Annotated in this window: 100 protein-coding genes and 6 pseudogenes (1 of these 106 running past the window's edge); 43 read left to right on the forward strand and 63 right to left on the reverse strand. The window is 65.9% G+C overall.

The window, feature by feature from the left end; all coding sequences use genetic code 11:
• On the reverse strand, window positions 1–468 hold a 468-nt coding region (locus AC3ERS_RS29845; RefSeq protein WP_431971457.1), incomplete at its 3' end, for an SRPBCC family protein.
• Window positions 465–1,358 (reverse strand): NAD(P)-dependent oxidoreductase, encoded by an 894-nt coding sequence (locus tag AC3ERS_RS29850; protein WP_431971458.1) that lies wholly within the window; start codon window positions 1,356–1,358, stop codon window positions 465–467. The genes AC3ERS_RS29845 and AC3ERS_RS29850, both read right to left, overlap by 4 nt.
• 139 nt (window positions 1,359–1,497) lie before the next feature.
• Here AC3ERS_RS29850 and AC3ERS_RS29855 point away from each other — a divergent pair, with 139 nt between their 5' ends.
• Complete coding sequence (locus AC3ERS_RS29855) at window positions 1,498–2,241, forward strand: GntR family transcriptional regulator (RefSeq protein WP_431971459.1); 744 nt, start codon at window positions 1,498–1,500, stop codon at window positions 2,239–2,241.
• A 16-nt stretch (window positions 2,242–2,257) separates the two neighbouring features.
• Entirely contained in the window at window positions 2,258–2,440 is a 183-nt protein-coding gene (locus AC3ERS_RS29860) for a hypothetical protein (protein WP_431971460.1), read from the forward strand.
• 25 nt (window positions 2,441–2,465) lie between these two features.
• On the opposite strand, the gene AC3ERS_RS29865 is transcribed toward AC3ERS_RS29860, so the two are convergent.
• The 5 genes from AC3ERS_RS29865 to AC3ERS_RS29885 are packed head-to-tail and all read right to left on the reverse strand — an operon-like array spanning window position 2,466 to window position 6,720.
• Window positions 2,466–4,106, reverse strand: coding sequence for a long-chain fatty acid--CoA ligase (locus tag AC3ERS_RS29865; RefSeq protein ID WP_431971461.1), 1,641 nt, complete (start codon window positions 4,104–4,106; stop codon window positions 2,466–2,468).
• Window positions 4,100–4,360: a hypothetical protein gene (locus AC3ERS_RS29870; RefSeq protein ID WP_431971462.1), complete on the reverse strand. Its 261-nt coding sequence runs from the start codon at window positions 4,358–4,360 to the stop codon at window positions 4,100–4,102. The genes AC3ERS_RS29865 and AC3ERS_RS29870 overlap by 7 nt, the downstream gene beginning before the upstream one ends.
• 15 nt (window positions 4,361–4,375) lie before the next feature.
• A complete protein-coding gene (locus tag AC3ERS_RS29875) occupies window positions 4,376–5,227 on the reverse strand; it encodes an alpha/beta fold hydrolase (protein ID WP_431971463.1) in 852 nt (283 codons plus the stop codon).
• Window positions 5,224–6,138: a VOC family protein gene (locus AC3ERS_RS29880; RefSeq protein WP_431971464.1), complete on the reverse strand. Its 915-nt coding sequence runs from the start codon at window positions 6,136–6,138 to the stop codon at window positions 5,224–5,226. Before AC3ERS_RS29880 ends, AC3ERS_RS29875 begins: the two co-directional genes overlap by 4 nt.
• Before the next feature lie 39 nt (window positions 6,139–6,177).
• The gene (locus tag AC3ERS_RS29885; protein ID WP_431971465.1) at window positions 6,178–6,720 is read right to left on the reverse strand and encodes a VOC family protein; all 543 of its coding nucleotides are present in this window, start codon (window positions 6,718–6,720) and stop codon (window positions 6,178–6,180) included.
• Between the two features lie 189 nt (window positions 6,721–6,909).
• Here AC3ERS_RS29885 and AC3ERS_RS29890 point away from each other — a divergent pair, with 189 nt between their 5' ends.
• Window positions 6,910–7,305: a YciI family protein gene (locus AC3ERS_RS29890; protein WP_431971466.1), complete on the forward strand. Its 396-nt coding sequence runs from the start codon at window positions 6,910–6,912 to the stop codon at window positions 7,303–7,305.
• A gap of 16 nt (window positions 7,306–7,321) precedes the next feature.
• Here the strand turns inward: AC3ERS_RS29890 and dmpG are convergent, their stop codons facing one another.
• The 7 genes from dmpG to AC3ERS_RS29925 all read right to left on the reverse strand — a co-directional run bounded on the left by dmpG (window position 7,322) and on the right by AC3ERS_RS29925 (window position 15,372).
• Window positions 7,322–8,338: a 4-hydroxy-2-oxovalerate aldolase gene (gene dmpG / locus AC3ERS_RS29895; RefSeq protein ID WP_431971467.1), complete on the reverse strand. Its 1,017-nt coding sequence runs from the start codon at window positions 8,336–8,338 to the stop codon at window positions 7,322–7,324.
• The gene (locus AC3ERS_RS29900; protein ID WP_431971468.1) at window positions 8,335–9,294 is read right to left on the reverse strand and encodes an acetaldehyde dehydrogenase (acetylating); all 960 of its coding nucleotides are present in this window, start codon (window positions 9,292–9,294) and stop codon (window positions 8,335–8,337) included. Before AC3ERS_RS29900 ends, dmpG begins: the two co-directional genes overlap by 4 nt.
• Window positions 9,291–10,151, reverse strand: coding sequence for a 2-keto-4-pentenoate hydratase (locus AC3ERS_RS29905; protein WP_431971469.1), 861 nt, complete (start codon window positions 10,149–10,151; stop codon window positions 9,291–9,293). Before AC3ERS_RS29905 ends, AC3ERS_RS29900 begins: the two co-directional genes overlap by 4 nt.
• A gap of 739 nt (window positions 10,152–10,890) precedes the next feature.
• On the reverse strand, window positions 10,891–11,319 hold the full coding sequence (locus AC3ERS_RS29910) for a DUF6069 family protein (protein WP_431971470.1): 429 nt from the start codon (window positions 11,317–11,319) through the stop codon (window positions 10,891–10,893).
• Between the two features lie 154 nt (window positions 11,320–11,473).
• The gene (locus AC3ERS_RS29915; RefSeq protein ID WP_431971471.1) at window positions 11,474–13,189 is read right to left on the reverse strand and encodes a CocE/NonD family hydrolase; all 1,716 of its coding nucleotides are present in this window, start codon (window positions 13,187–13,189) and stop codon (window positions 11,474–11,476) included.
• 618 nt (window positions 13,190–13,807) lie between these two features.
• On the reverse strand, window positions 13,808–14,425 hold the full coding sequence (locus AC3ERS_RS29920) for a TetR/AcrR family transcriptional regulator (RefSeq protein WP_431971472.1): 618 nt from the start codon (window positions 14,423–14,425) through the stop codon (window positions 13,808–13,810).
• A gap of 251 nt (window positions 14,426–14,676) precedes the next feature.
• Window positions 14,677–15,372, reverse strand: a complete 696-nt coding sequence (locus tag AC3ERS_RS29925; RefSeq protein ID WP_431971473.1) for a TetR/AcrR family transcriptional regulator — start codon at window positions 15,370–15,372, stop codon at window positions 14,677–14,679.
• 266 nt (window positions 15,373–15,638) lie between these two features.
• On the opposite strand from AC3ERS_RS29925, the gene AC3ERS_RS29930 reads away from it, so the two are divergent.
• Complete coding sequence (locus AC3ERS_RS29930) at window positions 15,639–15,893, forward strand: hypothetical protein (protein ID WP_431971474.1); 255 nt, start codon at window positions 15,639–15,641, stop codon at window positions 15,891–15,893.
• Window positions 15,890–16,474, forward strand: a complete 585-nt coding sequence (locus AC3ERS_RS29935; RefSeq protein WP_431971475.1) for a hypothetical protein — start codon at window positions 15,890–15,892, stop codon at window positions 16,472–16,474. Before AC3ERS_RS29930 ends, AC3ERS_RS29935 begins: the two co-directional genes overlap by 4 nt.
• Window positions 16,475–16,506: 32 nt before the next feature.
• Here the strand turns inward: AC3ERS_RS29935 and AC3ERS_RS29940 are convergent, their stop codons facing one another.
• The 3 genes from AC3ERS_RS29940 to AC3ERS_RS29950 form a co-directional block, all read right to left on the reverse strand.
• Entirely contained in the window at window positions 16,507–18,927 is a 2,421-nt protein-coding gene (locus tag AC3ERS_RS29940) for a serine/threonine-protein kinase (protein WP_431971476.1), read from the reverse strand.
• 359 nt (window positions 18,928–19,286) lie between these two features.
• Window positions 19,287–19,916, reverse strand: a complete 630-nt coding sequence (locus AC3ERS_RS29945) for a hypothetical protein (RefSeq protein WP_431971477.1) — start codon at window positions 19,914–19,916, stop codon at window positions 19,287–19,289.
• 425 nt (window positions 19,917–20,341) lie between these two features.
• Complete coding sequence (locus AC3ERS_RS29950; protein WP_431971478.1) at window positions 20,342–21,133, reverse strand: RNA polymerase sigma factor SigF; 792 nt, start codon at window positions 21,131–21,133, stop codon at window positions 20,342–20,344.
• A gap of 386 nt (window positions 21,134–21,519) precedes the next feature.
• Here AC3ERS_RS29950 and AC3ERS_RS29955 point away from each other — a divergent pair, with 386 nt between their 5' ends.
• Window positions 21,520–21,924: a hypothetical protein gene (locus tag AC3ERS_RS29955; RefSeq protein ID WP_431971479.1), complete on the forward strand. Its 405-nt coding sequence runs from the start codon at window positions 21,520–21,522 to the stop codon at window positions 21,922–21,924.
• 218 nt (window positions 21,925–22,142) lie between these two features.
• On the opposite strand, the gene AC3ERS_RS29960 is transcribed toward AC3ERS_RS29955, so the two are convergent.
• Both AC3ERS_RS29960 and AC3ERS_RS29965 read right to left on the reverse strand, forming a co-directional pair.
• On the reverse strand, window positions 22,143–22,589 hold the full coding sequence (locus AC3ERS_RS29960; RefSeq protein WP_431971591.1) for a nuclear transport factor 2 family protein: 447 nt from the start codon (window positions 22,587–22,589) through the stop codon (window positions 22,143–22,145).
• Window positions 22,586–22,816: a DUF6400 family protein gene (locus AC3ERS_RS29965; protein ID WP_431971480.1), complete on the reverse strand. Its 231-nt coding sequence runs from the start codon at window positions 22,814–22,816 to the stop codon at window positions 22,586–22,588. Before AC3ERS_RS29965 ends, AC3ERS_RS29960 begins: the two co-directional genes overlap by 4 nt.
• Window positions 22,817–23,174: 358 nt before the next feature.
• Here AC3ERS_RS29965 and AC3ERS_RS29970 point away from each other — a divergent pair, with 358 nt between their 5' ends.
• Entirely contained in the window at window positions 23,175–24,362 is a 1,188-nt protein-coding gene (locus tag AC3ERS_RS29970) for a L,D-transpeptidase (protein ID WP_431971481.1), read from the forward strand.
• An 800-nt stretch (window positions 24,363–25,162) separates the two neighbouring features.
• Here AC3ERS_RS29970 and AC3ERS_RS29975 read toward each other — a convergent pair.
• Window positions 25,163–25,597 (reverse strand): annotated as a pseudogene (locus tag AC3ERS_RS29975) (3-hydroxyacyl-CoA dehydrogenase); the annotation flags it as partial.
• A gap of 190 nt (window positions 25,598–25,787) precedes the next feature.
• Complete coding sequence (locus tag AC3ERS_RS29980) at window positions 25,788–26,741, reverse strand: alpha/beta hydrolase (protein ID WP_431971482.1); 954 nt, start codon at window positions 26,739–26,741, stop codon at window positions 25,788–25,790.
• Between the two features lie 50 nt (window positions 26,742–26,791).
• Here AC3ERS_RS29980 and AC3ERS_RS29985 point away from each other — a divergent pair, with 50 nt between their 5' ends.
• The gene (locus tag AC3ERS_RS29985) at window positions 26,792–27,202 is read left to right on the forward strand and encodes a MerR family transcriptional regulator (RefSeq protein WP_431971483.1); all 411 of its coding nucleotides are present in this window, start codon (window positions 26,792–26,794) and stop codon (window positions 27,200–27,202) included.
• An 82-nt stretch (window positions 27,203–27,284) separates the two neighbouring features.
• Here the strand turns inward: AC3ERS_RS29985 and AC3ERS_RS29990 are convergent, their stop codons facing one another.
• Complete coding sequence (locus AC3ERS_RS29990; protein ID WP_431971484.1) at window positions 27,285–27,581, reverse strand: chorismate mutase; 297 nt, start codon at window positions 27,579–27,581, stop codon at window positions 27,285–27,287.
• A gap of 127 nt (window positions 27,582–27,708) precedes the next feature.
• Here AC3ERS_RS29990 and AC3ERS_RS29995 point away from each other — a divergent pair, with 127 nt between their 5' ends.
• A complete protein-coding gene (locus AC3ERS_RS29995) occupies window positions 27,709–28,302 on the forward strand; it encodes a hypothetical protein (protein WP_431971485.1) in 594 nt (197 codons plus the stop codon).
• A 153-nt stretch (window positions 28,303–28,455) separates the two neighbouring features.
• Here AC3ERS_RS29995 and AC3ERS_RS30000 read toward each other — a convergent pair whose 3' ends face one another.
• The gene (locus tag AC3ERS_RS30000) at window positions 28,456–29,424 is read right to left on the reverse strand and encodes an extracellular catalytic domain type 1 short-chain-length polyhydroxyalkanoate depolymerase (RefSeq protein WP_431971486.1); all 969 of its coding nucleotides are present in this window, start codon (window positions 29,422–29,424) and stop codon (window positions 28,456–28,458) included.
• 240 nt (window positions 29,425–29,664) lie between these two features.
• Here AC3ERS_RS30000 and AC3ERS_RS30005 point away from each other — a divergent pair, with 240 nt between their 5' ends.
• Both AC3ERS_RS30005 and AC3ERS_RS30010 read left to right on the forward strand, forming a co-directional pair.
• Window positions 29,665–29,814: a hypothetical protein gene (locus AC3ERS_RS30005; RefSeq protein WP_431971487.1), complete on the forward strand. Its 150-nt coding sequence runs from the start codon at window positions 29,665–29,667 to the stop codon at window positions 29,812–29,814.
• A gap of 13 nt (window positions 29,815–29,827) precedes the next feature.
• Window positions 29,828–30,499, forward strand: a complete 672-nt coding sequence (locus AC3ERS_RS30010) for a DUF2267 domain-containing protein (protein ID WP_431971488.1) — start codon at window positions 29,828–29,830, stop codon at window positions 30,497–30,499.
• 179 nt (window positions 30,500–30,678) lie between these two features.
• Here the strand turns inward: AC3ERS_RS30010 and AC3ERS_RS30015 are convergent, their stop codons facing one another.
• On the reverse strand, window positions 30,679–31,431 hold the full coding sequence (locus tag AC3ERS_RS30015) for an SDR family NAD(P)-dependent oxidoreductase (protein ID WP_431971489.1): 753 nt from the start codon (window positions 31,429–31,431) through the stop codon (window positions 30,679–30,681).
• Window positions 31,432–31,524: 93 nt separating this feature from the next.
• On the opposite strand from AC3ERS_RS30015, the gene AC3ERS_RS30020 reads away from it, so the two are divergent.
• A complete protein-coding gene (locus tag AC3ERS_RS30020; protein WP_431971490.1) occupies window positions 31,525–32,172 on the forward strand; it encodes a PDDEXK family nuclease in 648 nt (215 codons plus the stop codon).
• Between the two features lie 177 nt (window positions 32,173–32,349).
• Here AC3ERS_RS30020 and AC3ERS_RS30025 read toward each other — a convergent pair whose 3' ends face one another.
• A complete protein-coding gene (locus AC3ERS_RS30025; RefSeq protein WP_431971491.1) occupies window positions 32,350–32,730 on the reverse strand; it encodes a hypothetical protein in 381 nt (126 codons plus the stop codon).
• Between the two features lie 326 nt (window positions 32,731–33,056).
• Between AC3ERS_RS30025 and AC3ERS_RS30030 the strand changes: the two genes are divergently transcribed.
• Together AC3ERS_RS30030 and AC3ERS_RS30035 are read left to right on the forward strand one after the other, a co-directional pair.
• Entirely contained in the window at window positions 33,057–33,929 is an 873-nt protein-coding gene (locus AC3ERS_RS30030; protein WP_431971493.1) for a universal stress protein, read from the forward strand.
• 275 nt (window positions 33,930–34,204) lie between these two features.
• Complete coding sequence (locus AC3ERS_RS30035; protein WP_431971494.1) at window positions 34,205–35,086, forward strand: hypothetical protein; 882 nt, start codon at window positions 34,205–34,207, stop codon at window positions 35,084–35,086.
• A 290-nt stretch (window positions 35,087–35,376) separates the two neighbouring features.
• On the opposite strand, the pseudogene AC3ERS_RS30040 reads toward AC3ERS_RS30035, so the two are convergent.
• Window positions 35,377–35,706: pseudogene (locus AC3ERS_RS30040) on the reverse strand (MFS transporter); the annotation flags it as partial.
• Between the two features lie 185 nt (window positions 35,707–35,891).
• Between AC3ERS_RS30040 and AC3ERS_RS30045 the strand changes: the two are divergent.
• From AC3ERS_RS30045 to AC3ERS_RS30060, 4 genes are all read left to right on the forward strand, one after another.
• Window positions 35,892–36,794, forward strand: a complete 903-nt coding sequence (locus AC3ERS_RS30045) for a TetR-type transcription factor C-terminal domain-containing protein (protein WP_431971495.1) — start codon at window positions 35,892–35,894, stop codon at window positions 36,792–36,794.
• 108 nt (window positions 36,795–36,902) lie between these two features.
• On the forward strand, window positions 36,903–38,111 hold the full coding sequence (locus AC3ERS_RS30050) for an acyl-CoA dehydrogenase family protein (protein WP_431971496.1): 1,209 nt from the start codon (window positions 36,903–36,905) through the stop codon (window positions 38,109–38,111).
• A gap of 11 nt (window positions 38,112–38,122) precedes the next feature.
• On the forward strand, window positions 38,123–39,130 hold the full coding sequence (locus AC3ERS_RS30055) for a phosphotransferase family protein (protein WP_488186872.1): 1,008 nt from the start codon (window positions 38,123–38,125) through the stop codon (window positions 39,128–39,130).
• 5 nt (window positions 39,131–39,135) lie between these two features.
• Window positions 39,136–39,873: an SDR family NAD(P)-dependent oxidoreductase gene (locus AC3ERS_RS30060; protein ID WP_431971592.1), complete on the forward strand. Its 738-nt coding sequence runs from the start codon at window positions 39,136–39,138 to the stop codon at window positions 39,871–39,873.
• A 129-nt stretch (window positions 39,874–40,002) separates the two neighbouring features.
• Here the strand turns inward: AC3ERS_RS30060 and AC3ERS_RS30065 are convergent, their stop codons facing one another.
• Both AC3ERS_RS30065 and AC3ERS_RS30070 read right to left on the reverse strand, forming a co-directional pair.
• Window positions 40,003–41,838 (reverse strand): acyl-CoA dehydrogenase, encoded by a 1,836-nt coding sequence (locus tag AC3ERS_RS30065; protein ID WP_431971498.1) that lies wholly within the window; start codon window positions 41,836–41,838, stop codon window positions 40,003–40,005.
• A 199-nt stretch (window positions 41,839–42,037) separates the two neighbouring features.
• Window positions 42,038–43,276 (reverse strand): TetR/AcrR family transcriptional regulator, encoded by a 1,239-nt coding sequence (locus AC3ERS_RS30070; RefSeq protein ID WP_431971499.1) that lies wholly within the window; start codon window positions 43,274–43,276, stop codon window positions 42,038–42,040.
• 409 nt (window positions 43,277–43,685) lie between these two features.
• Here AC3ERS_RS30070 and AC3ERS_RS30075 point away from each other — a divergent pair, with 409 nt between their 5' ends.
• Together AC3ERS_RS30075 and AC3ERS_RS30080 are read left to right on the forward strand one after the other, a co-directional pair.
• Entirely contained in the window at window positions 43,686–44,051 is a 366-nt protein-coding gene (locus AC3ERS_RS30075) for a helix-turn-helix domain-containing protein (RefSeq protein ID WP_488186873.1), read from the forward strand.
• Window positions 44,052–44,132: 81 nt separating this feature from the next.
• Entirely contained in the window at window positions 44,133–45,125 is a 993-nt protein-coding gene (locus tag AC3ERS_RS30080; protein ID WP_431971501.1) for an NAD(P)H-quinone oxidoreductase, read from the forward strand.
• A 21-nt stretch (window positions 45,126–45,146) separates the two neighbouring features.
• Here the strand turns inward: AC3ERS_RS30080 and AC3ERS_RS30085 are convergent, their stop codons facing one another.
• Window positions 45,147–45,752, reverse strand: a complete 606-nt coding sequence (locus AC3ERS_RS30085; protein WP_431971502.1) for a TetR/AcrR family transcriptional regulator — start codon at window positions 45,750–45,752, stop codon at window positions 45,147–45,149.
• A gap of 314 nt (window positions 45,753–46,066) precedes the next feature.
• Window positions 46,067–47,008: an alpha/beta fold hydrolase gene (locus AC3ERS_RS30090; protein WP_431971503.1), complete on the reverse strand. Its 942-nt coding sequence runs from the start codon at window positions 47,006–47,008 to the stop codon at window positions 46,067–46,069.
• Window positions 47,009–47,280: 272 nt separating this feature from the next.
• Here AC3ERS_RS30090 and AC3ERS_RS30095 point away from each other — a divergent pair, with 272 nt between their 5' ends.
• Window positions 47,281–47,973: a class I SAM-dependent methyltransferase gene (locus tag AC3ERS_RS30095; RefSeq protein WP_431971504.1), complete on the forward strand. Its 693-nt coding sequence runs from the start codon at window positions 47,281–47,283 to the stop codon at window positions 47,971–47,973.
• A gap of 164 nt (window positions 47,974–48,137) precedes the next feature.
• Here the strand turns inward: AC3ERS_RS30095 and AC3ERS_RS30100 are convergent, their stop codons facing one another.
• The 3 genes from AC3ERS_RS30100 to AC3ERS_RS30110 all read right to left on the reverse strand — a co-directional run bounded on the left by AC3ERS_RS30100 (window position 48,138) and on the right by AC3ERS_RS30110 (window position 51,667).
• A complete protein-coding gene (locus AC3ERS_RS30100) occupies window positions 48,138–49,439 on the reverse strand; it encodes an NAD(P)/FAD-dependent oxidoreductase (protein ID WP_431971593.1) in 1,302 nt (433 codons plus the stop codon).
• 171 nt (window positions 49,440–49,610) lie between these two features.
• On the reverse strand, window positions 49,611–50,285 hold the full coding sequence (locus tag AC3ERS_RS30105) for a transporter (RefSeq protein ID WP_431971505.1): 675 nt from the start codon (window positions 50,283–50,285) through the stop codon (window positions 49,611–49,613).
• Between the two features lie 68 nt (window positions 50,286–50,353).
• A complete protein-coding gene (locus AC3ERS_RS30110; RefSeq protein WP_431971506.1) occupies window positions 50,354–51,667 on the reverse strand; it encodes a saccharopine dehydrogenase family protein in 1,314 nt (437 codons plus the stop codon).
• Window positions 51,668–51,801: 134 nt separating this feature from the next.
• On the opposite strand from AC3ERS_RS30110, the gene AC3ERS_RS30115 reads away from it, so the two are divergent.
• On the forward strand, window positions 51,802–52,449 hold the full coding sequence (locus tag AC3ERS_RS30115) for a TetR/AcrR family transcriptional regulator (RefSeq protein ID WP_431971507.1): 648 nt from the start codon (window positions 51,802–51,804) through the stop codon (window positions 52,447–52,449).
• 328 nt (window positions 52,450–52,777) lie between these two features.
• Here the strand turns inward: AC3ERS_RS30115 and AC3ERS_RS30120 are convergent, their stop codons facing one another.
• A complete protein-coding gene (locus tag AC3ERS_RS30120) occupies window positions 52,778–58,240 on the reverse strand; it encodes an ATP-binding protein (RefSeq protein ID WP_431971508.1) in 5,463 nt (1,820 codons plus the stop codon).
• 423 nt (window positions 58,241–58,663) lie between these two features.
• On the opposite strand from AC3ERS_RS30120, the gene AC3ERS_RS30125 reads away from it, so the two are divergent.
• Both AC3ERS_RS30125 and AC3ERS_RS30130 read left to right on the forward strand, forming a co-directional pair.
• On the forward strand, window positions 58,664–59,032 hold the full coding sequence (locus AC3ERS_RS30125) for a hypothetical protein (RefSeq protein WP_431971509.1): 369 nt from the start codon (window positions 58,664–58,666) through the stop codon (window positions 59,030–59,032).
• A 388-nt stretch (window positions 59,033–59,420) separates the two neighbouring features.
• Window positions 59,421–59,726 (forward strand): hypothetical protein, encoded by a 306-nt coding sequence (locus tag AC3ERS_RS30130; protein WP_431971510.1) that lies wholly within the window; start codon window positions 59,421–59,423, stop codon window positions 59,724–59,726.
• 13 nt (window positions 59,727–59,739) lie between these two features.
• Here the strand turns inward: AC3ERS_RS30130 and AC3ERS_RS30135 are convergent, their stop codons facing one another.
• A complete protein-coding gene (locus AC3ERS_RS30135; protein WP_431971511.1) occupies window positions 59,740–60,546 on the reverse strand; it encodes an alpha/beta fold hydrolase in 807 nt (268 codons plus the stop codon).
• Between the two features lie 278 nt (window positions 60,547–60,824).
• On the reverse strand, window positions 60,825–61,376 hold the full coding sequence (locus tag AC3ERS_RS30140; RefSeq protein WP_431971512.1) for a hypothetical protein: 552 nt from the start codon (window positions 61,374–61,376) through the stop codon (window positions 60,825–60,827).
• On the opposite strand from AC3ERS_RS30140, the gene AC3ERS_RS30145 reads away from it, so the two are divergent.
• The 3 genes from AC3ERS_RS30145 (at window position 61,375) to AC3ERS_RS30155 (ending at window position 63,797) form a co-directional block, all read left to right on the forward strand.
• Window positions 61,375–61,791: a hypothetical protein gene (locus tag AC3ERS_RS30145; RefSeq protein WP_431971513.1), complete on the forward strand. Its 417-nt coding sequence runs from the start codon at window positions 61,375–61,377 to the stop codon at window positions 61,789–61,791. The genes AC3ERS_RS30140 and AC3ERS_RS30145 overlap by 2 nt on opposite strands.
• A gap of 287 nt (window positions 61,792–62,078) precedes the next feature.
• The gene (locus AC3ERS_RS30150; protein WP_431971514.1) at window positions 62,079–62,990 is read left to right on the forward strand and encodes a class I SAM-dependent methyltransferase; all 912 of its coding nucleotides are present in this window, start codon (window positions 62,079–62,081) and stop codon (window positions 62,988–62,990) included.
• Window positions 62,991–63,236: 246 nt separating this feature from the next.
• Complete coding sequence (locus tag AC3ERS_RS30155; protein ID WP_431971515.1) at window positions 63,237–63,797, forward strand: hypothetical protein; 561 nt, start codon at window positions 63,237–63,239, stop codon at window positions 63,795–63,797.
• On the opposite strand, the gene AC3ERS_RS30160 is transcribed toward AC3ERS_RS30155, so the two are convergent.
• Window positions 63,788–64,024, reverse strand: coding sequence for a hypothetical protein (locus AC3ERS_RS30160; RefSeq protein WP_431971516.1), 237 nt, complete (start codon window positions 64,022–64,024; stop codon window positions 63,788–63,790). The two genes, AC3ERS_RS30155 and AC3ERS_RS30160, sit on opposite strands and share 10 nt — an antisense overlap.
• Window positions 64,025–64,042: 18 nt before the next feature.
• Between AC3ERS_RS30160 and AC3ERS_RS30165 the strand changes: the two genes are divergently transcribed.
• From AC3ERS_RS30165 to AC3ERS_RS30180, 4 genes are all read left to right on the forward strand, one after another.
• A complete protein-coding gene (locus AC3ERS_RS30165) occupies window positions 64,043–64,699 on the forward strand; it encodes a hypothetical protein (RefSeq protein ID WP_431971517.1) in 657 nt (218 codons plus the stop codon).
• Window positions 64,700–64,725: 26 nt separating this feature from the next.
• The gene (locus AC3ERS_RS30170) at window positions 64,726–64,881 is read left to right on the forward strand and encodes a hypothetical protein (RefSeq protein ID WP_431971518.1); all 156 of its coding nucleotides are present in this window, start codon (window positions 64,726–64,728) and stop codon (window positions 64,879–64,881) included.
• 21 nt (window positions 64,882–64,902) lie between these two features.
• On the forward strand, window positions 64,903–66,684 hold the full coding sequence (locus AC3ERS_RS30175) for an ABC transporter ATP-binding protein (RefSeq protein WP_431971519.1): 1,782 nt from the start codon (window positions 64,903–64,905) through the stop codon (window positions 66,682–66,684).
• 863 nt (window positions 66,685–67,547) lie between these two features.
• Window positions 67,548–69,899, forward strand: a complete 2,352-nt coding sequence (locus tag AC3ERS_RS30180; protein WP_431971520.1) for a hypothetical protein — start codon at window positions 67,548–67,550, stop codon at window positions 69,897–69,899.
• A gap of 80 nt (window positions 69,900–69,979) precedes the next feature.
• Here the strand turns inward: AC3ERS_RS30180 and AC3ERS_RS30185 are convergent, their stop codons facing one another.
• Window positions 69,980–71,386, reverse strand: coding sequence for an MFS transporter (locus AC3ERS_RS30185; protein WP_431971521.1), 1,407 nt, complete (start codon window positions 71,384–71,386; stop codon window positions 69,980–69,982).
• A gap of 171 nt (window positions 71,387–71,557) precedes the next feature.
• The gene (locus AC3ERS_RS30190; protein WP_431971522.1) at window positions 71,558–72,262 is read right to left on the reverse strand and encodes a DUF8020 domain-containing protein; all 705 of its coding nucleotides are present in this window, start codon (window positions 72,260–72,262) and stop codon (window positions 71,558–71,560) included.
• A gap of 728 nt (window positions 72,263–72,990) precedes the next feature.
• Here AC3ERS_RS30190 and AC3ERS_RS30195 point away from each other — a divergent pair.
• The gene (locus tag AC3ERS_RS30195) at window positions 72,991–74,340 is read left to right on the forward strand and encodes an MFS transporter (protein WP_431971523.1); all 1,350 of its coding nucleotides are present in this window, start codon (window positions 72,991–72,993) and stop codon (window positions 74,338–74,340) included.
• Between the two features lie 452 nt (window positions 74,341–74,792).
• On the opposite strand, the gene AC3ERS_RS30200 is transcribed toward AC3ERS_RS30195, so the two are convergent.
• From AC3ERS_RS30200 to AC3ERS_RS30210, 3 genes are all read right to left on the reverse strand, one after another.
• Window positions 74,793–74,948, reverse strand: a complete 156-nt coding sequence (locus tag AC3ERS_RS30200) for a hypothetical protein (protein ID WP_431971524.1) — start codon at window positions 74,946–74,948, stop codon at window positions 74,793–74,795.
• Window positions 74,949–75,063: 115 nt separating this feature from the next.
• Window positions 75,064–75,186 (reverse strand): hypothetical protein, encoded by a 123-nt coding sequence (locus AC3ERS_RS30205; protein WP_431971525.1) that lies wholly within the window; start codon window positions 75,184–75,186, stop codon window positions 75,064–75,066.
• Between the two features lie 650 nt (window positions 75,187–75,836).
• Window positions 75,837–77,501, reverse strand: a complete 1,665-nt coding sequence (locus AC3ERS_RS30210; protein ID WP_431971526.1) for a transposase — start codon at window positions 77,499–77,501, stop codon at window positions 75,837–75,839.
• A gap of 1,209 nt (window positions 77,502–78,710) precedes the next feature.
• On the opposite strand from AC3ERS_RS30210, the gene AC3ERS_RS30215 reads away from it, so the two are divergent.
• Window positions 78,711–79,667 (forward strand): TetR-type transcription factor C-terminal domain-containing protein, encoded by a 957-nt coding sequence (locus AC3ERS_RS30215; RefSeq protein ID WP_431971527.1) that lies wholly within the window; start codon window positions 78,711–78,713, stop codon window positions 79,665–79,667.
• A 104-nt stretch (window positions 79,668–79,771) separates the two neighbouring features.
• Here AC3ERS_RS30215 and AC3ERS_RS30220 read toward each other — a convergent pair whose 3' ends face one another.
• On the reverse strand, window positions 79,772–80,383 hold the full coding sequence (locus AC3ERS_RS30220) for a TetR family transcriptional regulator (RefSeq protein WP_431971528.1): 612 nt from the start codon (window positions 80,381–80,383) through the stop codon (window positions 79,772–79,774).
• 177 nt (window positions 80,384–80,560) lie between these two features.
• Between AC3ERS_RS30220 and AC3ERS_RS30225 the strand changes: the two genes are divergently transcribed.
• The 3 genes from AC3ERS_RS30225 (at window position 80,561) to AC3ERS_RS30235 (ending at window position 83,560) form a co-directional block, all read left to right on the forward strand.
• Entirely contained in the window at window positions 80,561–81,412 is an 852-nt protein-coding gene (locus AC3ERS_RS30225) for a DUF1295 domain-containing protein (protein WP_431971529.1), read from the forward strand.
• 509 nt (window positions 81,413–81,921) lie between these two features.
• Window positions 81,922–82,266, forward strand: a complete 345-nt coding sequence (locus tag AC3ERS_RS30230) for a hypothetical protein (RefSeq protein ID WP_431971530.1) — start codon at window positions 81,922–81,924, stop codon at window positions 82,264–82,266.
• Between the two features lie 322 nt (window positions 82,267–82,588).
• On the forward strand, window positions 82,589–83,560 hold the full coding sequence (locus AC3ERS_RS30235) for a CSLREA domain-containing protein (protein WP_431971531.1): 972 nt from the start codon (window positions 82,589–82,591) through the stop codon (window positions 83,558–83,560).
• On the opposite strand, the gene AC3ERS_RS30240 is transcribed toward AC3ERS_RS30235, so the two are convergent.
• From AC3ERS_RS30240 to AC3ERS_RS30255, 4 genes and pseudogenes are all read right to left on the reverse strand, one after another.
• Window positions 83,557–84,228, reverse strand: coding sequence for a TetR/AcrR family transcriptional regulator (locus AC3ERS_RS30240; protein ID WP_431971532.1), 672 nt, complete (start codon window positions 84,226–84,228; stop codon window positions 83,557–83,559). The genes AC3ERS_RS30235 and AC3ERS_RS30240 overlap by 4 nt on opposite strands.
• Window positions 84,229–84,447: 219 nt before the next feature.
• Window positions 84,448–84,705: pseudogene (locus AC3ERS_RS30245) on the reverse strand (alpha/beta fold hydrolase); the annotation flags it as partial.
• Between the two features lie 610 nt (window positions 84,706–85,315).
• The gene (locus AC3ERS_RS30250) at window positions 85,316–85,945 is read right to left on the reverse strand and encodes a TetR/AcrR family transcriptional regulator (RefSeq protein WP_431971533.1); all 630 of its coding nucleotides are present in this window, start codon (window positions 85,943–85,945) and stop codon (window positions 85,316–85,318) included.
• Between the two features lie 294 nt (window positions 85,946–86,239).
• Window positions 86,240–87,595, reverse strand: coding sequence for a flavin monoamine oxidase family protein (locus tag AC3ERS_RS30255; protein WP_431971534.1), 1,356 nt, complete (start codon window positions 87,593–87,595; stop codon window positions 86,240–86,242).
• A 455-nt stretch (window positions 87,596–88,050) separates the two neighbouring features.
• Between AC3ERS_RS30255 and AC3ERS_RS30260 the strand changes: the two genes are divergently transcribed.
• From AC3ERS_RS30260 to AC3ERS_RS30270, 3 genes and pseudogenes are all read left to right on the forward strand, one after another.
• Complete coding sequence (locus tag AC3ERS_RS30260) at window positions 88,051–89,304, forward strand: saccharopine dehydrogenase family protein (protein ID WP_431971535.1); 1,254 nt, start codon at window positions 88,051–88,053, stop codon at window positions 89,302–89,304.
• Window positions 89,305–89,355: 51 nt separating this feature from the next.
• Window positions 89,356–90,066, forward strand: a complete 711-nt coding sequence (locus AC3ERS_RS30265; RefSeq protein ID WP_431971536.1) for a transporter — start codon at window positions 89,356–89,358, stop codon at window positions 90,064–90,066.
• Window positions 90,063–90,245: pseudogene (locus tag AC3ERS_RS30270) on the forward strand (transposase); the annotation flags it as partial. The gene AC3ERS_RS30265 and the pseudogene AC3ERS_RS30270, both read left to right, overlap by 4 nt.
• Before the next feature lie 324 nt (window positions 90,246–90,569).
• Here the strand turns inward: AC3ERS_RS30270 and AC3ERS_RS30275 are convergent.
• A complete protein-coding gene (locus tag AC3ERS_RS30275; protein ID WP_431971537.1) occupies window positions 90,570–90,968 on the reverse strand; it encodes a low affinity iron permease family protein in 399 nt (132 codons plus the stop codon).
• A 506-nt stretch (window positions 90,969–91,474) separates the two neighbouring features.
• On the opposite strand from AC3ERS_RS30275, the gene AC3ERS_RS30280 reads away from it, so the two are divergent.
• Window positions 91,475–94,753 (forward strand): protein kinase domain-containing protein, encoded by a 3,279-nt coding sequence (locus AC3ERS_RS30280; protein ID WP_431971538.1) that lies wholly within the window; start codon window positions 91,475–91,477, stop codon window positions 94,751–94,753.
• A 17-nt stretch (window positions 94,754–94,770) separates the two neighbouring features.
• Here AC3ERS_RS30280 and AC3ERS_RS30285 read toward each other — a convergent pair.
• A pseudogene (locus AC3ERS_RS30285) lies at window positions 94,771–94,902 on the reverse strand (ATP-binding protein); the annotation flags it as partial.
• Between the two features lie 147 nt (window positions 94,903–95,049).
• Here AC3ERS_RS30285 and AC3ERS_RS30290 point away from each other — a divergent pair.
• On the forward strand, window positions 95,050–96,864 hold the full coding sequence (locus tag AC3ERS_RS30290) for an ABC transporter ATP-binding protein/permease (protein WP_431971539.1): 1,815 nt from the start codon (window positions 95,050–95,052) through the stop codon (window positions 96,862–96,864).
• 42 nt (window positions 96,865–96,906) lie between these two features.
• Here AC3ERS_RS30290 and AC3ERS_RS30295 read toward each other — a convergent pair whose 3' ends face one another.
• The 4 genes from AC3ERS_RS30295 to hrpB all read right to left on the reverse strand — a co-directional run bounded on the left by AC3ERS_RS30295 (window position 96,907) and on the right by hrpB (window position 103,017).
• Window positions 96,907–98,499: an HD domain-containing phosphohydrolase gene (locus AC3ERS_RS30295; protein ID WP_431971540.1), complete on the reverse strand. Its 1,593-nt coding sequence runs from the start codon at window positions 98,497–98,499 to the stop codon at window positions 96,907–96,909.
• A gap of 194 nt (window positions 98,500–98,693) precedes the next feature.
• A complete protein-coding gene (locus AC3ERS_RS30300; protein WP_431971541.1) occupies window positions 98,694–99,833 on the reverse strand; it encodes a serine hydrolase domain-containing protein in 1,140 nt (379 codons plus the stop codon).
• Complete coding sequence (locus AC3ERS_RS30305) at window positions 99,830–100,426, reverse strand: QsdR family transcriptional regulator (RefSeq protein ID WP_431971542.1); 597 nt, start codon at window positions 100,424–100,426, stop codon at window positions 99,830–99,832. The genes AC3ERS_RS30300 and AC3ERS_RS30305 overlap by 4 nt, the downstream gene beginning before the upstream one ends.
• 149 nt (window positions 100,427–100,575) lie before the next feature.
• A complete protein-coding gene (gene hrpB / locus AC3ERS_RS30310) occupies window positions 100,576–103,017 on the reverse strand; it encodes an ATP-dependent helicase HrpB (protein WP_431971543.1) in 2,442 nt (813 codons plus the stop codon).
• Window positions 103,018–103,234: 217 nt separating this feature from the next.
• Between hrpB and AC3ERS_RS30315 the strand changes: the two genes are divergently transcribed.
• A complete protein-coding gene (locus AC3ERS_RS30315; protein ID WP_431971544.1) occupies window positions 103,235–104,287 on the forward strand; it encodes an NAD(P)-dependent alcohol dehydrogenase in 1,053 nt (350 codons plus the stop codon).
• A gap of 86 nt (window positions 104,288–104,373) precedes the next feature.
• On the opposite strand, the gene AC3ERS_RS30320 is transcribed toward AC3ERS_RS30315, so the two are convergent.
• The 5 genes and pseudogenes from AC3ERS_RS30320 to AC3ERS_RS30340 all read right to left on the reverse strand — a co-directional run.
• Complete coding sequence (locus tag AC3ERS_RS30320) at window positions 104,374–104,826, reverse strand: DoxX family protein (RefSeq protein WP_431971545.1); 453 nt, start codon at window positions 104,824–104,826, stop codon at window positions 104,374–104,376.
• A gap of 12 nt (window positions 104,827–104,838) precedes the next feature.
• A complete protein-coding gene (locus tag AC3ERS_RS30325; RefSeq protein ID WP_431971546.1) occupies window positions 104,839–105,408 on the reverse strand; it encodes a MarR family winged helix-turn-helix transcriptional regulator in 570 nt (189 codons plus the stop codon).
• Entirely contained in the window at window positions 105,396–105,653 is a 258-nt protein-coding gene (locus AC3ERS_RS30330) for an aminotransferase class I/II-fold pyridoxal phosphate-dependent enzyme (protein ID WP_431971547.1), read from the reverse strand. The genes AC3ERS_RS30325 and AC3ERS_RS30330 overlap by 13 nt, the downstream gene beginning before the upstream one ends.
• 846 nt (window positions 105,654–106,499) lie before the next feature.
• Window positions 106,500–107,357, reverse strand: a complete 858-nt coding sequence (locus tag AC3ERS_RS30335; protein ID WP_488186311.1) for a helix-turn-helix domain-containing protein — start codon at window positions 107,355–107,357, stop codon at window positions 106,500–106,502.
• Between the two features lie 42 nt (window positions 107,358–107,399).
• Window positions 107,400–108,191: pseudogene (locus tag AC3ERS_RS30340) on the reverse strand (sigma-54-dependent transcriptional regulator family protein); the annotation flags it as partial.
• A gap of 287 nt (window positions 108,192–108,478) precedes the next feature.
• Between AC3ERS_RS30340 and AC3ERS_RS30345 the strand changes: the two are divergent.
• A complete protein-coding gene (locus AC3ERS_RS30345) occupies window positions 108,479–108,739 on the forward strand; it encodes a dihydrofolate reductase family protein (protein ID WP_431971549.1) in 261 nt (86 codons plus the stop codon).
• A gap of 327 nt (window positions 108,740–109,066) precedes the next feature.
• On the opposite strand, the gene AC3ERS_RS30350 is transcribed toward AC3ERS_RS30345, so the two are convergent.
• The 5 genes from AC3ERS_RS30350 to AC3ERS_RS30370 form a co-directional block, all read right to left on the reverse strand.
• Entirely contained in the window at window positions 109,067–109,654 is a 588-nt protein-coding gene (locus AC3ERS_RS30350) for a DUF1877 family protein (protein ID WP_431971550.1), read from the reverse strand.
• 55 nt (window positions 109,655–109,709) lie between these two features.
• Window positions 109,710–110,660: a hypothetical protein gene (locus AC3ERS_RS30355; RefSeq protein WP_431971551.1), complete on the reverse strand. Its 951-nt coding sequence runs from the start codon at window positions 110,658–110,660 to the stop codon at window positions 109,710–109,712.
• A 451-nt stretch (window positions 110,661–111,111) separates the two neighbouring features.
• Window positions 111,112–111,624 (reverse strand): nitroreductase/quinone reductase family protein, encoded by a 513-nt coding sequence (locus AC3ERS_RS30360; protein ID WP_431971552.1) that lies wholly within the window; start codon window positions 111,622–111,624, stop codon window positions 111,112–111,114.
• An 801-nt stretch (window positions 111,625–112,425) separates the two neighbouring features.
• Window positions 112,426–114,345 (reverse strand): TniQ family protein, encoded by a 1,920-nt coding sequence (locus tag AC3ERS_RS30365; protein WP_431971553.1) that lies wholly within the window; start codon window positions 114,343–114,345, stop codon window positions 112,426–112,428.
• 7 nt (window positions 114,346–114,352) lie between these two features.
• Window positions 114,353–115,343: the 3' portion of an AAA family ATPase gene (locus AC3ERS_RS30370; protein WP_431971554.1), read on the reverse strand. Its footprint extends 119 nt past the window's final position; only the last 991 of its 1,110 coding nucleotides appear in the window; its start codon lies beyond the right edge, outside the window; it ends in the stop codon at window positions 114,353–114,355.

The following is a 115,343-nucleotide window of genomic DNA, read 5'->3' on the forward strand; positions in this document are numbered from 1 at the left end:
CACCTCGACAGGTACTTCTCCGCGCGCGACGCGACGCATGGCGTTGAGCGTGGCGCCGACGGCCGCTATGTACTGGGTCGTCATCTCGGCGGCGTACGCCGACTCCTCGGGAGAACCGCTAGCGGCGCCGCCGAGCACCAGCGCGAAGCTGAACCGGAGGAACAGACCCTCCGCGTCCTCCTCGATGTCATTGGTGATCGTGCCGAGAACCGGACCCGAGAGGCGCGTGAACACCACCCGCCGCTCGGTCTCCAGAGCGATCCGCTCGGAATAGCGGTCGCCGAACAGATCGATCTCGCGATCGAAAGTCTCGTCGTCGAGGCGAGCGGTGACCTCGCAGTGCGTCATGGCCGGCACGAAGGGCAGCGCGTTGTTGGCCTTCATGGCCAGTCCCCGCCACACGGTGGTCCGATCGAGAGTGGGCTCGCCCGGCTCGTTGACCGGGAGGCGGTGGGTCACATAGATCATTTACTGACTCCTTGTGCGAGAGCGTCTTCGTGGGAAATCTGGTCGTGCACGCTGGCGATATCGAGCGCACCCCAGCCATCGACCAAGGCCTGGTCGAACACCGCTTTGGCCGCCTCGAACACCGGCCGACGCTCGCCGAGATCGTGCAGGTGCGCCTCGACCTGGTCGAGGATCTCCTGCAACGTCGCGATGGGCCCGGGGGCGGGCAGCCATGACCGGTGCGCCATGAGGGGACCTCGCTGCTGGAGCAGCGCCGAGCCCGCGATGGACGTCTCCAGGGTGCGCTGGACCATATCCAGGTCCAAGTTGTTGCGGCGGGCCAGCACGATCGCTTCCGCAGCCGCGACCGTATGGGTCGCCACGAGCATGGAGGAGATGTACTTCAGGTGGGTGCCGGTGCCGAAGTCACCGGTGATGACCCAGGGCCCCGAGATGGCGTCCAGGACATCGGCCACTCGATCGATCACCTCCGCTGCTCCAGAGGCGAAGACGGTGGCCAGACGCGGGCCGACCATTCCGGGACTACCACTGATCGGACAGTCGAGCATGGTGGCCCCGACGTGCTCGAGCTGACGCATCAGTTCGAGTTTCCTCGTGACCGGGATCGTGCTCATCTCGAGGTGGACCGTCCCGGGGCGCATCGTCGACAGCGTGCCCTCGGGCCCGCAGATGACGTGTTCGACGTCGTCCGCGGTCGGCAGGATCGACACGATGACCTCGCACGAGGCGGCCAGGTCCGCCGGCGATGACGCGACGGCGCCACCCGCGGCCCCGAGCTCGGGACACTCGATGCTCCGCCGGTACCCGACCACATCGAAGCCCCGATCCAGCAAGTTCTCAGCGATCGGAAGACCCATCTTGCCCAGGCCGATCACCCCGATAGTTCTCACATTCGTCACATCCTCACGGGTTTTCGTGCGGGGAGGGGACGGCTTCGCAGACGTCACGACTCCCAAATACTGTATACACTTTACCTCGCCGACTCACGAAAGAGAAGGAATATGTATACACACCGCTTAAGCTATGGCTATGAGTCGGAAAGTGCTCGTCCCGCACATCACCAAAGTGGAGCTGCCCGAGGCACGCCAGGCGATCCCGCACGTGCACGCCTACCTGCGCGAGCGGATTCTCGACGGCACCCTGCGACCTGGGACGAAGCTCTCCCAGGTATCGCTGGCCGAGCAGCTCGGCGTCAGCCGGACGCCGTTGCGCGAGGTGCTGCGGATGCTGCAGGAGGAGGGCCTGGTCCAGATCGAACCGAACCAGCGCACCCGCGTCTCCGTACTCGACCCTCGCGAGCTCGACGAAATCTATGCGAGCCGAGTCGTGCTCGAGTCGCTGGCCGTGGCCATGACCGTGGACAACTTCGACGCCGAAGCCCGACAGCAGGCGGCTGAGCAGCTGGCGGCCATGCGAGCGGCCGCGGAGGCAGGCGAGACCGAGCGCTGGTTCGTCATCCACTCGGAGTTCCATCGCACGATCACCTGCGGCGCCGGCGACACCATGCAGAAGCAGTTGCGTCAACTGGCCGACCGGTGCGTCCGGTATATCCGGATCTACCAGGGTGGCGAGCCGAACAGCTGGCACAAGGCCGGTGATCGCGAGCACGCGCAGATTCTGTCCGCGCTGGAAGCGGGAACCAAAGCCGTGGCCCAAGCCCGCATGGCCAGCCACCTGGCCCACACCGCCGTCAAAGTGTTGAGCGATACCTCGCCCGACTACCAGCCGACCGCCGTGCCCTTGGCGCTGGAGATGGTCGGCGTTCCGGACTGACGGTGCGCGGGCCGCCATGAGCGGCAACGATCTTCGCGATGAGGTCGAAGTCAGGCCGGCGCCGCGGCAGCAACAGCTCGGGGCGGACCGCGCCGACCACACCACTCACGTGCTGCGCGTCCTGGCGCTGTGCGATCTGCCGGCCGCGCGGCGGATGCGGACCAACCCCGCGTCACCACTGACGGTGGTGAAGTGGTGACGCGGGGGTCACCGAGAGGAAGTGCTCAGCCGAGCATGGTGACTTCCAGGTCGCCGTCGGCGTACTGGCTGCGCAGCCGCTTCTTGTCGAACTTGCCCACGCTGGTCTTGGGAACCTCGGCGATGAACGTCCAGCGTTCGGGCAGCTGCCATTTCGCGAACTTGTCGGCCAGGAATTCGCGCAGCTCTTCGGGTTTCGCCTCGGCGGCCTCGGCGAGCACGATGGCCACCAGCGGGCGCTCGTCCCACTTCTCGTCCGGCACGCCGATCACGGCGGCCTCGGCGACCGCGGGGTGTTCCACCACGGCGTTCTCCAGATCCACCGACGAAATCCACTCCCCACCGGACTTGATCACGTCCTTGGAACGATCCACCAGGGTGAGATAACCGTCCTCGCTGATCTTCCCGACATCGCCGGTGCGCAGCCAGCCGCCGTCGAACTTCTCCGGATCCACCGGCGTGCCCTCCGGCGAGTAGTAGGAGCCGGTGATCCACGGGCCGCGCACTTCCAGCTCACCCAGCGACACACCGTCGTTGGCCACCACACTGCCGTCGTCCGCGACCAGACGGGCCTGCACGCCGGCGGGGAAACGCCCCTGCGTCACCCGGTAGGCCCACTTGTCCTCCTCAGTGACCGCGGTCGCGGGCGGATGCGCGACGCTACCCAGCGGCGAGGTCTCGGTCATGCCCCACGCGTGCAGCACCTGCACGCCGTGCTCGTCCTCGAAGGTGCGCATCATCGACGGCGGAACGGCCGAACCGCCCACCACTACCGCGCGCAGATGTGTGATGTCCTGCGGATTCGCCGCCAGCCCCGCCAGCACGCCACCCCAGATCGTCGGCACCGCGGCGGCGAAGGACGGCTGCTGCGCGGCCATGCACTCGAGCAGCGGACCCGGCTGCAGGAACCGGTCCGGCATCAGCAGATTCGACCCGGACATCAATGCCGCGTACGGCAGGCCCCAGGCGTTCGCGTGGAACAGCGGGACGATGGCCAGGATGGTGTCGGTGCCGTGCAGGCCCATGCCGTTGTTCGCGCCGACCTGCATGGCGTGCAGCCAGTTGGAGCGATGCGAGTACACCACGCCCTTGGGGTCGCCGGTGGTGCCGGAGGTGTAACACATTGCGGCAGCTGACCGTTCGTCGATCACCGGGAAGTCGCAGCTGTCCGGCTGGGCGGCCAGCAGTTCGGTGTAGGAGTGCACCTGCACGCCCTCGGGGGCCTGCAACGCGGACGCGTCGCCGTTGGCGACGATGACGTGGCGCACCGTCTTCAGGTTCGGCAGGTACTGGGCGAACATCGGCACCAGGGTGCCGTCCACGATGACCACCTGGTCCTCGGCGTGATTGGCCACGTAGACCAGCTGCTCGGGGAACAACCGGATGTTCAGCGCATGCAGCACCGCCCCCATCGCCGGCACCGCGATATAGGCGACCATATGCTCGTTGTTGTTCCACATGAAGGTGCCGACGCGATCGCCGACACCAATTCCCAAGCCGCGCAACGCATTTGCCAGACGCGCCGATTCGGCGCCCAGCTCGCGGTATGTCATGGTGCGTACGCCGGTCCCAGTCCAGGTCGATACGGTGGAATCGCCCATGAACGTCGATGCGTAGCGCAGCAACGTGGCCAGCGACAACGGCTCGTCCTGCATGGTGCTCAACATCGGAACTCCTCTTTTCTCCAATGACTTCCCGCTCGGAAAGCCAAGTCGGTATCGGCCACCTTCGGGGTCTGCGACGTGATCCCGTAGAGCAACCCGATCCATCGGATCACTTCGGGATACAGAATCGGCTTGCCGCTGGTGAGCACGGCACACGACAGCGGACGCTCAGGGTCGGCCCAGGCCACGTTGTCGGTGAAGCCGAGATCACCGAAAGCACGCGTGGTGTCGGAATTCTCGAAGGCCCCCGCGAGCACGGGGGCTCAGCCAGGTCAGGCCTCGGACAGGAACGGTTCGACGACGCCGAGGAACTCGGCGGTCTTCTCGATCATGGTCCAGTGGCCGCAGTTGCCCAGCACGTGCAGCCGGACGTCTGGAAGGAGTTCCAGCAACGCCCCCGAGGATTCCTTCCACGGCACGACCCGGTCGTCCCGCCCGTGGATCATGAGGGTCGGCTGCGCCACCCGGGTCAGCTCGGCACCGGACAGGGCGAGGTCGTCGACCCAGCGTTGGCGCGGTTCGGGGAACATCGCTTCCCAGGATTTCGCGATGGTGGGCTCGGCACTTGCCCCGTATCGCATCTCGACCAGCTGATCGGTGATCAGCCCCCGGTCGAAGGCGAACAGCCCGATGATCTCGCGCATGTTCTCCATTCCCGGCCGATAGCTCCAGACCGTGTCGAGCCCTTGCGGTAGCGCCATCGCGACACCCATCGAGCCCATGAGGACGAGGCGGCGAACGGCCTGGGGACGCTCGGCCGCGAGCGAAAGGGCGATTGCCCCGCCCATCGAGTTGCCGATGATGTCGAAGGTCTCGATGCCGAGTTCGTCCATCAGCGCGAGTGCGTGCCGGGTCCACGCCTGCCGACCCCACGTGCGCGGCTCACCGGTGGCTGTGCCACCGAAGCCCAGCTGGTCGGGGGCGATGACACGCCGGGTCTGCGACAGGGACGGCAGTACGGGACGCCAGTTGGCCGCGGCGCTGACACCGGGACCGGATCCGTGCAGGAGCAGCAGCGGCGGCTGCGCGCTCTCGCCGCTGGGCTCCCCGGTGTCGATGACGGCGGTACGCACCCCCTCGACCTCGCGGATCGTTGCGGTCGGCTGATCGCTGGTGACGGTCACTTGCTAGCTCCTTGTCGGTGTGGAATGGGTTCGGTCATCGGGGCCGGACGCTGCGTCGACACTCGCTTGACCGGGCCAAGCCACATATCGATCGAACCGGGTTCGTCCGGATCGAACGTGCGCGGTCGCCAGGCCGCATCGTCCTCGATGCGACGCACACCGAACGAGTACTCGTAGGTGAAGCCCTCGGGGCCGAGAAAGTAGAGGAACACCGCTGTCGACTGCGGGTGGCGACCAGGACCCATTTCGATCTGGACGTCGTGCTCTTGCAGGAAGTGCCAGGAACGGAACACGTCGTCGATGGACTCGACCTGAAAGTTCATGTGGCACAGACCAGCGCTCTCACCCTGGAATACGGCCAGCTTGTGGTGCACGGGATCGATCCGCATCAGGCACGCGGCGTTGCCGATCCAATCCGAGACGCGGGCGTTGAAGTGCCCATTCCAGAACCGGTAGGCCTCGTGCACATCCGGGGCGTCGAGGCAGAGGTGCCCGAACTCCGTGATGCCGGCAGGCCGAGTGAAAGCGACCGGGCGGGTGATCGTTTCCTGCTGGCTGACCAGCTCGATGCGATTGCCGAAGGGGTCGTCGAAGCCGATGAACTCGGCCACGCGCCGCGAACGAGCCTCTTGTTTCGACCCACGCCGCACCGCGAAACCAGCCCGCTCGAGATCGCTCTCGGCCGCCTCCAGCGCATCCGTGTCGGCGACAGTGAACCCGGAGGCCAGGACCCCCGACACCCCTTCGACCAGAGCGAGACAGTGGTGGCGGGAGTCGGCGCGAAGGTGCGCGACGCCCGGTTCGGTCTCGCCGGCGAGCTCGAGACCGACGATGCGAGTCGCGAAGTCGACGGCCGTCCTGAGATCTGCGACTCCTGACCGCACGTAGGCGATGTCGGTCAGCGTGATCATGGGTTTCCTCTCCAGTGGAACCTTGCCGAACGCGCGCTGTCAGGAGTCGATCGCGTCCGGGATGAGGTTCTTCACCAGCCCCGGCTGCAGATAGCCGGTCTCCCCGTACCGAGCGACCAGCGCCGCGTTGTCGGCCAGCAGCTTCTCGATCGGTTCGGTGAGGTCGATCGCCGCCAGGAATGGCTGGCGGGCGGGCAGCCCGGTCTGCCAGTACACCTCGCACCGGTTGCCCTCGGGATCGAAGAAGTAGATTCCGAACGCGTTGCCGTGCGTCACGATCATGTCGAAGTCGACGTCGTGCTCGATGAATCTGCGGTGGAACTCGAGCAGTTCGGTCAGATGATTGACCCGGAACGAGACCTGCTGAATGAGCTTGGTGTTCTCGTCGGCGCGCGCCACGGTCCGGCCTTCGACGAGCTGGAACTCGTGGTGCTCGAAGTTCGGTCGGGCACTGAAGAATCGCATGCCCAGATTCAGATCCTCGTCGGTGACAATCAGTCCGAGGACATCGCGGTAGAACGCTGTGCTGGTCTCCAGGTCAGTGCAGAAAACTCCGAAATGACCGAGTTCGGCGATCGGCATGGTGAACCTTCCTTCCCATGGTTGGCGGCCGAGTCATGTGGTGGTCGATGAACAGCGCCTCGAACGGCTCGGCCGAGAAGTCCGCGTGCGGCGTCACTCCTGTTCGTTCTTGTCGACCGTAATGTGTATGCACTTTTAATGTCAAGGTTCTTCTGGAGTTTTCGGGCTCAAATTGCATACAGTTCTGGGATGAATTCCATGCCCCCCGCCACCGATCACGACGCTCCGGATCTCTCACGGCTCCTGGGACGGGATTACTGGATGGTCACCTCGACACCGGTAGACGGGACGACCGCCGAGGACATTGCCGCCCTCGTCCCGGAACACATCGCCTGGCTGCTGGACCTCGAGGAACGCCACCTCGTCTTCCTGTCCGGTCCCCTCGTCAGCGGCCCCGACGTCGGCCCGGGATCGGGCGTCACGGTCTTACGCGCCTCCGACGAGGCCGAGGCGATCTCCATTGCGTCAGCGGATCCCTTCGTCACGGCGGGTCTGCGAACCTTCGTTGTTCATCAGTGGCGCCTCAACGAGGGCAGCGTCTCGATGCGCCTGTCGCTCGGTCGCGGTACCTACGAATGGCAGTGAGCGAGTTGAGCCTTCCCTATGAGGTCGGGGCGGCCGTCAGGTCCAGGGCGATGTCGATGATCATGTCTTCCTGTCCACCGACGAGCCCGCGCCTGCCGACCTCGAGCAGGATGTCACGCACGTCGATGCCGTAGCGCTCGGAGGCGGCTTCCGCGTGGCGCAGGAAACTCGAATAGACGCCCGCATAACCGAGTGTGAGGGTCTCGCGGTCCACGCGGACCGGCCGGTCCTGCAACGGACGAACGAGGTCGTCGGCAGCGTCCTGAAGGGCGAAGAGGTCACATCCGTGCTTCCAGCCGTACAGGTCGGCCACGGCGACGAACGGCTCGATGGGACAGTTGCCTGCGCCCGCGCCGTGGCCTGCCAGCGAAGCATCGACCCGGGTCACTCCTTCCTCGACCGCCACCACGGAGTTGGCCACCGACAGCGACAGGTTCTCGTGCGCGTGAATGCCGATCTCCGTTGTCGGGGTGAGCACCTCGCGATAGGCGCGAACGCGCTCCCGGACCCCGTCCATCGTCAGCCGTCCCCCGGAGTCGGTGACATACACGCAGTGTGCGCCATAGGACTCCATCAGCGCCGCCTGCTTCGCCAGCTCGTCGGCCGGGGCCATGTGGCTCATCATCAGGAAGCCGGCCACGTCCATGCCGAGCTCGCGGGCCGTGGCGATGTGCTGCGCGGAGACGTCTGCCTCGGTGCAGTGCGTGGCCACGCGGACGGACCGGACGCCGAGGGAGTACGCCTGCTTCAGGTCATCGATGGTGCCGATTCCCGGCAATAACAACGTGGTCAAGCGAGCGTGCTCGATAGCGGCCGCGGCGGCTTCGATCCACTCCCAGTCGGTGTTGGAGCCTGGTCCGTAGTTGAGGGAGCCGCCGGCCAGGCCGTCACCGTGCGCGACCTCGATGCCATCGACACCGGCGGCATCGAGCGCGGCCACGATCGCGGCGACATTCTCCGGTGTGATGCGGTGCCGGACGGCATGCATCCCGTCACGCAGCGTCACATCCTGGATGAACAGGTTGGCGGTCATCGGGTTTCGTCCTTCCGCTGGGCGATGCGCTCGGCCATCCGCACGGCGGCAGAGGTCATGATGTCGAGGTTTCCGGCGTAGGCCGGCAGGTAGTGGGCGGCGCCCTCGACCCCGAGGAACACCGACACCTGATGGGTGGGCGCGGTGTCGGTGTCCTCGCGCAGCAATGTGTGCACCGGTTGGCCGTCCGGGATCGGGCTGATCTGGACCGCCTGCTCGAGCCGGTACCCGGGCACATAGGCGGCCACTTCGCCGACCATCTTCTGCACCGATGCGGTGATCTCGGCATGGACCGCCGCGCCGGGTGCTCGAACGAGGCACAAGACGGTGTCGCGCATGATCAACGGCGGCTCGGCGGGGTTGAGGATGATGACGGCCTTACCGCGCTCCGCTCCCCCGACGCTGGTGATGGCATGCGAAGTGGTTTCGGTGAACTCATCGATGTTGGCGCGCGTGCCCGGGCCTGCCGACTTCGAGGCGATGGACGCCACGATCTCCGCGTACGCGACCGGCACAACCCGCGCGACGGCCGCCACGATCGGGATCGTCGCCTGACCACCGCAGGTGACCATGTTGACGTTCGCGGCGTCGATGTGTTCCTCGATGTTGACCGCGGGAACCACGAACGGTCCGATCGCCGCCGGGGTGAGGTCGATGAGTCGCTTGCCGTACGGCGCCAGTTTGTCCGCGTTGGCCTCGTGCGCCTTGGCCGATGTCGCGTCGAAGACGATCTCGATCTCGTCGAATCCGGCCATGCCGATCAGGCCCTCGACGCCGTCGGCCGTGACGGGTACGCCGCAGCGGGCCGCGCGCGCCAGGCCGTCGGAGTCCGGGTCGATGCCCACCATGGCGCCCATCTCCAGGTGTTTCGAGAGCCGCAACACCTTGATCATCAGGTCGGTGCCGATATTCCCGGACCCGATGACGGCGACCTTGGACTTGCCTGCGCGGGTCATGCTGCCTCTCCTGCGTAGATCCTGGTGGCCCTGCTGGGGGTTGCGCCACCTGCGAAGCGGGCCTGGACCACGCCCAAGCCGCTGATCTCGGCGATAACGTGATCACCGCCGACCACCGGCGCCATCGGGCCCAGCGCGCCCGAGAGGATGATCTGGCCGGCCCGTAGCGGATCGCCGAATTCCCGGGCGGTCCGGGCGAGCCACCGCAGGGCTTCGAGCGGGTCGCCGAGGCAGGCGGAACCGGCGCCGGTGGACACTTCACGACCGCCGATCCGCATGCTCATGGTGACGTCGACCGGTCGGAACTCGTTCAGGTCGCGGCGGGCACCGCCGATCACGAACAGGCCGCTCGACGCGTTGTCGGCGACAGTGTCCCCGTACGTGATGTCCCACCCGGCGATGCGGCTGTCGACGATCTCCAGGGCGGGCGCGGCGTACGCGACCGCACGACGTACGGACTCGATATCGAGCGGTCCGTCGTCCAGGTCCCTGTCCAGGACGAAGGCGACCTCCGCCTCGACCTTCGGCTGGAGCAGCCGGTCCATCGCCACGACCTGCTCCTCCGAGCACTGCATGTCGGCGAAGAGGACACCGAAGTCCGGCCGGTCGACGCCGAGCTGGGCCTGGACTGCCGGTGAGGTCAGACCGATCTTCCGACCGACCATGATGGCGCCGCCGTCGAGCCGGGCGGAGGTGAGGCGCTCCTGGACGGCGTAGGCGGCGCCGACATCGGTGCTGCCGATCAGGTCACGGACCGGCGCACAGGGCTGCCGGTTCGCTGCTGCTCGGATGAGGCGGGCCGCGGCAGCCTCGACAACGTCGGGCCCGGATCCCGGGCTGTTGTTCACGAAGGACATGGGACACACCGTGACCCATCGATGTGCAACGTGGCGACGGTTGAGTTCCGGTGAGCCGAACTCGATCACAGATTGCCCAACGCGCGGTCGACGAAGTCGTTCCTGATTTCCGCAACGAGATTTCGCGTTCAAAGCTCAGAGGCCGAGCCCGACGTTGTGAAAGCGTCCTTTTCGGCACACTCGGAATGTAGCTGTAGCACTTCGCGATCCGGTTCATTACAGCAATGCGCCGCATCGCACGAATGCCATTGCCCCGGAGAGAGTTCGCTACGCCCATCCAGGGGCACGGTCGGCAATCAGCATGTGGGGTGTTCGAGTCGAGTTCGGCTGGATCTCGAACTGGTGGGCACAGGGAGGGATTCAGCTCCGACCGTGCCCATCAGATGCTGCAGCAGGCGGCATCGGTCATGTTTGTTCATCGCCAGAGCCGCTGACAAGGCATGGGCCGCAATGCTTCGCGCATATCGTGATCGATTTGAATTGTTGCCAGTCTCAGCTCATACATTGCCTTCGCAAAAGTGTGTGCTGCTACGGAGTCGGCTCGGTAGTGCATCGGCGGCCAACCCGGGAATCGGACTGTGAGATGGCACTGCATTACTCCACCTCACGTGCCTTCCGCAGCGGTTCATGGGCACCGCGACGGTCCTCGTCGACTTCGGCGTACCTCGAGGTGGCGCCGTCGAGTTGGACGGCGGGCCGGTCGGGGTGACGCGCCGCGAAGTCCACCATGATCGCCGCGCTACCGCGTTCCGGGCCGATCGCCGCTTCCGAGGGCCAGGAGCGGAACGAGTACGACGGCGACTGCCAGGTGCATCAGGGCGAGTGTGGCTTTGGTGCTGCCCGAAGCCTGGACGTACGCCATGGGCGCGAGCGACACCAGCAACACGGTGACGGCCACTCGGGTCCAGACGGCCGGGGCCCGGTCGGTCAACCGGTCCAGCCACTTGCGCGCCGCCGAGGCGAGCAGGGAGACTACGAGCGTGCTGCCCACGACGAGGGGCAGGCCGACGACCTGGGCCGGCCGTCCGTTGCGGGTATCGACGCGAAGTTCGACGCCGAGGCCGCGGGCTGCGGCCCACAGCAGGGCTGTGGCCAGGACGGCGCCGCCGACCGCGCACGCGTAGCGGAGGAGGCTCGGGCTGGGCCTGCGGGTGGATGTAGTGGTCATCAGTTCACTCCAAAAGAGGTTGGGACTGTCTTGCCTGGGCGGGGGCGCCGCGGCGAGGGGTATCGAGGCCACGCCGGTCCCGGCCGGGGGCACACAGGGAAGGTGATCGAAGACGAGCGGACCGCAGGATCGCCGCGGCCGGAGGGCATCCCGTTCATTCGTCGTCCAGGATCGGAAGGAACAAGCGTGAGTTGGAGTGCACCGTGTTGACGCAGGCCATGCCGACGGGGGCGTGACTGAACAGCAGCATGGGCTGGAAGTCCTCGCGATTGTCGTCGCTGGTGAGGATCAGCCGGATGCGGTGCCCGCGCTGGAACCGGCGGGCGTTGGCGACCAGCGGGATCCGGTAGTCGACCGGCTCGCCGGGAGGGACGGGAATCCGCGCCTGCATCGGGAGAACGGGCCTGCCCGTCTCACTCGCGTCCTCGTCGACGTGGCGCATGCTGGCGCGCAGCCAGCCCTGGGTGATGTCGATGGACGTGCCGTCCGGGCCGATGTCTTGCAGGAGCAGGATCCATCCCGTGTCGGCCTGACTGCTGGTGGCGGTGAGCCGTAGCTCGGGGTGACCGACCATGTCGAGGTCGCCGGGAAGGGGGTCGCTGATCCAACTCAGCTGGGCGGGCATGGCATTCGCGCCGTCCGTGGCGTAGCTGCGCTCGCCCGGCCGCTCGTCGGCCGTGAGCGAACCGTCGGCGTTGAGGCACAGGGCGATGTGGATGGCCGGTGGGGGCCAGGAGTCGGCAGTGTGCCACCGTTCGGCCCCGGGCAACCAGTAGCGGATGGCAGGGCCTTCGAGAATGCCGGTGTCCCGGCCCTTGAGCCAGTGGTCGAACCAGGCGAGGGCCTCGATGTGCATGCTTTCCCATGGCCAGGGCAGGCTGTGCTCTCCGAGCATGGTCATGCGCACGTGCGGATTGCGGGCGAGGGCCTCCCAGGCTTTGAAGAGACCGGGCAGATGGAGAGGGACGTTGGACCACTCGCCGCCGAGGTAGACGGGAATGTCGACACGGGAAAGCAATTCGGTCAGGTCACGCTCGTCCCACCACTCGTCCCGAACGGGGTGCTCGGCCACTGCGTTCAGCAGAGCGCCCCATGGGTGGGCATCGTGGCTCAAGCGGCTGACCAGCTGCAGGCCGTGGTGCACCTGGACGGCGTCGGCGTGGCGGAACCGGTGGTGGACGGCGGGAATGGCGAGAACTTTGCGCAGGAGACGGGACAGACCCTTGCGGTAGAGACGGTCGCCGTGGGCGGACAGGACGCCCAACGCGCGGAACCAGGGGGTAATGAAAGCCTCGCTCAACAGGCCGTTGTGGTAGCTGGCTTCCCACGCTTGGACGGTGACGTTGAAGGGAAACAGGGCCTTGAGGTGAGGCGGTCGCTGGGTGGCCGCCTCCATCTGGGTCATGGCGTAGTAGCTGATGCCGATCATGCCTACGTTCCCGTCGCACCACGGCTGCCCGGCGACCCACTCGACCAGGTCGAACAGGTCCTTGCGCTCCTGCTCGTCGAAGAAGGTGTAGGTGCCGCCCGAGCCCACCGTGCCGCGAAGGTTGGCGATGACATGGGCGTAACCGCGCGGCACCCAGAAGTCACTGGCGCCTGCCTCGATGATGGCCGCGGGGGCGCCCAGGTCCTGGAGCTGGCGCGGGTAGGGGGCCGCCGCGATGAGGGCGGGGAACCTGCCTTCCGCGTCGGGCCGGTGAATGTCGGCCAGGAGCCGGGTGCCATCGCGGACCGGGACGGGCACATTGTCCTCACGGGTCGTCCTGTGCTGGGCCGAGGACAGATTGCGGTACTGACGACCGGTGGTCTGCGGTCCGTTGAGCTGACGCTGGCCAGGCTCCACTCCAGCAGCCTTGAATCGGACCATGGCACTCCATTTCCACGTGTACTGAAATTAACTGGGCTCACCGTACGCGCGCCTGCTCGCTACGGGCAAGGGTAATTTCAATAGGTCATGAAAATACGGTGTCCGACGGGCGCCGCCCGGGTGGCCGCTTGCCTACGAGGTGTTCGCCGGGAGCTCGCCGCCACCGGGGCACACGTTCAGCGCGGCGGGGCTGAGGGCGGGAAGGCGCTTGACGATCAGTTCGCGAGCCCGGCTGGCCGACTGAGGCTGTACGGCGCAATGCCCGCCGCCTTGGCCGACCGAGGCTGTACGGCGCAATGCCCGCCGCCTTGGCCGGCTGCGGCTAGTACGGCACTATGCCCGCCCGCTTGGCCGCCGCTCCCCGCTCGCGAGTGCCGTCGAAACGGCGCCGGAGCCTCCAGGGACGGGACCGTCGCGAGCCCGGTGACCTGTCGTTGTCGTACACGTCGGAACCGTGAACGCCCCAGGGAAGCCGAGGTCACGGACCGGAACGATGCATCGTCCTCGCAGGCCATCCCATGGAGGGGGTGGAAGATTTCGGGACACCGGCTACCGGCGGTCTGCACTGGAAACTCGCGGACCGGCGGGCGATGTCCCACGTCGAGCAGTCGCTTGCGGTCAGACGTTCCCTGGGATGTCCCCGCCCAGGGCGCCCGTGAGGTAGTGCTGCACAGTCGGCGCGATCAGCCGGATGACCTGCTCCGAGGGGATGTCGGCAATACGGTCGAGCGCCCAGACGTAACGTGTCATCGCCAGGCCGACGATCTGCGTGGAGACCAGATCTGCGCGCAACTCGGCCTCATCGTGAGAAAGGCTCGCCGACACGACCTGCAGGACGAGCGCGGAGAAGACGGAGCGGAGTCGCTCCATGGCGAAGGGCTCGTGACTTGCCGCGAGGATGATCGAACGCAGAACCTCCGCGGTGGCCGGGTCGTCCCACATGCGCAGCGCCGCCTCCACGAAGGCCCGCCCGCGCTCGTCCAGCGGCACCTTGGCGGCTTCGGCAATGGCCTCACCGAAGGCATCCGGCGGCTCCAGCGCCGCCTTCAGCAGTCCCGTCTTGTTGGAAAAGTAATAGTTCACCAGGGTGGGGTCCACATCGGCGGCCTGAGCCACCGACCGCAACGAGGTCCCGCTGTATCCCCGCTCGGCGAAGGACTTGCGGGCGGCTGTCAGGATGCGGTCCGCCTGCGTGCCGCGTTCCCCGCGCGGACCCCTTCCTGCTCGTGCCGCCATGCCCCGCTGTCCCCTTTTTGCCCGTTCTACGAGCACGCGTGAATACCTGCCGATGCCGCTTCAGCACCCGCTGAAACGTATTTCAGCATACCGTGAAATTGCAACCAGGGACGGAACCCCAGCACGACCCGGGCCACTGCCGGGCAGATCGGCTCGGCATCGTCAGCCTCTTCGGCCGCGGCCCGGCCGCCGCGAGTGCGTCGCCGCCACATGGTCACGGACGCACACCGAACGAGTCCGCCGGACCACGGTCATCCGTCCGGCAGTTCTTCCGGCGTCCCCTCCGCGTCGGTGATGATCTTGGTCACCGCGGCAACAAGCGGGCCTTCGGGATCACTGAGACGCGGCAACGAGCTCCTATCCACCAACAGAGATCCAAGAGTGAGATCTACCAGTTCAGCACCGACCTGCTCGGCGGAGCTACGCCCTTCCGGATCGAACCACGTCCACGCCCATTGCGCCGCACCGAAGATGAGCAGGGTCCGGACACTTCCATCGACAGGCCGGAACTCGCCGGAAGCAACGCCCGATTCGAGCACGCCGCGCATGATTCCGATGTAATACCGGCGCAACTTACGCCCCTCGGCAGTCTCGTCCTGCTCAGCGAACCGCGCGACCTCACGCTGGAACGCGACAGTCCGATTTCTATCGCGCACCTGATAGAGCATGGAGGCGTGCAACAGTCCGGCCATCCGTTCGGTAGGCGTGGAAAACTGCGAAATGATGCGCTCCGCCTCATCGATACGCTGCCGCATATAGGAAATATGCAAGGCTTCCAGCAACCGCGCCTTCGTGCCGTAATGATGCACGATCAAGCCCTGCGAGATACCCAACTCCCTTGCTACACCACTGAAGCTGGTCCCGTCGTAGCCCTTCTCGGCAACATGGCGCGTGAAAGTATCCAGAATCGCACCCGACTTGCCCGGCTCAGCCGCACGCCTACTCACCCGGTACCACCCCTCCTCGTCCGAATTCCGGCACACTCTAGTGTCCACTGACCGCTCAGCCCCAGTCGTTGACTGAGTGCGCAGTCAGTACTAGCATTATGCGCCGAGTCACAGCCGTGATCTCGTTGTATCAATCATTCATCTACTTTCGAGCAGTCAACTATGCAACGGCACGCCTATTCAGCTGAGGTCGCGATCGAGCAACAAGCCTCAGATCTGCACATACGAGCCCACCTCCGCGGCCTGTGGAATCGGCGCACTACAGCATGACCGACCGTCCCGGCCATGGCATTGACATCTCGACGCGCATCGCCCGAGGCGGCGACCACCACGTCGTCACCGGCCGCAGCGTCCGGCCACCGCGCGCCATGAGCCCTCGCCGCCAGATCGTCACCGTTCACCGCGTGACGGCCCCCGAGGCTGCGCAGGCAACCCCGGCGAAGTCCACCACATGGCCGTCGCCGGCAACGAAGAACCATCTGGCCTGCTCGAAGCGTCGGCCCGCGACGGAGGACATGTGATCGCCATGGACGCGGATATGACGGAAGCACCGGAGGATCCGGAAACGGATGCGGGATCCCTGCTGTCACCGGATCAACTATTGGCCGCAATCGGTGGTCGTCTCGCTGGGCCGTTGCCGCTGATCGCGTGGGCGCGAGAACTGGGCGATCTACACGCCGCCCTGATTGCGGCGGTTTTGAATCCTCATCGGCATCCACCCGCCCGCACCGAGGCGGCTCTCCATACGGATATCGCGAAGGTCATCGACAAGATCAACTCTTGGGCGGTGTTCTACGTCCGCCACAGCCGGTGCGCCCGCCGCCACACTCACTCCTTCGGTGAGGTGATCAGTCATGTCGCAAAGAGCTATGCCGAGGCGTGGTGGACGGTGCTGCATGCCGACTGCGATGAGCTTCGGCACTCGGCGTGGGTCCATCTCGGCGAGGTCCGTGAGGGTTACGCGCAACTCCTCGGCGATATCCGGGCCGGCCGTGTCCAACTCCCACTGGGATGGCGCGGCATCGGACACGGCCGACAAAATGACAGCTCGTTCACCGATCAGGAAAGCGACGGGGACGAGGAGCGCCAAGCCGCGCAGTAGCAGGCAGCAGCCCTCGCCCAGACCCTGTGTGCTCATAGTCGACCGGCAGCATGCGGCTCACGCTGTCCGGCGACCGGGTCCACCACGCGTCTCAACGCCTTCAGATCAGCCTCGATCGCACGGAACAGCACATAGACGACGATGAAGGCGATGATCGCGCCGATGCACAACACCCGCACGGCCAGGAGCACCAGCGGAATGTCGTTCGGCGGTAGCAAGGTCACCCCGGCGATCGCCAGCAGTGGCACCGATGCCGCCACGGTGAGGTACACGGTGCAGCGGCGATCGAGTCGGCGCAGATGCAGAGCATCGGCCGCGGTGATGTCGCCGAGCGGGAGGAACATCGGATAGATGCAGCGCACCATGTAGAACGTCACCAGGAAGAACGGGTAGGCCACCGCCATCGCACCGCAGACCAGCACTCCGCCGAAGTGGTGCAGCAGCACCTCCTCGCTGAGCTCTTTGGTCGTGAGGTGGATCACGAGCGGGAAGATTATCGTCGCCAGGCTCCACAGTGAAAACGACACCAGCACAGCACGATCGCCGAGCCGCAGGGCATCCGATCGTGCCCGGGCAAGTGTCAGCGGGTCGTATTCCCGGCCCCGGCGCAGGCCGCGCGAGACGATGAGCAGATACCGCGACATGTACAGCACCAGCGCGATGCCCAACGGGAAGAACACCGCGTTCGTCAGGGCTGCGGTGATCCGTCCCGCGTGTTGCGCCGGGAGGCTCAGCCGTTCGACGATCAGCGTCCCAATGTGCTCGACGTTGTACGCCGATGCGAGCGCGTTCGGGATGCACGCGGCGAGTACCACCACCGGCACCAGCCACGGCCGTAGTCGTAATCGCCAACTGGACGGCGGCGGGTCGACCAGGTCGCGGGCGCGCTCGTCCAGACAGACTTCCAGCTGCTGGGCCAATTCCGCGCCATCGGCCCACCGCCGGTCACGCTCGGGCGCCAGGCAGGTCAGCAGCACCCGCCGCAGTGCCGCCGGACAGTCGGGCGGAATCCGCTCGAGCGCGCCCGCATCCACCCCGGCGCGACGGCGCTGCACCATGGCCGCCAGCGTGGCGGCATCGTCGTGTTCACCCGCGGTGATGTCGTCGAACGGCTTGGCGCCGGTGAGCAGCTCCCACAGCACCACACCGAGCGAATAGATGTCCGCGCGGGTGTCGAGATCGTCGGCGGACCGGTCGTAGCCGGGGTGGCAAACCTCCAGCTGTTCCGGTGCCATGTACGACAGAGAGCCGCCGAAATAGGCGACCGGGTTGGCCTCGGCGAGATCGCGGCTGAAACTGACGTTGAAATCGGCGAGTTTGGGCACCGCCTCGGCGGTGAGCAGCACATTGGCCGGTTTGACGTCACGGTGCAGCACTCCGTGCGCGTCCGCGTATGTCAGCGCCTCGGCGAGTCTGCGCCCGAGCCAGGCGACGGTTTCCGGCCACGACAGCGTCGTGATCTCCGCGCGCACGCTGGAATCGGTCGGCCGGATCTCTCCCTTCTCCGCCATTGCCGCGTCCACCGCGTCCAGCAGCAGCTGTCCGCTGCGCTGGTCCGATGGGGTGGCCCGCACCCGGTGCAACACGCCCAGCAGGGTGCCGCCGGGCAGGAACTGCATATACAGCAGTCGCAGCCGACGCCCACCGGGATCCCTGTCCAGGTCGGGCTCGTCCAGCAGCCGCTGATCGAAGACCCGCACGATGTAGTCGTGGTCGAGCTGTGCCAGCGTCTGCGGTTCGGTGCCGTGGTCGGTGGAGATCTTCACCGCCACCAGCCGCTGTAGCGACCGCTGCCGGGCCAGGAACACCCGCGCGAACGCACCGCTGCCCAGCACCGTGAGCAGGTCGAAATCATCGATTCGATCACCGACGGCGATACGGTCCAGCCCGGTGACCTGGGTTCCGGCAGTGCCCTGTCCGGTGCGGAGTTCGATAGCAGTGCGAGTCGGATACCCCGACGAGGTGATCGAGTCGCCAGAGGTCGCGGCGGTGAGTTCCAGGCTGCCGCGCCGGGCGCTCTGCTCTTCCTCGGCGTTGAGCAGCTCGCGCAGTTGCGCCGCCTGCTCGGGGTATTCCCGCAGGTATTCGCCCGGATCCACGTGTTCGCCGCTGTGGCGGCGAATCACGAACTCTTCGTACACCAGGTCGGCCGGAAGACGCTCCGGCGTCAGTTCGGGGAATTCGGACCGGTATTCGCACAGCCGCCTGCGCCCGGCTGTGGCCGCGACGGGTTCATCGGGGCGGGTCCCGGCCAGTCGGCGCAGCCATCGATGCCGCAGGTCGATCCGGATCAGTTCGATCAGCGCATCCAGGCGTGCGCCCGGCAGGTAGTCGGCGAGGACCGGTGGCAGACCGTCGGCTTCCCACGCGGCAGCGAAAGCGGCCACGGCGCCGAATTCGATTCCCGCCGTTGGTCGCCCGAACCCGCTCCCGGAATCGGAACTTTCGCTCATGTCTGCACCTATCGAGCCGGATCACCCACTCGTCGGTCGGTGGCTCGGGCGGACACAACCGCCAGACCGGGCACCATCATCCCCGAGAGACGCTGGAAACCCTCGGTACCCACGTCAGATCGGAGTTTCCACCGTCCGGGCCGGGTTGAGATCACCGCCACGAACTCGGCGACGCGCGTAGGTTTCTCGTGACCAATGCCCCGACGGGCATCTGGATGTCAGTGGCCTGCGACAGAGCTTCGAGGCCTTGATGGTGGGCTCTGGATGCCGACAGGGACTCGTCGGCGCCAGGTTCATCGGTTCGGTTGCGCTTCCCTCCGCTGTTTCAGAGCACCGGTTGCGGAGCTACGGCGCGGCGACTAGTTCCGGGCCGGGTACCCGTGCGGCCCCTGACTTCCCGGCGCGGGCGGCGTTCGCGCCGCAGCAGCGGCGACCACCGTCGCGAGGGTGGCGGCGAATGCGGCGAGCGCACACGGGATGGACAACCAAAAGGTGTCTTCGAAGAGGAATTCGAACTGCGCGGCACTGAGCACCGCTTCCACCATGCCGGACAGGAGCATGCCCGCAGCCACCGCCGCGAGCGCGCGCAGCGCGGGATACTTCGCGCCCATCCCCGCGAGCGCGCAGATACCGGTGAGGATCGCGAGCAGGATCATCAGCACGAGCATGATGTCCGACCAGAGGAAACGCGAACTCGCGGAGAACGCGTTGGCCACCCGAAAGACGATGGCGAGCAACGCGGCGACCAACAGCAGACCGCCCGCGACCCGCTCCATCGCGCCGCCGCTCGCCGGTCGGTTCGGTGGACCGTAACTGGGCACGGGTGGCACCGGACTCGGCGCGCCGGGCGGCGGTGCACCGTAGGGATGCGGCTGACCGAGATAGGGATGCGGCTGACTCTGCTGCGGGTTCAATTGACCCCCATACGGATTCGACTGGCCCGGCGACCCGTACCCACCCGGCTGACCCGGTGGTATCGGATTCCCCATCGGCGGCACTCCTCCCCGGCCGTCCCGGCCGCACTCTCGACTACTACAACGAAAGACCCTAGTGACTCCGGACCCGCAGCGCCGGATGGCGTCGACAGATCGCAGCTACCGCCCACGACCGACCCCAGATTGCAGCAACAAGACCTCTCCTCGACACATCGACCATCTCGGCGTCCGCCTGCCGTCGGCCACCCGCGTGCTCGCCACCGCACACGACCTACTCAGGGCAGCACGACACGGCACTCTTCCCGGAGACCGCAGCTCGGCACGCAGCCACGTGAATACCCGATTCGCCAGTTCCCAATCCCGCAGCAGCTCAATCGACTTCCGAGGAGGACCTCCGGGTCGAAGAGGGGTGCTTCTGTTGCGGGGGCGCGGCGGCGGGCAAGGCGCAGGTCCGAGGCAGCCGCCGCGCATGCGGTTGTTCAGGTGGCGTTGGGCTCGGTGAGGGTTTGTTCGCGCAATTTGGCCAGGGTGCTGGAAAGGATTCGGGAGATGTGCATCTGGGATACGCCGAGGCGTTCGGCGATCTGGGTTTGGGTCATCGATCCGAAATAGCGCCAGATCAGGATCTGTCGTTCCCGCGCGGGCAGTGCCGCGATCAACGGCCGCACCGCCATAGCGTCCTCGAGCAGCCCATAGCATTTCTCGTCGCGGCACACGGCGGTCCCGGGCGTGCAGGGGCCGTCGAGGTCCTCGTCGCGAATGGTCACGTCGAGTGAGTTGGTGTTGTAGCAGTTGGCTGCGGTCATCGCCTTGACGACCTCGACCAGGTCGACGTCGATCTCGGCGGCGATCTCCCGCGCGGTCGGCAACCGACCCAGCCGTTGGGCCAGGACCTCGGTCGCCGGGCCGATCTTCGCGTGCGTCTCTTTCACTCCGCGTTCGACGCGCATCGCCCAGGTGCGGTCCCGGAAGTGGCGGCGCACTTCGCCCATGACCGTCGGCACTGCGAACGCCAAGAACGAACTTCCCCGGACAGGGTCGTAGCGATCCACCGCCTGCACCAGTCCCACCCGCGCGGTCTGGAGCAAATCCTCGAACGCCTCGCCACGACCGGCGAACCGGCGCGCGATGTGTTCGGCCAGCGGCAACCCGCACGCCACGATCTGCTCCCGCATCCGTGCCCGCCGCGGATCTTCCGGGGCGAACGCGGCGAGCTTCTCCAGCCACGGCTCGAGATGCGCATACCCATCCCGGGCTGATGGACCCTCCACGCGGGCCGAAGATCGAGACGCGGATGTCTCGAACAGGCAACATCTTCACGCCTGGCACCCGCCGTGGCGCAGAACGTGCCCGGCTATTGAGAAACCGGGGAGCCTTCCGTTGCCACCCAGGCCTCGCTGCGCACCCGGGAATGGATCGGACGCCGCGAAAACCGGTGCGTCCGTGACCTTTCCGGCACCGGCAAGAGTCACTTCACCGAAGCCCTCAGTCAATCACAGCGGTCAGCGCGTCGATGGCCGACGCGGTGTCAGCAGAGGTGTCAGGGGTATGTCAGGTCGGTGCCAGTCGGCCCGGCGAGGGTGTGTACATCGAACACAACGACCGGCGCCGACACCGTTTCAGTCGGTGCCACAACCGATTTCGAGGAGTACACGACATGTCCACCACCATCACCTTGACCGACCAGGACAACAGCACCCTGCGCACCGCCGCCTACGGCGCCGTGTCGCTGATGGCCGCCTCCGGTGCGCCGCACAAGGGCATCGCGCACGGCTCCATCGCCCTGACCTCGGCGACCGGGCTGGTCGGGCATGTGCTCGCCGCCAAGTCCAAAGACATCCACCTGCACGGCAAGTCCGTCGCCGAACTCGCCGACCAGGTGCTGCCTGCCCTGACCGCAGCGATGAGCCTGCTCGGCAAGCAACATCCGGCCGAGGCCGACAACTTCCGCGGCACCGTCCTGATCGCCATCGAAGCCGCCGCCGGGTCCCGCAAGAGCGAGCCCAGCCCCGCCGTTGCTGCGATGGCTCACAAGATCACCGCGGCCCTCGACGCCGCCTGACGGATGCGGGATCGGCGCAACACAGCTGGTAGCTGGTCGCGGGGTTCTCTTCGGACCCCGCGACGCGGCCACCGACCGTCAGACCTCAGGGTGCGGCCGCGTGGCCGTTGGGAAACGCGCGATAGGCGGGATCATGGTGTCTCCGAAGCAAGTCCGAAGGAGAGCCCACCGGAAGTAGCGCACTCCGTAGAAGTTCCCGGCCGGCCATCTCGGTCGAGCTAGGACGGCTGACGGATCTCGGTGACGATGGTGTAGAGCTCGATGATGACGCCGTCTTTGGTACGAGCGATGTCCATGCCGCTGACCACCGGAGGTTGGTCGACAGGGCCGTAGTGGAAGCCGAGGTGGCCGATGTCGTCGAGCTCCGACGCGGGGCCTGCGGGCCGGAAGACCCAGTCCGGATTTTCGGCACGCAACTCTTCGGCGCGGCATTCGAAATCCTCGCGCCTGCGCACCGGGCGGTCCGATTCATGCCACACCACATCGTCGGTATAGGTCTCGGCGATGGCTGCGGCCCGGCGAGCCGGGTCGGGTTCATCGAAGACGTCGAGAAGGAAGGTACTGCTCGTGCGGACGTGATGATCGTGCTGAGCTGTGTCGGTGACGACGGCGCCGGAGGCGACACGCCGAACACCAGTCAGGTTCGTGCTCGGCGGTGAGATCAGTCGGTGATAAGGCGCGGCGCCCGTTCCGGCAGGATCCCGGCCTGGACGAGTTCCTCGTAGATCCGCTGCTGCTCATCGTCGAGATTGGAGTACAGCATGTCGTACGCCAGCTCTTCCTCGGCGAGCACCGCCACCGGATCCCAGTCGTCACCGAGCGCCGCGACGACGGCGCTGCGCCGTCGGGCCTCGTCCAGCGTGAGGTCGTAAGCAAAATTGTGGTCGGCCATTCGGCATCTCCAACCAGGTTCTTTCCGATAACGAATTGATGACGATGCCCAACCCCACCTCCTCGGTCAATGACCTGCATCACATTCGACGGTCGGACTTCGTCACATTTGATGCCCGCGCACGGGCTGGACCAGGGAGTAAATGCGTCCACATAATCGCCACGACACGTTCCCCCTGAAGTCGGGCACAGCGACGCTTTGACCGTCTTGTCCGAAAATTCCGATCAATCGCGGAACGGTGTCGGTTGTGCGACGGATCGGTGGAGATACCGCTCGTTGCCATCTCCGCCCGCGCGTAGCTGTCACATGCTTGCGGACAGAGGTCGGCCCTGCTGCACCCAGCGAAGGGAGATACGCGGTGGCATTGGGACGTCGTCGGCTGTTGATCGGCTTCGCCGGTGCGGGTGGCCTCACCCTGGCCGGATGCGGGCGGCTCGACCCCGCGCCCCCCAAACCCGCCACGATCCGATTCGATCCTCCACCTGGTACCCACGACGTCGATGCGCGCAGCCCCGGCACGGTCACGGTCACCGACGGGACACTGCGGTCGGTCGAATGGATCGACGAAACGGGCAGATCACTGCCCGGCGCCCCGGCACCCGATCATCGAACCTGGACCAGCGCCGAACCACTCGGCTACGGACACACCTACACCGCCAGAGCCGTGGCGCAAGGCGAAGCCGGCGACGTCACCGCGACGACGACCTGCACCACGGTGCGACCGCAACAACTCCTCGACGTCTCCCTGCGCTCCGCCAATCTCGTCGAGCTGGCCGAAAACGACACCTACGGAGTGGGTTTCGTGCTCGTCGCCCATTTCGACGAACCCGTCGACCGGGCCGCCGCGGAACGCCATCTGAAGGTCACCACCCAGCCCGCCGTCACCGGTGCCTGGTACTGGCTCGACGATCACAACGCACACTGGAGGCCCGAGCGCTATCACGCGCCGGGAACCAGAATCACGATCGAGGCCGAACTCTTCGGACGCGCGCTCGGTGACGGCCGCTACGGTCTGCGCGACCAACGGGTGTCGGTGATCATCGGCCCCGCGCACGTCGCGATCGCCGACGACGACACCAAACAGATCGAGGTCTTCGACAACGGAAACCTGGTGCGCACCATGCCCACATCGATGGGCAAGGGCGGCTCCACCGTCGTCGGTGGCAGATACCTGTCGTTCTGGACCCGCCCCGGCATCTACACCGTGCTCGACCGGAACAACCCGGTGATCATGGACTCGTCCAGCTACGGCCTGCCGACCAACTCCGGCGGCTACCGCACGAGCATCAACAACGCGGTCCGCATCAGCCACGACGGAATCTTCGTGCACGAACTGGCCGCAACCATGTGGGCCCAAGGCAACACCAACGTCTCACACGGCTGCCTGAACCTCTCCCCCAACGACGCCGCATGGTTCTACGACTTCGTCGTCCCCGGCGACGTCGTCGAGGTCCGCAACACCGGCGGCGACCCCCTCGACATCTGGCAGAACGGCGATTGGGGCATCCCCTGGGCCGACTGGCTTCGCGGCGGCACCCCCGCGTAACACGAAAAGGCTTCGGAATGGACCGAAACCGCTGCTAGAAGGTCCCTGTTCATATGCCATCGCCGCCGCGACAATCGGTATCGGCGAGACGCCCACGCAGCCATGAACCATCTGTGCAATGTCGCCGACCCGATCTACCAGAGCTACGGTACCGACCTCTTCGGCGGCCGGATCACCACGCCTTTCTACTGACACCGACTGATCCTCCGGTTGTGCCGCGGCCGGTCGGTCGACGCCGCAGCAGGCCCCTGCTTCGATGACGCAAGTCCCTCGACCCGCACGTCGATGTACTCGAGCAGTCGCCAATTGGCAGGTGTACTCGATCTCGGACTCAGGCGGATGTCGCCGCGCCGTTGCCCCGGCATCCGCACCGACTTCGTTGTCGCTCAGGCCCGATAGACCGAAAGTCACGTTTGTCTTGCACTCCTAAGAATGACGATCTCCGCAGGGGTTGACACGGGTAGTCGACTACGCCAATTTCACGACAGACACCGGCGAGAACGACGGTTTCGGAGGAGCGCAGCCGCAACACTGGCACCGACGAGCCGGCCCACCGATCGGTATGCCGTTCAACCCGTCTAGGCGGCGATGGAATTGGAGTAGTGCGCTACTACAGCTCGGCTGGTGATGCGGTGGATCGAGCGATGACGAGCAGTGTCAGCGGACCGTGGGTCGGTTGCCACTTTCGTCGAATGCCATCTGTTCCGGGCTTCCCAGGAGACCCGCCCTCGACGCAGGTCCAATCGACCCTGCCGACAGAGAAACATCACCAGCCACATAGGCAACTTTCGTCACTACGGTAGCGCGCCAACTTGCGCTGGATCAGCGCAGCCGTCGGGACGCGAACCGCCAGCGTTGATCCGCCGCAGGTCGAAAAGGAACGCCTTGGTCATGTTCTTCGCGACCTGGCCTGTGACGACGCTGACGAAGTAGCCCATCTCGATCCGCAGCGGTGTCGATGTCCACCTGCGCGCCCTCGATCGCGGCGGCCAGGATTGCCCGCGGGGCGGGCATCGGCGCGCCTTTGACCTGTTTGCGGAGGTTGGCCGCGAAGGCCTGCAGGTTTGCCATGGACGCCGGGTCCGACGGCGAGTCACCGAGCATCCGGTAGCCCTTGGCGTCCCACGGTTACACGGCCCCGGGTTGGCCTTGATCCACTCCTTGGCCGTGGGCAGCAGTTCGTCCACCGAGGACACCAGCTCGTCGCTGAGGCCGACTTCCTTGGCCTGCGCCGGCTCTCCCGGCAACTCAGCCGTGTCGGCAGGTCACCGGCCTGACGTGACAAGTATCGGCGTCCGGCCACCAGTCGGACGCCGATACCGCTGTGGCTGATCCAGGACCTCGATCGGTCCAGCGGTTGGTTCCTGCGGTGCGGGGCCGCATTCGAGGAGAAGATCCTGGATGTTTGCCCGCGTGCGGTGACGGTCAGCGGATGAACGCCTTCCGGAGTGCTGTCGCTGCTTCGGTTCGCGCTTTCTCGCTGTCGTCGAAGGTGTGCCGGACGAATTCGTGGATCATTCCGGGATAGCGGCTGACGGTGACCGGGACGCCGGCTGCCTCCAACCGCTGGCCGTACTGTTCACCCTCGTCTCGCAGCGCGTCGTACTGAGCGGTGATGACGAGTGTCGGTGGGAGCCCAGCCAAGTCGGGGGCGAGCAGGGGCGAGACTCTGGGATCGAGCTTCTCCTCTTCAGCGGTCAGGTAGTTGTCCATGAACCAGTGCTGGGTGGCCCTGCCGATATTGCCGTACTTGCCCGCGTACTCGCGGATGGAGTAATTCGTTCTCCGGAAATCGAGGTCGGGATAGATCAGCAGCTGGAAGACCAGATCAGGCCCGCCGTGATCCCGCGCCGTCTGCGCGACAACGGCCGCCAGGTTGCCTCCGGCACTGTCGCCGCCGACAGCAATCCGAGCGGGGTCCCCGCCTATGCCGGCCGCGTTGTCGGCAACCCACTGCGTCGCGGCGTAGCAGGCATCGGGTGCTGCCGGAAATCTGTGCTCCGGCGCCCTCGGGTAGTCGACGGAGACCACGATCGACTCGGCCCCATTCGCGAGACTTCGGCACAGACCATCGTGGGTGTCCAGATCGCCGAGCATGAACCCGCCACCGTGGAAGAACACCAACAGCGGGAAGGGGCCCTCACCCGCCGGAGTGTAGATCCGAACCCGAAGATCCCCATCCGTTACGGGGATCATGCGGTCCTCGACGTCGGCAACAGCTTCGGGCTCGCCCAGCAGAACAATCCCCCTACGCACCCCTTCGCGCGCCTGCTCGACGGGGAACGTATGCAGCTCACCGAAATTGAATCGGGCGAGTCGCTCCAAATACGCCTCGACCTGCGGGTGCAACGAGATCCGGTCTTCTCTTTCTTCGGTCATGCGCCTATCGTGCAACTTGAAGCGCGATTCAAGTCAAGGAGTAATCAGGCATGACGTCGTTGGATATCGCCGAAGTCGCCGAGCGGGCCGGGCTGACCCCGTCCGCGTTGCGGTTCTACGAGAAGCGGGGCCTCATCGAGCCCGACGGCCGCAACGGTTTACGCCGTACCTACCACCCGGATGTGCTCGCACGGCTGGCCCTGGTGACCTGCGCCCGCTCGGCCGGGTTCACCATCGCGCAGATCGCCAGGTTCCTGACAGCCACCCCCCAGGACGCCGAACTCCGAACCCACTTGGCCGACAGAGCCAAGCAACTGGACGAGGACATCGCCCGCCTGACCAGGATGCGAGACGGCCTGCGCCACACCGCGACCTGCACCCATCAACCGCTGGCCGACTGCCCTGAATTCAAAAGCATTCTCGCCCCTCCGGAAGCTGAGGCAGTGCACACCGCCGCGTAACTTCGCGAACGACCCGGCGGTGGTGACTCACCTGCCTTCGACCGAAGGATCACCGGGTGAAGAAGGCCGTGCGCTGAGGCGGCTACTCGCTCGCCTGGAGCGACTCGTGTTCGGCCAGCTCCAGTTCGATGAACGCGCCGACCATCGCGCGCCAAATCGTCTCCGCGACATCGGCCGACAAGCCCGCCGCGTCCGCCCGCTCCCGCACCGATGCGATCAGCTGCGCGAAGCGGTCGGGGGCGCGGACGGCGTGCTCGTCACGTTTGAACGTCGCCGCCGCGCGCACGAGTTCCTGCCTGGTCGCGAGGAGTTCGATCATCGTGCTGTCGATCGCATCGATCTCGGCGCGGACCTCGGCAAGAGAGGACGGAGTATTCACGGAGGGCGACACTAGCAGTCGAATCATGTTGCCGTGGAATGTGTTTGTTCACCGATCGGATGAAGGCCACTCGGCGCGCCCGCCGGCTCGGGTACGGGCTGTCGGTCCTCGGTGGCAGGATGCGGGTGTGGGTGACTATTTCGAACGAATCGTCGACCTCGATGTAGCCTCGGCCGACGCGAGCACGCTGGCCCAGCACATGGTGGACTGGATGGTGTCGCGGCGATGGCTGCTTCGGGAGACTTCGCGCGACGCGATGTACAGCCTCCAGGTCGACGAAGGCTTTGTGCCAGGCCCCGACTGGCCGCAGATCACCCAGGAATGGGGCGCCGACTGGATCCCCGGCCCCGTCGCCGTCATCGTCGGCCGCCACGACCACTATTCCGGCCGCGGCTGCATCGAACCGGCCTCCGCGGTATGCCCACGCTGCCAGGCCACCACCGTGATCATCGACTACCCGCAACAATGGGAAGCCGATCCCGCCGTATGGCAGCCGTTCTCGGACGCGATCGACGCCTGGAAGCGAACAGGTACCGGCGCGGCAACCTGCCCCTCCTGCACCACACCGAGCCCCATCACCACCTGGCAATGGGCGGACGACTTCGCCCTGGGCGCCCTCGCCTTCGACTTCTGGGGTTGGCCGCCCCTCACCGAGGACTTCATCACCGAATTCGCCGCCCGACTCGGGCACCGAATCGAACACCACATCGGCAAGTTCTGAACCGAGGCTTCCAACAATCAGCTCAGCGCCGCGCGGCGACTGTCGAGCTCGGCGCGGAGCTCTCCTTCGCGGTACAGGCCGCCGCAGCCCTCGGCATCCGCGTATCGCCACGGCGTCCAGCCAGTTCGCCGAGCACCAACTTCGCCCCGCCCCTCAGCAGACCTGCCGCGGACCGGTGAGTCGATGCGCCAGAAGGAAGTCCATCATCCGGCGCTGCAACGTGAGTCCCGACGGTGACTGCATGAGCAGCCCGCCGCCGATGTGGTCCGGTCCGATGGGTGTGACGAATTGTGCCAGCTCACAGCCGCTTCCGGTGTAGTGCTCGATGGTCGCGGGGACCGGATCCGCAGTGGTGGTGACCGCCGTCGGCGCGTCGGCGAGGGTGAGGTCGCCCGCCCGCCGATCGGCGCCGAGCCACTGCAGGATGTTGGCACGGCCGATCGGGTAGAGGCTGGTCTGATCGGCGAGGTCCTGGAGGAAGAAGGCCGGGACAGGGCGGGCCCGCGGGCCCATCGACGCGACAATGGTGGCGCCGGTGAGATCCGCTTCGAGCGGCTGCAGGCTCATGCCGTACGGTCCACCCGCCATCGGGGCTATGGCGGCGTACAGATCCGGATACGTGGCCGCCATGACAGTGCTCATGCCGCCGCCCGCGGAGTAGCCGCCGACATAGACGCGGGCGCGGTCGATCCCGAACTCCTCGATCAGGGTTTCGGTGATGCCCGCGACGATCGAGGGCTCACCGGTGTCGCGCTCCTGGTTGGCGGGGTCGAACCAGTTCCAGCACCAGCGCTCGTTGGCGTCGCTGGTCTGGATCGGGTACGCGAGGACGAAACCCCGCTCGTCGGCGATCCTCGTCAGCGAGAAGCCGTTGTCGGCCAGTTGCGCTTCGGGGTCGGTGCAGCCGTGCAGGTAGATCATCAGGGGTTTGCCCGCCGTGTCACCCGGCGGCACGTGCAGGTAGTAGTTGCGGGTGCCCGCCGCATTGGCGTAGCTGCGCCCGGTGATATCGGCCGCGTACGCGCGCGGACTACCGAGCGCGGCCAGACCCGAGGCCAGCAGCAGCACGGCGGCCATGACCGCCAGCCGATTCCGAGAGATGACGCGGTCGATCAACTGCACTCCCCACACGAAAGCACCAACGAATACTCGCGACTCGCACCTCGGGGCGATCCTTCGATGCGGGATCGGGCTCTGCCGAGCACCGGCTCCCTCTGAAGGGTAATTGGACACAACTCAACCCTGCCGCCGATCCCCACGCCTCGACGAATGTCCCCGCCGGCGTCGGCGGTGACCATGGTCCCGTCGGCCCGGGCACGAATCCTCTCACCGAGCTGGACTCATGCTAGGAGGCTCTTGGACATGGACAAGGACAAACAGCGCATCGCGCTCGTGTACGCGACCGATCAGTACGGGGATCTGCGTAACTGGGCAGAGATCCGCTCGTGGGCCGAAACGATCGCCCTAAGTCTGCGGCTGCCACCAGCGCGCTCCACCACGATTCATCCGTGAAAGGCCGCACTCCATGAGCTATCACCGCGATCCTCTCGCGCCCGCGATCCACACAGCCCACGAGTGGCTGCGCGCCATCGCCGACGGCCTCGCCACCGATGACCGGGCGTTCGCCCACCGCGTTCTGCGCGCCTGGCTGCACACCGTGCGTGACCGCATCAGTATCAATGCGAGCGCACATCTGAGCGCGCAGTTGCCCGAAATGCTGCGCGGAATCTTCTTCGAGGACTGGGTACCCGCTCATGTCCCCGTTTCCCACGACGTCCCCTCCTTCCTCGACCAATTCGCCCACGAAGCAGGCGTCACGCACGACGAGGCGGTCGCACTGGCTGGTTCGGTGACCGAAACGCTCACCGGCTTGTTCTCCCCCGGCCAGCTCGACCACGTCTTCGTGCTGCTGCCCGAGGACCTGCGGCGAATCCTGGTCGGCGCCGAACTCGCCGGTCCGTTGGCCGCGAGTTTCGCCGGGCGAAGGGAGCCGTCCCGTTTCGACGAGCTCGACACCCGGCTGCGTGCCCTGTCGGAGGCCGTGGCCGTCCTCGTTCGCGGACTGGAGAATCCGCTCGAAGGTGTATCCGATGGCACCGCACGAGTGTCGGCCGCACAGGAGGCCCATCGAATTCTGCTCGTCGAAGGACTGATCGAACCCGTGGCCCCGACTACCGACCGGTCACACACTCGATGATCGCGTCCCGGGTCGTACTTCGTCCCAATCCGGACGCGGTCGCCGTCGTCGGCGCCGACGGCGGGCTCACCGGTCTGATCACCTCGACCGACCTGGTCCTCGCCTGTGATCGCTCCGCACGGGGCCTGCCGCCGCGCGGCAGGCCCCGGACCGGGCTCCCGTCCGCCATCGCCTGCCTCTCATCGGGATTCGTCCGGCAGGTCGAGTACCTGACCCGCGGTGGCGCCGCCGTCGAGCACGAACTCCGAGCCGGTCGAGTAGGTGGCCTCGGTGACCAGGAAGCGCACCATCGCCGCGACCTCCTCCGGTTGGCCGAAGCGTGCCAGCGGCTGGCTCGCGACGACGGATTCGTCCATCGCCGCGGTCATCGGCGTGCGGACCGGGCCGGGATGTACCGAACACACGCGAATGTTCGCGCGTCCCAGCTCCAGGGCGGCGGCTTTGGTCAGGCCTCGCAAACCCCATTTGCTCGCGACGTAGGCGCCGACGCCCGCGTAGCCGATCAGCCCGGCGGCGGACGAGATGTTGACGATGACCCCACCGCCCGCGGCACGCAACCGCGGCGCAGCCAGGTGCATGCCCAGCCAGGCACCGTAGAGGTTGACATCGATGACGTGACGAAACATCGAGGAAGGCTCGGACTCGATATCGCTGAAGTCGACGATTCCGGCATTGTTGATCAGTACCGCCAACGGACCGAACTCCGCCTCGGCGTCGTCCAGGACCGCACACCAGCCCGCCTCGTCGGTCACATCCAGGCGGCGGAAGATCACATTCGGGCCCAGTGATTCGGCCAGCGCGCCGCCCTGGGAGTCGAGCAGATCGCCGGCGACGACCGAGAGGCGCTCCTTCGCCAGGGCGGCTACGACGGCGGCGCCGATTCCGCGCGCGCCGCCGGTGACGACGGCGCTTCTGCCCGTGAGTTCGGCCATGACGATCCATACCTTTCGGCTGGCTGCGCACGATTCCCTCGTGATTCAGCATCGTGCGAACCAACGGCAGATGTGACGGCCGAAGGTCACCGATTGCCGGGTCCTCTGACCACGATCGACCCGCGGCGACGGATGGCGGCTCTGTGGGCGGCCGGACTCCGCCACCTCGATCGGCAGGTCGCCGATGGCGGCCGCAGGCCCGATCTGGCAGGCGAGCGGCCGGCCGAGGCGCTGGTCGAGTTGCTCGCCCGATTCCATCGCTTGGCGCGCCGTAGCCCCGATGTGGAACGGGCGGGCACCGCGCGAGCATTGCGCGAGCGGTGGCGGACGCTGCCGCAACCTCTTCGAGAAGAACCAGCGTGCCCGGTCGCCCCAAACCTGCCGGAGCAGATCGACCACCTCGCGATGCGGTACCTGGACGGCCGAATCCCACTGTTCGACAACAGGATCGCCGAAGGGCGCATTCTCGAAGGGCACGGGGATCTGCTGGCCGAGGACATCTTCGCCCTCCCCGACGGCTTTCGGGTCCTGGATTGCCTGGACTTCGACGACCGGCTGCGTCACCTCGACTGCCTCGACGACATCGCCTTTCTGGCCACGGATTTCGAGTTTCTCGGGAACCCGGAATTCGGCGTACGCCTACTCGGCGACTACGTGCGGGCGACCGGCGACCCCGCACCGATGTCGTTGCGCTCCCACTACATGCCTATCGCGCCACCGTCCGGGCGAAGGTGGACCTGATCTGTCTGCTGCAAGGTGACGGCGCCGCCGGTGAGCATGTCATCCGCCATCTGCGCATCGCCCTGAATCACCTGGAGCACGCTGCTGCTCGCCTCGCGCTCGTCGGCGGCCTGCCTGGGACCCCATGCCGACCGGAGCTCGTGACGGCAAGCGATTCTGCTGTCTGGTCGAAGACGATCAGGGCAACTGGATCACGCGCTCGAATTCTGCGATCGCCTTCGCCAAACGAGCCCGCGACAGGGTGTGCGGCCCGCATTCGCAGGAGGCGGGTAGTGCGTCGTCGGTGAAGTCGTCGGCCGCCAGCAGGTCGGCGTATCGGGTGCCGTTCCGGTGGGAGCCATGTCCGGTGTCGACATAGTCGCGACCACCGTGGGCGTGCAAGCCGGTCACCGATCGGAACACCGGACCCACGGCGGTGTCGAGCACTGCCGCCACATGATGACCACGTCCGCACTGGACCCGGACGAACATGTCCTCCGTACGCTGCTCTGGCGAATCCAGAGCCTGTTCTGCGATGCGCCGCCGGTCGGGCGCCGAGAGATTCGAAGTCTTGGCCATGACATCACTATTGCTCGGGTCCACCAGCCTCGACAGGGGCCGAAATCACCCAGTCCCGGGACGAACGGCCCCTCCCCGCGCGACAGTCATGGCCGCCCGGTCGGCGGCTCCGGCTCACGCCCGCAGGCCGCCATCGACGACGCATCTCGGCCCCTCGGATACAGGGACTTCGGGCGCACTCCTCGACGACGACGTGGACAGCGGGCGCCCCCACGGTCGTCTTTGGACCCGGTCATCGGTGACCAAAGACCGGCGCGGCGTCCCCATATCGCGGCCTAACGTTCGGCTATCCCGTTGCGGAAACTCTTCGGACGAAAGGCACGCATATGTCCGCCAAGACGAACCCACCGGTCGTGGTCGGAGTCGACGGCTCCGAACAGTCGCGCACCGCCGTTCGCTGGGCGGCGGTCTACGCGGCGCGTCACCGTGCGCCGCTGGACCTGGTTCACGCGATCGGAGTACCGGTGGACTACGGCCCCGGTCTCGCCGGGCCGGTGGTCGACTACGAATCGCTTCGTCAGGCAGGCGCAGAGATAGTCGCCGCCGCGGCCCAGGTCGCGAGCGCGGCGGCCGCCTCGTTCGGAGCCATCGAGGTGTCCACAGCCGTGGTGAACGCCGCGCCGATACCGGCCTTGCGAGACCGCTCCGAGAGCGCGCGGCTGATCGTGGTCGGCAGCAGAGGGCTCGGCGCCTTCCGCCGCACTCTGCTCGGTTCGGTCAGCACGGCGCTGGTCAGGCATGCCGACAGCCCGGTCGCAGTGATTCCCGAAGAAGCAGAGCCGATCTCGCCAGGACCGATCGTGGTGGGCGTCGACGACTCACCATGCAGCGTCGCGGCGATCGACATGGCGTTCGAGGAAGCCTCGCTACGCGGCGTCGGTGTGGTAGCAGTGCACGCCTGGTCCGAATTCGAGCGGTACCAGTCGCGCGCCGAGATGCAAGTCGAAGCCGAAGCGCTACTGTCGGAGAACCTCGCGGGCTACATCGAGAAATACCCCGCCGTTCACGTCGAGCGCGTCGCGGGGGAAGACCGACCTGCTCGCCTCCTGCTGCACACCGCGCAAACCGCCCAGCTGCTGATCGTCGGCAGCCACGGCCGCGGCGGTTTCGCCGGTATGACGCTGGGTTCGGTCAGCCAAGCGGTGCTGCACGGGGCGGAATGCCCGCTTATCGTCGTGCGGCCCGACACCGGCCGTTGACCGTGCCACCGTGACTGTGCTGGTCAGCCCGACCGGCTCCGCGCCGATCCGACACTGATGGTCAGTATTCGGTGTCGCGGCGGCGGAACCCCGCCGCCAACCCGGCTGGGGCCATCGCGGTGAGGAACGAGGATGGTGCGGCGGGTGGCGGTTTGCAGCGAATGCCTCCAGCCTTCGACGGTCCGCTGCTCCAGGGCAGGGCAAGTCCGGCGGTGACCGCGTCCTGATCGCGGCGCGGGCCGCCAGGCGGCCTCGACAGGTGCGACAATGCAAAAATGTCGAGTGCCGCCGACTTCGCCGAGCAGCAAGTCGCTCGAGTGCGAGACGATCCGTCGGGGCGGCTGGATTTACTGCGTGAGCTCTACGAGGGCGACGCGGGCGGCGCGCAGGTGCACCTCCCGTTCCGCCGCGCTGCCAGCGCGTTCATGCGGTGGCAGTTGCGGCGAGGCCTGCTCCGGCCGGTGACAGGACCCTCCCCGGGCAGCCCGTGGTGGCGGGCCGTGAACGAGCGACTCCTGCGCGATGGCTGGGAAGCACGCGTATTGCTGGGCGGTGGTGGCGGACCGGCTTCGTCGATCAGCGTCGAATTGGCGGTGCGATTCATCGCCGAGCCCACGGCTCGGAATTGGTACCGAGCGCACAACACCAGCGTCGTATCCGCCTACTTGGACAATCTCGATCTGGCTAGAACCGAGACCCGCACCGAGCGGTTCTTCATGAATCTCGTCCTGATGCGGGTTCTCTACGCCCACGCGCTGGTATCCGCTCCACGCCTCGCATTGGGTCGACTCGCGCCGGTCGCGCCGCTACTCGGTGATCCTCGGCTCGGCATGACCGGGGTGTTCCTCTCGTTGTCCCGCATCCTTCCCGATCGCTACCCGCTCGGCGACGATGTCGAGACCTACGTCGCCGTCGAGCACAGCTTCGGCCGCATGCTCGATGTCGGCGTCATCTCTCCCCGCCTGAAGGATCTCTACGAGTGGTCGGCCCACGAGCTGGGCCAACCGAGGTTGGCCGAGCTCCTGCTCGACCGAACACCCTGCTACGCATGGCCACCACACGACTCGAGCCCGTGGCGACCGCCGCTTTCCCTGTCCGCTCGCATTGCTCTGCGCGCTGCGCCGCCGCTTCGTGACGACCCACCATCCATGAGCTGACGATCGAGATCATCCACCGCACCCACAGGCGGTTCGGCAATTGGTGTGCCTGTGGAATCGACTGTCGACGAATGTGTGAGGCCGACCGAGGCGGAACTCGTCCGGCCTGTCACGAAGAGCTCGTAGGTGACTCAGGGCTTGCCGATGGTGAGCAACACCTTGCCGACGCTGGCGGAGGAGTCCAGCAATGCGTGCGCCTCGGCGACTTCGGCGATGGGCACCTCGGCGGAAACAACCGGCACAACAGGCGTGCTCCGACGATCGTGGGCAGCCGCGAGAGTCGAGCCGATCGCCATGCCGACCGCGAGCACGGTGACCGACGGAAGTCCGAGGTGCCCGGTGCCGTAGCTGGTCAGGTAGGTCACGCCGATGTAGTAGAACGCGAAGCACATGCTCACCGCGCCCGCGCCGAGCAGGATCTCGCGCGGCTGCCGGGTGGTCAGGAAAGTCGCGCTGGCCAAAACGAATCCGAGCGAGGGACCCAATTGAGGGAACAGCGCGTAGGTACCGCGCTTGTCCTCGGGTGCGTTCTCCGCGGTGAGCAGGGTAGCGCCCGCCCACTCACCGCCCACCGCCAGGCCCTGGCAGACACGCAGGACCACCAGCAGGATCGGCGCCGCCCAGGCGCTCCTGTTCAGCGTCGAACGGACTGGGTCACGAATGTTCAGCCTGATGTGGCACCGACCGATCGATCGGGAAGGATCGTGACCCGGAACACACTGACATCCACCAAACATGAAGGTCAATCCTGAACATGAGACGTGGGTATCTGAAACTTGTTCAGAGGTTCAGCTATTCTGAACCTATGTCAGAGATTTCCACGACGCCTTCGGCGCACGAGGTCGGTTCCGCCATCAGGAAGGCGCGATCTGCGCGGGGGGTCTCGTTGCGCGAACTCGCCTCCCGCATCGACGTCAGCCCGGCCACGGTCAGCGCGATCGAGAACGGCAAGACCCGCGTCGAGGTCGGCCGGTTGCACGCGATCGCCGCCGCTTTGGACACCGGAGTATGGGAGCTGCTCGATCGCCTCGGCGATTCGGACTCGGATTCGGACCACAGCGCGAATGCGCCCGCAGCCGCACCGCTCGTCGAGGACAAGCGGACCGGCCGCAGCTGGCGCGCGTTCGAATCATTGAGCATCGACCCCGTGCTGAGGGCCGCGATCGACGACTTCGTCGAGAAGGGCTACCACGGCTCGACCATGCGATCGATCGCCACGCGGGCACGGATGAGCGTTCCGGGTGTCTACCACCACTATCGGAGCAAGCAGCATCTTTTGGTCGCGTGCCTGGACATCACGATGGCCGAGCTGTTCGCGCGGGTGCCTGCTGCGCGTGACGAAGGCACGACTCCTGTCGAACGGCTGAGCCTGATGGTCGAGGCGCTGGCCTTGTTCCACATGCACCGGCGCAAGCTGGCGCTCATCGGAGCCAGCGAGATGCGCAGCTTCGAGCCGGCGAACCGGCGCCGAATCAGCGCGTTGCGCAACGATTTACAGCACCTGCTGGACGCCGAGATCGCCGAAGGAGTCGATCAGGGCCTTTTCGCGACGGACAGCCCTCGCCACGCCGGGCGTGCGATCTCGACCATGTGCACGTCGTTGCCGCAATGGTTCCGGGACAACGGCCAGTCGAGCCCCGAGCGTATCGCTGCCGACTATGCCAGGTTCGCTTTGGGCATGCTCGGTGTGCATGTTCAGAATAACTGAACATAGCGCCGGAGCATGACGGGTCGTATTGACAGGTATGCCACGACCATGTCACCGTACCCCGGGATATCTGCCGAGCGTACGCTCGGCCAATTGCGAGGAGTGTCAGTGGCGATCGACTTGTCCTATCCGGCTGAGGTGCGTGCTCTGACCGAACGCACGCGCGACTTCATCCACGACTCGGTGCTGCCGATCGAGGACGCTCACAACGGCGACATCACCGCGGCGGGAGGGGATGACGTGCGAGTGAAACTGCAACAGGCCGCGCGTGATGCAGCAGTGTTCGCGCCGCACGCGCCGGTGGAATACGGTGGACACGGTCTCGGAATGTCGGATCGTGCACCGATCTTCGAGGCCGCCGGGTACTCGCTGTTCGGCCCGACGGCCCTGAACATCGCGGCGCCGGACGAGGGCAACATGCACCTTCTCGCCGAGATCGCGAACCCGGCCCAGAAGCAGCAGTACCTGGAACCACTGGCCCGGGGTGAAATACGCTCGGCCTTCGCCATGACCGAGCCGGCGCCGGGCGCGGGCTCGGACCCGTCCGCGCTGTCCACACGGGCGGTGCGATCCGACGGTGGCTGGCGGATCGACGGGCACAAGTGGTTCATCACCGGGGCCGACGGCGCGGGCCTTTTCATCATCATGGCCCGCACTTCCGGCGAGCCGGGACAGCGCGGTGGCGCGACCATGTTCCTCGCCCCGGGCGACACCCCGGGCATCCGGCTGCAGCGTCACATCGACACCCTCGACCGGTCGATGATCGGCGGGCATTGCGAGCTGTTGTTCGACGATGTGTTCGTCCCGGATTCGGCGGTGCTGGGTGCTGTCGACCGCGGTTTCGAACACGCACAGGTGCGACTGGGTCCGGCCCGTATGACACATGTGATGCGATGGCTCGGCGCCGCTCGCCGCGGTCACGACGTGGCAGTGGCACACGTGGCCGGACGGCAGGGATTCGGGTCACGCCTGGGTGATCTGGGCATGGTCCAGAAGATGATTGCCGACAACGAGATCGATATCGCCGCCACCCGGGCGTTGCTGCTCCGCGCCTGCTGGGAACTCGACAACGGCGACCTTGCGGCGAACTCAACCTCGATCGCGAAAACTTTTGCCGCCGAAGCGATCTGCCGGATCGTCGATCGGAGCGTACAGATGTGCGGAGGGCTGGGCGTCTCCGAAGATTTGCCCTTGGCCCGGCTCTTGCGCGAGGTACGGCCGTTCCGGATCTACGACGGTCCCTCGGAGGTCCACCGATGGGCCATCGCCAAACGCGCGATCGGCGCAGCCAAGCGAGCTCAGCCGAGTGGAGAATGACCTTGCCGGGCATGAACATCGCCGCGCTACAGCGTTTTCTGGAGCACCGCGGTGTTGTCGTGTGTGGTGATCTGCGGGTCGAGTTGCTCGATGGCGGTCGCTCCAATCTGACTTTCGTCGCTTCGGACGATGTATCGAAGTGGGTCATCCGGCGGCCACCCGTTGCAGGGCTCACGCCGTCCGCACACGATATGGCGCGCGAGTTCACCGTCATGCAGGCGCTGCAGGATTCATCAGTGCCGGTAGCGAAGACCATCGCCTTCGATGAACACGGTAGTGCGCTGGGTGCTCAGATGAGCGTCGTCGAATTCGTCGACGGCGCTGTGATTCGGGAGCAGGACGATCTCACGACGTTCACCGACGAACAGGTCACGGACGCCGTGGGCGCGTTGGTGCGGATCCTGGCCGAATTGCATGCTGTGGATACCGAAGCGGTGGGCCTGGCCGATTTCGGCCGCCCGAACGGGTTCGTGTCCCGTCAAGTGAATCTGTGGGCAGCGCAGTGGGATAGGGTGAAAACGCGTGAGCTCACCGATGTCGTGACCCTTGGGGCGGCGTTGGCCGAGACATTACCGCCGGAATCCGCAGCCTCGATCGTGCACGGTGATTTCCGCATCGACAACACTATCGTCGATCCGGGGGATCCGGCTCGGATTCGAGCCGTGGTGGACTGGGAACTGTCGACACTCGGCGACCCGCTCACCGACGTCGCACTGATGTGTGTCTATCGGTCTCCGGCATTCGACCTGGTACTGGGCACCCGGGCCGCGTGGACGAGTGACCGGCTACCGAGTCCCGATGCTCTGGCGGACTCGTACGCCGTCGCATCCGGTCGCGATCTGCGCAGCTGGGGATTCTATCTCGCGTTGGCCAACTTCAAGCTCGGTGTGATCGCCGAAGGAATTACTCATCGGGCCCTGCGCGGTGCGGACTCCGGTTCGCCCGCGGTGCGGGCCGCCGATGCGACACCGGAATTCATGGCAGCTGGACTGCGCGCACTGAAGAGAGACTGGAATTGACCGATATCACAAGAACCGCGTTGATCACGGGTGCATCCCGCGGAATCGGTGTGGCGATCGCGAAAAGCCTTGCTCGACAGGGCTACGCGATGACGATAACCGCTCGTGATGCCGATCGCCTGAGCGTCGTCGCCGCGCAGCTGCGCGAGGCCGGCGCTCGCGATGTCACCAGCGTGGCCACGGACATGGCCGATACCGACGGCGTCGAAGCGGTACTCGCCGGGCACTCGCAACGGTTCGGATCGCTGTCGGCGTTGGTCCTCAATGCCGGAGTCGGTACTGCCGAGCCTCTCGCGGATGCGTCGATGCGCAGGTTCGACAAGACCCTGGCCGTCAACCTGCGCGCCCCGATGCAACTCATCCAGGGCGCCCTGCCGATGCTGCGCGCCGCGGCCGCCCTCGCGCCCGAACGTGGCGCGAAAGTGATTGCGCTGTCGTCGATCACCGGGGTGTACGCCGAGGCCGGGCTGGCGGCGTACGGTGCCGCGAAAGCGGCGCTCATCTCCTTGTTCGCAACCCTCAACGCCGAAGAGTCCGGCAAAGGCATCGCCGCCACGACTATCGCCCCCGCTTACGTCGACACCGATATGAGTGCCTGGATCCATGACAGAGTCCCACCGGAAGAGATGCTCGCAGTGAGCGATGTCGTCGAGATCGTCGACTCCCTGCTGAGACTGTCTGCCCGCGCCGTGGTCTCCAATATCGTCATGTCTCGCGCCGGCACCGATGGGTACCGCGCATAGCGCAGGGTAGGTGGCCACCGACGGTGCTCGCTGAACCCGCAGAAGTCCTGGACGCGGTAGCGATCGAACGCCGCGTCCAGGACATCTGTCGTCAGGCCGGTTGTCGGGTCTGCGTCGACCGGCAGCCGGTCAGAACGAGGATTCGTCGAGATCCATGGCGTCGCCATCGATGTCGGTGATGACGGCGCGATCGGAGCTCAGTCGGGGCAGCACTTCACGGGCGAAGAATGCGGCCACGACAACCTTGCCTTCGTAGAAGGCGCGTTCGGCAGCGGACTGTTCGGCGTCGAACGCGTCGAGGGCGGTCTGCGCGTTCGCCAGCAGGCGCCAGCCGATGAGCAGGTCACCGACGGCGAGCAGGAAGCGCACCGAACCCAGGCCGACCTTGTACAGCTCGGACGGCTGCTCCTGAGCGCCCATCAGGTGGCCGGTCAGGGTGGCCGCCATGGTCTGGACGTCCTCGAGCGCGGTGGCCAGCAGCTTGCGCTCGCCCTTCAGGCGGCCGTTGCCCGCCTCCGAGTCGATGAACTTCTGCACCTGGCCCGCCACGTGCGCCAGCGCCACACCGCGGTCACGGGCGATCTTGCGGAAGAAGAAGTCCTGCGCCTGGATCGCGGTGGTGCCCTCGTACAGCGAGTCGATCTTCGCGTCGCGGATGTACTGCTCGACCGGGTAGTCCTGCAGGAAGCCCGAACCACCGAAGGTCTGCAGCGACTCGGTCAGGTACTGGTAGGCCCGCTCGGAACCGACACCCTTGACGATCGGCAGCAGCAGATCGTTGACCCGCGCGGCGAGTTCGGCATCTACGCCCGAGACATGGTGGGCGACAACGGGATCCTGGTGGGCAGCGGTGTACAGGTAGATCGAGCGCAGGCCCTCGGCGTAGGCCTTCTGCATGAGCAGCGAGCGGCGCACATCGGGGTGGCGGATGATCGTGACCCGAGGTGCCGCCTTGTCCGTGAAGCGGCTGAGGTCTGCCCCCTGGACGCGGGTCTTGGCGTACTCCAGCGCGTTCAGGTAGCCGGTCGACAGGGTGGCGATGGCCTTGGTGCCGACCATCATTCGCGCGTTCTCGATCACCTTGAACATCTGGGCGATGCCGTTGTGCACGTCACCGACCAGCCAGCCCTTCGCCGGGATGCCGTGACCGCCGAAAGTGAGTTCACAGGTCGCCGAAGCCTTCAGTCCCATCTTGTGCTCGACGTTGGTGACGAACACGCCGTTGCGGTCACCGAGTTCGCCAGTGGCGTGGTCGAAATGGAACTTCGGGACGACGAACAGCGACAGGCCCTTGGTGCCCGGGTCGGCGCCCTCGGGCCTGGCCAGCACCAGGTGCACGATGTTGGCGAACAGGTCGTCGGAGTCGGCCGAGGTGATGAAACGCTTGACACCCTCGATGTGCCAGGAGCCGTCCTCCTGCTCGATCGCCTTGGTGCGGCCCGCGCCGACGTCGGAACCGGCATCCGGCTCGGTCAGCACCATCGTCGAGCCCCAGTCCTGTTCCACCATGAAACGGGCCCAGCCGCGCTGCTGTGGTGTTCCGATCTCGTTGATGATGTCGGCCATGACCGGACCCATGCTGTACATGTGGGCGGCCGGTTGCGCGCCGAGAACGAACTCGGTGACTGCCCACTCGAGCATCGCAGGTGCCCGAACTCCGCCGATGTCCTCGGATTTGCCGAGCCGCCACCATTCCGCGTCGTACCAGGCGCGCACCGCCCGCTTGAACGGCTCCGGCAGCGCCACCGTATGGGTCCGCGGATCGAATGCCGGCGGGTTCCGGTCGGTGTCGGCGTAGGGCGCTGCGACGGGACCCTCGGCGAGTTTGGCGGCCTCGGCGAGTACCGAGCGTGTCGTGTCGGCGTCGAGATCTCCGAAAGCGCCTGTCGCCAAGATTGTTTCGAGTCCGTACACCTCGAAGAGGTTGAACTCGAGGTCTCGCACGTTGCTCTTGTAATGACTCACGGAACGTAGCCTTCTGGGTCGCCGGACGTTCGAGGCGTCCGAGGGTGAATGACGGGCTGTTCGACGCGCCCGCGGCACACTGTGCGTGATGCCGGCCCGGCTGGGCAAAGAAAAGTCAATGGCGACTAAGTGGGTCGGACAGCACGCCCACCGGATCTGCGCTCGGTGTCGCGGTCGAGGCGCGTCACGCGAACAGCGGTCAAGTGCGGTGAATCACTCGCGGTGGGCGTTTGCGACCGGCGGGTGCCGACTGGATGCTGTGCCCGACGGCGACCAGAAGTTCGACGAGGTCGGTCCGTCTGTTGAGTCGTGGATTGCGCACCGCCTCGATGACGACGGTGGTGAATGCACGGATCAGCATGCGTGTCACCGGCGGTGCGAGTTCCGGGCGTGCTGCGCCCAACATGCGGGCCCAGCTTGCGATGCCGTCCTGGCGGACCCTGCGGTAGCGGTGCTCGGCTGCTGCCGGGAGGTGCCGGGTTTCGCTGACGGTGATGGCGAGCAGATCGGGCTCGTCTGCACCGAATCGGACGAAGTTGTGGGTGAGGGTGGCTATTGCGTCGTGCGAGCTGCGGCTTCGGGTCATCGCGTGGGCGACCAGCAGTTCGATCCACTCGTCGTGGCGGCGCACGATCATGTCCAGCAGTTCGGCCTTGTTGTCGAAGTAGTGGTAGACCCCGGGGCCGGTGATACCCGCGGTGACGCCGATGTCGTGAATGCTCACGTTCGGGAAGCCATGCTGGGTGAACAGGCGGGCTGCCCCGGCGATAATGCGCTCCCGCCGCAGCGCGCGGTCCAGATCCGTGCCGTCGGCGAAGCGGCTGTGTCCGTGCGCGCGAAGTGGATGGGTCGGTTGTGTGGGGAGATCGGTCGCGATGACGGCGTGCATGGCCGCTCCGAGGACCTGGGCCGCCACTGGAATGGGTAGCTCGAGGCGATGGTAGGCCGGGCTGACTGCCACCGATAATGCACACCAGCTCAAGCACTCCACGTCCGCTGCCGACAACTCGGGCCGCCGTGACCGGACGGTCCCGCGAAGGTGCCGGGTAAGCCTGGCTGCCCGGATGAGAACTGCCGACCTGTCGCGTTCATGGAGGTGGCGGAATTCGAGCTGCCACAGTCGCGGGAGCCCGCGCCGCTCGAGCGCGACTTGCACGAGTGCAGCGAGTATCGCGTCTCGGGAGTTGCGGGACCGGCTGGCGGCGTCGAGGCGGGCGAGAGCATCGTCGAGTCCGGTGAGCACACATTGCCCCAACAGATGCTGTTTGTTGCTGAAATGCCGATACAGCGCGGCAGGGGTGATCCCGACGGCTTCGGCGATGTCGGCCATCGACGTGTCGTGGTAGCCGTTGTGCGCGAACGCCTCGAACGCTGCGGCGAGAATTACTGCGCGCCGATTACGTGGACGCGCGCGACGGTCGGGGTGGTCGATGCTCATGCCCTTCGGTGTGACCTGCATCATCGGTCCGGATAGGGAGTTCCGGTGCTCGGCCGCCCGGATCCGATGACGGTGGTGCTGCTTGGAGGAGGGGTGTGGGTGTCGTGCCGGAACACGCGCGTTCGGCCTGAACGGCGAGAGCCGTTCAGGCCGAACGCGATGACCGCGCCGAGCGGCATGGTCAGGCGGGTTGTACGGTCTCGACCTGGGTGCGAGAGGTGCGCGTCAACCCCTTCTGATCGTAGAAGGTGGTCACCAGTACGCCGGAGAGGACGCCGATGGCCAGTCCGATCGCGGTCATCCAGAATCCTCCTTCCAGGCCCGCTGCCGCACCGCCGTCGAAGTACATCAGCGAGCGCAATCCATCAGTACCTTCGTCGATGACATCGCCGAAGCCGTGGGCGAGGCGATGGACTCCGAGCGCCGCGCGCTCACGCGCGGTACCCACGCCGAGCGGCTGGCCGCGGTGACGCTGGTCCTGGAAGGTGCCGCAATCACGCCCGCCCGGGCGGGTGGGCTGGTGTCCGCCGACCCCGAAACCCTGCTGGTCCTGCGGGTCTACATCCAGGAGCTGTGCAACACCTCGCGCACCGCGCAGCGGTTGTTCATTCACCGCAACACGATCATTCGGCGCCTGGTCCGCACCGACGAACTGCTACCGAAACCCCTGGCGGACAATATCGTTGCGGTGGCGGCCGCGCTGGAGGTCCTGCACTGGACAGGCGAGCACGCGCCGCGACGAACGGTTCCCGGACATCGCGGCAACGGGCTGTGATCGTCGCCTCGAATGTTGACGGTGCTAATTTTCAGGGTAATGTTAGCGACGTATACATCCTGCCGACCGAAAGGGGACGACATGTTTGCGGTGACGCTCGACGGCTACGGAGGCTCGGAGGTCATGAAATGGGGCGAGGTCGACGACCTGCCCGCGCCCTGCCCCGGGGAGGTGACGGTGGATGTGGTCGCCGCGGGGGTCAATCGCGCCGACATCATGCAGCGATACGGCTTCTATCCGCCGCCGCCGGGTGCCAGTGAGATCCTGGGTCTCGAGGTTTCCGGAATCATCGCCGAGGTCGGCGCCGGTGTACAGGACTGGAAGCCCGGCGACGCGGTGTGCGCGCTGTTGCCCGGCGGTGGCTACGCCGAACGGGTGAACGTGCCTGCCACCCAGGTGCTTCCGGTTCCCGGCGGGGTGAGCCTGACCGATGCGGCGGCGCTGCCCGAAGCCGCCGCCACGGTCTGGTCGAACATCGTGATGACCGCAGGGCTGCGCGAAGGGCAGACGCTACTGATCCACGGCGGTGGCAGCGGCATCGGGACCCATGCGATTCAGGTGGGTCGCGCGCTGGGTGCTCGTGTCGCGGTGACCGCGGGATCGCAGTTCAAGCTCGATCGCTGCCGGGAATTCGGAGCGAACACGCTGATCAACTACCGAGAACAAGACTTCGCGACCGTCGTGACCGAGGAATACGGCGGCGCCGATGTGATCCTGGACATCATGGGCGCTGGCTATCTGCAGCGCAACGTGCACACTCTGGCCGAAGACGGTCACCTGACGATCATCGGGTTGCAGGACGGGGCGGTGGCGGAGCTGAATCTCGGCGTGCTACTGGCCAAGCGAGGCTCGGTCCACGCGACGAATCTGCGCCGCCGCCCGGAGCGCGGGTCCGGCTCCAAGGCCGAGATCGTCGCCGAGTTGCGCCGCAACCTGTGGCCGCTGATTGCCGAGGGCGCGGTCGCGCCGGTCGTGTCCGCGAAGATCCCGATCACCGATGTCGCCGAAGCGCACCCGTTGCTGGATTCCGCCGAGACCGTCGGCAAGGTGCTTCTCACCGTTCGCGAGCCCTGACCTGGCGCGCACCGGCGTGAGCTACACGTTCTGCTCGGTGCTGGGTGCGCGGTCCGACAGCTCGAGAATCGAGTGGACAATCGCGCGGACCCGCTCGGCGAGGGCGTCCGGCGAGGCGGCGTCGAACTTTCCGTGCAGGTACAGGAAGGCCAGGCCATGCACCATCGACCACAACGCTGTTGCCAGGGCCTCCTCGTCTGCTGCGGGAAACGCTTGCCGCACAATCGATCTGACGTACTCGTGAATCGCAGTGGTAGCTGCCACCCGTTCGGGGCTGGTGGGGTCGCACGGCTCGGCGAACATCGCGCGGAACAACCCGGGCCGCGTCAGGGCGAACTGGACGTAAGCGATGGCGATCGCGGCGAAGTCCTCGGCGGTGGTCGGTGCGGCACTCGCCGCGGCCAGGTTGGCCGCCAACTCCCGGTACCCGACCGCGGCAACGGCTGACAACAGGGCGTCGCGGTCGGCGAAATGCCGGTACGGCGCGGCGGTGGACACACCGGCGCGCCGCGCGGCGGCGCGTAGTGACAGCTCGGCGGCGCCGTTTTCCTCGAGGAGCTCCACGGCCGCACGCACCAAGGCGGCGGGTAGGTCGCCGTGATGATACGGCGTGTTCGACGTTGCCATGTCATCAACATAACAAGTGTTGACATCGCTTAGATCTCGCTTACGGTTCCGTCAGGCAGCATGGCCGAGGTGTGGGGCGACAGGGCTGCGCACGGATTCCTGTTCCAGTACAGCGAATTCGCCACGATGTCACGGAATTCCTCGACGGCACCGCTCCCGGATCGTCCTGAGCGGTCGCCGACGGGGAGTGCAGGGAGCCGACCACGGCCCATGATGCCGCGATGAGATCACTGCGGCACCATGGGTCCGCTCGTCGAACCGGTTGCAGGCCCCAGTCAGTCCGAGCTGCGGTCCGTCCGGGTTGTTCGTGCGTCTCAGTGCAGGAAGGCGGTCAGCAGGGCGTTCGTTTGTGCCGGGCAGTCCTCGTGGACTGTGTGCCCGCAGCCGGGAAGAACGGTTGTTGTGGCATTCGGAATCCTCCGAGCCAGCTGATGAGCTTGGGAGGCCGGGAGCCAGGTGTCCTGGGCGCCCCACAGCACGAGGGTGGGTGCGGTGATCCGAGTAAGCCCGACGTCGGTGAGCCGATAGTCCAGGTTCCGCCACAGTGACAGGAAGCCGTCACGGTTCGCCGGCTGGGAGAACGGTGCGTAGAGCTCGTCGATCACTTCCTCGGTCACCAGGTGCTGGTTGTGGAAGGTGCCACGGATGCTATCGGCGTAGAACGAGCGGGTGGTCAGGTTGGTCGCCAGCTCGCCGAGTAGCGGCGTGGTGAACAGTGGTGTGACAGGCGCCTTTTCGGCGTCGAGGCCCGGTGAGTCGAGAAGGACGAGCTGCTCGACTCGTTCAGGGTGCTGTTCGGCGAAGTACAGGCTCCAGGCCCCACCCCACGAGTGACCGGCGATCGCCGCCCGGTCCAGCCCGACGGCATCGAGGAAGGCGGCGATGGCCTCCGACATCGCGGGCAAGTCGTAGGCGAAGTCTTCGCGATGTAGTTCGGTGAATCCTTGGCTGGGCAGATCGACGGCATAGACCGTGTGCTCGGCGGCCAGCGCCGGGGCGACGTCTCGCCAGGAGTATCCCCACAGTCCTCCTCCGGCGATCAAGACGACGGGTGAGCCGGTCCCGATCCGGGTGTAGTGAAACCTGGCCAGATCGGTCTCGACATATCGGGATTCGACACGGGTCAGGTACTGCGACTGATAGGACGAACCCAAGCCCTCCCAGGCGTACGCGATGGGCACCGTGACGGCCGTGAGGACGGCGAGTAGCGCGGTCGCGATCAACGCGACTCGCTTGGACAGCATTCGGGATTTCATGACAGCGCTTTCCGATCGTCGGGGTATCCGTTCATAGGACCGGCGACCGTCCGCTCGTGTGACAGGGAGTGACGCGGTTCATACGCCTGGCGTGTCAGCGGCGGTCGAGGCCGGACAGTCGCCAGGCGAGCGGTATCGCACCGCCGATGTCATGCCTGCTAGACGCAAGGCGCCGTTGCCGATTTGCCGCCACCGCACCGGCTCCTGACGAGTCCGAGCGCGTCGCGGGCCACGTCCCGAACATGTACCAGGTTCTCTGATATTCGTGGGCTATGACTTCCCCTCACGATTTCGAATTCGAAGAAATCTACCGAGGTACAGGGGGCCCGTTCGGGCCGGGCGTCAAACCACCGTGGAGTATCGGGGAACCCCAGCCGGAACTCGCCGCGCTGATCGAGCAGGGCAGATTCCATGGCGATGTGCTCGATGTCGGATGCGGGGAGGCGGCGATCTCGCTGTATCTGGCCGAGCGGGGTTTCACCACCGTCGGCCTGGACCTGTCGCCGACCGCGGTCGAACTGGCCCGCGCCGAAGCCGCCAAGCGCGGCTTGGTCAACGCCTCCTTCGAGGTCGCCGACATCGCCTCCTTCACCGGCTACGACGGCCGCTTCGGCACCATCGTCGACAGCACGTTGTTCCATTCGATCCCGGTCGAGTCGCGGGAGGGCTATCAGCAGTCGATTGCGCGCGCCGCCGCGCCGGGCGCGTCGTATTTCGTGCTGGTTTTCGACCGGGCCGCCCTGCCCGAAGCACCTGAACCGGGCCCATCGCCGGTCACCGCCGACGAGCTTCGCGAGGTGGTGTCGCAGTACTGGGTGATCGATGAGATCAGGCAGGCGCGAATCCATGGCAATCTGCCTGCGGAGTTGCCGGCGGACGCGGGTTTCCAATTCGAGGGCATGCGCGACGAGCCCCATGGCCGCAAGTCGGTTCCAGCCTGGCTGCTGTCGGCCCACCTGGACTGATCCCGCCACACCGGATCGCGGGCCGCGTTGCCCAGGCCGGATGCGTCAGGCATCGAAGTGCCCGGGCTCCCCCGGCCCGTCGCTCATCTGACGGCCGGGGTTACCGCTGGGGCCGCCCCGCGACACGCGGCTGCCAGCCGCATCGCCGGACTACGACGTCGGCGTCAATGATTCGGCCTCGTGACGCGATCGGCCAGGCGATCAGCGGCCCACGTGGCACGCAGCAGCGGTTCCTTGAACAAGCCCGGCCCGAACCACCGCCGCTCACTCCACACGGCGTCGAGATTGTCATGGAACTCGTTGCCCGCGATCAGGTCAGCGATCAGCGTGCCCAGATAGGGAGCCTGCGCGAGGCCGTGGCCGTTGCACGCGATGGAGTAGTAGACGTTCTCCTGCTTGGTTTGCCCGGCGACCGGCAGCCACGATGGGGTCATCGCGATCCAGCCACCCCACGTCCGCTCGATCGGAACATCCTGTAGCGAGGGGAACACCGCGCGGAACCCGTCGATGAGATCGGCGACGACCGCCGGATCGGACGTGCGGGCGGGAAGGCTGCCGCGCCCCATACGCAGCTGGCGTACCCCGAAAGCGATGGAGTTGCGAGGGGTGATGCGGTAGCTGGTGAGCAGATTGTGCTCGGTCACGATGCCAGAACGGCTCGTCCACCCGGTTGCCGTGATCCGAGCCGGATCGATCGGAGCCGTCTCGACCATACTGACCCAGATGGGCGTTTCCGTCCGCTTCGGCGCGATTCCGAGCTCATTGGTGTAGGCGTTCGTCGCCACGACAACGTTCTTCGCGCGCACTCGTCCGCTCGGAGTGCTGATCACCGCCCCGGAGCCGTTGTTGTCCATCGACTGCAACGGCGTGCGCTCGTACACCCGCGCACCGGACTCGATCACCGCCTTGCGCAGGCCGAGACAGAACTTTCCAGGATTGAGCTGTCCGCCGACAGGCTCGAGAACGCCGCCGTAGAAGGTATCCGGCAGACCGAGTTCGACGTTGTCACCGAACTTGGCGTGCGCCCCGGCCTTGGTGAGGATCTTCGCGATCCGGCGAGCCTTACGCAGCTGGCCTTTGGAGAACGCGGCCCCGACATTGCCTGTCTGTTCGTAATCACAGGCGATATCGAACCGTTGCAGCAAGTCCTTCTCGACAAAGTCGACGGCGTCTTCGGCGAACCGTACGACCTTGGGAAAGCGACGTGGGTAAAGCGGGCTCAGAATCTGCGGATCGCCGGCCGGGGCGCCGGTCAGCTGGCCCGCGTTGCGCGAACTGGCACCGTAGCCGCAGAATTCGGCCTCGAGGAGAATGACGTCGATGCCGCGGTCGGCCAGCCGCAAGGCCGTCGCCATACCGCCGACACCGCCGCCGATAACCGCGACCTCGCACGCGGTGTCGCCGTCCAGCGGCGGCCGCAAATCCGTCGGCGGTTCGATCCAGCCCGTGAAGGTCGAGTAAGTGATGTCATCGTTGGTCATGTATTGGCCTTTTCCATTGAACGATTTTCCCGGCCTGATCTAGCGCGAACACGGCGCGCGCGGTGCCGGTGATACCACCCATGTTGTCGAAGGGACCGTCGAGGAGTGGCCTCGTGCGACCGTGCACGCGGATGAGGAGGCCGCCTCCGAAAGCCGCTAAGCCGAGGCGACTTTCGCTCGATCGGCGTCGACATGCTCACTGTGGTTGTGCAGCGCGCTGTAGGCGTAGTAGAACACGGTCATCTCGAGCGCCCAGACGGTGATCGCGATGATGTAGAAGATCGTGTGGTTCTCGTCGTCTCCTGGGATATGAATGAAGTCGTAGGTCCCGGCGACCACGGCCGCGCCGGCCGTGGCGATGACGACCCAGACCGCGTGTCGGCGCTCACCGACAGCCCAGAGGCGATACGCGACATAGAGCATGAACAGGGAAGCCAGGGCGTTCATCACGATGTAGAAGATTGCCCAGGGTGCAGTGATCGGTTGGGCGAACACCGACAGGTACACGCCGGCCAGAATGGCGAGCGCGAACGCGCCGATGTCGACAGCCAGTGAAGGCTTGAACCGGTGTGTGACTTTCAGCATCCCCAGCACCAGAATCAAGGTGATGCCGAACGATCTGGAGAACGCGTCGAAGAAGAGCATCAGTTGATACGACGGGCTGCTGTGGTCGCCGCCGGTAATTCCGAGCAGCACGACATTACTGCCGGAGGTCGCGACGACGATCCACTCGATGCCGAGGAGGTAGTTCGAGTATTTTCGGATGAACCTTGCGCCGTAGACGAAGCCTGCGTAGACCATCCAGAGATCGGCGATCAAGAGCAGAACCATTGTGAAATCCATTGTTACCTTCTGTGACTACGCGGGGAGGCATCGCGGAACGCGCGAAGGATGCGCTTCTAGGACAGCGCGGCGCTCGACTTGCGGGAAGTCAACACCGTGCTTGGGCGAACCACCGCCTCGATGACGTCGGTGAGCGGTGAACCGCCGGTGTTTGCCAGCGCCTCGTAGAAGTCCTCGGGGTTGGCCCAGTCCTCGGGCGCGAGGACACCGGCCTTGCCGCTCAGCTCCGACACGGCCAGCACCATGAACGCCGCGGTCGCTGATCCGGTCCCCGCCGCCATGTCCGACCACGCGGTGCCCGGCCCGCTGACCGGAAGCCGACGGATCGACACGACCTCGACTCCGTCGCGTTCGCCGGTCACCCGCACATAGTTGATGCCGCGAAAGTCTGGGTGCTTGCGTCTGGCTGCGGACCAGAAGTACTTCAGCACCTCTGTCGCCTTGATCTCGCGGCGGCGAACCGTGCCCCATACGCCTGACAACGCATGCGGCCAGACTTTGAGCGAGCCGGTCTTGTCGCAGACGACGTCGTTGATGAAGTCGATGGCGTCGTCCATCGGCAGCTTGCCGCTCTCCACAGCCACGGCGATGCCCCGCATGATGCCATTGATCGGCGCCGGATCGAGCGCGCCGAGAACGCGAATTCGGTCGGCGCCCGGCCAGCGCCGCGGCATCGTCACCGACTCAGGATGGGCGCACTCGTAGAGCCGGTAGGAGTCGCCGAAGGAGTTGCCCAGGTCGACGACGTCCGATTCCAGGAATGTCTGATGGACAACCGAGCGTCCGTTCTCCCAGGTGTGGCATGGTCCGGCGAAACCTCGGATCGCGTGATCGAGCACCGCGCGCCCGAACGGAACAGGACCCTCGTCACCGGTTGCCCAGCACACGTCGATGCGTTCGACGGTGTCCATATCGCGGGCGGCGTCGGCCGCCATCACATTGGTGAGTCCGGGCGACGCGCCGCAACAGACGAAGATCGGCACGCCGGCCGCCTTCGCTTGGGCGTCGAGTTTCAGTGCCGCGCGAGTACTCGCTTCGTCATCGTCGAGATCCAGGTAGGGAACCTTCTTCTCGATGCACGCCTCCATCACCGGCTCCGCGGTGCGGATGTATGGCCCCGCGCCCAGCACGACAAGGGCGGCACCGTCGATCGCGGCGCGCAGCGCGGCTCCGTCGAAGAGGTCGAACGATCCAGCGGTCGCCGACCCCGCAGGCAGCTTCTTCACCAGGTCGTCGAGCGCATCGGGCCGGATGTCGTACAACTCCAGCTTCCAGTTTCCGTTCGGGACCGCTCTGGCGAAGCGCTCGATCGCGACACGACACATCTCACCGGCGGCGCCGATGAAGACAATCCTTTTTCTTGTGGTCATGGTCGCAAGCTACAACGTCCAATGACATCGCGTCAATGACTTTGTGTAAGTTTTCCGGGACGCGACACAGTGATCAATGACAACATGTCACTGACGGCATGTAACTGCAGCCTTTTCTCCCGTATCATTGGGCCGTGGCCCGACGACCGAAGCACGATCCCCGAGAGTCCGAACGCGAGATTCTCGACGCCGCCGAGCAGTTGCTGCGCGAGCGGCCGTTTCGTGAGATCAGCGTCGACTCGGTGATGAGCCGCACCGGGCTCAAGCGCCCCGCGTTCTACGTGCACTTCCGCGACCGGCACGATCTGGCCTTGCGCGTCGTCGAATACACCGGACGCAAGCTGTTCGAGATGACCGACCGCTGGCTGCAGGGCGACGATCCGGCCGCCGACGCCCGGCGCGCCTTCGAGGGCCTGGTCGACGTCTACGTCGAGCACGGCACCGTCCTGCGCGCGCTGTCCGACGCCGCCGCGAGCGACGAGAAAGTCGAGGGCGCCTATCGAGCACTCGTCCAGCGCTTCATCGACGCGACCGCCTGCCACATCCGAGATGAGCAGGCCCGCGGCCGGATCGGCGAACTGGCCGACGTCGACCAGACGGCCCGCGCCCTGATATGGATGGACGAGCGATATCTCTCCGAAGCGTTCGGCCGCGAACCATACGCCGATCCTCAGGTGGTCGTCGACGTCCTCTACACCATTTGGATGTCGGCGCTCTACAACGCTGTCCCGGCGGCGGCCACGCATCGAAGCACCGCGTCCTTGCACGCCGCCGGGCAGTAGCCGGGGCGTTAGAGGGCTCGATAGATCCGTTGCAGGGTCTCGGTAGACGCCGACGGCGGGATATCGGCTGACCCAGGCGCCAGCTCGATCCAGCACTTGGTCTGGGCGGCGGCGGATTTCAAGGCGGCGCCGAGTTCGGCCACGGTCAGCATTGGCCTGGTGCTGACACCGTCGGGTCGACTGGCCGCGAAGCTACTGCTGGAAGCAGCCGTCGGGGCGTCAGAATCACCGAGTCCGTTCTGTGTGTGCTGACGTCCCGCTGCATGCGCATTTCGCCCTCGATTGCTCGCTGCCGACCGGCAGCGAGCAATCGAGAGGTCAGGTGGGATCACCCAGGCAGGCCTGCCTCGATGGCGGCGATGATGCGTGGGCGCATGTCGGAGGCGCTGATGATGGCGTCGACCGAACCGACCTCGACAGCGCGCTGGATATTGTGCACGCGATCGAATTCCGCCGCGACATCGCCGAGCTTCTCGGCCCGCACCGACGATCGGATCTCGTCGAGCTCTGCGATCAGGGCCATGCGGTCGGCGCCGGTCGCGTTCGCCGCGCGCGCCTCCAGGTCCCGCACTCGCGGATCCGCCGCGGTTCGAGTGTCGACCTCACCGGAGAACACCACCGCCGCGGCCGGCGCGCCGCCGAGCACCGAGGCGAACGAACCTTCCAGGGCGAGCACGGTCATGTTCGGGTTCAGCGCCTTCGAGAACACCACGAACGCGCCGCCGTGGTAGCGCGAGATCACGCAGAACACGATGGGCCCCTGGAAGTTCACGATCGCGCGACCGATTTCGGCGCCGTACTCGAGCTGCAGCTTCCGCATCGATTCCGGTGAGCCGTCGAAGCCCGACAGGTTCGCCAAGACCACCAGTGGGCGGTTTCCACTGGCCGTGTTGATGGCTCGCGCGGCCTTCTTCGACGACCGCGGGAACAGCGTGCCCGCCGTGTAGGTGTCCGGGCCGTCGGTCGACGGGAATCCGCGCCGCGGCACGCCTCGCGATTCGATGCCGAGCAGGCACACCGGGATGCCGCCGAGCCGTGCGTCCTGCACCACCGCGGTCTCGGCGTCGGCCATGCCCGCCCAGCGTTCCAGCACCGGGTGGTCCTGGTCGGACAGCGCCCGCATCACGGTCCGGATGTCGAAGGGCTTCTTGCGGTCCGGGTTGGCGGTGGCGGAGAAGATCTCGCCGACGGTCGTGAAGTCGCTGTCCGCCATGGCATGCGGGAAGTCGGAGACGTCGCGATCGAGGGGGTCGTCGGTCCGCGACCGCCGCGGCGCCTGCTCACCGGGCGCCACATAGGTGTGGTCGTAGTGCGACATCAGCACGTCTCGTGCGGCGAGCAGGTTCGGCGCCCAGTACTGGGCCTGCCCGTTGGGGCCCATCACCCGGTCGTAACCGCCGATGCCGAAGTTGTCCTCGGCCGACACACCGCCGGAGAAGTCCAGCGACTGCTTGCCGGTGAGCACCATCGCGGAGTCAGGTGTCATCACCAGAATGCCCTTGGTGTGCATGAGCATCGTCGCCTCGGCGTTCCAGTACGGCTGGGCGCCGACATTGATGCCCGCGACCACGATGTTGATCTCTCCGCCGTCCTGGGTGAACTCGACGATCCGCTTGAGCGCCGCCGCCACCCAGTCCATGTTCTCGGTGCCCGACTCCATCGAGATCCGGGCGCCCGAGGACAGCGCGTACCACTCCAGCGGCACCTGCATCCGTTCGGCGAGGTCCAGTGCGGCGATCACTCGGCGGCATTCCGGTTCAGACAGTGCGCCAAGCGATTTCGTGGGATCACCGAGCAACACCACCCTGGTGACGCCGTCCGCGTACCGCTCGGTCGGCGTGGTGACCACGCCGGCGACGATCGCGGCTGTGTTGCGTCCCTTGGGCCGGTCGACCGGCACGAGCGTGTGGTCGTCGTCGAGATCGTACTCGGCGAACTCACCGAGCAGCCCGGTCAGTTCGTAGGGGTACACGGTGTTGCGGCTGCTGGCTCGCAGCACCTTTTGCCGGTAAGCGTCGAGCGGCTCGATCACCTCGTCGATCCGGTCCCCGATGGTCACCGTGGTGCCGCCGGTGACGTCGAAGGCGACCCGCACGATGATCTTGACCAACTCGCCGGTCTCCGGATCGGGCTGGCGGGCGATGAGGAGGAGTTCCTCCAGGCCGGCGCCCACGGTCGTGGCTTCCACGCGCTCGATGATCGAATCCAACTCGGCCCGGGTGAGGTCGAGCGGCGGCCAGACGTACATCACGATCCGATTGGTGTGCAGGCGTTTACCCGACGGCCGCCGGGACTGTGCTCGCCGAATCGCGTCGACGCAGGCGGTGAGGGTGCTCTCGGCCGTCGGGAGCGCGAGCAGCCTGCCATCCTGCTCCCGCAGTGCGGCCAGGTCACGGACCTGCGTGAAAGCGACGAGTCGCTCGTCCGACGGATTCTCTTTCGCGAGGCACCGGAACAGGTAGACCTCTTCGTCCGAGGACGGCAGGCGGGTGAGGTCGAACTTGCGCAGCCGCTTCAGCTGCATCCGCTCCGCGATGTATGGGTGCAGGCCACGGATCAACCGCTCCTCGGCCAATCCGGTGGCCGACGGACGGAAGGTGAAGTGGTGGTGCATCACCGCACCGCCGCTACCCGCGACCGTCGCAGTGATTCGGGACACCTGATTCGGCAGCGGTTGTGCGCTGAGCGCCTGCTGCAAAGCCTCGGCCATCGCATCGAAGTCTTCCGGCTGCTTCTCCCAGCCGAGGTAGATGTCGGCCTCGATGGACGCGGCGCCGCTCGCCAGTTCGGCGAGCCCGCGCAGGACGGTGGCGAGGGCGTCGAAGCTCACGGCGGCGGAGACCAGGGACAGACCTCGACGCTCGGCGATCACGAACGCGCAGCCGCCGACCTCACGGGTCCGAACGTCGGCAAGGCCCTTGTTGCCGTAGTACCGCCGGGTCAGCACCTCCAGCATGACCGTGTTGTCGGCGCTTCCGCGCGCCAGCCGCTGGCCGAGCAGCCGCACCAGCGGCTCGGTGCTCCGCACCATCTCGGCGAGGCGCTCGCCGCGATCAAGGGTCTCCGGGTGCGCGTCCAAGTGGCTCAGGTGTTTGCGGACATCGGCGTACACGCGGGCGCGATTACGCCGCAGCAACGGCTGGCCGAACCAGGCGTACACCACCCCGCGAGTGAGGTCCGCGATGACGGGGAAGCGCACCTGTGTCGCGGCCACCAGCCGCTCCAGCGTCAGACCGACGGGCTCGCGCAGCGCCCTGTCCGGCACCGGCTCCCGCAGCCACTCGCGCAGCAATGTCGTGATGATCGTGACGGTGTCGGCCGGACGTTGCTGGGCGAGGAAGATACGGAAGACCGCGGCTTCGAGGTCGGGGGTGCGCTCCAGCTCGGTAACGCCGTAGTGCTCGAGCGCCTTGCCGAGTTTGGCCTGGTATGACGCGGGCAGCCCGGCCCGCTCGACATCGAGGCTCTGCAGATAGGTGTGGAAGTACTCGCGGGCACTGTGGACGTGGCTTTGGTCGCCGTCCTCGTCCCAGGACCGGTTGTGGCTCAGTTCGGCGAGGTCGGCGAACACCTGCACGAGCTCGAGTTCCTCGGCGAGGGGCCTGCGGTTGTCGGCGATGGCGGCCCGGCGCGCGACGAGATAGTCGTCGACCACTCGGCGATCGTCGTGCGGGTCGACGTCGAAGCCAAGGAGCAGGCTGCGCAGATCCTGCTGGCCGCGGGTCAGACGCACATGCGGTTGAACCGGTGCGGACTCGCGGGGCAGATCCAGCTCGACCGAGCCGACCGCCGTGGTGTCCGAGTCCTCGTCGTCTTCGGCGAGCGGTTCCAGCCGCAGCAGCGGCGCGCCGGTCTCGACCTGAGTGCCGACGGATACACCGCACTCCTTCAGCCGGGCCCGGAACGGCGCACGCAACACGGTTTCCATCTTCATGCTTTCCAGCACCAGGACCGGCGCACCTGCCTCGACCTCGTCGCCGATCTGCAGCGGCGTGGCGACGACCAGCGCGGGGGCCGGGGAGCGGACGACGCCGCCCTCGTCGCGGCTGATCCGATGTGCCACACCGTCGACGTCGACCATGTGGATCGGGCCGTGCGTGCCGGTGATCACGCGGTACCGGGCACCGTTGACGACGATCTGCCCGGAGTGCCGATCGAAGCGTTCGAGATCCACGTCGGCGGTCCGAATATCGCCACCCGCCTCGACACCGACACGGAACCGATGAGCACCGATGCGTGCGACGCGCACGCGGTAGCCGACTCCGCGCAACTTGAGGTCGCGCGGCCTACCGCTCTCGTGCTGCACCTGAGGCCGGCCGCCGGACGCCGTGGACAGCAGGCGGTGCCGCTCCACCCGCTCTTCCTCCTCGTAGGCGTCGATGGCGGCAGCGGCCAGCGCGATGGTGGAGTGGCGGTGCGACACGAGACGGCCTTCGCCGCGAACACGGTCGATCCAGCCGGTGTCCGCGCTGGCATCGAGTACCTCGGGCTGGATCAGCAGATCGAGCACGAAGCTCTTGTTGGTCACGCCACCCTCGATGACGACCCTGGTCTCCGTCAGTGCCCGGCGCAGCCTGCCCAGCGCTTCGTCACGATCGCGGCCGTAGGCGATGATCTTCGCGATCATCGAGTCGAAGTCGGCGGGAATCGTGTCGCCCTCGCTGACTCCGGTGTCGACGCGGATGCCCGGCCCGGCAGGCAGATCCAGCCGCGCGATGCGGCCAGGGGCGGGCGCGAAATCGCGGTCGGGGTCTTCGGCGTTGAGCCGGGCCTCGATGGCGTGCCCGCGTTCCGCCGGAGGTTCGCCCTCGAGCCGGCCTCCGGACGCGACCAGCAGCTGGGCCCGGACCAGGTCGAAACCGGTGGTGGACTCGGTGATCGGATGCTCGACCTGCAGGCGGGTGTTGACCTCGAGGAAGGCGAACTGCTTGTCACCGGGGTGGTAGAGGAACTCCACGGTCGCGGCGCCGCGGTAGCCGACGGCGATCGCCAGCCGCTCGGCCGACGCCTTGAGCTCGGCGGTCTGCTCGGGGAGCAGCACCGGCGACGCCGACTCCTCGATGATCTTCTGGTTGCGCCGCTGCACCGAGCAGTCGCGGACGCCGAGTGCCCAGGCGGTACCCTGGCCGTCCGCGATGACTTGAACCTCGACGTGCCGGGCGCCGGTCACCAGCCGCTCCAGGAAGACCACGCCGCTGCCGAAGGCACGGGCAGCTTCCTGACGGGTGCGCTCGTAGGCGTCGACGAGTTCGGCTTCGTTCGTGATCACACGGATACCGCGGCCACCGCCGCCCGCGGTCGCCTTCAGCATCAGCGGGTAGCCGATCTCGGCCGCGGCCGCCAAGGCGTCTTCCACGCTCTCGACCGCACCGCGGCTCCATGGCGCGACCGGCACGCCGACATCCTCGGCGATCAGCTTCGCGCCGATCTTGTCGCCGAGTTTGCGCATCGCCTCCGGGCTCGGGCCGATGAAGGTGACTCCGATCTGCTCGCACAACTCCGCGAACGCCGGGTCCTCCGCGACGAAACCCCAGCCGACCCATGCGGAGTCGGCCTTGGTGGCGACCAGCGCGCGCTCGAGTGCCTTGAGATCCAGGTACGGGCGCGCGGACGCCGGACCGAGGTCGTAAGCGATGTCGGCTTCGCGCACGAACGTCGCGTTCCGGTCGACGTCGGTGTACAGGGCGACGGTTTCGATCGGTAGCCCGGTTTCCGCGGCCAGATCTCGGGCGGCATGGATGAGGCGCATGGCGGCCTCTCCCCTGTTCACGATGGCGATGCGGTTGAACACTCGCCGGCTCCTTTCCCAGCACTGGCCCGGTCGGGCGGGTTGCGACTACCGGTCCCGCGTAGTGTGCACCTCCATTTCCGCAGGTGCACAGCGTGCGGCTGTTACCCACGCGTATCGTGGGCAATGTCTCCCCTGAGGTTATGACAGCAGTCGAGGAATTCCTCGGCGCGCGGCCGACGGAACTGTTCGAATGCGTCGGTATACGTCATAGGTATCGCCTCTCGATGTCGTAGCGTTCCAGGTCTTCGAGACCCACCGAGCAGACTCGAGTCCACCACTTGCCAGATGTGTTGACCTACAATGCTTCTCTCGCGAAGGTTTCTCTGGTTTTCCGGGGCCACGCGACAGCGGGCCGTCTACGATCGTCGGAAGTGCGCCCGAGAAGCTCTGGAACGCTCCACCGCAGTGTGGGAGGTGATCTGTGTGCCCGACATCCTCGATGTACTGCACGCTCGCTGTGCCGAGATCGCGGGTGAGGCGATCCTCTCGGGCGAGGAACATCCCCACCTCACCCTCACCACACGCGAGGTAGAGGACCTGCTCGACCACATCGCTGACCTGCACCGTCGCTACCGAAACATCGACCTCGCTTACCGCGAGCTCGACCACCGGTACACCGTGCTACGCCGAGCGGCCCGCGAAGCCACCGAATCGTTGGAGAGGATCCGTGCCGCGCTGGAACAGCGCACCGCGCACCCAGAGGCCCATGCGCGCCAGGCATGCACCATCGCCGGTTTCGCCGCCCGGAATCTCGCCGCGGCGAGCCTGAACACGGACAGAACAGCGAGCTGACGCTCCGCGGATAGATGGTCGAGGCCCTGGTCGCGCCTGCCAGGACATCCGGACGAGCGGCATACCCATCCGCCGTGCGAGTGCCCATTTCGCTGCTTCGGGAACGAAGGGGTTCAGGACTCGACACTGCGCCGACTCCGTGAGCGTCGCTGGTATCGGTAGTCAGTCGTCGACGACAGCGTCTTCCAGGCTGAGCTCGTAGTCGTCGAGTTCAGGGTCGTAGGAGTCGGGTGCAGAGAGGTCGCTGGCGATCGCGCCGGACTGTCGGGCAGCTGCGGCGTATGCGATCCGGTCGTCCTCCGACCCGACCAGCGAGCGCCACGGCGCGATCAGCTGGTCCAGGTGCGCGCTGATTGATGTGTCCGGGGTGGTCGGCGAGGATAGCGGAATGTCTGGTGTGAAGTTCGTGCGACGCGTCGATGGGTTGACCTATGAGTTCGACCGTGACGGGGAAGCGCATGGCTTCCCGTCGTATAAGCGGGTCGACCTCGATATTTGGTGTCGCCGACTGCCCGGCTTCGGTTGGGTGGTGTGCGACGCGGCCGATGAGGTGTCGAGCCGCCCGTTCGACGAGGCCGGGCAAGGCGAGCTTCCGCCAGAGGGCGTGTGGGTGAGTCGCAAGGGTGAACGATCCTATGTCTATGACCTCGTGCGCACCGATGCTCGAGCGGCGACCGATCTTGGATCGCGGTAGGGCTGTTCGGTTTTCAGCAGGGCGTAGAGAACGTCGCAGCTCGGGTCACGGCGGCGGCGAACGTTCGCGGGCTCTCCAGTGGAATGAAGTGCCCCGCATCGTCGACGTGGCAGACCCGTAGGTTGGCGAAGTAATCGGTCAGCCGATCGGCCCAACTCCTGGGGAACAACACGTCGTTCTCCGGCCAGAGCACAGTGGTGGGTACGGCGAGGCGCTGGGTCGGCTCGGGCGCGCGTTCGGCGGCGATGCGGGCGACTCCTCCTGCGCCGACTCGGTACCAGGCCAGGGATGCTGTGAAGGCACCCGGCCGGGAGTACACGGCGACAAGGTGATCGAGATGATCTTCGGCAAGGACGAAGTCGGGTCCGGACCAGTGCGACCAGAAGTGGAGCAGAAAGGCGCGTACGGCGTCGGCCTTGCCGTCGATGAGTTCGTCGGCAAGCCGGAGCTGGTTGAACGACACGTACCAGAACTCTTGTTGCGCTTCGACGGAGAGGATCCGTTCACCGATGCCCGGCAGCGGCGGCGTGAGCACCAGTTCCCGTATCAGATCTGGACGCTGGCGCGCCACGGCGAGCGCGATCCTGCTGCCGATGTCGTGCCCGCCGAGGACTGGCCTGTCCAGCTGCAGTTCCTCGATGAGTCCGATGACGCTGCGTGCTTGCGCGTCGGCGCTGTACTGAGTCGAAGGGTCCTCGAGGTGCTTGTCGGATGCGCCGAAGCCGCGCAGGTCCGGCACGACGACGTCGTGCATCGGCAAGAGCGGGACCACGTCGCGGTATTCGGTCCTGTCGCTGGGCCACCCGTGCAGCAAAACCACCGGGGTTCCAGCCCCCATTCGGTCGTAAGCCAGCCGGAACCCGTCGATCGCAGACGTCCGCTCGACGTGCTGACTACCTGGGCGAGACGACACCCGAATCCGCCATTTCCGCGAGCAGGGCAAGACCTGCGCCGCTGGTTGTCATTCGTGTAAGACAACGGCTGAGGCCCTGATGAGTACGAGCGTCAGTGTCGCACAAGGTTATCGGGAGCAGATGGCCTCGAGCTTCAGTGGGCAGCGGAAGCCGACTATGGCGGCTGTGAACATGCCGATGGTTGTCATCCTGGCGTCCCGATTCCGGGCGAGCAGACGACTCGGTCGGGGTTCGCTCGCAAGTATTTGAGGCCCTGTTTCATGTAGACGCGGGGGTTGGTGTCGAGGTGCTTGGCCCACAGCGGTCTGGGATCGCCGCGCATCACGCTCCAGCAGGCGAGCGCGTAGCCGAACATCGGCTGCGACAGATAGCCCAGCCGCTGGGATCGCCAGCCGTGGCGGCTCTGGGAGAACTGGAACGCCGCATTGGCGTTGAAGACGCCGAGCCCCAGGTACACGGTGACCAGATCGGTGAGCTGCTCGCCATCATGCCGCTCGGGCACGATGCGGTCCTCGCCGAGCAGCCGTTCGTGCGCCAGCTCATGGGCGACGGTCGCTATCAACGCGACCGGCGAGCGCATCTGGGACATCGAGAGCGACACCACCGCGCGGCCGCGCTCCAGGCGGTAGTGTCCCGCCTCCCCGTGCGAGGAACCCTCCAGAAACGCGACATCGTCGGGCAGCACATCGCCGTCCGCGTCGACCTCTACGACGATGCGATCCCGACGGACACCCATGTACCCGCTCACGCGCTCGACCAAGGAACGGACCTCCGGCTCGGTGCCGGAGTACGCGTCCGGAAAGAAGTCCGAAGTCGGCAGGATCACCGGTGTTCGCAGCGTCCTTGGTCCGAATTGCGCTGCGCACCAGCTCAACATCTCCTCGACCCACAGCCGCTCGATCTCCCCCACCGGGCATGTCGGCTTGAAAAATCCCATGCGGCATTATCTCTGGCGACTCGAAGCACCGCGCCGCTGCGCTATCCGTTCCGGATCCGTGACGGGCCGTCGGTGGTGCACCGCTGGGCCATCACCGATGACCGTCGTCGAATACGTCGACGGCAGCGTGATCCGACATCAGACCGAACTGACCGCCTTCAGCACGACATCTGAGCACTCCACCGGGGAATATCCGGCAACCATGAACCCCTGACGACGGAGAATCGGTCGGCCAGAGCTCCGGCAATGTCGTGAAGCGAGCGTGTGACCTGGGGTTATGGCGTTCTGTTCGAAGCGGGCACAGCGACAGCGCGCAATGATCGTGGAACGCCCGACAGTGCCATCTACTCGAGATACCCCCGCTACCCGCGGTGTCATCGTGGGGCGCAGAGTCGGGCGTTGCCCGGAGGTTCTCCATGAGAGGAAGATCGATGGGGTGGATGCGGGGCGTTGGCTCCGCTGTAGCAGGGCTCTGATGATCGCTGACACCATGGGGTGATATTGATGCGAACGGACGGAGACAGCTGGGACATCGTGACGAGCGTGGGTCTCACCGCCCTGGGCGTCGCCACGTTTCGCGCACTCGAGACGATCGATCGCGAGCCGATGATCCACGACGACTATGCGGCGTGGTTTGTCGAGGCCGCGGGTGAACCGCACTTCCTGGAGATGCTGAAGGACCCTGCGTCGGTGGGCGCAATCGGTCTGTTCGGGCGGTTCATGGGGGTCCGGACAAAGTTCTTCGACGAGTTCTTCGCCGCGGCGTGGCAGCGGGGTGTGCGGCAGGCAGTGATCCTGGCATCCGGTCTGGACGCACGAGCGTATCGGCTGGATTGGCCCGCGGGCACGGTCGTCTTCGAGATCGATCAGCCACGTGTGTTGGAGTTCAAGGACCGGGTGCTCGCCGATCACGGTGCGGTTGCCACGGCCGATCGGCGTGCGCTGGCGGTCGATCTGCGCGACGACTGGCCCGCCGCGCTCACTACCGCGGATTTCGATCCGGGACAGCCGGCAGCGTGGTCGGCCGAGGGGCTGTTGCCGTTCCTGCCGGGTCCGGCACACGACGCATTGTTCGAACGCATCGACGCTCTGTCCGCGCCCGGCAGCTGCGTGGCCATCGACGACTTCGGCCGCGGCGTGGACCAGCGCCACTTCGACATGGAGGAAAAGTTCTTCGGCAGCAACAGCAACCCGTTCGGCAATCTGAACGTGCGTGACCTGTGGTACGACGACGCCCGCGCCGAACCCGGGGATTGGCTGTCGCGGCACGGTTGGTCGGTCGACCGCGCCACCCCCTTCGACCTGGCCGCCGCCTACGGCCGCCCGATCACCGATTTGCCCGACGACCTGCCCGCCGAGTTGCTCGACCGGATGCGGGAGGCGCGCTACGTATCCGCCGAGAAGCACCGGTGAACCCACAGGACAGGCACCTCGAAACGCCCTGAGATCGGTGACGGTGACGGCTGAATGGCCCGTGCGGGATGTCGAGTACGGTTCGCAATACCTCCATCGCGGATCGCCGAACCTAGATCGGGAACCGATCTGACGCCAACCACCCGGAAATGCCGCACAGTGGTTCGAAACGGCCACCGCAGCCAGCCGATCACTTATGAGCCGGAGGTCAACGGTGAGCGATTCCCGGCCGTAGGCTGACCCATCGTGAACTACCTTGGATCTATCCGAAATCCCGTGCACAACGGGCTTTTCCTGGTGCTGTGTGATGCGGGGGCCCGGTTCGGCGGCTGGGACGTCCACGGCGACGAGCTCGCCACCGAGGGCAGCACGCAACTGGTGCTCGACGGGTTACGCGTCTACGTCGAGGAAGCCCACGGTGACGGCCACCACGAGGTGCGTCGCAGCGATGACGGAACCCTCTGGATCTCACCACCGGTCGAGCCGGGCGTCCGCCCGATTCCAGACGACGACCTCGAACACGAGCCACGTACCGAAACCCAACCAATGGGGCTCGTCGATGTGCCGAGTGGCACGCTGGTTCTCGCCCTCGCCTATCCGCCGCTCAATATGACGACCGCCGGTGACCACGCAGGCGTTACCCATGGGGAAGGCGAACGCCTCGACGTCGTGGTCGGCCCCGGTGTTCTGGCGATCACACGCGAGCGCACCTCCGTGGGCCAGACGGTGGCCCTGCGGTTCGCGCCGACGCAGGATGCCTGGCGCGACATTTGTATTTCTTTATCCCCCGGCTGTAGTCACCGCTGAAACAAACGGCGGATGCGCCCGCGGATGCCGACGACGTCCCGAGTCACTGGCGCGGCGATTTCGGCGGCCGCTTCGGACGAGGCCACCTGGGCGAATCGCCTGTGCAGTTGTTCTCGGACCTGGTCCGGAGTGTAGGCACGGCGACGGCGCTCGGCGCGCACGACCACCACACCGGTCGCGACCACACCGGCCGCACCCGCCAATCCCACTGCCTTCCACCACCTCATACCGCATAGGCTACGTCCATGACGGGTACGAGCATCAGTCTCGATCGAGCGCTCGAGATCACCAGAACTGGCGACATCTGGCTGTTCCGTGGCCACTCGGCAGCCGACCGTGCGATTCGGATGACGACGAACAGTCCGGTGAACCATGTCGGCATGTCGGTCGTGCTCGACGATCTGCCCGCGCTGATCTGGCACGCGGAACTCGGCCGATCACTGCCCGACATGTGGACGGGAGTCGCGCACCGCGGCGTTCAGTTACACAACCTGCGCGACGCGGTACTGGTGTGGGCACACCGCTACGGTCAGCAGGCCTGGTTGCGCCAATTGAACCGTCCGGCAACCCAAGAGATGGAAGACAGCTTGCTGCGCACCATCGCCCGACTCGACGGAACCCCCTTCCCTTCCACTGCCGGTCTCGCCGGACGCTGGCTACGCGGCCGAGTACGGCTCCCGCGTCGCCGATCGAGCCGAGCGGCCGCCCAGGAGCTGGAAAGCGCGTACTGCGCGGAAATCGTGGCCGCGACCTACCAGTCGATGGGACTGCTGCCGCAACACCGAAGCCCCAACTGGTATGACCCCGGACGGTTCTGGAGCGGTGACGGACTACAACTGAGCGGCGGCTACGGACTGGGTGGCGAAATAGCCGTGCAAACACCCGCCGGGCCGAACTCCTGACGACCGCGGCCGATGGTGTGCACGCGGTGGCCGTGTTCTTCGCCGATGTCATCGACATCGGACTTGCAGGCTTCGACTGGCCCTGCGGGTTACGGGAGTGGCCCCGGCTCGCGATCGGCGGATATTCGCTGGCGGTAACCCGCCTGGACGCGGGATCATTGCTCACCTGTATCGCTCGTTGATTCGAGACGTGAGGGGGGAGCATGAGTTCACGCGCAACGGCGGTCAAGCTGGTGCTGCGCTTTTATGGCCGGGAGATGGCCTCTCGCAAGGCCCTGACGATTCCGGCGCTGCTGGCACCGGCACTCGGCAATATCTGCAACCTGTACATCGCACCGCTGATCGTCGCCATGGTGGTCGGCCGGGTCGCGGTGACCGGGGATACGAGTTTCGGGGCCCTGGCTTCGTACATCCTCGCCTTCGGTGGCGCCCTGCTGCTCGCGGAACTGCTGTGGCGCATCGGGATTCACTGCCTGAACCGAGTCGACGCCTACGGCATCGAGCACTTGTACATACTCGCCATGGACGAGCTGCTCGCCAAGGACGCGGCGTTCTTCCACAACAACTTCGCCGGTTCGCTGACGAAGCGCTCGCTCAGCTTCGCGGCTCGGTTCGAACAGTTCGTGGACACCCTCGCCTTCGAGGTTCTGGCGGCACTGGTGCCGCTGGTGTTCGCCTCGGTCGTGTTGTGGCGCTACAACCCCGTGCTGGTCGTCGTGCTGGTGGGGATGATCGTGGCGACCTCGCTGGTCATGATTCCTTTGATTCAGCGCCGTCAGAAGCTCGTGGACGACCGAGAGGCCGCCATTGCGCAGGTCTCCGGGCATGTGGCCGACAGCCTGGCCAATATGCAGGTGGTGCGCGCCTTCGCTGCCGAACCGCAGGAGGCCGCCGAGCATCGGCGGCGGGTCGCCTCGTCGCGGCGAAAGTCGTTGCGCTCCTGGGATTACGCGAACCTGCGGATAGACACGCTGGTGGCGCCGCTGGTGGTGCTCACCAACGTGATCGGCCTGCTGATCGCGCTGAGCCTCAGCGGCAGAAATGCCGGGGTGGAGGCCATTGTCGTGGCATTCACCTACTACTTCAACGCCACCGGGATCATGTTCCGGTTCAACCAGATCTACCGGCGGTTGGAAACCGTGCTCACCGAGGCGGCCCAGTTCACCGAACTACTGCTGGACGAACCGAAGGTGCTCGATACCGAACGCCCGGAAGCACTGCGGCCCAGGGACTTCGACGTGCGGTTCGAGAGAGTGAACTTCACGCACGGGGGTGCGCGGCAGCTGTTCCACGGATTGGATCTACACGTGCCCAGTGGCGCCAGGGTAGGCCTGGTCGGACGATCCGGCGGCGGCAAGACCACCATCACCCAACTGCTACTGCGATTGATGGATATCCAATCCGGAACCATACGCATAGGCGGGCAGGACATCACCCGGCTGCGGCAGGCGGATCTGCGCAGTCTGATCGCCTACGTGCCACAGGATCCGGCCATGTTTCACCGGACCCTGAGCGAGAACATCCGGTTCGCGCGCCCGGACGCCACGGACGAGGAGATCCTGCGGGCCGCCGAGGCCGCGCATGTCACCGAGTTCGCCGACGCGCTGCCACAGGGTATGGGAACACTCATCGGCGAGCGCGGCGTGAAACTGTCCGGCGGCCAGCGCCAGCGGGTCGCGCTGGCCAGGGCCATCCTGCGGGACGCGCCCATCCTGCTCCTGGACGAGGCCACCAGCGCCCTCGACTCGGAAAGCGAATTGCTTGTGCAGCAAGCGCTCTGGGAGTTGATGGAAGGGCGTACGGCGCTGGTCGTCGCGCACCGGCTGAGTACGGTGGCCGGGATGGACCGGCTGGTGGTGCTCGACCACGGGCGAGTCGTCGAGGAGGGGACACACGAGGAGCTGCTCTGTGCGCAAGGAACATACGCGCAGCTGTGGCGGCACCAGTCGGGTGGATTCCTCGGCGAGGACGTGGTCGCCCGTTGATCGGAGTTCGTTGGAGCTGGATCCCGCCGTAAGCACGTGGGAACTTCGAGACGGTTCGCCGGAGCTCGATAGCCTGTTCATCCACGCTGCGCGCGCCGCAGGGTTTCCGATGAGCGAATATTCAGCTAATAGATTTGATGTCGCTGATCCGAGTAAGAATGGATGCGTCCGTCAGGGCAGTGTGGTCGTGTCACGAGCATCAGCAATCGGCGGCCGGTCAGCGCGGGCCGCGACCACAGGGTCTCGCCGTGGTTGGTATTGATCTCGCTCGTCTGCGCATCTGACGGCCGGCTCGGTACGTGATGCCCCGCGGACGGGTGCGGTCCATGATCCGTCGAACGTGCCGTCGTCGACCAGGCACCTACTACAACACCGATCACCGACTCGGATTGCACACGCCTTCAACGGTTTACATTGTACAGTCCACGCGATTCCGCGCCGCGCGCCGCGTCGGATCTCGGGCAGGTCACGACTGTCTGAAGCATTCGTGGTTTGTCTCGCCGACTTCGTGCACGACCGTTACAGTACCGACGTTCGGGCTGGTTGGAGACCTGGGATGTGGTGTGGCAGTGATGGCTTCGTTGGAGAGGCCCATGCTCGGCGGACGGTTCGGGTTGTGGAGTTTCGCGAGATGGGCCGCGCAACGCCTTCGTGGAGTGCCGCGACCGGGTGAAGCCGCTCGAGACATGCCGACGGTTGGTGATCAGGGCTCCCAGGCACCGAACAATGTCCATGCGCTTCCGCTGAATTCCACACCGGCACCGCAGGATTCGGACAGCGACAACCTCGGTTCGGTACGAAGGCATGGCCGCCGGGATGGCGAGCCGGGAATCGATCACAACTTTTCGAAAGGCCAGACAGATATGACAACTCCCGACGTCCGGGTGACGATCACGGACGACGCGGCCTCCGCCGAGGAGACGACGACAGCTACCGCGGGCGAGGGGGCGGTAGCCGAGCAGCGGACCGCTACCGCGGCCGAGGTCGAAGCGTCTGTCGCAGCGGGCGACGCGGTGTCGGCTGAGGGCGAACCGACGGCTGAGGAAGACGTGACGGTTGCTGAAGGTGAAGCGGCGAAGGAGGTTGCGGAAGCGGTGGCCGAGGACGACACCGTTGCCGAAGGTGGGGAGGAGACCGCAAACGTAGCACCCGAGGCAACTGCATCCTCGGTTGCCGAGAACGAGCCGGTTGCCGAGGCCGAAGCCACGGTAGTCGAGGGTGAGTCCGCCGCCGAGGAGCCGGCTGTCGAAGCAACTGCCGCTGAGGCCGAAGTTGCCGCCGAGGCCGAAGTAGAAGGGGACACAGCCGAACTGGAGGCGGCAGCCGCCGATTCCGAGCCTGCGGGCGAAGGTCACGTGCCGCAGGCCGATTCGGCTGCCGAAGCCGAAGCCGAAGCCGAAGCCGAGATCGTGGACGCGGCCGAGGAATCGGAGGTGGTGGCTGCGGACGGCGGAGCTGCCACCGAGACCGAGGTTGCGGCAGAGGATGCCGGTGATGTTGCCGTCGACGCTGAAGCGGAAACAGCAGCCGAGGGTGAGGCGTCGGACGCCGGGTCGGCTGTTGAGACCGAAGAGATTGCCGAGGAATCGGAGGTAGCGGCTGCTGAAGGCGAGGGTGAAGCCGATCCCGAGGCCGCGGTCGAGACCGAAGCGGTCGCCGAGGTGGAGGCTGCCGAAAGCGAGGAAGCAGCTGAAGGCGAGGAGGTGGCCGTGGCGGCTGCGGCTGAGTCACCCGTTGCCGAGGGTGAGCAGGTCGTCGAAGCCGAGTCGGTGCTCGACGAGGAGCAGGTCGTGATCGAAGTCGAGCCGGCCGAGGCCGAGTCGGTGGTAGTGGTGGTGGAGGCGGTCGTCGCCGAGGAAGAAGCAGCTGAGGTCGAGGCAGCTGCGGCGACGGAGTCACCTATTGCCGAGGTGGCTGCCGAAAGCGAGGCGCCCGCTGTGGACGAGACCGAGGCCGAGGTGGATGCCGTTGAGGTAGCGGAAGAAGAGGGTGGGACCCAACCCCTCGAGTGGGAAGTGGCCGAAGTAGAGGCGACCGCCGTGGAAGCGCCTGCGGTCGAGGAGGCTTCGAATGCGGGGCCGGTGGCTGAGGCAGAGCTGACGGAGCCGCCTCTTGCCGAAGGTGAAGAGGTCGCCGAAGCCGAGTCCGTGGTTGACGAGGAACAGGTGGTGACCGAAGCCGAACCGGTCGAGACCGAAACCACTACCGAGTCTGCGGTGATGGGCGTCGAGGCTGTCACCGACCAAGAAGTAGCAGCTGAAGCCGAGGAAGGCGCCGAGACCGAAGCGGTCGCCGCGGTGGAGGCTGCCGAAAGCGAAGAAGCTGCCGAAAGCGAAGAAGCGGCTGAAGGCGAGGAGGTGGCCGAGGCCGTAGCGGCTGCGGCCGAGTCGTCCGTTGCCGAGGGTGAGCAGGTCATCGAAGCCGAGTCGCTGCTCGACGAGGAGCAGGTCGTGATCGAAGTCGAGCCGGCCGAAGCCGAGTCGGAGTCGGCGGTAGTGGTGGTGGTGGAGGCGGTCGTCGCCGAGGAAGAAGCGACAGCCGACGCCGCGGAGGATGCCGAGACCGAAGCGGTCGCCGCGGTGGAGGCGGTCGAAAGCGAGACGTTCGCTGCGGACGAGACCGTGGCCGCGGTGAGTGCGGTCGATGTAGCCGAAGAAGTGGATGAGGCCGAGCCCTTCGAGGCGGAAGTGGCCGAAGTGCCCGCGGCAGTTGAGGAAGTGCCCGCGGTTGAGGACACGGCGGAGCCGGAGGAAGAGCCGGTGGCCGTGGCAGAGGTAGCGATTGTGGAAAGTGAGAAGGTAATCGAGGGTGAAGCCGTCGGTGAGACCGAGCACATGGCCGACGACGAGGCCGATCCCTCCGAGAGTGAAGTAGCCGAAGTAGCAGCAGTCGCCGAAGACGTCTCGGCTCTCGAGTCCGAGAAGGAAGTGGGTTTGGTGCCGAACGGAACCGGGGACCTGGTGAGGTATTCGAGTCCAGTCGTACTGGCCGACGGGAACGCTCCCGCCGCCGGTGAGAGCGCGGCGGCGGTCATCCGCGACCAAGCGACGACGATCAGCGACCAGGCGCGGATGATCGCGAAACTTCGGCGGAAGGTGATGGTCCTCGAAACCATCATCAAGACGCAGGAATCCCAGTCCGCCTCGATGGTCGGCGTCATTTCGACCTACAAGAACGAATTGACCAGTCTTGCAATAGATCTCATAGATCTCTGATCCGCCGACCGCGGAACGCCGGGAAGTGCCTGCACGCTGATAAGCCTGGGCGCTTCCGGGCGGTTCCCGGCTCTACGAAGTCATGGTGTCGGTCGACCTGTCCGACTGCCACTTCTCATAGACGCCACTACGCCCAACGCAGCGAGGACCGCGAACGCCGCGAACAACCAGCGTGCGGGCGTCGCTCCCCCTGTGTCGGTCGCGTTGACGACCACCCCGGCCAAGCCCGCGCCGAAGGCGCCGCAGATCAGCTGAACGGTGTTGATCGCCGCGGCGGCGCGGCCACCTTCACTGGGGTCGTCGACACAGCCCATCGCCCACGCCGAAAGGTGCGGCCACGCCATACCGATGCCGACGCCGGTGATCAGCAGTGCCACCACCCAGAGGGCGATGATCCCCACCGACGCGTCGTCGACCTGGCCGAACGCCGCCAACACCAGGCCGCCCGCCATGACCAGCGGTGCGACGGCGACGGTCCGCACGATCGCGCGCGACCTCGTCAGCGATGCGCTCACGATCTCACTGATCGTCCAACCGATGGCCAGTGCCACCCCGAGGAAGCCCGCCGCCACCGGCACCAGATGCGCGAGCCGCTGACCGAAGTAGGGCACGTACATGTCGACCATCGTGGCGGCCATGAGCATGCCGAGCGTGAGGTAGATCCACTTCAGTGGGCCGGGCCGAAATGCCGTGGGCGGCAACACCGCCGCCGTCATCCGGCGATCGACGACGATGAACGTGCCAACAAGGCCTGCCCCGATTACGAGCAGGGCCGCGGTCCAGCCGACATTGCGCGGGATGGCTGCAACGCTGATCGCCAACGCCGCCGAACCGAGCAGGAGCAACGACCACACCGGGATTCGGTCCGGTGTCCGCGGTAGCTCACCCGTGCGCGCGGGCAGCGCGAACGGCACCAGCGCTGCGATGATTGCGGTCAGGACCACCAGCGCACCGAAAGCCCAACGCCACGAACCGAACTGCGCGAACAAACCTCCGGCGGCCGGGCCCAGCAGCGTACCGACTCCCCACATCGCCGAGACGAGCGCGGAGGCCTTCGTCCACAAGGACTGTGGAAGAGCCGAATTGATGACCGCATAACCGAGACCCGCGATCATGCCGCCAGCCGCGCCCTGCACTGTCCGTCCCGCCAACAGGAACTCCATCGTTGGCGCCACCGCACACATCAGGCTGCCGAGACCGAACACGGTCAGCCCCGCCAGATACGACCACCGCGGCCCGAGTCGGGCCAGAGTCGCACTCACCGTGGTGGCCGCAATGACGGACGCAACCAGATACACCGTGGTCACCCAGGCGTAGAGGCGCTGGCCACCGATCTCGGCAACGGTGCTCGGCAGCAGACTGATCGTCAAGAATTCGTTGGTGGCGTACAGCGCGACGCCACCGGCCAGCACCGTGGACGCCCCGAGGTTCTTCGGGCCCAGCAGCTCCCGCCAGGTGCTGCTGGTAGTCGTCGCTGTATCCGTCACGCCGCTCACGCTACGAGCTCAACCATCGTTGAGGTCAAGCATCGCGTTCACTGAACCACGCGAACACGCCGAGGCGATCTGGTTCCTCTGACACGGCAGCGCCCTGCCCAGTCGATGCGACAGACTGGACAGGGCCTCCCGGTACACCGGGCCGAGTATCCCGCTCGGGAACTACTTCGCCGGAGCGGCCGGCGGCGGTTGGTTGATCGTGGTGAAGTACTGCACGGCCGCCATGATGGCGACCGGGGCCGTTATCAGCAGCTGACCGGCGATCGTCCCGAGGGTGCCGAGGGCAGCAATGCCACCGAGACATCCGATCGCCGCGGCCGGAATGAACGCGCCGAACAATCCGATGATCGCCGCGGAGGCAACGGTGGCCCCGGCGATACCGCCCAGCACACAACCGACCGCGGCGCCACCGATGCCGCCGACGGTCGTGCCGATCGTCGCGCCCATCAGGATCGTCGATGACAGCCGCGCCCAGGCGGCCTGTTCACGGTCGTACTGCGTCTTCCACGGCGCCTGATCCTCGTACGGCAGAGCCACGGGCTTGTAGGCCGCGTGCTCGAGATCCAGTTGCGGGGTCAGCGTGGCCGTGCGGTCGCGGATTTCCGCGGCAATGGGGAACACGAAATCATCGACCCGGAACGACAATTCCGACCCGCCCAACACCGAACCATTGGGGGCTTTGACTTTCAGCGCCCCCTCCTCCACCACCAGCGAACCGGCGTCGGCACTGATCACCATGGACCGATCGACCACCGACGCGGTGTAGTTCACCGCACCGCTGCGATCGAGCGGCGCGGCCGAACCCGTGCCTGCCGTGACACCCAGTGCGGCGGCAAGCAGCGCGGAGGCCGCGATAGTTTTCCTCATAGGATTCCTTCTTCTCGATACCTCGAACCGACCGTTCGAGAGATCCATATGCGCACCAGCGCAACGCAGTCGACGCCGACAGCGGAATCGGCAACTGCGGTCTTTCCGGGCCTACAGGCCCATCACTAAGCGCTCATTAAGTGGTATGGGCACTAAAGATGCAGCAGGCCGCACGGCGGCGTCAACCCCATCGGGCAAATTTCTACACAGCGCGGTTTTCTTCCGGCAAACACTTGAACTTGACGCCTGATTCAGGTATCAATGGCTTGACCTGCGTCACGTCCGCCCTCGACCGAACCTTCGGCCGTTGGGGCGAAAACCCGACTGCCAGAAGCACTTCGGAATGCCAGATGGCACGTTGCCGATAGCCGCCTGCAATCAATCGGATCGGTGGAGCACTACCCGAACCCAGCCCCAGACCGGTCGCCTCCCGCTGCGTGCAGCACAGTCCAATGAATCTTCCCGGCACGGCCACAGGTGCTGGCATCAATGCCGGCAAACGAGCTCATCGAGGAGAACTCTGCATCCCGCCTCCCGCGATCGGCCGCGCGTCCACACGCCCGCCCACCGTCGCCCGCCCTGGACAGCTGACCCACTTCCACCCCTGATGGGAACGGTAAACAACAGCCGCGAAACCCATTGAATTTGACGCCATATTCAAGTACGGTTCGACCACCGACAGTGACGGCAGTCACATCGGTTCCTTCACCCCACCCTTGGAGATAGCGATGACGCCGACCCCGGTCTCCGCCGCCCCGGACCAGAAGAAATTGCGCAGACTCATGGCCGCCGGCCTGATCGGCAGTTCCATCGAGTGGTACGACTTCTTCATCTACGGCACCGCCGCGGCCTTGGTCTTCGGCAAGCTGTTCTTTCCCAACGCCTCACCGCTGATGGGAACGCTGCTGTCGTTCAGCACCTTCTGGGCCGGCTTCATCGCCCGGCCCCTGGGCGGACTCGTCTTCGGGCATGTGGGCGACAAGTTCGGCCGCAAACCCGCGCTCGTCGCATGCCTGATCCTGGTCGCGCTATCGACCTGCGCGATCGGCCTACTACCGACCGCTGCGTCGATCGGGGTGGCCGCACCGATCCTGTTGGTAGCCCTGCGATTCCTGCAGGGCATCGCGGTCGGCGGCCAGTGGGGCGGGGTCACCCTGCTGCTCACCGAAACCTCCCGTCCGAACCGCAAGGGCCGGGCGGGCACATTCGGCCAGATGGGTGTGCCATTCGGTCTGCTGCTCGGCACGGGCGCATTCCTGCTGGTGGCCCGCCTCGTCAAAGGCGCGGACTTCCTGTCGTGGGGTTGGCGCATCCCGTTCCTTGCGAGCGCCCTGCTGTTCCCGGTCGTGCTGTTCATCCAACTGCGCATCGAGGACTCCCCGGAGTTCCGCCGCCTCCAGGCTCGCGCAGGCGAGGCCTCGGCCGCGATCGCGCAAGCACCGATTCTCGAGGTGCTGCGCAAGCATTCGAAGAAGGTGCTGCTCGGCTCCGGTCTGCTCTTCGGTAGCAACTCCATCTTCTACATCAGCGTGGCCGGCGTGCTCGACTACGGTGTCCGCGAACTCGGACTGGACCGCAACGGCTTGCTGACGGTGTCTCTGCTGTCGTCCGCGGTGGGCATCCCGGTCATCTACATCGCCGGCTCGCTGTCCGACCGCTTCGGGCGCCGTCCGCTCATGCTCACCGGCGCGGCAATCTTGACGGTGTGGGCGTTCCCATTCTTCTGGCTGGTGAACACCGGCTCGCTCACCGCCATCCTGATCGCCACCGCGGTCGGCAGCGGCATCGGCTCCGGCTTGGTATACGGGCCGCTCGCGGCATATCTGGCCGAACTGTTCGAACCCCGGATCCGTTACTCGGGTATCACGCTGGCCTACCAGCTGGCCGCGATCCTGGTCAGCGGCGGCACGCCTTTCCTGATGACCGCATTGCTGGCCGCGACCGGATCGACGGCGGCCGTCTCGGCCTTCATGATGGTCATGGCCGTGTGCACGCTCGCCAGTGCGTGGGCTCTACCGGAAACCGTGCCGCACGCAGCATCGGCTACCGTCGGCGAACCCGCCACCGCCCACCCCTGACCCTCCGAACCGGGTAGGCAGCGCCAATCCCCTCATCAGGGCGCTCGAAAATTCGGAAGGGTTATCCATCGGCGTCGCCGCGGAATTCGCGAACCTACCCGCCGCGGCGACGCCTCCCGGGCGAACCGACACCGGCGAAGAGCCGACGATCGGATCCGCTGAGAGCGATGTGGCGAAAACCCCTCCCTCACAATGCTATTCGATCATCAAGACCGGAGTTGCTGTGCACCCGCTAGTTCCGCGCGTGCCACAGCCACCAGCGACGCGATCGCCGGAGCCAGTGCCTGCCCGGGCGTCGGGGCGAACGGCTTATGGACATCCGAGAAGGCAGCCTGCCTCACCGGGCAGCAGTTCCTGATAGGCCGGGGTGAACCCTGGCAGGGTCAGCACCACCGAGGCGCCAGAACACCGACGGACAATCCGCCGCCGTGCCGAGCAATCCGAAATCCTCACTACCGGTGACCGGATTCGACAGCGGGAGCACCGAGCACACCCATGGCGGCACGCAGCTCGCCCGTGCTCACCGCACCCGTGACCAAGGGCCGATCCGGATTGTGCACCCGGTCGTAGTCCAGGTCTGCAAGTCCGCCGGCGGCGAGCTCGGCCATGACCCGCTCTGTGTGGGCGACCGCGCGGCGAGCGCATCGGTCTGGGAGTCGTCCTTCTGACCATGCGTGGACGCCCGGGCGTGCGGGATCGGCCAGTTCCGGGCGCCGCCGCGTTTTACGGTGCGGCGGTGATGAGCTCGCCAGCCGCCCACCGCGCTGTTCCGATCGGATAGGGCGCAGGCAGGCCGAAGACGATATGTCCGAAGGGGGCGTTGATCGTCTCGTCGATCAACGCCACGCGATCAGCTCATCGGACTCGACGCCGGTCGACCCGAATTCCTGTGGCGCCTGCGCGCGGCATCGATCGCCAGAAGCTATATCCGCCCTGATTCGCTCGAGGTCGATCCGACGAGATCGAACCCGAAGGTCGATACCCGTGGCAGCCACGCGAAGGGCGTTGGGTGGCAGGCAGATCGAGAAAGTAGCCGAACGGGCAGACTGCCGTAGTCCAGAATTTCCGATGCGAAATGGATGTCATCAGAACGGCTTCCGTGCTTCCCCCCGACCGGAACCGTTTCCAGGTCCACACCGTTGTGAACCACCCGACGTCGTCGTCGGGACGGTGAGAGTGTCACACACTCTCACCTGGAGGCGAATCCGCCTGGGGTCGGTCCGGCTACCACAGGCTCGGCGTCCACGGGGGCCGCGGGCCCACCCGCTTCCTCACTCTCGCCGCAGTCCCGAGGGGTGAGAAAATTGCCACGGCAATGTCAACGACATGAGACGCGACCTAGGTGGCTGGTGTCGAACGGGCCTCCGGCGGGCCGCGGTGTTGCGGGGTCGGTCGGGAGTGATCGGTTGGTCCATGCTGGCGGTGGTGCCAACTATCGACCGTTTCGGGTTGTGCCCGTGGCAATTTGGCCTGAGGGCGCCGGATGCCCGGCGCCCTCAGGCACCTGCTGCGGTCCAGCCACTGGTGGTGTAACTGATTCCGAGGACGGCGAGGCGGGCGAGGTTGTGCGCGGCGGCGAGCAAGCCGAAGTCGGCGCCGATCTTGACTCGGCCGCGCAGACGGGCGCGGCGTCCGCCGTGGCGGCGGCGCATCAGGTGACCGATCTTGCGTTCCACCTTGGGCCGGGTAGCACGGTAGTCGGCCTTCCAAGCCGGGTCGCGCTGCCGGTCACGGGCTGTGGCCAGGTATTCCTCGTGGGCGCCGATGGTGATTGTGCGTCCACCGGCCGCCGCGGTGCACTGCGACCGCAGCGGGCAGTCGGTGCAGGCGGCACCGAAGTAGGCGATGCCGGTGTGGCGGCCGGTGCGAGCAGCGAAAGCCGCGGTGACCCCGGCCGGGCAGGTCACCGTCCCAGCGTTCAGGTCGATCGCGAAGCGATCCTTGGAGAAATGCCCTTTCACCGACGGTGAGGGCTGCACCTTGATCAGGTTACGAATCCCGTTGTCGTCCAACCGTTTCAACAACTCTCCCGCCCCATAGGCGGCATCGCCGAACACCGCCGGCCCACCGGCTTCGGCTTCGGCTTCGGCTTCGGCTTCGGCTTCGGCTTCGGCTTCGGCTTCGGCTTCGGCTTCGGCTTCGGCTTCGGCTTCGGCTTCGGCTTCGGCTTCGGAGGGCAGGATGTCGGCGAGCAGCTCTTCGGCGGTGTCGGCGTCGCCGGCATTGCCGGGGGTGACCGTGGTGGCGGTGATGATCTCGCTGTCGGGATCGACGGCGAGATGGCCCTTGTAGCCATCGAACCCACGGGCCGAGGTTTTGTGCCCGTGCCGGGTTTCGGGGTCGACGGTGGAGATCACACGGTCGGCCGCGGTGCCACGCACGATCACGAAATGCCCGTCGGCGTCTGCGGTGACGTCCTGACCCAGCACGGTGGCCAGCAGCTGCGCGGCCTTGCCGGTCGCCTCGTCGAGGTCGAGGCCATCCAGCAGTACCAGCATCGCCGACCCGTCGCGGGCACGAGAGTCGATCAGCTGGGCGCGAGCCGCCTCATCGTCCCAATCGATGCTTGGCTTCGCGGCGGTAGCGTAGTCGTCGCCACTGGTGACTCGCGCCCGCAACGCCGCGGCCAGCTCGGCGTTGGCTGCGCCCAGCAGGCCGCGGATCGCCGACCGGACCAAGGTGATGGTGTCCATCGTGGCCACTGCGTCATACAACGGAGTCGAATCCAGCACCCGACGACGCCCCACCAGCCCGGCCTGACGTGCCACCTCGAGCACGGCATCGAAGATACGATTCGGCCGCTGTGAGCGGGCCAACCGCGCCCGCATATCCACCAAAACGGTGTGCACGAACCCCGGATAGTCGAAATCCAGGCCACCAGCCGCATACTTCCACCGAGCGTCGAACGCGAACCGTTCCACCGCCTCCCGGTCCGACAAACCCTCGACCCGCTGCAGCACCATCACCACCGCCACGATCATCGGCGGCACCGACCGGCGCCCCACATCGGTGAACAGGTCGGCGAACATCTCGTCCGGGAACAACCGCCCGCATTCCCGATGCAGCACACCGTAAATCGAGTCCTCACCCACCCGGCCAGCACAGAACTCCACCGTCGACCGCAACAGATCACCCTGAGCCGGCACACGCCCCAACGTCACCCCGGCATTCTGCTCGACCCGGGCCGGTCACCGCACGAAAAACACCAGCCACCTAGGATCCCCCAATTTCTGCTCTCGGGTGGGTATCGAGATACGGGCGGGGATTGAGCCACGGAGCCAGAGCTTCCAAGTCTTCGGAATTCAGCTTGGCATTCTCACACTCGCGATGACGGCCATTTCTGTAGTCGGACTCCGTACGCATGCGGGTGTTACACACTGGGCAACGCCACGTAGTCATCGCCGTGTCCGTCCTTGTTGCTCTCCAGCCTCATGAAGTAAGACAGCTTCACGAGCTTCGCCCGGCCGTGGAAGCTCCTGGTGGAGCGTGGAACCAAGATTCTGAGTAAGATAGGTCCGCTTTGCCCATTCATACGCGTAGAGCGCTCTTCGCAGCCATCGTGAGGGGCAATCCCGAAAGTAATCACTGGGGTCTTCGAAGTAATCACTGGGATGGGGATCGTCCATCATCAGGGCTTCCATAGCGGCATGAAACCCGGCTCTGTTGACAGCTATTTCGTGAGAATTCATGATCAATCCTTGGTTCAAGTTTAGTGTGAGACACCTCCGGCGATGGCAGTAATAGCAAGAGGCAGCAACATATGGATCGCTTTTACCTGTCTGCTGCGAACGACGACGGCAACCCGCGGCCCGCCGCAAGTCAGAGGACTGGATCGACGTGTTCGCCGTTCTGAAGCCGGTGGTGCGCGAACCGGCGAATGATAGCGAAGGTCTCGTCGCGACAGTCCCGTGCGAAGAGGGTTGGATCGCCAGTCGTACGCGCCGGGAGACACGGCGGAAGTGGGTTCCGCAGCAGGCTGGGCCTGCTGCGGCGCACATCTCACGGGCTCTCCGTCAGTCTCGAGCCTGGAAAGTATGGCGACAGCCCCCAGATGCGACTGGGAACAAGATTCCCTCGTCCCGCCGAGGCGCGAACAGGTCCGTGTGGGTATGTCCGGGCGTACTGACGCGTTGACCACTGGGCCGATGACCTCCGACGCGGTCGCGCGAGCGGTGAGCAGCGGACCACTAGGGGCCGGAGTCTCAGCCATCGCGCATCCTTCCATTCACCAGGAGAGCTGAACACTCACCGGACGTTCGATAGATAGCTGTTCAGGTAGTGACTATGGTCACCGCACCCTGCGAGGATGTCAAGCGATCCGCCGGTACTTCCGCAATCCGAATGGACAAGAGCGATGTATTATGTTCAGCGTGTCTGAACAGACGATCGTGAGTGAGGGTCCCGGCGACACCGGTGCGGGTCAGCTGGTGCGCCGGGCTCGGACGGCGGCCGGAGTCTCGCTCCGCGAACTGGCGCGCAATATCGGAGTCAGCCCCGGAACCCTCAGCGCCATCGAGAACGGCAAAACACCACTGACCGTCGGCCGGCTCGACCGGATCGCTGCCGAACTCGGCGTCGCCACCGTCGACATTCTCGCCACCCGGCTACCGTCAGTCGCCGACGCCGCCGGCTCATCAGCCGCCCGGTCGACAGGCGACGGGCAAACATGGCGCGCCTTCGATCCTCTGGTTCTCGATCCAGCTCTGCACGCGGCGATCGCAGCATTCCTGCAGACCGGTTACCACGGCGCGACGATGAGGAGTATCGCGGCCAACGCCGGTATGAGTGTCGCCGGTATCTACCACTACTACCCGAGCAAACAAGACCTGCTCGTCGCCGTATTCGACCTTGGAATGTCCGAACTGCACTGGCGAATCCCGGCAGCCCGCGACGACGGCGTCACCGCGGTCGAACGATTCGCCAACATGGTCGAAGCCCTCGCGTTGTTCCACACGCACCGCAGTGACCTCGCGTTCATCGGGGCCAGCGAAATGCGCAGCTTCGACGAACCCAGCCGCTCCCGAATCGCCGCTCTGCGCAGCGACATCCAGCGAATGATCGACGACCAAGTTGCCGCCGGAATCCAGGCAGGCGAGTTCACCACCCGCTACCCGCGCGAAGCCGCCCGCGCTGTCGCCACCATGTGCACGTCCCTCCCGCAATGGTTCCGCCCTGGCGGCCCCGTCTCTCAACAACAAATCGCCATCGAATACGCGCAATTCGCCGTCGACATCATGCGCGGAAACACACGGCCCGAGCCGACATGGCCCAGGCTCCATCGGAGGGAGCATCGGGATACCGGTGGATCCCGATCTCACTCCGAGTAGCCGAACCTGAACGGTCGGTGGAAGGACCGACGGCGCTCTTGCCGCCCGGCCGCAATGACTTTACGCAACGCCGCGCTCTTCCATGCGGTGCGCGCGGAGTCCGACTACGGCGGTGACGGGAGTGAGGCCGTCAGCCGGTCGCGGAGTGTGGGCCAGTCCAGGTGGGCCTGTTCGGCCCCGGGTACCGCCAGGAGTGCGGTACCGCGCAACGTGGCGAGAGTGGTGAGCAACCATTCGTGGAAGCCGTCTCGCGCCGCGACCTCAGGAACAAGCTCACCCGCCAGATCTCCGACGGCGGTAGTCGCGAGGTTCGCCATCATGGCCGCAACGTCGGCGACATCCACATCGTTGTGGGCGACGGCGTACAGCTGGAGCAGGGCACGGTTTATCGGCAGGTTGTGGACCTCCCACAGCAAGTCGAGCAGTGCCTCGAACCTCCCGGCACCCGGCGGCAACGGGCCGACCTCGGCCCGCACATCGGCCACGTAACGTTCGACGATGCGCTCGAGAGCTGCCTTCACCAACGCGGCCTTCGTCGGGTAGTAGTGCTGCATCGCGCCCTGGCTGACTCCGGCACGAGCGGCCACCGCCGCGGCGCTCAACGCGACGAACCCCTGCTCGACGAGCATCGCTACCGTCGCCTTCAGCAGCCGATCCTGGGTCTCTGCTCGTCGTTCGGCTTGGCTTCGCCGTGGCTTCGTCTGGACTCTGGTCACAATCCGAAGACTAGTACCGCGCCACTTGCAAGTTGCCAACTTATATCTTACCGTGTGCGCATGCCGTCCCCATCGAGCAATGCGCGAGGACTAGCGAACCGCGCCCTCCCGTCCCTCGCTTCCCTGGTCGTCCTCGGCGCCATGCTCACCGAGTCAGCGCTGCGGGATTTCCTGCTGGTGAACCTCGGCGTCCAGTTCGTCATCTTCGTGGGCGCTGCCTGCATCCCGGGGTGGCGCACTCTCCGGATGTCCTATGTCGACATCGCATGGCCCTGGGGACTCTTTGCCCTCGGTGTCCTGACGCTCGCGATGAGCGACAGATCCCCGCTTGCCATAGCTGTGGCCGTCGTCTTCCTGGTGATGGGCGGACGCATGGGTATCGCCGCGCTCGCCCTCTGGCGCCACGGCGAACTCGACCATGAGCTGCCGCGCTACCGGTTCCAGCGAAAGCGGTGGGCAAAGGCCACCCTGGGCGGCGAGCGGCTCGATCTAGTGGCCGAGATCCTGGTCCAGGCAGTCTCGAACATCACCGTCATGGCGGTACCGGCAGCGCTGGTGATCGCGATCGACGGTGCCGGAATAGGCGCAGTCGCAGCGGCAGGCATCGTCGTGTGGGCGGTGTCGTGGGTGCTGGAGTCGGTCGCCGACCTTCAGAAGATCCGTTTCGTCCGGTCGATGTCGGCGACGAATACGCGGGGGCATTGCGACGTCGGACTCTGGAACTACAGCCGACACCCCAACTACTTCTTCCAGTGGATGCAGTGGAACGCGATCATCGTCCTGTGCTTGCCGGTGCTGCGCCGAGCATTCGACGAATTCACGCCCGCCGCGTCGATCGGCGCCGCCATCGGACTGTTCGCGCTGTCGGCGATCATGTACTGGTGTCTCGTGTTCTACACCGGCGCTGTCCCGGCCGAATACTACAGCGCGCAGAAGAGGCCGGGCTACCGCGACTACCAGGCACAGACCAACCGATTCATGCCCGGATTCCGTCGCCACAAGCCATCCGCCAGCCACACCGTGAGCTGAGGGCGCCGACTTCCGGCTCCGCGGCGGCGGGACTCGGCGCCCAGAACTGCAGGGCAGGCTCGTCCCGGTACGCGCAGTACGGCGACCGCCCGACGGGCCACGGAGGCCGGCTCTAGATCGGCGTCGACCGTCTGCCGAAATCGTTTGATGGCCGACCAGTTGAGCCTCGAGGCCGTTGGTCGGCCGTCATGGGACTGCGGTCGAACGGCCTGGCCCTTATGACAATTCGTATCAGGATGCTCTGTCGATAAACCCATCCCGGACGGGTGATTGTCGATGCGGTCATCATGAGCCGGCGAGTCACCGGACCGCGCCCGCATCGTCGACGACACGTAGACAACTGCGGGCTTGCGGTCGTTGAGGGCTCGGTGGGGTCGGGGTGAGTTCGTGGAGGATGCGAAATCAGTGGGCTTCTCTGTCGAGTGCATCACCGTCCGGCCGCATCAGGCGCCCCCGGTGACCGAACACCAGCGGAAGCTGCCTTCGGCCCGATCCTCGGTATCAACGATGTGCCTGCCGAGGCGTCCGCGCAGGAGGCCGCCGATCTGATCCGCGCACAGCCGGGCGGTGTTTCGCTGATCGACGCAGGCACCATCGAGCGGATCGCCCGGTCGTACAGCGCGGCGGCGCAGACCAGAATGGGATACCAGCGTCCCGTATTCGACGGCGACTTGGCGTATTTCAGCGCGACCGTCGATACCTCCGACGGCCCCGGTCCAGCCGGTCGGCGGCCCTATGTGACCGGCGAAATCATCAGCCACGGCGTCGAAGTCACCCACGACGAACCGACCGCGCCACACATGCTGCCGATCATCGCGCATGCACTCGACGAACAGTTGCGAGGTCGAGGATGACCTCCGGACCCGGAGTCGTCTTCGAAGAAGTCGAGGAGCCGTAGTCCCGGCTGAGGTGAGTTGGTAGCTGCCACAAAGATTCTCGGCGAAGCTCCAGAAGGTGCTTCATTCTGCTACAAAGTTGTAATCATTCGCGTTCCCTACTTGAACGCGAGCGTACCCTACTCCATGTTCATGATCGGATCAGAGAGACTTGATGAAGACAAGCACATCTGCCGCGGCGGCCCGCGCCGTCGCCATGACGGCCCTAGTCGCGGGCAGCACAGTCGGATTCTCCGGAGCGGCCTACGCCGACAACGCGCCTGGTGGAGATTCTCCAGGAGTGATCACAGTGAACTCCACAGCAGACGAGGTCGCGGCCGACCCCCGAAGCGGGCAATGCCGCACGGTCTCCAACACCTGCACGTTGCGCGCCGCGGTGCAGACGGCCAATGCCCGTCCAGGCAGTACGATCGTGGTGCCCGCCGGACGGTACATCCTGGCGATACCCCCCGACCCGAGCAAAGTGCAGGGCCGCAACGCCGATCCGACCACGGGAGACCTGAACCTCACCGCGCCGACGGTGCTGCGGGGCGCCAGCCGCGACCGGACGGTGCTGGACGCCAACGGGATCGACAGGGTGTTCAGTATCGCCTCGCCCGTAACGCTGGCGGGATTGACTGTGACCGGCGGAGTCACCGCCCAACACGAAATCCCGTTCTACGACACCGGCGGGGGCGGCATAGCCAATTCGTCGAACCTGGTACTCGATGACGTTGTGGTTCAAGGTAACAGCGCCGGGTACGGCGGCGGGATCTTCAACGTGCCGGGGTCGGACTTGCAGACGAAGAATACGACTATCACCGGCAATACATCCGGCGAGGCGGGCGGTGTGCGGTGCGATAACACCTGCACCTTCACCGACTCGACGATCTCCAACAACCGCGTGGTCAATCCCGAAAAGTGGTCCCGTCCCGGTGGATTCGCCGGTCGCGGCGGCGGGGTAGATGTCCGAGGCCGGGGCGTGGTGACTTTCGATCGTTCGACGATCACCGGAAACTCTGCCACGGACGCCGGCGGCGGCATCAACGTGGCGCCGGCCTACCTCGACACCCTCCCCCACCAGGTGACCGATCGGGTCAACGTTCCGCTGGGCACCGTGGTATTGCGGAACTCGACTATTACGGCGAATACCTCCGGTACCGCTCTTGCCAACTGCGCGAAGGTGTTCGCGAAGATCGTCTCCGAAGGTGGCAATACCAGCGACGATACTTCCTGCGACCTCACCGGTCCCGGGGACAAAACCAAGTCCTAGTCGACAGGCAAATCCGGCCCGAGCAGCGCGCGGTGGATGTACATCACCGTGTCCTCGAGTTCGAGCAAGTCACCTCCGGCACGCAGGGTTCGACGGACGGCCTCGTTGGTCGCATCGGTCACCGCCAGATAGGCATGATCGGGAACCGACGGATCGACGGGGCCTGCCGTTTCACGCCACGCTCGGATGTATCCGGCAAACCAGTGTTGGCAACGCTCGAACGACTCGATCGCGCGTGATCCGGCCACGGCGGTTTCCAGGTAGAACGAGCGCGCGAACGATGGTTCGTCACGCAACAGAGTGAGATACTCGCGAATGCCGCGTCGGAGAGTCTCGAGGGGCCCCAGCTGTTCGGACAACACCTGCGTCATCGCCCGCTCGAGATGATCGATCATCAGATCGCGACCCGTCTCGGCCGCGGCAAGGAAGCACGCTTCCTTGTCCGGGAAGTGCTGATAGAACGTACGACGCGAAACCTTCGCTGCCGCAGCAATATTCGCGACCGTCACAGTGAGATAGCCGCGTTCCGCGACGACGACCGTCACCGCGAACAGGAGCCGCTGACGCTGCGACCCCGTCACCAGATCACGAGCGAGACCGTGCGGCCCGTGCGGTAAGGCCGTCAGGGTCGGTTCCAGCAACTGCTTATGTTCCACCCACACCTTCATATCAGGTCCAGCGCCACGAGAGTGAATATCGCGTGACAGGTGGCGCCGACCAGGCTCACCGACCACCATCGACTCCATCTGCCCGCTGGGTCCGCCGCCGGATCGGCATCGAGCCCGATGTTTGCCATGGTGATCGGTTGCGGCGCCTGATCGCTCCTCGAAAGTGGTTCGGCGCCATCGGCGTCCGTCCGGTCCGCGGAAACGGTGTCTCGCCTCGGCTCACCGCTGCTCGCGGAACCGCTCGATGACCGGCGCGAGTTCCGCGGCATTGATGATGAGGTCGACATGGCCGCCGGGGTGAAGGTGAACGACAGCATGCGGCAGCAGTCGCCGCATGATGCGGGGATTCGCGAGAGGAATGATCGGATCGTCGGTACCCGCGATGATCAACGTGGGCTGGCGGATGAGCGGAAGAGCGAACAGACTCGTCCACACCGAGCCGGCGAGCAATTGGTGGACGTATCCGACACCGGATCCAGCCATGAGTTGACGATCGAGCAGCCGCTGGACGACCCGTGCCGACGTTGGCTTCGACGCTGGCACCGAGCAACTCGCCGGTGCGAGGATCACCCCGCAGTTCGACGATGCCCTCCTCGAGGAAGGTGCGAATTGTCGCGCTGACCTCGATCGCCCGTTCGTTCATCCGAGCGGCAACCGCCGCGATGTAGCCACCGGCGTCGACGTCATCGTGACGCATGTTCGGGTCTCCTCCCTCCGTGCCCGCCGACCGCGCGGCGGGCTCTCGATCCCTTGTCTCCACGAACAGAACCGGCGGAGACTTCGTCGCCACCGAGCCGGTGTCCCGATGTCCCTCGCCTGTTCGATGGCGCACAAGCATGAGGGTCGGCAAGACACTTCAAGTCGACATCAAGTTCATGCGAGGTGGGGTGAGGAAGCCTCGAGAGTGGCGGCCCCGCAGCCCTTTTCGCCGAGCAGCACCTCGGCCGCGTCGAGGATGGCTCGCATGCGCTCGATCCCGGGACGCCGCACAGGTGCCGGGCGAGCGGTCGCTCTGGGCGCCGGCCAGTAGTCGAACACGATTCGAAATCGTAACGGCTCGGCCGACCAACGCGGGCAGCGAGCGGGGTCAGTCCTTCGGCGCGTAGGTCTCGAGATAGGCAGCGACAAGCCGTCGCGCTTCGGCGATCGTGGCCTGGTCGCCGGTCGGCGACCGCCGGAACGCGACGTCGAACAGCCTGTTGCCCGCTTCGAAAGCAAGCTCGAGGGCGAGTCGAGGCGTGTCGGCGTCGATGAAATCTCGGTCTATCAGGTAGCGCCACAACCGCTCGGCCTGCGCGTCGTCGAAGACCTGGGCCACTTCGGCAATCGCAGGAGTACGCCCCACGTACCAGAGTTCGATGAAGCTCGGGAACTCCCGGTAGTACGCGAGTAGCAGGTCGATGATCACATCGATGGCCTGGCGCAAGTTCTGCGACGCTCGACGTTCCAGCGCCGCCGCGATACGCGCATCCAGCTCTCGGACGTGGCGATGCGCCAGCTCGACGTCGACCTGGTTGCGATCGGCGAAGTAGTGATAGATCGACGCCAGCGGAATGCCGGTCCGTTCACCGATCGCTTTCAGCGTGGCAGCCTCGTAGCCCTGCTCACGCAGCAATCCGTCGGCGGCTTCGAGAATCGCGAGCACGCGCTCGATTCCGCGGCGCTGCACCGGGGCAGGCCGAGCAGAGGTCTGCGGAACCGTCTTGTTCTCGAACACGACTTGGGATCGTAACAGCCGGTTCGGCACCTCTACAGGAGCTCGCCAACCGCCTCGTCACCGATGACGTCGACCTGTTCTGAGCCGGCACCGGTCCAGCCCACCCGCCACGTCTTGAATAGTGTTGCAGCGCAGGCGCCTTCCCTCCAACCAAACACCGACCACCCGAGAGCCCGACTCCCGTCGATCGAGAGAGTCGGGCGTGGAGGCATCTGGAGTCGAGCATGCGCCCGGATCAGAATTCGACGACCCGGCGCACGGCGACGCAGCCGTAGCGTGTCGGCTCCTCGACTGTCACGGTCGGATCAGGCTCGCCAGTACGGCCTTCCCTGCTCGCTCGCCCGACGTGGCCGCGTCCGCGAGCGACGGCAAATCGAGCTGATAGTCGCCGGCGAGGTAGATGCTTCCGAGCGGATCACGCAGGATCGGAAGCGAATCCCTCCCCCCGGGCGCCCAGAAGGGCACGACCCGATGGTGCCGCCGCACGATGCCTTCGCCCAGCTTCCCCTCCAGTTCGGGAAGTACTGTGACCAAGTCCTTCGAGAATCGCGACACGATCTCCTCGTCGGATAGCTCGAACAACGCGTCGGCCTGAGCGCCGCCCGCGAAACAGGCCAGTGCTCCGCCCGGCTTACGAACGCTGCCGTTCCGCAACGCCGCGGCGTGGTTGAACACCGCCTGGAACGACAACTGCGGCGTCGAGACGCCGAAGAAGTCGTCCAAATATTGCGGCCCGACTTCGTTGGTGAAGAAGCCGACCACCACGTACCGACCGTAGGTGATGTCGTGGAATGCGTTGCGCTGCTGCTGCGGCAGCTCCGGGATGATCCGCTCCGCGATATCGCCGGGCACGGTGACGATCGCGCGCTTGGCCCGCAGCCGCGCCGGACGATCGCCGTCGTAGTAGTCGACCACTACGCCGTCACCGTCCTGCCGGACCGATCGCACCACCGAGTTCAGGCGGATCCGGCCACCGAGGTCCTCCGCCAGAACGTCGGTCAACGTCTGGTTTCCACCCACTGGCAGCGAGAAGTTCGGGATCTTTGCCGGGTCGGCCAGCGCGACGGCGACCGAGGTGACGAACTGGGTCGCGGCCGTCTCGTCGACCTCGCATCCCATCCACTGCGCCGACCACGACCGAACGATGGAGCCAGCCAGTTCTGACCGGACGCCTTTGAGCAGGTACGTCGCCAGCTTGGTGTCGAGCTTTGCGCGAACCTTTTGCGCGATCCGGCTCTGCGACTCCAGGAACGGCATGGCCGCGAAGATACGTGCACCGACCATCGCCATGCCTAGGCGGTCCGTCATGGTCATCCGCGTGCGGAACATGAGCGCGACGGGATTCGAGGTGTCGACCAGGCCGCCGTTCAGGTAGAGCGCGACGCTCTTGCCTGCGAGCGAGCCCATCGGAATGTTGTGCCGGTCGAGGGCATCGATCAGAGGGCCTGTGCCCTCGGTGAACTGAGTGCCGACGTTGATCCAGTAGTCGCCCTGCCGGATGGTCTCGACTCGTCCGCCCGCACGGTCGGTGGATTCGAGAACAACCACCTCGGCCTCCGGCGCCAGCGTGGTCGCCGCCATCAACCCCGCCATTCCGGCACCGACGACGACCACCTCGGTGGCCTCTTCGTGCACATCATGCGTTGGCAAATCAACTCCTGACTCTGGATCGATCAAAGGGAAGGTCCGGCGAATCGTCGTCACTGGCCGGTGGCCGATCAGCGACACTCCGAAGCGCGATGGGCGTCATCGGGCGCGCTGTATCGCTCTCGCGGCGTAGGTGAGCGAGCCGCGTCAGCGGGCTCGCTGCCAGACACCACGGGCACCGTCGTCACCGACAACGGACTGCACGTCCTGCGCGCCGTCGCCCTACTCCATTCCGACGTCGGCGAAAAGCCAGCACGCCACGTCATGAGGTCATAACTCGAACTCGATTCGAGTTTAATATCAGGGTGTGACGCTGTCAACAGTCGATAGACGACGGTTTCGACAACTGGGTAGCGCAGAGCTCGCCTCCACGCTAGGTTTGCATGAACTCGAACTCGATTCGATTTCGATAATCACACTCGGGTCGCATGCGGCCCTCGACCCACAGGAGTACAGCCATGGGCACCAAGCGAATTGTCTTCATCGGGGCCGCAGGAGAGATGTGTCGGCTTGCTATCCAACGGTTCGCCGTCGCTGACGGAGACTGGGAGATGGCCCTCTACGACATCCGTCCCGAGCTGCTCGATCAGCTGGTGCGCCAGCTGCCTCCCGGCCGGGCGAGCGCCGCGCGGCTCGACCTGTACGACCGCGAAGGGCTTCGCCATGCCATCGAGGGGGCCGCGCTCGTGGTGCTCGGTGCCGGTCCGTACATCCGCACCGCCGGCCCCGTGATGGAGGCGTGCCTGGAGGCCAAGGTGCCCTATCTCGATTTCGACGACGACATCGAGAGCACCCTGCACGCACTGTCCTTGCACGAAGACGCCCTAGCGGCGGGGGTGCCGATGTACATCGGCTGTGGTGCGTCGCCCGGCTTCACCAACGTGCTGGTCGCCGACGCCGCCGCCGAGCTGGACAGTGTCGAGAACATCGACGTGTATTGGGTGGTCGGCGATGAGCGCGGAGCCGTCGGCCGCGCGGTTCTCGATCATATGCTGCGGGTCGCCGCCGGTCCCTGCATGACCTGGGAGAACGGCGGACCGGTGATGCACCAGTCCTGGCTGGAGACCCGCTGGACGGAGCTGGGCGGCGGACTCGGGCTGACCATGGTGCACGAGACCGCGCACCCGGAGCCGGTGACCTTGCCGCGAAAGTACCCGGATGCCAAGAACATCCGCTGCTTCGGCGGGCTGGATCCGGCCCCCTACAACGGTATTGTCCGCGGCGTCGGCCTGGCCGTGCAGAAGGGCCACATGTCCATGCAGGAGGCAGTGGACTTCTTGGAGGCCTTGATGACCAACAAGGGCGGCAGCTCGAAGGGCTTCCGCCACGCTCTTTCCGGATTGCGGGACATCGCGCGTACCGGGGAGTCGACGCCCACCGAGCTGATCAAGTTCCTTGCCTTGGCGGCGGTGGGCCATACCTTCCCCCACAAGTCCGCCCTGAAGGTCGAGGTGACCGGCCTCCGCAACGGCCTGCCCGCGGTGGTCAGCCGCCGTACCCCGGTGAGTGGACCTGGCACCTATCTGTTCACCGATATGGCCGCGGCGACGGGAACGGCCTGTGCCGCGTTCATGGTGGTGGCACTCGACGAAGAACCCGGAACCCGCGCAGGGGTATTCACGCCCGAAGAATGGGCCGAGCCGGAGCGGTTCTACAAGGGCCTCGAACGTGTCGGCACCCCGCGCGACGAGATCTACGAAGTCTCGCACTAGCCGCCTCGGTTCGTCGATACATCGAACACCGGACCTCGCACAAGGTTGATCATGGATCTCAAAACAACACTGTATGCACTCGCCGATCTCTTCATGATCGTCGCCGGGTTCACCTACGGCTGGAAGTTCATCAAGAACTACAGAAACTACTTACTCGGTCTCGAATGGATCATCGTCGCGAGTTCGGGAACCAACTTCCTGGTTTACGGGGTGGTCGGCGCGAACGAAACCAGCCCGATGTATCACCTGGCATTCTTCTTCGACGCGTTCTCCCGGTCGGTCGGAATCACCGTGATTCTCGTCCTTGGTTTGATGAAGGTCACCCACGGATTCAAGCCGCCGCTCGCCGTCGATATCGGTGTCTTCGGGCTCGCCATCGTGGGTGGCCTGTTCATGTCCGCCTTCGCCGACGACCTCGGGCTGGCTGCGGCCATCTTCTACGTCGTGATGAACGCCCTGACCACCCTGTTCCTGCTCTACTTCGCGTGGCGGCTGTGGAATGCCGGTGAGCACCGTCATGCGATCGCGGTAGCGGCCATCAGCGCCGCAGCAGCCGCGATCGCCGGGGTGTACGACTTCTACCGCATACCCGGCGACGATGAGCACCACACGATCTTCTACATCTTGGCCCTCATCACCTGGGCTTGCCAAATGGTCGTGTACTACTTCGGCTATCGCGCGCTGCAAAATAGCAGCGACCGAATTGCAGCTGATCGAGCACCAGGGTCCCCGGTCGCGAGTTCGGTAGCAGTTTCCGACTGAGTGATACCGACTGGGATATCGACGGCGTCCGTGACTACGTGCGCGGCTATGTGGCCGATCGGCTAGGTAACCGCGATGCGGTACCGATCGCCGACGACACCGGGTCTGAAAAGGGCGTCCGCTCGGCCGGGGTGCAACGCCAGTACTCCGGCACGGCCGGACGCACCGAGACTGCCAGATGCGCCATGCACGACCGGAAATGGCGGACCACATCGGCATGTGTCGTGGCGTGAACAAGTCAGCGTGCCGTCCAACATCGGCGCATCCACATGGCGCAGCGACGAAAGATCCGACCGATGCCACCGCTCGTCACACGGCGAACCGGCGCGGGTCTCCCCGGCACCTGCACAGCGTGCAGGTGTACACAACACGCCACCCCGCACAATCTGTCTTATCGCTGCGCTTTGCACATCGCCGGTCAGAGCGGATCCGGTCCCCGCCTATCGGGCCGCGATCATTGGGCCGCGGACTTGGCCGCCGGTGAATCCCCGAACAACCACATTTCAGTGGCGCTCTTCGAGTCCAACAGCTTCCCGGAGCCGCTCCGCGACCGTTCGAAGCTCGGAATCGTCGAACGCGGACGACGCCAGCAGCGCCGCCAGCGCCTCGGCGATGACATTGAGTTTCTCCTGCGCGGCCTCGCTTGCCCGGCGACTGGAGTTCTCGAGCAGCACCACCAACAGCAGCGTGAAAACGCTCGCAACGGTATGAATGGCGACTTGCCAGGTCTTGAGGTCCGTCCACCATGGCAAGCTGATCAGCCACGCCACGACGATCCCCGCACAGACGAAGAAGAACGGAGCCTGACTCACTCGCAACTCGGCCTGCTCGACGAACCGGTCGAACGGCGACCGGCGATCACCTCCGCCACGACTCCGTGCGGCCTCGCTGCGTCGCTCCATCACCGGAATTTTAGTCACATCCCACCCCCACCACATCCGGACGATCACGCTCGCCGACGCGCATCGCCGGCAACGGCATTTCCTTCGCGACATGCACGGTAACCACCGACTGCCACGCAGCTTCCGCGCCTTCCCCCGACCCCTCGCCCGACGAATATCGGTAACAATCAGCCCTCATTCAGCACAACCTGGCCGCCACGTTCGTGGCCGAAGCCATCGCTCACCGACTCGACATCGCCGACCTGCAGGTTCTGCTATGGCTCGACTCCGCACCCACCATGCGGCAAGCACCCCTTTCGTCCTCCCTGACTCGGGTTATAGCCTCGGCGAACAGACAAGGGGTCGAAATTCGGATGCCGCGCAGTGATCAGTCTTCACGTGCCGTCGACTGCGGCGGTGGGGCCCGCAGTTACTACCGTGGCGATATCCTCGAAGTAGTCATCGAGAGGCGAGCAGGACAATGATGCTGTTGCCATGGCGTGGATCGGGTGAATCGGTATAGGTCGATGACCGGCGCCGATCCGCTCGCAACGCAACGCGACGCGTCTGGCTCGGTCGCGGCGGAACTGGCCGCGGCCGGGTTCGACGACGCCATGGAGATCGGCCGCGGCGGGTTCGGTGCCGTCTACCGGTGCACGCAGGCCGAGCTCGACCGCGTGGTGGCGGTCAAACTGCTCACCACCGGTCTCGACGAGGACAATCGGGCGCGGTTCTTCCGCGAGCAACGCGCCGCGGGCAGGCTGACCGGGCACCCCAATATCGTGCACGTCCTCCACGCGGATGTGACCGGCAATGGTCGGCCTTTTCTCGTGATGCCGTACTACCCGCGCGGTTCCCTCGACGCGCGGATCCGCAGCGACGGGCCACTGGAGCTGCAGGAGGTGCTGCGGCTCGGGGTGAAGCTGGCCGGGGCGCTGGAGACGGCGCATCGCTTCGGGGTTCTGCATCGCGACGTCAAGCCAGCGAACATCCTTTTCACCGATTACGACGAGCCGACGCTGGTGGACTTCGGAATCGCCCATTTCGCAGGCGGTTTCGTCACCGGCACCGGCATCGTGACAGGTACGCCGGCCTTTACCGCGCCGGAAGTGGTCGCCGGCGAGTCACCGAGTCCCGCCACCGACGTCTATGGCTTGGGCGCGACGTTGTTCGCCGCGATCACCGGTCATGCCGCTTTCGAACGCCGCAGCGGTGAGCAGTTGGTGGCTCAGTTCGTCCGGATCACCTCCGAGCCGGTCCCTGATCTGCGGGAGCAGGGCATCGCCGAGGATGTCAGCGCCATCGTCGAACGTGCCATGCACAGCGACCCGCGCAGCCGCCCGTCCGCCGCGGAACTGGGTGAGCAACTCCAGGCCTCGCAACGCCACCATGGACTTCCCGTCGACGAGATGGCTCTGCATACCCCGTCCGAAGCCGAGCACGAACCCACGCCACCCACACGCGGGAAGTCTTCCTCGACAGTGTCGAATCAGCGCCGACCGTCGCAGACTTCTCGACCGGGGAAGGCTCCGTTGGAGCTGACCAGTTTCGTGAATCGACGTACCGAGCTGACCGAAGCGAAGAACTCGTTGTCGACCGCGCGATTGGTGACGTTGACCGGGATGGGCGGGGTAGGCAAGACCCGGCTGGCGGTGCGGGTCGCCACCAACGTGCAGCGTGAGTTCGCCGACGGTGTGGCATTCGTGGAAATCGGCGAGGTGCGTGACGAGTCGCTGCTGGCGAGCATCGTGGCGAACGCGCTGGGATTGCAGGACCGATCGGCGCGGCCGCTGCGCGAGGTGCTCGCCGAGTTCCTGGCCGACGGGGAACTGCTACTCGTGCTGGACAATTGCGAGCAAATGGTCGCCGCGGTCGCCGAGCTCGCCGAATCACTGCTTCGCGCGTGTCCCGGGTTGCGAATTCTCGCGACGAGTCGCGAACCGATCGGCCTCGACGGAGAAGCGGTATTGCCGGTACACCCGCTTGCCGTTCCCGATCCCGACCGGCTACCGAGGAGCCCGTCCCGAAACGACGCGATGAGATTGTTCGCCGAACGAGCAACCACGGCCGTCGCGGGCTTCGAGATCACCGACGACAACACGGCCACCATCGCCGGGATCTGCCGGCAGCTGGACGGCTTGCCGTTGCCGATCGAGCTGGCGACAGCCCGGCTGCGAGTCATGTCGCCGGACCAGATCTTGCAGCGGCTGACCGATCGATTCGCATTGCTCACCCGCGGCAGCAGGACCGCCCCGCCACGGCAACAGACGTTGCGCATGTGCATCGACTGGAGCCACGACCTGTGCACCCCGACAGAACAACGAGTATGGGCCCAGCTCTCGGTGTTCGCCGGAAGCTTCGAACTCGAGGCCGCCCAATACGTCTGCGGCGACGATCCCACGGCAGAGGATTTCCTGGACACGGTGGCCTCCCTCGTCGACAAGTCGATATTGATACGGGAGGAATCGGATACCGCGGTCCGATTCCGAATGCTCGACACCGTGCGCGACTACGGTCACGAAAAGGCAAGAGAGACCGGCGAATACCTCCAGTACCGACGCCGCCACCGCGACTGGTACGAACGGCTTGCCCTTGACGCGTATGCCAACTGGCCCAGTAACCGGGCGCTCGAGTGGATCTCCCGGTTGCGTCGGGAGCAGCCGAACTTGCGGCAGGCGCTGGAGTTCTGCGTCTCCGACAACCCCGAAGTCGGGATCCGGATCGCCGCCGATATTTGGCCGTTCTGGTACTCCCAAGGCTCGCTGAGTGAGGCGCGCCGCTGGCTGGACCGTCTTCTGGCTCGCCGCACCGGCCAACTCACCATCGACCAGGCCGCGGCGATCTACGCCGCCTGCATGATAGCGGCGGTACAAGGTGACCTTCCCGCGGTCGAGGGTCTCGTGCGCAAAGGGCGCCCGCTCGTAGAGCAGACCACCGCCCCGTTTGCCCGCGCACACATCGACCTCGCCGACGGAATTCTCGCGATACTCAGCGGAAAACCTTCTGCCGCAAGCCCGTACCTCGAGAAGGCTGTCCAGGCGTATACGAAACTCGACAACGTCTTCTTCCGAGTCCACGCGTTGACACTCCTCGGATTCACCCAGGAACTGCACAACGATACCGAAAAAGCCGTCGAATGCTACGAGCACGCGCTCGCCATCGCCGAAAAGCACGGCGAAACGATGTACCGCCCTTACGTGCTGTGGTCGCTGGCGGTGGCGTCGTGTCGGCAGGGCGACCTCGCGCGGGCGACTCGACTACTCGCGCGGGCACTGCAGGCGAGCCGGACGGTGAACGACCGCACGAACACGAGCATGTGCCTACGCGCATTGGCGCGGATCGCCAACGACCAACAGGATGTCGAGCGTGCGGTCGTGCTGATGGCAGCCGCTGATCATATCGACCGGTCGGTGGGCGCTTCGCCGAGCTGGTACTCCGACCTGCTCGTCCCCCACGAAGAGTCCGAGCGCCGGACTCGCCAGGCAATGAGCGAGCAGACATACGCTGCAGCCCAAAGGGAGGGCGCCGCGCTCAGTTTCGACGCCGCGATCGCCTACGCCCTGGGTGAACACGCCCCTCCCGCACCCGCAGACAGCGCCGGTCGCAAACTGACCAAACGGGAACGACAAGTCGCCGAACTGATCGCCGAAGGGCTCACCAATCGGGAGATCGCCACTCGCCTGGTCATCTCACCACGCACCGCCCAAGGACACGTCGAGCACCTGCTGACCAAGCTGGGGTTCACCTCCCGGGCACAGATCGCAGCATGGATCGCGGCATCGCAGAACAATGCTTCGGAAGCATGAGCGAAGATGACGCGCTATCCAGCGTCAACCGGCCCGGTCAGGATGACCGACTCACCGATCGGCAGCCACCGCAGCGCTGCCAGGTCACGGATCTGCGCAGAGGGCAGTTTCGGGCTCGCGGCGAAGTCGAACTCCTCCAGAGCGACCTGCTGCGGCGCCGTCTTGTTTCCCCAACGAAATCCGCTGTTCCGAGGGTCTCCGATCTAACCACGGAGCCAGTTTTCCCGCTGCCCGGTGAGGCGATGCTTCCTGGTGGGCGCTGGCACAGCCAGGGCGCGATTTGAGGCAAACGCCTCATGCGACCACGGCGGCGGCGGACCGATGATCAGGGCATGACGAAGCGAGTTCAGGAATCACGGAGATCACCGGTCATGACCGAATTGACATTCGAATCACCGACCGTCGAGCGGTTCGGTACGCCCATTTCAGATCACACACCTGGAGTGCCGGACGGCGGGCGAATCGATGCAGTCAACGTAAGCCGGTGTGTCGGGGCGCGGCAGATTCTCCAAGAGCTGTCGTTGTCGGTCGAACCAGGCGAGTTGGTCGCCATTGCCGGCGGCAGTGGAGCAGGAAAGAGCACATTGCTGGAGATCCTCGCGGGACTGCGACCACCGTCTGCCGGGGAGGTTCGGCATGACGGCGTCGTTCGCGGGGACCGAGTCAGCGCCGATTCCCGTATCGGCTACGTGCCCCAGGAGGACATCATCCATCTCGAGATGCCCCTGCGCCGCACGCTGCGCTACGCGGCGCGGCTTCGGCTGCCCGCAGGCACATCGGCGGCCGAGGCGGACCGGGTAGTCGAGGAGACCATGCATGACCTCGACCTGGCTGATCGGGCCGAGGTGCCGGTCCGTGCGCTGTCCGGCGGCCAGCGCAAGCGGGCCAGTATCGCCGTGGAGCTACTGACCCGGCCACACCTGTTCTTCCTCGACGAACCCACCTCCGGGCTCGATCCGTCGACCGCAGCCGACGTGATGCGCCTGCTGCGCCGACTCAGCCAGCGCGGAGTCACAGTCGTCCTCACGACGCACGAGCCGACCGGCATCGACCGGTGTGACCGGGTGGTGTTCCTGGCGCGCGACGGCCACCTGGCCTTCACCGGCAGCCCGACCGAGGCTCGGCGCTACTTCGGCGTCGAGGATCTCGCCGAGGTGTACGACCGGCTGGCTCGTGAGCACACCCCTCAGATCTGGGCGGAGCGATTCGCGGACAGCGGTGGGAGGTCGACAACCCGGCCTGGCTCGGCGCTACTGCCCATCCCCGCCACCCGTTCCGACGTCAAGCGCACAGACATGGTCCGGCAATGGTGGCTACTGACACGACGCAATGTCGATGTTCTCCTTCGCAACCGGCTGACCTTGGCGGTCCTGCTCGGCTCACCGGTGCTGGTCACTGCGATGATGGCGACCCTGTTCCAGCGAGACGCGTTCGATCCGCGTAACGAAGCCGACCTCGGCCCGGTCCAGATCGTGTTCTGGATCGCGTTCGCAGGCTTCTTCTTCGGCCTCACGTACGGCCTGCTCCAGATCGTCGGGGAGATGGCCGTCTTCCGGCGGGAGCGCCTGGCCGGGCTCAGTGTGAGCGCCTACGTGGCATCCAAGGTGACAGCGCTGCTTCCGGTGCTGGCTGGAGTGAGCGCGGTGCTTCTCGGTGTGCTGCGGGCGCTCGGTCGGCTCCCCGCCGTGGGATGGGACGTGTCCGCCTTCCTGTTCGTGACGATTGTGATCGAGGCGACCTCGGCACTGGCCCTCGGATTGCTCGCCTCGGCCGCGGTCTCCAACGCCGCGCAGGCCGCCCTCGCCCTGCCGATGCTCTGCTTCCCTCAGGTTCTGTTCGGTGGCGCCATCGTCCCCGTCGACGAGATGGCCCTCCCGGGACGCCTGATGAGTCTCGGCCTATCCAACCGCCACGCGTTCGAAGCGCTGGGTCGCGATCTGGATCTCGAGCGGTACACCACCACGCTGCCTGCCATGTCCGCCTACGGCGACACCTTCCACGGAGGCACCGGCGCCAGTCTCCTCGCGCTCGCCTCGTTTGCCGTTGCCCTCATGCTGGCCACGATATGGGTCTTGGACCGGCGGTCCCGGCCCAGCGCATCCCGGCGATGAAGGCACGGTTGCCGAGCTGATTTACCTGGCGCAGCGGATACTTCAATTTCCGACGGTCGCATTGACCGGGAACCCCGCCAGACCCCGGTCGATCGCGGCGAGACTGGCCTGCGTGCGGTTGTTGACGCCGAGCTTGGCGTAGACACGTTCGACGTGGTTGCGTGCCGTCTTCTCGGCGATGAACAGTTCGGCGGCGATCTCTCTGTTCGATCGGCCCTGCGCGACGAGTCGCAGGATCTCGACCTCGCGGTCGGTCAGCCCGGCCGGCCAGGGCGTCCGCCGCGAGCTCCGCGGACTGGCCACCGCAAGCACGGCCGCAGCCGACTCGGCGTCGAGGCGTCCGGCGCGCGCCTCCTTTCGTAACCGATCGGCAGCGCCGCGAGGATCGAGCGGCGGCCGGTCGGGACGCGGCTCGAGCAGTCGTTGATAAGCGTCCGCCGTGGCAAGCAGCCGGTCCTGCGCGGTCAACTCCGCGCCGGCGATCCCCCGGGGAAAGCCGGACCCGTCGATCCTTTCCCGGTGCTTCATCGCGATGGGCACCACCGACTCCAAGCCGTTGACTCGACCCAGTATCCGACCGGTCAGATCCGGATACATCCGTACCCGTTCCCATTCAGCCGTAGTGAGCGGCCCCTTCTTCTCCCAGATCCGGTTGGACACTCCCATTTTGCCAAGGCCGTGCACCAGGCCGGCACGGTAGAGATGCGTGATGTCCGACGGCGACATGCCCAGGTGTCGAGCTGCCCCGGCCACCAGGTTCGCGACGCCACGCGAATGCCCCAGAGTGAATGGAGATTTGAGATCGGCGAAATCAGCCATGGCCTCGAGTAACTCGTCGCTCTCCTCGGCCGTCAGGGTTCGGTCACGATCCGGTGCCTGGGCCAATGCTGCTGTCCAGACGTCGATTTCGAGCAACCCGTCCACGATCGCCGCCGCGTCGCGATCGAACACCGCCGCCACGGCTGGGCTGAACTGACTGCCGCGCCGAGAACGGACAACACCCTTCGCGTGCTCGAGCCCACCCGTCCGCAGGTGCACCTCGACGACGTCTGCGACGTGAGCGATGTGGATCTCGACCGGGATATCGTCTCCGCGGGAACCGTTGGGCAGCCCCCGGCCGTCCCAGCGTTCGAAGGTGTGGGCCAGCGCCTTTCCGACCTGCTCGTCCAAGCCCATCCGATCGGAGAGAACCCCGGCGGAACTGCAATGCGACTGGATCAGTGTGGCGACCTGGCTGCGAGCCGTGACCAGAAAGGCAGTGGCACGGATGCCGCGCTCCCAGCCCGGCAATCCGCGTCCGACATGACTCGTCATCAGCCGCAGAAACGGCAGGCCGGTCATGTCCACCGTGTAGGTGTCGGCCCGGAAGGCGATGTCGTCGCCGAAGAGCGCCGAGAGTTCGTGGGAGTCGGCGTGACAACCGATCCACCCGACCAGATTGGCGTAGTACACGGTCGCCCGCTGTTGCCGGTCGAGCCTCATCCGATCGGCGATCCGTGTCGCGATCAAGGACGACCGAAGCATGTGTTCCATCGGCTGACCCAGACCGAGGTCGATCGCAAGCGATATCGCGGCGAGCAGTTCGGCTCTGCTCAGACCCTTTCCCGAGCCGGGCAACGTCCCGTGCGGGTGCATTCTCCCATTGTCCACCCGAACAACGGCCATCTCTGCGCGAAGGACGAGACCACTGTGTATCCGCGCCGCAGCACGCGCGACCGCGGGCCGTTCCGACGATGCGTGTATCGCGCCGGTGATCGTACGTCGATACTGCCCAGCCGCCCGGCGTACGCACCGGGCGTGACGTTCCGCAAGGCCAGTGTGTACGACGATCAGGCGTCGACCAGCCGATAGATCGTGCGCAGGTACGCCTCGCTGCGCGGCGAACCGATGATCCCGGGACCCATCCTGTTCATCGCGTAGGTGACGGTCATGCGACGGTCGAGATCCATGACGACCATCGATCCGCCCCAGCCGCCCCAGAAGCAGATCCGTTCGTCCGGGATGTAGGGGAGGCTGACCAGTTGCGGAAGGCCGTAACCGATGCCGAAGCGCAACGGAAGTCCCAGCACGAGGTCGTTTCCGTTGGACTGCTCCTCGAAAATCAAGTCGATCGTGCCCGGTGTCAACAACGTGATGTCGTCGACTGTCCCGCCGCGGGCGATGACAGAAAGGATGCGGGCGAGCGAGCGGGCGTTGCCGTGTCCGTTGTAGGCGCCCAGATCGGCGCGCCGCCATGACGCGGTGTTCGCGGCGGCCGCATCGAGCTGCGGAGTGCCGAGGGCGAGTCGTGTCAGGTTGTCCTCGGGAAGCACGGTCAGGTCGATTGGAAGCGGCGGCGGCGGAACGACTTCGGCGATACGCGGCCAATCCGATTCGCGAGCGCCGATCTGGAAGTCGGCGCCCAGCGGTCCGGCGATCTCGTCGGCGACGAATTGGGCGAGCGTCTTGCCGGTGACTCGGCGAACGACCTCGCCGAGCAACTGGCCGAAGTTCTGTGCGTGGTATCCGGATGCGGTTCCCGGCTCCCACCGCGGAGCTTGGCCGGCCAGGCGGGAGCTCGCCAGTTCCCAGTCGTAGAGCTCGTCCATGCCGAACGGCGGCTCCCATCCGGCGACACCGGAGGTATGCGAAAGGAGATGGCGGAGCTCGATCCGGTCTTTCCCATGGGCTGCGAATTCAGGCCAGTACTCCGCGACCGGTGCGCGGACATCGAGCCGGCCACGGTCCACCAGCATCAACACCGCCAGACTCGTGACCGTCTTCGTCGACGACCACACGTTCGTGATGGTGTCGGACTTCCACGGTCGGGTTCGTTCGCTGTCGCAGAACCCGCCCCACAGATCGACCACGACATCGCCGTCGATGTCGACGACTACCGACGCCCCCAGCTCCTTTCCCGAAGCGATGTTCTTCTCGAACTCGGTTCGCAGCTCGACGAATTCGGGGCTGCAGTACCCGCGCGCAGTCATGACGAAGTCCCTTTCGGTGTATAGGTGGCATCGCCGAGCAACGCCGCCACCGCGATGGCGGCTTTCGCGGCGTCGGGGTCGTCTCCGGTGATGAGATCGGCGTAGATGAAGGATTCGGTGATGCGCGCGATGAGGTAGGCCAGGTCACGCGCCGACATCGGATGAGTGAGGTGGCCGCGGTCCAGTTCCTGTTGCACCACACGTTCTGCGGCGCCGACCATTTCGTGCTGGACCGGGCTTTCCTTGGTCGTGAGCAGGCGCAGCGCGCGTTCGGGTTCCCGACGCAGGAACGTGCGGAAATACGGTGCTTCGATGAGTGCTTGGCCGAACGCGCCTGTCGCGTCGGCGATCCGGGCGGCACCATTGCGCGTGGTCGACGCCACCGCGGCGCGGTATGTCGGCTCGGCAAGCGACCACAGCACGGTCGCGAGCAGCCGGTCGCGATTGCCGACCCAGCGGAACAGCGTCGACCGGTCGACCCCGAGTTCAGCGGCGAGTTTTTGCATGTCCAACCGGTCGCCGGCGAGGAACTGGCGACGGGCGACGTCGATCGCCTGATCGCCTCCAGGACTGCTGTGACTGGGACCACTCATGGATGCAACATACTCACAAATGGTGCAATGAATCAAGCATCTGTTGCATACCCGCTCAGGCGAGACGCCGCTACTCGCCCCTGGCTACGCCGGCTCGTTGCGGCGAATGAGCGCACAGCCAAAAACGTGGGGTCAGCGTGGGGTCTTGGCTAGCCGCGCCCGGCATTGCGCGCAGTGCCGCGGTGGGCGGGCATGGTGGTGGGGTCTTCCGGCCAGGCGTGTTTGGGGTAGCGACCGCGGAGGTCGGCGCGGACTCGAGGCCAGCCGGTGCGCCAGAAGGATGCCAGGTCCGTAGTGACCGCGACCGGGCGTTGGGCGGGTGAGAGCAGGTGCAGCACGATCTGGACGCGGCCAAGGGCCAGGCGTGGTGCGTCCGTCCAACCGAAGACTTCCTGCACTTTGACCGCGAGCACCGGCGGGTCGGTCGAGTAGTCGAGGCGGGGGCGGCCGCCAGAAGGGACCTCCAATCGTTCCGGCGCCAGTTCGTCCATCCGGACGGCGTCCGGCCAGGGCAGCAGGCGACTCAGTGCCTGTCCGGCGTCGATGCGTTCGAGGTCGGCGCGGCGGCGGGCAGTGGCAAGTTCGGGGCCGAGCCAGGTGTCGGTGGCGGCGAGCAGCGACTCGTCATCGACCGGCGGCCAAGGGGCGCCGAGGGTGCGGTGCAGGAAGTCGAGGCGCTGACGTAAGGCGATCGCATCGGAATCCCAGCGCAGCAGGCCGAGACCGGTCGCGCTCAGTCCGCGACGCACCGCGGCGCTGAGCAATTGGCGATCGGGGTCACGAATCAGCTTCTCCGACAACACGATCGCTCCCAGTCGTTCGACCCGCCGAGCGACCACATCGCCGTCGATCCAATCGACCTCGTCGATGGTCGTCAGCAGGCTCGATGCGGCACGGCGGGCCAGCTGTTCATCGGCGACCGCAGCCAACCGTATCCACCCCTCGGAACGACCCGGATCGCGCGTCGCAACGCCGACCGCCAGCCACTCCGCATCACCTATTCCAGAGCCGGGCGGCAGCGTCACCGCAGTGCCGCCGACCATGAGATAGCTCGCCGAGCCCGGGCCGCGCCGTCGCGCCAGCCGCTCCGGATGAGCCAGCGCGACAACGTAAGCCGGATCGTCGACACCGTCCGACGCCTCGACCGATCGTACCAGCCGCTCGACCTCCCGCCGCCAGCGTGCCGGCCGCTCGCGCCGCAGCACACGCAGACCAGCCGTGAGATCGACTCCGGAGGCAAGAGTGTCGTCGTCGAGGACAGTGACCACTTCCGCAGCCGCCCGAGCACCGACCTCGGCCGCCCCGTCGAGCAACGCCCGCGCCAACCGAGGATGCAGCCCGATCCGAGCGATGCGCCGCCCACGGTCGGTGACAACACCGTCTCCGTTCACGGCCCCCAACGCGCGCAATACAGCCCGGCCCGCAACCAACCCACCGGGCGGCGGAGCATCCCACCAGGCGAGGCCATGACCGTCAGCCGTGCCCCAACATGCCAGTTCCAACGCCAACCGAGTCAGGTCCGCCGTCCGAATCTCCGGCTCCGGGTAGGCAGGCAGCGTGCCGTGCTCGTATTCCGGCCAGCATCGCCACACCCGCCCCGGACCCTCACGCCCGGCCCGCCCGGCGCGCTGCTCGGCCACCGCCACCGAGACTCGAACTGTCGCGAGCCCGGACAGCCCACGCCCCCGATCGATGCGTGGGACCCGAGCCAGTCCCGAATCCACCACCGCTCGCACCCCGGGCACCGTCAAACTGGACTCCGCCACCGCCGTGGACAGCACCACTCGCCGCCGCGGCCCTGGCCGCAACGCTGTGTCCTGCCCCGCGGCGGAAAGTCTGCCGTGCAACGGAACGAGATCCACGCCGTCCACGTCGGCCAGAAGTGCTGTCGTCCGGCGGATTTCGGCTGCCCCAGGCAGGAAGACGAGCACGTCGCCCTCGGTTCCGACGAGTGCGGCCCGGGTGGCGCGTGCCACCTGTGCTTCGACGCGCTCGCGTGGCAACGGCGCAACATACGTCGTATCCACGGGATGGGTCCGCCCCTGGACCTGCACCACCGGCGCCGCACGATCCCCACCCAACAGCGCCGAAAGCCGTTCAGCCGCAACAGTCGCCGACGTAGCAAGCACCCGCAGATCCGGCCTCAACCCAGCCCTGGCATCGAGCAGCAACGCCAACAACAGATCCGCGTCGAGATGCCGCTCATGGCACTCATCGAGCACAACCACATCAACCCCCGCCAACTCGGGATCGCTCTGCAACCGTCGCACCAGCAACCCCGACGTGACGACTTCGACCTGAGTGTCCCGCCCTGCTCGCCGATCCCCTCGGACCGAGTACCCGACGGTCTCCCCCACCGACTCCCCAAGCAAAGAAGCCATCCGCGCAGCTGCGGCTCGAGCCGCCAACCGTCGAGGCTCAGCCACCAGCACCCGCTGTGCAGTCCTCGCCGCCAACGCCAACGGCACCAAGGTCGTCTTCCCAGTCCCCGGTGGCGCGACCAGCACAGCAGTCTCGCGCTCGGCCAACGTCTCGACAATTCGGTCGAGAACGCCACGGACCGGCAGATCAGGAAGCTCAGGCAGTTTCATTACCCACCAGTCTGCGGCCTCGGCTCCAATCGACGACGCCCTACCCCACCGCACGGAGTGCGTCTCACACCAGCACACCTCTCGCACGAGTGGAACACCCGGCCCCGGCCGCCGCGCGGGCGCCTCCCAAGGGGCACCGCTAATATGAACTTGAATTCGACATCAACAAATGAGGTCGACGCCGACCAGCGCCCATGCACCGATAGGTACGTACTCCATGACACTCGCTACCGCATATGCCGTCGCCGCCCCCGATGGCCGCTTCGAGAAGACCACCGTCGAACGCCGGAAACTCGGGCCCGACGACGTGCTGATCGACGTCAAGTTCGCCGGAATCTGCCACTCCGACATCCACACCGCACGCAATGAGTGGCAGGGAACCAGCTATCCCTGCGTGCCGGGACACGAGATCGCGGGCATCGTGGCCGCGGTCGGGTCACACGTCACCGGATTCGCTGTCGGCGATCGAGTCGGTGTCGGCTGCCTGGTCGACTCCTGCGGCGAATGCGAGAACTGCCTGGTCGGGTCGCAGCAGTACTGCTTGCGAGGCGCGACGTGGACCTACAACCACAAGGTTCCCGAGTCGGTGCAGGACGGCGGCATCACCATGGGCGGGTACTCGACGCAGATCGTGGTGACCCAGGGCTTTGTGGTCTCGATCCCGGACGGTATCGCGCTGGAGCACGCCGCGCCGCTGCTGTGTGCGGGAATCACCCTGTTCTCCCCACTGCGGCACTGGAACGCCGGGCCCGGTAAGCGGGTCGCCATCATCGGCATGGGCGGGCTCGGCCACATCGGTGTGCAGATCGCGGCGGCACTCGGCGCTGAGGTCACGGTGCTGAGCCAGTCGCTGAGCAAGCGGGACGACGGGCTGCGGTTCGGTGCCCACCACTACTTCGCGACCGCGGACGAGACCGTCTTCCGCACCCTGCGCGGCCACTTCGACCTGATCATCAACACCGTGTCGGCCGAGCTGCCGATGGTGAAGTACATCAGCCTGCTGAAGCTGGACGGCACCCTGGTCGTGGTGGGTATGCCGCCCGGGCCGATGCAGATCCCTGCCTCCTCCCTGATCGCGGCGCGACGCTCGGTTGCCGGCTCACTCATCGGCGGCCTGCCGCAGACCCAGGAGATGCTGAACTTCTGCGCCGACCACGGCATCGGCGCCGAGATCGAGGTCATTGCGGCCGACCGCATCGACGAGGCGTACGACCGCGTCCTACGCAGCGACGTCCGCTACCGGTTCGTCATCGACACCGCCACCTTTTAGTTGTGGCGCGTGTCGGCCTCGGCGGCAGCCGCAGGGGGCGAATTCCCTCGGCAGCCGCGACATCGGCCATCTGCACCCGAGCCCGGCTACGCCGATCGGCGATTCCGCAGGGCGCGGTACTCCCGAAGGGTGCGGCGGCTGTCGGTGGCGGCCAGCGCCCACGCGACGAGCAGCGGTTGAAAGACCAGTCGCACAGCACGTTTGGTGTCGGTGTCGAGACCGAAGGCGTCGGCGTGGTTGACCAGCTGCGCGATGTTGCCGGGGAAGATCGCGACGAAGAACGCCGCGACCGCGCCGCCGACAAGGGCGCGGCGAGGCTGTTTCCAAGTGGCGAGCAGCGCGCTGCCGAGGCCGATCTCGACGACCCCGGACGCGACGACGACAACATCGGGGTCCAGCTGCAACCAGTGCGGCACCTGCGCCCGGAATTCCTGGCGCTGGAACGTCAGATGACCGGTGCCGGCAGTGACCAGCAGCGCGCCCAGCGAGGCCTGGCCCAGCGCGCGAAAACCGTTCGAGCCGTTAAAGTTCCGTGACATTGACAAACTCCTCTAGGACAGGCCCGCGGACGCCGATATCGTCGTGGGGCTATAGATTTTCGTGTGTATTCCCGGGGATACGCCCTGTCCGCAGCCGGGTAGTTTCGGCGAGACGTCGTGCGAGGTCGTTGATCTGGTCCCGGAGGTCGGATCCTGTGGCGACAGTCCGACATCAACGGCGACGGTTTCGATCATGCATCTGACCTGATCCTCGAGTGCCCTGCTCGCCGCGGTGGGACGCAGCACGACCTCACGTTTGTCGGCGCCGCCCGGGTCGCGGTCTACCAGGTCGGCCGTAACCAGGCGTTCGACCAGTGCTGACACCGTGCCGTAGTTGAGGCTCAGGCGTGCGCACAGCTGTTTCATACTCGATCCCGGCTGCTCCCACGGCGCCAGAAGGACCAGGCACCGCGGGTAGGTCACCCCCATTCGGTCCAGGAACGGCCGGTAGGCCGCCGCAACCAGGCGTGATGTCGCGTACATGGCGAAGCACAGCCCATTGTCCAGCGCCAGCGATATCTCGAAGGCGGACTCTTGGGCCGCCACGGAGGTATGCGCTGTCGACCTGTTCATGGCTCCCATCCGGCGAGTATTCGCATCACCGCGTCCGACGCCGATCGGTCGGCGACGGTGATGCGGACTCCAGCACCATCGTAGGATTTCACCGCGATGCCCCGGGGCAGTGCCGCGGTCAGACGCACTATCCGGTCGGTGTCGCACGGCAGCTGCCAGCGCGCGATCCGGTCGACCAGGTCGGGTGCGGCGACGCCGTACCCGATACGCAGCGCGGCGAGTCCGTACGTCTTGACGAACGTCCGGAGCACCACGACGTTGGGGTGGCGCGGCTCAGCACGTCGTGAATGTCGAGCCGGTGGCGCCGATACCGCCCGAGCGGCCTGTATTTGCTGGACGAGCCGGAAGCAGCACTGTCGCCACGCGGATGCAGGGCGGGGTGAGGACGAACAGCTTGGCGCCGCCGGTCACGGCCCAAGGAACAGCCGTTCGCAGGGTAGGCGCGGCAGCAGACAACAGTCCCCGATGGCCTCATGGATCAATTCGACTGTGCACCAATGCTTTCGCATGCAATCGTGGATCAAATGCGCTACCGCCACGGCGGTGGCCGTATAGTCGAAGGCCACTCCACCCAGCCAGATCCGCAGGTGCATATCGCCTGCAGACGGGAACCATCCCTCGGCGATCATGGCCTACCCTCCTGATACGGCGCAACGCAGATAAACTTTCAGCTCTCGACGTTCCTTCGGAGTCACGCGCGGACGAACACCTCTGGCTCGCCACCGCGGCGGGATCGCCACCGGCGGCATCAGCGGTAAGTCACGATCACCCGTCACCCCGGACTGCCAGATCAACCTTTCCGGACGAGGCAGCAGAACCTTTGCGGGACAAGTTCGGGCATTCGGGGCGTCAGGAGAGCGACTACTGCCTATGCGAATACATTCTCAATGACTGGGTGTCACTGTCCTGACGTTCCGGGCATCGTTGCCGGGAAACGCGGCTCCATTGCCGGTCCGAACGCCTCGATGACAAAGTTAGTGGCTGACCGATTCCGGAGACTGTCCAAGTTTTGGACAGTATCTTCACAATGCCCTGGGCGAAGGCTGGCGCTCGAAACCGGACCCCGCACGGACAAACGCGACCAGATGAGGCGGCGGACGCTACCGAGACCCGGATCGTGGCACCGGTGGCTGTCCGTCGGTGATACGTAGAGCCTTGAGCCTGGCGTACAGCGTGGTGCGGCTGATACCCAGCTCATGTGCCGTCTTCTGTTTGTTGCCGTTGTAGCGGCGCAACGATTCGATGATGACGTCACGTTCGGCTCGTTCGCGACCGGACAGGCTCCGCGCGCGCGACGCCACACGGTAGCGGTCGGGCAAGTCGCGGACCGTGACATCGCCTTGGTGGCGGTGTTGCAGGATGTGCGCCAGCACGGCCTTGAGTTCGTGCAGGTTACCGGGCCAGGGTTGGGCGGCCAGCAGTTCGATCACGCTCGGGAGGAGCCGGACGTCGGCGGCCGGATCGAGTTCGCGCAGCAAGTCTTTGGTAATCGCGGGCAGTTCCGCGATGCGATCACGCAGCGGCGGTATCTCCACGCGTTCCGCGCACAGTGCCGCCAGCGCGGCGTGTGCGCCGTGCGCGTCCCGCAGCGGAAGTGAGCTGAGGATGATCTTGGGACGGGGCTTGGACTTGATAGCGCCGATCAGCTGATCGACCACCCGCTCCGGCAGGGCATCGACACCGTCGAGGCACACGGCGCCGGCCGGGCGGGCAAGACGCTCTTGCAGTCGGCGGACCCACGTCTGCTCGCCGCACGTCGCGATATCCGCACACTGGTGGAACTCCACCTCCTCCGGGCGCGCCAGCCGACGGGCCGCGGTGCTGCGACCGGTGCCATGGTCACCCACGACCAGAACCGGTCCGGCGGTGGTCGGCGCGTGGTCGGCCAGCCGGGTAACAACTGGCCGCGCCGCCACGGTGACGTCGAAGTCGGCGATCGGTTCGAAGTGGAAAAGCATGCCGGTTTCTGCCCCCGTCACCTGTGCGATGTGAAGGCGGACCGCCGCGCCGGAAGCCAGGCGAACGTCCGTGCTGTGCGGGCGTGCGGGCGCCTGTTCTGCCAGCATGTGCAGCAGGGCGTAATCCGACGGGCCGAGCAGATCGACGGCGCTGTTGTTGGTCAATACGATGTCGTCCCCGACGGCCGCGACGGCCCGGCGTTGCCGTGAGATCGTCTGGAATGCGGCCAGCAGCGCGCGTTCCGATGCCTTGGCCTGGTCGAGGAGTCGATGTTCGATGTCGTTCACCGCGCGCTGCAGAAACGGAGCGAGTAGCGGGTCGGCATGAGAATTGGTGCTGGTGATGTCGAGGACGCCCGCCAGCCGCCGGGTGACCGGATGGAGGATCGGGTGGCCGTAGCAGGTGAGCCCTTTGAAGCGCTCGATGTAGTGCTCGGAGCCATTGATGATGATGCCTCGCCGCGTTTCGAGCGCAGTGCCGAGCGCATTGGTGCCGATACTGTCCTCGGCCAGGTTGGCGCCGTCCCGGATTCCGAGCGTTTCCAGCGCGGTTTCGACCCGTGGATTATCGAACCAGTGATAGACGAGTCGGCAATCGCGATCCACGAGCAGCAGACTGTATGCGGTACCGGTGAGCGTGGCCGCGATCTGATCGAGGACCGGGGCCGCGGCGTCGAGAAGCCTGCTGCGCGGGTCGAATTCCGTGACCGACAGATCGGCGAATCCAGTGAATTCCGGCTGCACGCCGGATAGTTGCGAGCGCCGCCACGATAGCTCGATTTCGCGACGCAGCGCCGACATGGGTGCGCGGTTGCACTCCAATGACGTCATCTGGTTCCTACTCCTTGCCCAGCACGCGGTGCCGGAGTCGGTGCCGAATGCCGTTCGATCTGTCGGCTTCGGGTCCGCGTCCCAGACTCAGCCTACTCGTCCGTGTGTTGTGGATCACTTCTCGCTATTCATGGGCATAGTGTGCGCGATGTTCGCTGCGTCGCGGTGTTTAGAAATTGGACACCCCTGGTCGGAAGTTGGTCACCACGGAGGTTCTGTGAGACGCGCTGTCCATCGGGAGCGCAGATGCGGCGCTATCCGATGTGCGGTCGGGTTCTGACGGACAAGCAGTGAGAGTTGCTCGAGCTGCCGTTACCCGGCTTCGTGACCAGCCGGGTGAGAGCGTGGTGTCGATCGGCGGGGCGGGCCTGGCCGCGGACGCCATCGCCGAGGACCTGATCGACGAGTACCGCCAGTTCGTCAAACCGGTCATCCTCGGCAGCGGCACCCCGTACTTCCCGCCGCTCGCCGAACCCCTCGACCTGCGGCTGATCGAGTCCCAGGCCCTGAGCTCCCGGGTCGTCTACCTTCGCTACCAGCGCATCCGCTGAGTTCGGCGCTCGGTGGAATGAGTCCATTGAGCCGAACCAGATCCTCCCGGCCCACATTGCTTCGGCCACAAGATGTTTCAATGCACGATAGTGGCTCCCCTTCAGTCGAGACGCGGGCCGGATTCGATCTCGATTTTCGCGAGCATGTCGTGGATCGATGAATCTGGTCCGAACTCAATGAATCTGGTACAGCGACTCAGGTGTCTGGCATGTGGCTCAACTTTTCCGGCCCGTGTCGCATGATCGCCGGGATTCGATCGACGTGCAGGGGTGGCGTGTGGATGCCGGGCTGCGGCTGTGCAGGATCCCTCGAGGAAGCCCGCGTAGTCAGGTGGTGTACATCACGACACCGAGCTTGGACTCCGCGGTCTTGGCATAGAAGGCAGTGAGTCCCTCGAGTTCGGCGACGATGACTCCCGGACCTTCATCGGGTGTGATCAGCTCCAGTTCGTAGATTTCGTGCTCGTCGATCAACTCCTCGAAATCGGCTTGCCTGACAGCGGTTTCGACGGCCAACACGTCAACCGTGGCGAGACGTGCAGCGAGCTCGGTCGCCTGATCCGGCGACACCACCGAGAAAGCCCCGTTCTCCAGGGTCGAGCAGGCGATGCTGTCGGCGCCCCCGACCACGGGCCACAGTTCGTGGTCCTCAGGGCTGGGCCAAGCCTCCCCGGTGAGGAAGTAATTGAGCGCGGCCCCGTAGTGGGTGCGGTAGTGGTCTGGCTTGTCGAGCCTGTTGATGCTGGTCGGATCCTGCCGGAGCGCGTGGATCTCCTCGCCACTCACCGCTTGCAGCCAGGTTGCCTGTGCCACAAGGCCCTCCTGTTTCACTCTCTTGTTCGACACGTGCGCAAAGGTCGTCAGGGCCACGCAACCGTGCCCGGACGGGGCGCCTTTGTGTTCAATCCTGGCCACCGAGACGCGCAGTCTATTCTGTGGCCGGGATGATGCCTTGTTTTCTCGCCGCGGACTACTCTTCTCGAATCTCGACCCCCCATACCGTGTCCAGCACGACGGCGGCGGCGACGAGTGCCCCAGCTGCGATCGTCTGTACCGAGATCCGCGAGCTGTCCACCGCCGCAACCACGCTCGCGGCCACCACCGCTTCGTTGAGCCCAAGCACCCCAGCTGTCGGCGCGCTCAGATGCGCAATTCCATACCAGTAGGCGGCGAACCCGGGGCCGAGCAGCGCGGCGCCGAGTGACACCTCGATGGCCATGTGTTGCCAACTCCCGGTTGCCGTCGTCACCAGCAGCGGGGTGGTGAGCAGCCCGGCCACGGCAAGCTGCAGCCCAGCCGAGACGATGGGATCACCACGGCGGGACTCCCTCGCGACCAGAATGATCAACGCGGTCACCGCGGCCGCGCTGCCCAACGCTAGAACACACCCGAGCAGCGCTGCGGTAGTGGAGGTTTCGATGCCAGGACGCATGGACACCACGGCGACAGCGGCGACGAGCAGCCCGGCCTCGATCACGATCGGTGTGCTCAGCTTCCGCGCTCCGCTCATCACCGCCCCAGCCAACAGCAGGATCGGAGACGCCAGGTGTAGCGCGACGACCACCCCGACAGGGCCGATCGCCAGTGCCGCGACGTACATCGAGATGTTCGCCGCCTCGAGAAATCCCAGCCTCAGATAGGTCCCGGGATTGGCCCGAAGCTCCCGCCAGGGACGTCGGCCACCGGCGACCGCCACGACCAACAGCGGGACCGCCGCACCCAACGCCACCAGCGGCGCGGCGCGCTGCGAACCCAGCAATGCCAACCCCGCCGAACAGCATCCCCACAGACTCGTCGCCGCCATCAGCCCTGCCAGGCCCGCACCGGACCATCGCTTCATCTCGCGCTGCTCAGCCGTCACCAGATCTACGGTATGAAATCGGTTGCCCAACAACAGGTACAGCAGGGAGCTCCTGGTCATACCGTTCCGTCTCGCCCGCGCTGTCCGTTGCCCGGGTTGTCGCCTGCCAGCCTGACCTTGTTGCCAGTCGTGGGACCACCGTCGGCAAGCGATCCGACGAGCGAACGTGTTCCAAGATCTATCCGCCAACCCCATCGCGGTGATATCAGCCAAGTGCTCGGTAATGCCGATGTGATATTTGCTGGCCAAATTCGCGTCCCGCAGCAGATGGCGAGAGGGCGGGCTCTCGGTCGAGGAGGCGCGGATAGGGCGATTCCGACCGCGGTGTCGGTTGGCACGCGGGGACGGACGATTGCCCAGCGCCTGACCGCGACGGTCTTCACCAGCCGGTTCCGCGTACCCGCCCGCCTTCGGTGTGACCGCAGGCCAGCTCCGGCGGCATCCTGGTGCTGCTGCGCTGCTAGTGCGCGCCAATGTCGACACGCCGCGGCTGCAAGGTTCCCGGGAGCGCTCAGCCCTCGCCGTTGAGGGTCAGCACGACCAGTGGAATCGGCCGGTCGACCTTGGACTGGAAATCTGCCAGCAGCGGGTTGTTGGCCAGCACCCAAGCCGCGAACTCGTCGTAGTCCTCGCCTTCGAGCACCTTGCCGATCGCCTGGTAGGTCTTGTCTCGGAGCTCGATGGTGACCTGCGGACTTGCCTTGATGTTGTACCACCAAGCCGGGTACTTGTCCTCGATGAACGAGCTCACATACATGGTGTCGCCCCGGTACAGAGGTCCGAGCGGAGTCGTGTGCCGCCTGCCGCTCTTGGCTCCGGTGGTGGTGAGCAGGATGAGGTCTCCGCCCGCGTAAGCGCCGCCCACCTTGCCCGAGTTCTCCCGGAACTCCTTGATCACATCATCGTTCCAGTTGGCGATGCCGCCTTCCTGGTCCCACGCCTGGTTCCACGGCGCGTTCGGGTCGTTGTAATCAGTGATTTCGATCTGATCCGGCTGTCCCGCAGTCGATTCGATTTCGCTCATGATTCGAGTATGTCGGGGACATAGGACAGTTCCGGTCCTAATTCAATGAGAAATCTCGACGCATTTCGCAAGCCGACGCCCTGCCATGCCGTAGTCCGGTCGTTCGAACAGGCCCAGTCGACCAGGAAACAGTGCGAGAACCGGTTCCGCTTCTGCGGCCCCCATGGTGGTCTGACAGTGGTCCCACGACTGGCAACGCGGTGGTTCCTCGACGGTGGCAAACGACACCCGGGTGCAGCGGCAGACCGTGTACGCCGCCCCGCGAGGATCTGCGCCCACACCGCCAGATCGCGTGCTCGTCAAGGTCGTGCGAAGCGGGGCCACGGCCAACTTCCGCGAATCGCGCACGCGCTACACGGCTGCACCCTGTCGCTTGGTTCAACCAGGAGAACTTCGGAAAGGGGTAGAGATAGAACTGCACCAACTGGTACCGCCAAGCATGCAGGAAACACACCTCCCAGCACGGGTGCGGCCATTTGTCCCTTGGGTGGGTGGATTTCGTCGCGGCTGCGGAGGATCGGCATGATTTCGCCGTCATCGAACGGTCGTCACGCAATGTCTCCTTCGCCGGCGCGGCCGAGTAGCTGAACGGTCGGCGATGCCCGGCCAGCCACCGCATGTACTGCGCCAAGGCCCGGCTGTGACAAAGAGCGTTAGTTGGCCAGGGTCCGTGCCGGTTTCGCAGGTAGCCATGGTGAGACGGGCGATAGTTGGCCACGATGTCGGGCGTTAGTTGGCCAGTGACGGGGATGGAGCAGGCCGTTACGGAGTTACGGTTCAACCGGCAATCGGCTTCGGGCGTTATCCGGCTGGAGAGTCGATCTTGTGGGCGAGTGTTGTTGCAAGACTGTCGAGTTCGGCCTTGAGCGTGCTGTAGTAGGGTCCGCAACGGTGGCTGTGCATGTGGTGCCAGGAGCTTGTGAGCTGCCGTTTCCATGCTTGCTGGATCTCCGGTGGCTGCGTGACTCGGATGGGTTGCGGCGCGAAGAGGTGTTCCCCATTGGTCAGCTGGACCCAGACGTAGATGGAGGCCAACTGCCGTTTGCGGTCTATGAGTTCAGGTTCTGGCCGTGAACGGTGATCGGGTGGAAGCCGGAGGATCAGATCGTTCCAGGTGCCCGTGTCGATGAACCAGGTTTCCAGCGCTCGGCGTCGGCTCTGATAGTTGACCAAGAGTGTGGCGGGTTCGTCGAGTTCGGCTGCGAGAGCGGTCAGCGCCGATTCGAAGCCGAGCGGATCGGGCTGTTGTTTCACGCTGACGTGAACGCGATGCGCCCCGGAGTAGATTCTGCCGTTGTGCAGCAGCTCTGTGTTGTGCCCCGTTCCGAGTCCGAGATATTCGGCGGCCTCGCCGAGGGAACCGCCAGCAACCATCTGCACCAGCTTGAGTGCGGCGGTGCGGCGCGTGAACATCGGATTGACGTCGGCAGGTGCTTCGAAATGCCGTTCGTACCAGCTCTTGGGCAAGAACGCCGGGATATGTTCGGGCCCCCAGTGTTGTGGGCGGACGCTGGCGGCGCGTCGGCCCCGTGACCCGCCCGCTTTGGCGAAGCCACGGAGCAGCGGTTCGCAGGCGGCTTGCATTCCTGTCGACAGCGGGGTCTGTGATCGTAAAAGTCTCTGTGCCCTGGCGGTCTTGCCCGCTCGGCTTGTGGTGGCCGGGAGTAGCGGGCGCAGGTATTCGCGGACCGTTTCCGCGTTGCCGCTGAGCAGGATTCGATCGGCGATATAGGTCAGAGCGGCTCTGGCGGCGGCGTCGGCAGGCGGCGGCCCGAAGATGGTGCGGGGCCTGACCGAGGGGGTCTTGGCTGACCGGTCGGCAGCTCTGCGCAGCAGAGTCGTGACATGTTCGTCGATTGACGTTGCGGTTTCCTCTGACGGGCTCATGTGTCGCAACGCAGGCCAAGTCTGGGTGGCCAGCATCGTCACTGCTTGCAGATCAGCGAAGTAGCTGATCGGCTCGGTCAAGTGCCCGACGCTGAGCGTGCTGGCAGGACCTTCGAATTCGAGCAGTCCAAGAATCTTGTCCTGGAGGGCGACCAGTTCGGGACCGGCCGAGCGGCGAAGTCGAGGACGGTCGAGTCTTGTGCCGCAGCAGGTGTCGTGGGCTCGGCCGTTGCGGAGGTTGAGCACCTGTCTGCATTGCGCGGGGTGGAGCATGACACCCATCGCGGGCAGCAGACCGTGACGGCCGGGCCGACGGTCGTGGACGAGTTGATCGCATTCGGGGCATCGATGTTCGAGCAGGCGCTGGTGCTTGGTGCAGGCGAAAACGACCGGCAGACGCCAGGCTCTGCGCCAGGCTCCTCCGAAAGCTTGCTGAATAGGAGTTCCGTCGCCAGCGAGGCATTCCGGGCAGTATCGCGTCGCCGGGGTCAGGAACCAGGGAGTGTTCAAAGCCTGCACGCCACTCGCGGCAATGTCTGTTGTCGTAGAGGGGAGCGGATATCGCCCGCGCAAACCGTTCAAACCGAGCTGGGTGACCGCCTCGATCGGGAGCCTGGTCGTATGCGCGAAGGTCTGCCGGGATGGCTCGGGGATTTCGGTCAGCAGGCCGACCGTCGAAAAGACTCCGCTGCGCCGCTCCGTTGCCAGTCCCGTCACCTCCATCAGACGGGCCGGCGACTGATTGATCCGGTAGGACAGCCGGAGAACGAATCCCGGCAGCGACTCATCCGGTAGCGGTAACAGGCTTCTTCCCAACGGTTCGGCGGTGGGCATGTATCGCTCAGCCTGCGCTTCCAGTTGCGGGGACGCCCTTGTCGTCGAACACAGTGTTGCGCGGCTTGGACTTTTTTCGCGTCGGTGCCACGGGCGCGGTTGGGATGTCGGGGATTTCGCCTGCATCGGGGTCGAGATCGGGCAGATCGTCGGGACTCAGCGCTAGGAGGTCGAGGAGGTCGGTGGTGATGTGTTCTTGGCCGGTCTCGATGGCATATCGGCATCCGGCTTGGACGAGTTTCTTGACCAGGCCGATGATTCCGCCGGTGCGACGGAACAGGTATTCGGGCATAGCGCCGTCGCTGAGCATGCCGTCATAGCCGTGCAGCAGCCGCAGCTGCTGCTCGATGCCGACCAGATGGGCAGCCCAGGCGGCGATGCCCGAGGGAGTGTCGTAGGAGAACCGATCGAGGTCGAGCAGGTCGAACCGCAGGTCGGTCTGTCCGGGTGCGTCGTCGTTGCGGCTCTTGCCGCGGTCACGGACCGGCGGGAACAGCCATTGCCCGGTGCGGGGATCTTTGCGGCCGTCGCGCAGCAACCCGGACCGGGGGATGCCGACACCGACCAGGATGAGGGTGACCGGCAGGCTCATCAGCTCGCGGATCAGATCCAGCACGTCCTGGTCGGCTTCGCGATGCAGCTTCAGCCGCGTGATGTCATCGAGGACAAGGGCTTTGGTGCCGTGGTCGTAGATGGCGTTCTTGACCGTGCGGATGAGATCTTCTTGTCGCATGCCCTTGTAGGGCTCGCCGAAGAAGTCCAGAATTCGCTGGCAGGTGGAGATCGGGGTGGCCTTGACCGGTGTCCGGACGTAAGCAACAGGCGCGTGCTGATCCAGTGTCCCGGCCATTGCGGTGGGGTTCTGGGCGTAGAGGGCGAGCCATTCGTCTTCGAACGAGGCGATGATCTCGCAGATCGTTTCGGTTTTGCCCTGGCAGCCACCACCGTTCAACATCACCCCTGGCCGGGTGTCGGGGCTGTGGTTGAAGGCGTTGTCC

The organism is Nocardia sp. bgisy134 (assembly GCF_057708325.1).

Coding starts and splice junctions, on each gene's coding strand:
- AC3ERS_RS29855 (WP_431971459.1), top strand. CDS start 1,498: ATGAGTCGGAAAGTGCTCGTCCCGCACATCACCAAAGTGGAGCTGCCC.
- AC3ERS_RS29860 (WP_431971460.1), top strand. CDS start 2,258: ATGAGCGGCAACGATCTTCGCGATGAGGTCGAAGTCAGGCCGGCGCCG.
- AC3ERS_RS29865 (WP_431971461.1), bottom strand. CDS start 4,106: ATGTTGAGCACCATGCAGGACGAGCCGTTGTCGCTGGCCACGTTGCTG.
- AC3ERS_RS29880 (WP_431971464.1), bottom strand. CDS start 6,138: ATGATCACGCTGACCGACATCGCCTACGTGCGGTCAGGAGTCGCAGAT.
- AC3ERS_RS29885 (WP_431971465.1), bottom strand. CDS start 6,720: ATGCCGATCGCCGAACTCGGTCATTTCGGAGTTTTCTGCACTGACCTG.
- AC3ERS_RS29890 (WP_431971466.1), top strand. CDS start 6,910: ATGAATTCCATGCCCCCCGCCACCGATCACGACGCTCCGGATCTCTCA.
- dmpG (WP_431971467.1), bottom strand. CDS start 8,338: ATGACCGCCAACCTGTTCATCCAGGATGTGACGCTGCGTGACGGGATG.
- AC3ERS_RS29900 (WP_431971468.1), bottom strand. CDS start 9,294: ATGACCCGCGCAGGCAAGTCCAAGGTCGCCGTCATCGGGTCCGGGAAT.
- AC3ERS_RS29905 (WP_431971469.1), bottom strand. CDS start 10,151: ATGTCCTTCGTGAACAACAGCCCGGGATCCGGGCCCGACGTTGTCGAG.
- AC3ERS_RS29910 (WP_431971470.1), bottom strand. CDS start 11,319: ATGACCACTACATCCACCCGCAGGCCCAGCCCGAGCCTCCTCCGCTAC.
- AC3ERS_RS29915 (WP_431971471.1), bottom strand. CDS start 13,189: ATGGTCCGATTCAAGGCTGCTGGAGTGGAGCCTGGCCAGCGTCAGCTC.
- AC3ERS_RS29920 (WP_431971472.1), bottom strand. CDS start 14,425: ATGGCGGCACGAGCAGGAAGGGGTCCGCGCGGGGAACGCGGCACGCAG.
- AC3ERS_RS29930 (WP_431971474.1), top strand. CDS start 15,639: ATGACCGACCGTCCCGGCCATGGCATTGACATCTCGACGCGCATCGCC.
- AC3ERS_RS29940 (WP_431971476.1), bottom strand. CDS start 18,927: ATGAGCGAAAGTTCCGATTCCGGGAGCGGGTTCGGGCGACCAACGGCG.
- AC3ERS_RS29945 (WP_431971477.1), bottom strand. CDS start 19,916: ATGGGGAATCCGATACCACCGGGTCAGCCGGGTGGGTACGGGTCGCCG.
- AC3ERS_RS29955 (WP_431971479.1), top strand. CDS start 21,520: ATGTCCACCACCATCACCTTGACCGACCAGGACAACAGCACCCTGCGC.
- AC3ERS_RS29965 (WP_431971480.1), bottom strand. CDS start 22,816: ATGGCCGACCACAATTTTGCTTACGACCTCACGCTGGACGAGGCCCGA.
- AC3ERS_RS29980 (WP_431971482.1), bottom strand. CDS start 26,741: ATGACCGAAGAAAGAGAAGACCGGATCTCGTTGCACCCGCAGGTCGAG.
- AC3ERS_RS29985 (WP_431971483.1), top strand. CDS start 26,792: ATGACGTCGTTGGATATCGCCGAAGTCGCCGAGCGGGCCGGGCTGACC.
- AC3ERS_RS30005 (WP_431971487.1), top strand. CDS start 29,665: ATGGACAAGGACAAACAGCGCATCGCGCTCGTGTACGCGACCGATCAG.
- AC3ERS_RS30010 (WP_431971488.1), top strand. CDS start 29,828: ATGAGCTATCACCGCGATCCTCTCGCGCCCGCGATCCACACAGCCCAC.
- AC3ERS_RS30015 (WP_431971489.1), bottom strand. CDS start 31,431: ATGGCCGAACTCACGGGCAGAAGCGCCGTCGTCACCGGCGGCGCGCGC.
- AC3ERS_RS30025 (WP_431971491.1), bottom strand. CDS start 32,730: ATGGCCAAGACTTCGAATCTCTCGGCGCCCGACCGGCGGCGCATCGCA.
- AC3ERS_RS30030 (WP_431971493.1), top strand. CDS start 33,057: ATGTCCGCCAAGACGAACCCACCGGTCGTGGTCGGAGTCGACGGCTCC.
- AC3ERS_RS30035 (WP_431971494.1), top strand. CDS start 34,205: ATGTCGAGTGCCGCCGACTTCGCCGAGCAGCAAGTCGCTCGAGTGCGA.
- AC3ERS_RS30045 (WP_431971495.1), top strand. CDS start 35,892: ATGTCAGAGATTTCCACGACGCCTTCGGCGCACGAGGTCGGTTCCGCC.
- AC3ERS_RS30055 (WP_488186872.1), top strand. CDS start 38,123: ATGAACATCGCCGCGCTACAGCGTTTTCTGGAGCACCGCGGTGTTGTC.
- AC3ERS_RS30070 (WP_431971499.1), bottom strand. CDS start 43,276: ATGAGCATCGACCACCCCGACCGTCGCGCGCGTCCACGTAATCGGCGC.
- AC3ERS_RS30075 (WP_488186873.1), top strand. CDS start 43,686: ATGGACTCCGAGCGCCGCGCGCTCACGCGCGGTACCCACGCCGAGCGG.
- AC3ERS_RS30080 (WP_431971501.1), top strand. CDS start 44,133: ATGTTTGCGGTGACGCTCGACGGCTACGGAGGCTCGGAGGTCATGAAA.
- AC3ERS_RS30085 (WP_431971502.1), bottom strand. CDS start 45,752: ATGGCAACGTCGAACACGCCGTATCATCACGGCGACCTACCCGCCGCC.
- AC3ERS_RS30090 (WP_431971503.1), bottom strand. CDS start 47,008: ATGAAATCCCGAATGCTGTCCAAGCGAGTCGCGTTGATCGCGACCGCG.
- AC3ERS_RS30095 (WP_431971504.1), top strand. CDS start 47,281: ATGACTTCCCCTCACGATTTCGAATTCGAAGAAATCTACCGAGGTACA.
- AC3ERS_RS30105 (WP_431971505.1), bottom strand. CDS start 50,285: ATGGTTCTGCTCTTGATCGCCGATCTCTGGATGGTCTACGCAGGCTTC.
- AC3ERS_RS30110 (WP_431971506.1), bottom strand. CDS start 51,667: ATGACCACAAGAAAAAGGATTGTCTTCATCGGCGCCGCCGGTGAGATG.
- AC3ERS_RS30130 (WP_431971510.1), top strand. CDS start 59,421: ATGTCTGGTGTGAAGTTCGTGCGACGCGTCGATGGGTTGACCTATGAG.
- AC3ERS_RS30145 (WP_431971513.1), top strand. CDS start 61,375: ATGTACCCGCTCACGCGCTCGACCAAGGAACGGACCTCCGGCTCGGTG.
- AC3ERS_RS30140 (WP_431971512.1), bottom strand. CDS start 61,376: ATGGGTGTCCGTCGGGATCGCATCGTCGTAGAGGTCGACGCGGACGGC.
- AC3ERS_RS30160 (WP_431971516.1), bottom strand. CDS start 64,024: ATGAGGTGGTGGAAGGCAGTGGGATTGGCGGGTGCGGCCGGTGTGGTC.
- AC3ERS_RS30165 (WP_431971517.1), top strand. CDS start 64,043: ATGACGGGTACGAGCATCAGTCTCGATCGAGCGCTCGAGATCACCAGA.
- AC3ERS_RS30175 (WP_431971519.1), top strand. CDS start 64,903: ATGAGTTCACGCGCAACGGCGGTCAAGCTGGTGCTGCGCTTTTATGGC.
- AC3ERS_RS30180 (WP_431971520.1), top strand. CDS start 67,548: ATGACAACTCCCGACGTCCGGGTGACGATCACGGACGACGCGGCCTCC.
- AC3ERS_RS30190 (WP_431971522.1), bottom strand. CDS start 72,262: ATGAGGAAAACTATCGCGGCCTCCGCGCTGCTTGCCGCCGCACTGGGT.
- AC3ERS_RS30195 (WP_431971523.1), top strand. CDS start 72,991: ATGACGCCGACCCCGGTCTCCGCCGCCCCGGACCAGAAGAAATTGCGC.
- AC3ERS_RS30200 (WP_431971524.1), bottom strand. CDS start 74,948: ATGGCCGAGCTCGCCGCCGGCGGACTTGCAGACCTGGACTACGACCGG.
- AC3ERS_RS30240 (WP_431971532.1), bottom strand. CDS start 84,228: ATGAAGGTGTGGGTGGAACATAAGCAGTTGCTGGAACCGACCCTGACG.
- AC3ERS_RS30260 (WP_431971535.1), top strand. CDS start 88,051: ATGGGCACCAAGCGAATTGTCTTCATCGGGGCCGCAGGAGAGATGTGT.
- AC3ERS_RS30265 (WP_431971536.1), top strand. CDS start 89,356: ATGGATCTCAAAACAACACTGTATGCACTCGCCGATCTCTTCATGATC.
- AC3ERS_RS30275 (WP_431971537.1), bottom strand. CDS start 90,968: ATGGAGCGACGCAGCGAGGCCGCACGGAGTCGTGGCGGAGGTGATCGC.
- AC3ERS_RS30280 (WP_431971538.1), top strand. CDS start 91,475: ATGACCGGCGCCGATCCGCTCGCAACGCAACGCGACGCGTCTGGCTCG.
- AC3ERS_RS30290 (WP_431971539.1), top strand. CDS start 95,050: ATGCGACCACGGCGGCGGCGGACCGATGATCAGGGCATGACGAAGCGA.
- AC3ERS_RS30295 (WP_431971540.1), bottom strand. CDS start 98,499: ATGCACCCGCACGGGACGTTGCCCGGCTCGGGAAAGGGTCTGAGCAGA.
- AC3ERS_RS30300 (WP_431971541.1), bottom strand. CDS start 99,833: ATGACTGCGCGCGGGTACTGCAGCCCCGAATTCGTCGAGCTGCGAACC.
- AC3ERS_RS30305 (WP_431971542.1), bottom strand. CDS start 100,426: ATGAGTGGTCCCAGTCACAGCAGTCCTGGAGGCGATCAGGCGATCGAC.
- hrpB (WP_431971543.1), bottom strand. CDS start 103,017: ATGAAACTGCCTGAGCTTCCTGATCTGCCGGTCCGTGGCGTTCTCGAC.
- AC3ERS_RS30315 (WP_431971544.1), top strand. CDS start 103,235: ATGACACTCGCTACCGCATATGCCGTCGCCGCCCCCGATGGCCGCTTC.
- AC3ERS_RS30320 (WP_431971545.1), bottom strand. CDS start 104,826: ATGTCACGGAACTTTAACGGCTCGAACGGTTTTCGCGCGCTGGGCCAG.
- AC3ERS_RS30325 (WP_431971546.1), bottom strand. CDS start 105,408: ATGGGAGCCATGAACAGGTCGACAGCGCATACCTCCGTGGCGGCCCAA.
- AC3ERS_RS30335 (WP_488186311.1), bottom strand. CDS start 107,357: ATGCTTTTCCACTTCGAACCGATCGCCGACTTCGACGTCACCGTGGCG.
- AC3ERS_RS30355 (WP_431971551.1), bottom strand. CDS start 110,660: ATGACCAGGAGCTCCCTGCTGTACCTGTTGTTGGGCAACCGATTTCAT.
- AC3ERS_RS30360 (WP_431971552.1), bottom strand. CDS start 111,624: ATGAGCGAAATCGAATCGACTGCGGGACAGCCGGATCAGATCGAAATC.
- AC3ERS_RS30365 (WP_431971553.1), bottom strand. CDS start 114,345: ATGCCCACCGCCGAACCGTTGGGAAGAAGCCTGTTACCGCTACCGGAT.